Consider the following 111,356-nt stretch of genomic DNA (forward strand, 5'->3'; position numbering starts at 1 on the left):
CTCGAAGTCGCCGCGGTAGCGGCTGCCCGCGATGAGCGAGCCGAGGTCGAGCGAGTAGAGCTGCTTGTCCTTCAGCGTCTCGGGCACGTCGCCGCGCACGATCGCCTGGGCGAGGCCCTCGACGACGGCGGTCTTGCCGACGCCGGGCTCGCCGATGAGGACGGGGTTGTTCTTGGAGCGGCGGGAGAGGATCTGCATGACCCGCTCCGCCTCCTTCTCCCGGCCGATGACGGGGTCGAGCTTGCCGTCGCGCGCGGCCTGCGTGAGGTTGCGGCCGAACTGGTCGAGGATCTGCGAGCCGCCCTGCGCCTGCTGCGGCGACTCGTTGCCGCCGACGGTGGCCTGCTCCTTGCCCTGGTAGCCCGAGAGCAGCTGGATGACCTGCTGGCGCACCTTGTTGAGGTCGGCGCCGAGCTTGACCAGCACCTGAGCCGCCACGCCCTCGCCCTCGCGGATGAGGCCGAGTAGGATGTGCTCGGTGCCGATGTAGTTGTGGCCGAGCTGCAGCGCCTCGCGCAGGCTCAGCTCGAGCACCTTCTTGGCGCGCGGCGTGAAGGGGATGTGGCCGGTCGGCTGCTGCTGACCCTGGCCGATGATGTCCTGCACCTGCTCGCGCACGGAGTCGAGCGAGATGCCCAGCGACTCGAGCGCCTTCGCGGCGACGCCCTCGCCCTCGTGGATGAGGCCGAGGAGGATGTGCTCGGTGCCGATGTAGTTGTGGTTGAGCATCTTGGCCTCTTCTTGGGCCAAGACGACGACCCGACGGGCACGGTCGGTGAATCTCTCGAACATTGCTGACTCCCTGGGCATCCGATGCGGGTGGATGCGCGTCTCGCGGCATGGACCGTGGCTGCGGTCCGCGTACGAAGAGCGTAACGACGCCCGGGGCGCCTGACTGCCCCTGTTCGCTCACGGCGGGACGGCGCCGGGAGCAGCGGATGCGGGCGGTTAGCATCCCGACCATGAGCAACCTTGAGCGCGACCCCGACGAGGTGCTGCTGGAGCGCGCGGACGGGCCGGAAGTGCAGATCCTCGAGCCCCGCGAGGTGCCCCTCGGCGGCCCGCGCGCGCTCGCGGTGCGCCGCACGCTCCCGCAGCGCCGCCGCAGCCTCATCGGCGCCTGGTGCTTCGTGGACCACTACGGACCCACGCCGTCCCGCTCCGACCGCGTCATGGACGTGCCGCCGCACCCGCACACCGGTCTGCAGACCGTCACCTGGCTCTTCGCCGGCACGGTCGAGCACCGCGACTCGGTCGGCTCGCTGGCGACGATCCGCCCCGGGCAGGTGAACCTGATGACGGCGGGCAGCGGCATCCAGCACTCCGAGCGGTCGCAGACGGATGCGCGGGGTCTGCACGGTGTGCAGCTCTGGACCGCGCTGCCGGACGCGCACCGGCACGACGCCCCGTTCTTCGAGCACGCGGATGCGCATCCGCTCGTCGTCGACGACGCCAGCCTGCAGGTCTTCGCGGGCTCGCTCGACGGCACCGCCTCGCCCGTCACGACCCTGACCCCGCTGCTCGGCGCGCAGCTCGACCTGCCCGCCGGCGGCTCGGTCGCGCTGACCGCGTCGGCCGCGTTCGAGTACGGCCTGCTCGTCGACGCCGGCGCGGCGACCCTGCAGGGCCACGCGGTCGCGGCGGGCGAGCTCGCCTACCTGGCGCCGGGGTGCTCGACGATCACGGTGACCGCCGGCGATGAGCCGCTGCGCGCCGTGCTGCTCGGCGGCGAGCCGCTCGGCGAGCGGATCGTCATGTGGTGGAACTTCGTGGGCCGCAGCCACGACGAGATCGAGCGCTACCGCGCCGAGTGGCAGCGGCGCATCGCGGACGGGCCCTCGCAGCGGTTCGGCGTCATCGACGACCCGGCCGCACCGCTGCCGGCGCCGACGCTGCCGGGCGTGCGCCTCCGCCCGCGGGAGTGACCCTTGCGCGCCTTATCGAGCATCGTTATGTTAACGACCATCGTGAACAACGATCATCGATAAGGGGCAAGGACATGAGCGACACATCGACCTTCGAGCGCACGACCGAACGGGGCATCCTCTACGCCGTGGGCACCGGGGCGCTGCTCGTCGGAGCGGCCGCCGTGCTGCTCGGCGGCACCCAGCTGATCGTCGACGCGGTCGCCGATGCGGTGCCATTGCGCCTCGAGGTCGACCACGCGCTGCCCGGGGGCGTCGGCGGCGGCACCGCGACGCTGATCGAGGGCGCGTACGACTCGGCCGCGGTCACCGCGAGCGGTCTGTCAGCGGGCGTGGTGACCCTCCTCACCATCGCGCGCGCCTTCGAACTGCTCACGACCGCCGCCGTCGCCTGGTCGGTCGCCTGGCTCGCCTGGAAGCTGCTGCGCGGCCGGCCCTTCGCCGCCTCCGTCGCCAACGCCCTCGCGACCGCGGGCGCATCGCTGCTCATCGGCGGCCTGCTCAGCCAGGGGCTCGGAGGCTTCGGAGCGTGGGTCGCGATCGAGGAGCTGCTCGGCGACGTCTCACCCGAGGCCGACCCGTTCTTCCCGCTCGTCATGGCCTTCGACCCGGCACCGCTCGGCTTCGGCCTGGCCACGCTGCTCATCGCCATCGCCTTCGAGCGCGGCCGCCGCCTGCAGCAGGACACCGAGGGCCTCGTCTGATGGGCGATGCCGAGCTCACCGGTGTGCACTGCCGCCTGGACGAGCTGCTCGCCGAGCGCGGGATGACGCTCACGCGGCTGAGCGAGGAGGTCGGCGTCAGCCTGGTGAACCTGTCGGTGCTCAAGAACGACCGCGCCAAAGCGATCCGCTTCAGCACGCTGATCGCCATCTGCGAGGCGCTCGACTGCGCGATCGGCGAGCTCCTGGTGCGCGCCGAGCGGTGACCGGCAGCCGCCGGTTCGACGACCCTCCGAAGACGGGGGTGAGCTTTCGCTGACCGAGCCGGTAATCTTGCCGAGATTAACCATCATGCTGTCCATGGGAAGGCCCTAATGACCGAGAGCCGCACCGCGGTCGTGATCGAGGACGACGCCGACATCCGCGAGCTCATCGAGCTCGTGCTCGTGCAGTCGGGCTTCACCGTCCACGCCGCCGGCGACGGGTTGACCGGAGTGGAGCTCGTCCGCGAGCACTCCCCCGAGGTCATCACGCTCGACGTCGGCCTACCCGACATCGACGGGCTCGAGGTCACGCGCCGCGTCCGTCAGTTCAGCGATGCATACATCGTCATGCTCACGGCTCGATCGGAGGAGGCGGACACGCTCCTCGGTCTCGACGCGGGCGCCGACGACTACCTCATCAAGCCGTTCCGTCCGCGCGAGCTGCGCGCGCGCGTGGCGGCGATGCTGCGACGGCCGCGCGCCGCCGCCGAGGCCGCTGCCGAGCCCACTGCTCCGGCCCCTGCGGCTGCCGCGCCGGCCGCCGCGCCGAGCGGCCGCGGCTTCACGGCCGATGAGGGCACGGTCTACACGCACAACGGGCTGACCCTCGCCGTCGAGACGCGCGAAGTCAGCCTGGGCGGTGTGGAGCTGCAGCTCACCCGTACCGAGTTCGACCTGCTCGCCTCGCTCCTCGCGAGCGGCCGTCGTGTGCGCTCCAAGGCCGACCTCGTCGCCGAGCTCCACGCGGACGAGTACTCCGTCACCGGCCGCGTCGACGAGGCCGAGGAGCGCGCCGTCGAGGTGCACCTGGGCAACCTGCGCCGCAAGCTCGACGACAACCCCCGCACGCCGCAGTGGATCGAGACCGTCCGCGGCGTCGGCTACCGGCTCGCACCCGCCCGCTGGAACGTGCCCTCCATCCAGTAGCGCGCATCCGCTCCGCCGGCAGGCCCCGACCATCGCGGTCGGGGCCTGCTGCGTTCGCTCGCATGGCGAGCGGATGCGGATGCGGACGCGCAGCACGCAGCAGGGCCCGGCCGATCGGCCGGGCCCTGCTGCGCGGTGGTCAGTCGCGCGTGAGCTTGCGGTACGTCGAGCTGGCGGGCTTGAGCGCCTCCGGCCCGAGGCGCTCGCCCTTGTTCTGCTCGTACGCCTCGAAGTTGCCCTCGAACCAGTACCAGTTCGGCACGCCGTCCTCGTCGACGCCCTCCCAGGCGAGGATGTGCGTGGCGATGCGGTCGAGGAACCACCGGTCGTGGGTCACGACGACCGCGCAGCCGGGGAACTCGAGCAGCGCGTTCTCGAGCGAGCCGAGCGTCTCGACGTCCAGGTCGTTGGTCGGTTCGTCGAGCAGCAGGAGGTTGCCGCCCTGCTTGAGCGTCAGCGCGAGGTTCAGACGGTTGCGCTCGCCGCCGGAGAGCACACCCGCCTTCTTCTGCTGGTCCGGACCCTTGAAGCCGAACTGGCTGACGTAGGCGCGCGAGGGTATCTCGGTCTTGCCGACCTGGATGTAGTCCAGGCCGTCCGAGACGACCTCCCACAGCGTCTTGTTCGGGTCGATGCCGCCGCGGCTCTGGTCGACGTAGGAGATGTCCACCGTCTCACCGATCTTCAGGTCGCCGCCGTCGAGCGGCTCGAAGCCGACGATCGTCTTGAAGAGCGTGGTCTTGCCGACGCCGTTGGGGCCGATCACGCCGACGATGCCGTTGCGGGGCAGCGTGAAGCTGAGGCCGTCGATGATGACGCGCTCGCCGAACTTCTTCTGCAGCTTCGACGCCTCGAGCACCTGGGCGCCAAGACGCGGCCCCGGCGGGATCGTGATCTCCTCGAAGTCGAGCTTGCGGGTCTGCTCCGCCTGCGCCGCCATCTCCTCGTAGCGCGCCAGGCGCGCCTTCGACTTGGCCTGGCGGCCCTTCGAGTTGGAGCGCACCCAGTCGAGCTCCTCGCTCAGGCGCTTGGCGAGCTTGGCGTCCTTCTTGCCCTGCACCTCGAGGCGCGCGCGCTTCTTCTCGAGGTAGGTCGAGTAGTTGCCCTCGTAGGGGTAGAGCTTGCCGCGGTCGACCTCGGCGATCCACTCCGCGACATTGTCGAGGAAGTACCGGTCGTGGGTGACGGCGAGCACGGCGCCGGGGTACTTCGCGAGGAACTGCTCGAGCCAGAGCACGCTCTCGGCGTCGAGGTGGTTGGTGGGCTCGTCGAGCAGCAGCAGGTCGGGCTGCTGCAGCAGCAGCTTGGTCAGCGCCACGCGGCGCTTCTCACCGCCCGACAGCTTGGTGACGGGCCAGTCGCCCGGCGGGGTGCGCAGCGCCGCCATGGCCTGCTCGAGCTGCGAGTCGAGGTCCCACGCGTCGGCCGCGTCGATCTCCTCCTGCAGCGTTCCCATCTCGGCCATGAGCGCATCGAAGTCGGCGTTCGGGTCGGCCATCGCCGCGCTGACCTCGTTGAAGCGGTCGATCTTCGCCTTGATCTCGCCGACGCCCTCCTGCACGTTCTCGAGCACGGTCTTCGACTCGTCGAGCTCGGGCTCCTGCATGAGGATGCCGACGGTGTAGCCGGGGCTCAGCCGGGCTTCGCCGTTGGAGGGTGTCGAGCCCGGCCATGATCTTGAGGATCGTGGACTTGCCGGCGCCGTTCGGGCCGACGACGCCGATCTTGGCGCCCGGGAGGAAGGACATCGTCACGTCATCGAGGATGACCTTGTCGCCCACCTTCTTGCGGGCGCGGACCATCGAGTAAATGTATTCAGCCATGTCGCGACCAGTCTACGGCGCGGACAGCGGATGCACCCGGTCCGTTCGTGACGGACCGGGGCGGATGCTCACCAGTCGATCGCGCGCGTGGTGCCGACCAGGCACGAGCCGGTCGCGAGGACCGGGGTGACGATGCTCTGCCCGGTGGCACCGCCGCCGCGCTGGCCGATGATGCACCCCTCGCCGATGCGCACCGAGAACTGCACCGAGTCCGCGTCGAGGCCGATGGCGGTGGCATCCGGCGTCACCTGCATGGCGCCCTTGTCGAAGCCGGCGTCGGTCAGGGCATCGATGAAGGCCCGACCGCCGGCGTTGCCGTCCGCGGCCAGCACGCGACCGACCACGAGGTCGAAGTAGGGCTGGTTCGCCGCGGCGTCGCCGTCCGGGACCAGCGCCGGCTCCGTCGGTGTCGGGCTCGCCGATGGCGTCTCCGCCGGGGCGCTGCTGACGGTGGGTTCCGGCTCGGGCGCGGTGCAGCCGGCGAGCGCGATCAGCGCCGCCGTTCCGAGCGCGACCAGAGCTGCGCGCGACCTCGAGGTCATCTCTCCCCCGTCCAGCGACGCGGACGCCGCACCGGGGTGCCTCCCCGTCGATCGTCGAGTCTACGCGGACGGATCGGCGGCCTGCGCCGCGGCGGCGCGGCCCGCCGCGGCGCTACCGGTTCAGAAGGGCACGGCCGCCGCGAGCGGCTGCTGCTCGGCGTCACCGCCCTGCTCCTCCGCGGCGGGCTCCTCCTGCTCCGGGGCCTGGGCGTCCGCAGGTCGGGTCTCGCGCTCGATGATGCGGCGCGCGAAGATCGAGACGCCCCAGGTCAGGTCGTGGCCCAGCGCGTCCGCCTCGACCTCGATCGAGGTGCCGCTCTTCTCATCGCCCGTCCAGTCGCGGATCCGGACGCGCCCGGTCACGATCACCCGCTCGCCCTTCTTCACCGAGGTGGCGGTGTTCTCGGCGAGCTGGCGGAAGGTGGAGACGGTGTACCAGTTCGTCTCGCCGTCGACCCACTGGTTCTTCTGCCGATCGAAGCGGCGCTGGTTCGACGCGAGCCTGAAGCTGGTGATCTTGAGGCCGGCCTCGGTGATGACGTGCCGCGGCGTCGTGGCCACGAAGCCGGAGATCGTGATGCTGTCGGTCATGCTGCTGCTCCCTGCGTTACGGGCCGCTCCCCGTTGGCGCGGCCGCCGTGCGCCCAGTGTCGGACGCACGGCGGACCGCTCGCGGGCGTCGGTGCCGTCCTGTGGGATGACTCCGACGATGCGACCGGTGGGAGGAGCGCTCGACGTCGTCCCCGCGGTGTTCCGCGGAGCCGACGGAGACGACGGCGTCGTGGCCGTTGCTCCTCGCCGGTCGGGGGACGCCGGCGCCACTCGGTGCCGGCCATCCGCGCTGCCGCGCGGGGTCGATGGGTCAGTGGGCGCGGAACTCCGGGCGCTCGGCACCCGGCCCCAGCGCGGTCTGCAGCGCCGCCTTGGCGACCTCGAGACTCGGGTAGCTGCCGCGAGCCTCCGCGTCGTCGAGCAGCGCGACCGCGTACGCATCCCCGTCTCGCCGGATCGTGCCGACGGCTCCGACCGGCCCGAAGGCGACCCAGAGGCCGTGGTCGCCGGCGTTCTCGCCGGCGCGTTCGGTGTTGGTCTCCTGCATTGCGCTCATGTCGCGCTCCTTCCCTCCGCTCGCCTCGTCGCGTGCGGTCTCGGGCGTCGATGATGCGACGCTCCCCGGGTGACTGCAGGTGCAGCGTACGCGCGAGCGGGCCCGCGGCCCCGAGCTCCGAGACAACCCCAAGCTCGTGGCCGCGAGGCCGGTCAGACGGCTTTGATGTACTGCGCGTAACCCTTGCGGATCTTGTTCACCTTGGGCAGCGCCACGGCCATGCAGTAGCCCTGACCGGGGTTCTTGGCGAAGAAGTCCTGGTGGTAGTCCTCGGCCGCGTAGAACTCGCCGAGCGGCTCGATCGTGGTGACGATGCCGCCCTCCCAGTACTCGTCGGCGCGGGCTCGCGCGGCCTCGAAGAGCTCGCGCTGCTCCTCGCCGTCGAAGAACATGGCCGAGCGGTACTGCGTGCCGACGTCGTTGCCCTGGCGGTTCAGCTGCCGCGGGTCGTGCAGCGTGAAGAACACGTCGAGCACCACCTCGGCGGGGATCACCGCCTCGTCGAACTCCACGGCCACGACCTCGGCGTGCCCGGTGGTGCCGGTGCAGACGTGCTCGTAGCTCGGGTTCGGCACCGCGCCGCCCGTGTACCCGGACACCACGTCGGAGACGCCGTCGAGCACGCGGTAGACCGCGTCCAGGCACCAGAAGCAGCCGCCGGCCAGCACGAAGGTGGTCATGATCGATCCTCTCGGTCGGAACGGATGGGGCGGTCGCGACGCTCGCGCGCCGACGGGCCTGAGGGAGCCAACGTCGAGACCTCGGCCTCTGTTCCCGTTCCCATCCTCTCCCGCATCCGCTGTCCGCGGACCGCGTGCGACCTGGAAGCGGCATGCGGGCGGTGAGCGGATGCTGACGCCACCCCGTCCGCCTCCCCTCGCCGGGGCCGCCCCGGGGCTACCCTGCGGACATGCAGTGGTGGAGCGACTTCTTGGACTGGGCCTCGACGGGCGAGGGGCTGCGCACGCTCGCGCAGACCGCGCTGCCGTTCCTGGCCATCGTGCTGGCCGGCATCATCGCCGCGGTCATCGGACGCGCAGCGATCCGGCACTCCCTCGGCCTCGCCGAGCAGGAGCTCACCCGCGGGGTCCTCGCCGCCGTCATCGGCGCGGGTCGGCAGTACGCGGTGTGGGACACCCTGACCACCGCCGAGCAGCAGTACGCGGCCATCGCAGCGGCCGAGGCCGAGGTGCGGCTGCGCATGCTGCCCCGCGTCGGCGCCGAGGCGGCCGCCGACTGGGCGCTGCACGAGCTCGAGGAGCTCAAACGCAATTCGATCGACTTCGGCCGCTCGTCCGAGGCCGGTTTCGCCGAGTTCCGCGACCGCCTCGTCGAGTGGCACTTCCGCCCCCGCAAGGCCCGCAAGCTCTTCCTGCAGGACCTCGAGCGCTGGCGTTTCGAGCGCAGCGAGGAGAACGACAAGGCCGCGGACCAGCAGCGCAAGTGGCAGCAGGAGCAGCAGACCCGCCCGGCCCCCACCGCCAGCGACCTCGCGAACCGACTCGCCGCGCGCGACCAGGAGCGCGCTTCCGGGCAGGCGCCGACTCAGGCCGCGCCGGTCGCGACCGCTTCGACGGCGACGGCCTCCCCGGCGACGGGCGCCGCGGCTTCGCCGCGCGAGGACGGGGCGTCGGCCTCCGCCGCGACGGGCGCGGCAGCCTCGCCGCGCGAGGACGGGGTATCGGCCTCCGCCGCAGCGCCTGCGACCGCCGCGCCCGCTCCATCGACGCCCGCATACGATGAGCCCGCCCCGGTGCCCACCAGCTTGCCCGGTACGGCCCCGCAGGCCGCGCCCGCCGACGCGAACGCGACGGCTCCGTACCAGCCCGTGGCGACTCCCCGACCTTCGGCGTCCTCCGTCACCAGCCCGGCGGACGCGACCGACACCGGCGTCGTCGTCGAGGCCACCGACCCGCCCAAGTCCGCGTTCGGACGCAACCAGGACTGACCCTGCATGACGAGGGGCCCGGAGGCATCGCCTCCGGGCCCCTTCTCATGCGCCGCGGGACAGGCGCCGTGCTCCTCGAGGCGAGAACCCCTGCACTCGTGCGCCGTGGCGCCATCGGCCCTGCCTCCCACGTGTCCGGACCCTCGGGAGAAGAGCGTTCTCTCGTTCGCCGGAGCGCGGCGGAAGCCAAGACGGCCGTGTGAGGAGGAAGCGGAGGCTCCCTAGGAGGAGACCGGTAGTTCCGCAGCGTGAGGCGGGCCATCCGCCGGAAGGCAGGCAAGCCGTGCGCCGGAACCATCTGGAGCGCGCCGTAACCACCCCGAGTGCGCCGGAAGCACATCCGTGCGCGCGGGAACCACCACGTGCGCGCCGCAACCACATCCGTGCCCGCGGGAACCACCCTTCGCGCACGGGAACCACGCTGCGCTCGACTGCACCTCTCTATGCGCACAGCCAGCGGCGAGCGACCACCGAGGCGGCGAGCTGCTCTCCGCGTTCGGGCGTGTTGGCGACATTGGGGCTTGCGAGTGCATGCCCCAATGTCGCTGACGCTCCCACAACGCTCCCCGCACGCGCCCGCCCACGCCCCGCCACGTGCCCGGCCACGTGCCCGGCCACGCTCCGCCACGCCCGGATGCGCCTGCCGCGCCCGGATGCGCCCGGACGCGCCGCTGCACGTCGCCTGTGCCGGTGTGCCCGACTGCTCGTCGCTCGAGCGCTTGCACCGCGACGCGCCTCGGCTCGGCACGTGGGGCGAGCGGGTGCCCACTCCGCCCGCCGCGCGACGGAGAGCGTCGTCCGCGCGAAGGTGGCGGGCGTCGTGAGGGCGGATCACCGGGAGGACGCGTCACCGGAGCGCTGCGGAGCGACTGCCGCGACTGCCGTGCTTCCGTGCTTCTGCGCTTCCGTGCCTCCGTGCTTCCGTGCTTCCGTGCTTCCGTGCTTCCGTGCTTCCGTGCTTCCGTGACGACCATGTCGGAACGCACGTCCACGTCCGCGGCGCCGAGCACCGAACGGTCGGTACACGGCCGAAGACCACCGCCAGCACTTGATGATGCCGCAACGACGGAAGGCCGCCCTCTCGGGCGGCCTCTGCCTCATGCGTCGATCGACCGATCGCGGCGCACGCAGTTAAATGCGAAGAGGCCACCCATCACTGGGTGGCCTCTTCAAAGAGAAGTCCGGCGGTGTCCTACTCTCCCACAGGGTCCCCCTGCAGTACCATCGGCGCTGCGAGTCTTAGCTTCCGGGTTCGGAATGTAACCGGGCGTTTCCCTCGCGCTATGGCCGCCGAAACACTATTGATATTTCAGTCTATACGGCCAACCTCCCACAGATCGAGCCTGTGGTGGCTGGAACGCAGTTCTCGACCGTCTATCGAGAACCACAAAGTGGACGCGAACACTCAGCAGAATACTGATGTATATGTTGTCAAGTCATCGGCGTATTAGTACCAGTCAGCTCCACACATTACTGTGCTTCCACATCTGGCCTATCAACCCAGTCGTCTGGCTGGGGGCCTCTCGGTCTCGAGGACCATGGAACACTCATCTTGAAGCCGGCTTCCCGCTTAGATGCTTTCAGCGGTTATCCGTTCCGAACGTAGCTAATCAGCGGTGCCCTTGGCAGAACAACTGACACACCAGAGGTTCGTCCATCCCGGTCCTCTCGTACTAGGGATAGATCTTCTCAATATTCCAACGCACGCAGCGGATAGGGACCGAACTGTCTCACGACGTTCTAAACCCAGCTCGCGTACCGCTTTAATGGGCGAACAGCCCAACCCTTGGGACCTACTCCAGCCCCAGGATGCGACGAGCCGACATCGAGGTGCCAAACCATGCCGTCGATATGGACTCTTGGGCAAGATCAGCCTGTTATCCCCGAGGTACCTTTTATCCGTTGAGCGACAGCGCTTCCACAAGCCACTGCCGGATCACTAGTCCCGACTTTCGTCCCTGCTCGACCTGTCAGTCTCACAGTCAAGCTCCCTTGTGCACTTACACTCGCCACCTGATTGCCAACCAGGTTGAGGGAACCTTTGGGCGCCTCCGTTACTTTTTGGGAGGCAACCGCCCCAGTTAAACTACCCACCAGGCACTGTCCCTGAACCGGATCACGGTTCGAAGTTAGATATCCAGAGTGACCAGAGTGGTATTTCAACAATGACTCCACGGTAACTGGCGTCACCGCTTCAAAGTCTCCCACCTATCCTACACAAGCCACACCGAACACCAATACCAAGCTGTAGTAAAGGTCACGGGGTCTTTCCGTCCTGCTGCGCGTAACGAGCATCTTTACTCGTAGTGCAATTTCGCCGAGTTCGCGGTTGAGACAGCTGGGAAGTCGTTACGCCATTCGTGCAGGTCGGAACTTACCCGACAAGGAATTTCGCTACCTTAGGATGGTTATAGTTACCACCGCCGTTTACTGGGGCTTAAATTCAGAGCTTCGCTTGCGCTAACCCTTCCTCTTAACCTTCCAGCACCGGGCAGGCGTCAGTCCGTATACATCGACTTGCGTCTTCGCACGGACCTGTGTTTTTAGTAAACAGTCGCTTCCCACTGGTCTCTGCGGCCATCAAACGCTCCAGGAGTAAATCCCTTCACGCCTCAGGCCCCCTTCTCCCGAAGTTACGGGGGCATTTTGCCGAGTTCCTTAACCACGATTCTCTCGATCTCCTTGGTATTCTCTACCTGACCACCTGAGTCGGTTTGGGGTACGGGCGGCTGGAACCTCGCGTCGATGCTTTTCTCGGCAGCATAGGATCATCGGATCTTGCCCTTGCGGACTACCCTTCAGTTCTCAGGCATATGAGAGACGGATTTGCCTATCTCTCGCCCTACGGCCTTGGCCAGTGACAACCATCGCACTGGACCGACTACCTTCCTGCGTCACACCTGTTAATACGCTAGCCGCACCAGCATGGGGTCGAGCGTTCACACCAGCGCATCCACCCCGAAGGGCTTCCGACAACTGGAGCTAGGACTCTTAGCACCACTGGATTAGCTTGGGCGGTTCTTCGCCGGTACGGGAATATCAACCCGTTGTCCATCGACTACGCCTGTCGGCCTCGCCTTAGGTCCCGACTTACCCAGGGCGGATTAACCTGGCCCTGGAACCCTTGGTCTTTCGGAGGACGGGTTTCTCACCCGTCTTTCGCTACTCATGCCTGCATTCTCACTCGTGTGGCCTCCACGGCTGGGTTACCCCGCCGCTTCGCTGGCCACACGACGCTCTCCTACCGATCCGTACGGCTGGACCACGAAGGCCTACCTAACATACGAATCCTACGACTTCGGTGGTGTGCTTGAGCCCCGTTACATTGTCGGCGCGGAATCACTTGACCAGTGAGCTATTACGCACTCTTTCAAGGGTGGCTGCTTCTAAGCCAACCTCCTGGTTGTCTCAGCAACTCCACATCCTTTCCCACTTAGCACACGCTTAGGGACCTTAGTCGGTAGTCTGGGTTGTTTCCCTCTCGACAATGAAGCTTATCCCCCACTGTCTCACTGCTGCGCTCTCACTTACCGGCATTCGGAGTTTGGCTGACGTCAGTAACCTGGTGAGGCCCATCGGCCATCCAGTAGCTCTACCTCCGGCAAGAAACACGCAACGCTGCACCTAAATGCATTTCGGAGAGAACCAGCTATCACGAAGTTTGATTGGCCTTTCACCCCTATCCACAGCTCATCCCCTCAGTTTTCAACCTAAGTGGGTTCGGTCCTCCACGACGTCTTACCGTCGCTTCAACCTGGCCATGGATAGATCACTTCGCTTCGGGTCTAGGACATGCGACTGAATCGCCCTATTCAGACTCGCTTTCGCTACGGCTACCCCACACGGGTTAACCTCGCCACATATCGCTAACTCGCAGGCTCATTCTTCAAAAGGCACGCTGTCACCCCTACAAGGAGGCTCCAACGGTTTGTAAGCAAACGGTTTCAGGTACTATTTCACTCCCCTCCCGGGGTACTTTTCACCTTTCCCTCACGGTACTTGTCCGCTATCGGTCATCTGGGAGTATTTAGGCTTATCAGGTGGTCCTGACAGATTCACACGGGATTTCTCGGGCCCCGTGCTACTTGGGATCCTCCACGCCGCTGCGCAACATTTCGACTACGGGACTGGCACCCCCTGTGGTCGACCTTTCAATGTCGTTCGTCTATATCGCGCATGTCAACGTGCACTTCGGCAGAAGTACGTTGGAGTCCCACAACCCCGACCATGCAACGCCTGCCGGCTATCACACATGATCGGTTTGGCCTCTTCCGCGTTCGCTCGCCACTACTTACGGAATCACGGTTGTTTTCTCTTCCTGTGGGTACTGAGATGTTTCACTTCCCCACGTTCCCTCTACCCGCCCTATATATTCAGGCGGGAGTCACCAGGTCGTAGCAACGCCTGGCGGGGTTTCCCCATTCGGAAATCCTCGGATCACAGCTCGTTTATCAGCTCCCCGAGGCTTATCGCAGATTACTACGTCCTTCATCGGCTCCAGATGCCAAGGCATCCACCGTTTGCTCTTAGAAACTTGACTACATGAGTATTCAGAATCGTCGTACCGCATCAGCCGAAGCCGACACGGTAGACCAATGATCTAAAAAATTAGATCTAAGAATTCATTGCCGCGACTCCCACCCGCAAGACCCAAAAGCCTCGACAAGGTGATTCAAACGACAAGAATCTAAGATGCTCGCGTCCACTGTGTAGTTCTCAACATACGGTCGGTACCCCCACCAGCACACCGTCAAAACGGCGAACCAGCAAAGGGTCCGAAGGAACAGTCACCATCGACCCGAAGCAACCCCGTAAGGCTCCTCCGACATCAACCGGTGTCCGGTCCCTCAGGACCCAACAGCGTGCATGCCGACCACTCCCCCAGCGACACCGTTCCGACCCCCGAAGGGATGTACTGAGCAGCACTGATCTCGCGACCGGCCATGTCAAACGTTCCACCCATGAGCAACCACCCCGAGCGCATTCGGCCCGAGCGTGGCTCTGGCCAGGCCCACCCTGAGGCGACCTGGCAGAAGCTCCTTAGAAAGGAGGTGATCCAGCCGCACCTTCCGGTACGGCTACCTTGTTACGACTTAGTCCTAATTACCGATCCCACCTTCGACGGCTCCCTCCAAAAAGGTTGGGCCACCGGCTTCGGGTGTTACCGACTTTCATGACTTGACGGGCGGTGTGTACAAGGCCCGGGAACGTATTCACCGCAGCGTTGCTGATCTGCGATTACTAGCGACTCCAACTTCATGAGGTCGAGTTGCAGACCTCAATCCGAACTGAGACCGGCTTTTTGGGATTCGCTCCACCTTACGGTATTGCAGCCCTTTGTACCGGCCATTGTAGCATGCGTGAAGCCCAAGACATAAGGGGCATGATGATTTGACGTCATCCCCACCTTCCTCCGAGTTGACCCCGGCAGTCTCCCATGAGTTCCCACCATAACGTGCTGGCAACATAGGACGAGGGTTGCGCTCGTTGCGGGACTTAACCCAACATCTCACGACACGAGCTGACGACAACCATGCACCACCTGTTCACGAGTGTCCAAAGAGTTGACCATTTCTGGCCCGTTCTCGTGTATGTCAAGCCTTGGTAAGGTTCTTCGCGTTGCATCGAATTAATCCGCATGCTCCGCCGCTTGTGCGGGCCCCCGTCAATTCCTTTGAGTTTTAGCCTTGCGGCCGTACTCCCCAGGCGGGGCGCTTAATGCGTTAGCTGCGACACGGAAACCGTGGAATGGTCCCCACATCTAGCGCCCACCGTTTACGGCGTGGACTACCAGGGTATCTAATCCTGTTCGCTCCCCACGCTTTCGCTCCTCAGCGTCAGTAACGGCCCAGAGATCTGCCTTCGCCATCGGTGTTCCTCCTGATATCTGCGCATTCCACCGCTACACCAGGAATTCCAATCTCCCCTACCGCACTCTAGTCTGCCCGTACCCACTGCAGGCTGAAGGTTGAGCCTCCAGTTTTCACAGCAGACGTGACAAACCGCCTACGAGCTCTTTACGCCCAATAATTCCGGATAACGCTCGCACCCTACGTATTACCGCGGCTGCTGGCACGTAGTTAGCCGGTGCTTTTTCTGCAGGTACCGTCACTTTCGCTTCTTCCCTGCTAAAAGAGGTTTACGACCCGAAGGCCTTCGTCCCTCACGCGGCGTTGCTGCATCAGGCTTGCGCCCATTGTGCAATATTCCCCACTGCTGCCTCCCGTAGGAGTCTGGGCCGTGTCTCAGTCCCAGTGTGGCCGGTCACCCTCTCAGGCCGGCTACCCGTCGTCGCCTTGGTGAGCCGTTACCTCACCAACAAGCTGATAGGCCGCGAGTCCATCCTTGACCGAAATTCTTTCCAGCAACTCACCATGCGGTGGAAGCTCGTATCCGGTATTAGACGCCGTTTCCAGCGCTTATCCCAGAGTCAAGGGCAGGTTACTCACGTGTTACTCACCCGTTCGCCACTAATCCACCAGAGCAAGCTCCAGCTTCATCGTTCGACTTGCATGTGTTAAGCACGCCGCCAGCGTTCATCCTGAGCCAGGATCAAACTCTCCGTAAAGGTTCAAACACCCTGATCCGAAAACCAAGGCAATTCAAAAACCTGCAACCGAAGTCACAAGCGAGTTGATCTGACCAAAAGATCGTCTACTGACAATCAATCAATCCAAAGGAATCTCTCCACCAGTCCAGAAATAGACCGGCACGAGGATAATTTGGCATTTGACATGTGCACGCTGTTGAGTTCTCAAGGATCGGACGCACCCGGCTTCAGGCCTTTCGGCTGTCGCTCCGGGGCAACTTCTCTAAGTTACATCCTCCGCCTCACCGTGTCAAATCGACCGGCCGGCGTTCCGTTCGCTGCTCTGCAGTCGAATGGGCACCGCTATTCAGACCGTTCCCGGTCTCGAACTGGAGGGGTATCCGTTCCACCCGCATCCGAGCACGGAAGTGCTCTTGTGGATTGCCTCTCGGCTGGGAGTGGTTTGCGCTAGATGAGGCCGGTGAAGCGATCCGCTTCCCCGTGGCCTTTGCGGCGACAGGTAATTACTTTACGCACGGCCCCGCACCTCCGCAAATCGGCCCGTCCAGAGGACCGCCGATCCCAATGAACACAAGGGCTTCATCGGCGTGTCGCGCTCCGTTCACCCGTGCGGTTCGAGGTGCAGCGTGCGGCCGCTCCAGCGGCGACGCAGCCAGCGGTCGTGGCTGGCGACGACGACGGCGCCCGGGTACGTGCCGAGCGCGTCCTCCAGCTCGGTCGCGAGCGAGAGCGAGAGGTGGTTCGTCGGCTCGTCGAGCAGGAACAGGTGCGGGGGCCTGGCGATGATCAGCGCCAGGGCGACGCGGCGCTGCTGTCCGACCGAGAGGGCGCCGACGGGACGGTCCTCGTCGCGGGCGTGGATGAGGCCGAGCTCCGCCAGGGGCAACGCCGCAGCGCGGGCCTCGCCGACCGCGCGACCGTAGAGGTCGCGCGGTGAGCGGGACGGGTCCGGCCAGCGGACGTCCTGCTCGAGCAGCGCGATGCGCAGCCCCTTGCGGCGCTGCACCGTGCCGGCGTCCGGAGCGAAGTCGCCCGCGAGCAGCGACAGCAGGGTGGACTTGCCGGCGCCGTTCGCACCGGTGATGAGCAGGCGCGCATCCGCTTCAAGGTCCAGCGCGGCCAGCCGCAGGCGTCCGTCGACGCGCACGTCGCGGGCCTCGAGCAGCGGACCGCCCTCGAGCGGGGTGCTGCCGGTGGGGATGCCGGCGAACCGCAGCGGCTCGACCGGTCGGCTCAGCGAGAGCGCCTCGAGCTCGGCGATCCGCCGCTCCAGCGCCAGCCGGCGGGCGGCGTTGCTCTGCTGCGCGCGATCGCCGCGCATGCCGAACGCCATCTTGTTGCGGTCCTTCATGACCCGCTCGCGGTGGATGTTCACCTCGGCGGCGCCGGACTCCTCGCGCAGACGGGCGAGCTCCTGCTGCTCGGCGTTGTACCGGTCGACCCAGCGTCGGTACTCCGCGGCCTTGTGCTCCAGGTAGGCGGTGTACATGCCCGCATCCGCTCGTCCGCCGTAGCGCTGGGCGCCGTCGCGGTGCGGATCGATGTCAACCAGACCCGTCGCGACCTCGTCGAGGAAGGCGCGGTCGTGGCTCGCGAAGAGCACGGGTCCGTTCCACGCGCGGAGCTCGCCGCGCAGGAACGCGACCGCCTCGTCGTCGAGGTGATTGGTCGGCTCGTCGAGCATGAGCGCGACGGGGCGGCCGAGCAGCAGCGCGGCCAGCGCGAAGCGCGACCGCTGGCCGCCGCTGACCTCGTCGATGCGCCGCTCGAGCGGGATGCCCTCGAGGCCGAGCCCGGAGAGCACGGCGTCGCGACGGGCGTCGATGCTCCAGAGCCCGCCGGTCTCCGCCTCCTGCAGCAGCGCGGCGTAGCGGTCCGCGGCGGCGTCACCGCCTTCGGCGAGGTCGAGCGCGGCCGCCTCGAGGTCGCGCTCGAGGGCACGGTACTCGCCGAGGGCGTCCTCCAGCAGGTCGCGCAGCGACCAGTGCCGCGGGGCGCGCACCTCCTGAGCGAGCAGGCCGGCGCTGCGCAGGCCGCGGCGGCGCGGCACGGCGACCGTGCCCGCATCCGGCGCATCCGCACCGGCGGCGATGCGCAGCAGCGTCGACTTGCCCGCGCCGTTCTCGCCGAGCAGGCCGATGCGGGCGCCCGGTGGCACGAGCAGGCTGAAGCCGTCGATGACACGGCGGACGCCGTCGAAGGTGCGGCTCACGCCCTCCAGTCGGAGGACGTCGCCGGCCCGGGCCTCGGGCGTGGACATGAACGAGTGCGTGAACTGGGTGGCCATGAAGGCCCCTTCCGTAACCGGTTTCGGTTCCCGCCGGGCGTGACGCCGCGGACGCGGGAGGTGGAGGGGCTCAGAACTTCATAGTGGTCCGACGGTAGCACGCGGGCGGCGCCGCGTCACCCGTCGCGCCGGTCAGGGCTTGGTCTTGCGGAGCCGGCGGGTGATCAGCAGGATCGCGAGCGCCAGGACGCCGATGCCGACGAACGCGCCGACGATCGCGACCCACGGGGTCTGCTCCGTGCCGGCGCTGCCCTCGATCGGCCCGTCGTCCTCGGCACCGTCCTCCTCGTCGGGGGCCGTCTGCGTGGTCATGGTCGGCTCGGGGGTCTCCGACGCCCCGGTGCTCTCGGCGCCGACCGTCACCGTGAAGGGGATCTCCGGACCGGTCGTCTCGCTGTCGATGGGGTGACCGTCCGACGACGTCACCCGCCAGGTGACCGTGTAGTCGCCCGCCGCCAGGTCGGGCGCGAGCTGCTGGGTGACCTCGGTGCCGACCACCGAAGGGCTGCCGGTGGAGACGACCGTGCCGTCCGCCGCGGTGACCTCGACGAGGGTGCCGGCGTCGATGAGGTTCGCCGAGTACTCGAGGGTGATCGACTCGGGCGCCTGCTCGACCGAGGCGCCGGCCTCGGGCGTCGAGCCGACCAGCGAGTCGTGCGCGGACGCGGGGCTCGCGACGCCCGCCAGCGCCAGGACGCCGCCCGCCAGGATCGCGAACGGAGCGGCGAGACGGCGGGATGCGCGGGTGGCGGTCATGCGGCTATCGAATCAGACCTGCAGGCCCAGTGCCTGAGCGGTGCGTGCGAGGGAGGCCTCCGCGGCCTTCGGATCATCGGAGAGGCGGGTGCCGTAGGACGGGACCATCCGCCGGATCTCGGCCTCCCATCCGTCCATCCGGTCGGGGAAGCAGTCCTTCAGCAGGCCGAGCATGATCGGCACGGCCGTCGAGGCGCCGGGGCTGGCGCCGAGCAGCCCGGCGATGGAGCCGTCCGCGCCGGTGATCACCTGGGTGCCGAACTGGATGACGCCCTCCTTCGTGATCACCTGCACGCGCTGGCCCGCCGTGATCGGGCGCCACTGCGACGGGTCGGCGTTCGGCACGAACTCCTCGAGCGCCGCGAACTTGGTGCGCTTCGACGCCAGCAGCTGGCCGACGAGGTAGCCGACGAGGTCGAGGTTGCCCAGGCCCGACTTGATCATGGGGACGAGGTTGTGGATCGTGATCGAGCCCGGCAGGTCGGTCAAGGCGCCGCGCTTCAGGAAGCGCGGACTGAAGCCGGCGTACGGGCCGAACAGCAGGCTGGCCCGGCCATCGACGACGCGGGTGTCGAGATGCGGCACCGACATCGGCGGCGCACCGACCGAGGCCTTGCCGTAGACCTTCGCCTGGTGCTTCGCCACCAGCTCCGGGTCGTCGGCGCGCAGGAACTCGCCCGAGATCGGGAAACCGCCGAAGCCCTTGGCCTCGTCGATGCCTGACTTCTGCAGCAGCTTGAGCGCTCCGCCGCCGGCGCCGACGAAGACGAACCGCGCCTTCAGGTCGCCCGGGGTGCGGCCGACGGTCTGCCGGGTGGACAGGTGCCAGACCCCGTCCTTGCGGCGCAGGCCCGTGACCCTGCGGTTGAGCAGGATCTCGACGCCCCGCGCCTCCGCGTCGTCGAAGAGCAGGCGGGTGAGCGCGCCGAAGTCGACGTCGCTGCCCGAGCGGATGCGCGTGGCCGCGATCGGCTGGTCCTTGCGGCGGCCCGGCAGCAGCAGCGGGGTCCACTCGCGGATGACCCGCGCGTCCTCCGTGTACTCCATGCCCGCGAAGAGCGGATGGTCGACGAGCGCCTCGTAACGGGCGCGGAGGTACGCGACGTTCCCCTCGCCCCAGACGAAGCTGAGGTGCGGGGTCGGGTTGATGAAGGCCGCCGGGTCGGGCAGCGCGCCCTCGTCGACGAGATGCGCCCAGAACTGCCGGGAGACCTGGAACTGCTCGTTCACGCCCACGGCCTTGGCGATGTCGATCGAGCCGTCGGCGGCCTGCGGCGTGTAGTTCAGCTCGCAGAGCGCGGCGTGGCCGGTGCCGGCGTTGTTCCAGGGGTTCGAGCTCTCCGTCGCGAGCTCGCCCTGCAGCTCCAGCAGTCGGATGTCCCACTCCGGCTCCAACCGCGTCAGGATGCTCGCGAGGGTGGCGCTCATGATGCCGCCACCGATGAGGACGACGTCGGCGGTGTCGTTGGAGGGGGTCACGGTGGCACAGTCTACGACCGCTGCCGCGTGCATCCGCCCGGCGGGGCGACGCCCCCTCGACGGGTTACATGAACGGAGCCTGGGAGCCTGTGAGCGACCCTCGACATCGCGCAGCCGGCATCGGGATACTGGCTGCGGGGTACGACATCGTGATCGCTTTCGGGTGGCGACCACGATGGGCCCCCTCGGCCGACGGGCACCGTCCACCGAGGGGGCTTCCCTTCGTTAAGGTCGGCGCATGGACCTCGTGCAGCGGCTGCGCGCGGCGGGCTGCGTGCTCGCGGAGGACGAGGCGGCGCTGCTGCTCGCCTCGACCGACGACCCCGAGCAGCTGGAGGAGCGCATTCGCCGCCGCGTCGGCGGCGAGCCGCTCGAGCAGGTGCTCGGCTGGGCTGCGTTCATGGGGCTGCGACTGCACCTCGAACCGGGCGTGTTCGTGCCGCGGCACCGCAGCGAGGCGCTCGTACGGGAGGCGGCCGCGCTCGTGCCGCCTGGCGGCGCGGTGCTCGACCTGTGCTGCGGCACCGGTGCGCTCGGCGCGGCCCTCGCCGCGCTCGTGCCCGGGCTGCGGCACGTCGCCGCCGACCTCGACCCGGCCGCCGTGCGCTGCGCGCGTCGGAACGCGCCGGGCGAGGTCCACGAGGGCGACCTCTTCGACGCGCTGCCGCATCCGCTGCGCTTCGACGTGATCATCGCCAACGCGCCGTACGTGCCCTCGGCGGCGGTCGCGCTGCTGCCCGCGGAGTTCCGCGACCACGAGCGCCGCGCAGCCCTGGACGGCGGCGACGACGGACTCGACCTGCAGCGTCGGGTGATCGCCGAGGCGCCGGCGTGGCTGGTGCCGGGCGGAGCGCTGCTCGTCGAGACCTCGGCGGAGCAGGAGCCCGCCACGCTCGCACTGATGGCGTCCGCGGGCCTGGCCGCGGGCAGCAGGCACCTCTTCGAGACCACCGTGGCGATCGGACGCGCCTAGCCTGGGTGGCGTGGACCTGCCTCCGCTCATCGCCCCCGGACCGCCGCTCGGTAACGCCGAGATCGAGCGCTACTCGCGCAGCATCGCCATGCCCGGCTTCGGGCTGACCGCCCAGCGCCGCCTCGGCGCCGCCCGCGTGCTGGTCGTCGGGGCGGGAGGGCTCGGCTCACCCGTGCTGCTGGCGCTCGCCGCCGCCGGCGTCGGCACGATCGGCGTGATCGACGGCGACGTGGTCGAGGCCAGCAACCTGCAGCGGCAGTCCATCCACCGGCACGAGGACATCGGGCGGGGCAAGGCCGCGTCGGCGACGGCGGCGATCGAGCGGGCGAATCCGCTCGTGGCGGCGGTGGCGCATCCGCTGCGGCTCGATGCATCGAACGCGTTGGAGGTGCTCGGCGGCTACGACCTGGTCGTGGACGGCACCGATCGCTACGCGAGCCGGTTCCTGATCGCCGACGCGGCCGCCATCGCCGGGCTGCCGGTCGTGTGGGGCGCGGTGGCGCAGCAGCACGCGCAGGTCAGCGTGTTCTGGGAGGCGCACGGGCCAGGCTTGCGCGACCTGCATCCGACCGCACCGCTCAGCGAGGCGGAGGAGCTGGCCGGCTCCTGCGCCGAAGCCGGCGTGCTCGGTGCGGTGTGCACGATCGCCGGCGGCCAGATGGCTGCCGAGGTCGTGAAGCTCGTGACCGGCCTGGGCGAGCCGCTCGTCGGGCGGATCGCCGTGACGGACGCGTGGACGGCGCGATCGTACGAGGTGCCGCTGGAGCGCGACCCGGCGCGGGTGCGGGTGTCGGTGTTGGAGCCGGAGCCGCAGCGGCGGGAGCTGCGGGCGTCTCGGCGGTAGGTGCTCCGCCGCGCGCTGCCGCGCATTGCGTGCGCCCGCAGGACCGGAGGGGATTGCATCCGCTGCATGTGCGATTCGGAGGAGAACGCCTCCGCTCCTTGTCGACATCGCGCCCGAGGGCTCGCGTTACGAGGCCGGGTGGGCGGATCTCCTCCGAATCTAACCGGGGCGGGCCCGCCGCTCTTCCGGTCCTGCGGGTGTGCTCACTGGGCGGCGTAGCCGCCGTCGACGAGGTGGTAGCTGCCCGTGATGAAGCTGGCGGCGTCGCTCGCGAGGAACGCGACCAGGTGGGCGACCTCCTCCGGCTGGCCCATGCGCTGCATCGCGTGCTTCGAGGCGAGGAAGTCCTGCGCGGCCTGGTCGAGGTTGTTCTCGAGCAACGGGGTCTTGATGAAGCCGGGGCCGACGGCCGTGACGCGCACGCCCTGCGCGCTGTACTCGAGCGCCGCGTTCTTGGTGAGTCCGAGCAGCGCGTGCTTGGTCGTGACGTAGGCCGAGGAGTTGGCGATGCCGACCGAGCCGAGCACCGAGGCCATGTTGATGATCGAGCCGCCGCCGTTGGCGACCATCGCGTTGATCTGGGCGCGCACGCCGCGGAACACCGCGTTGAGGTTGACGTCGATGACCTTGAGCCAGGACTCGTCCGAGTACTCGCCGACGGGCAGGGCCTGGCCGCCGATGCCGGCGTTGTTGACGGCGATCCTCAGCGGCGCCATCGCGTCGGCGGCGGCGATCATGCCGTCGATCGCCGCCTGGTCGGTGACGTCGCCGACGTAGGCCTCGGCGGTGCCGCCGGCGGCGCGGATCTCGGCGACCACGTTGTTCGCGGCCTCCTCGACGAAGTCGGCGACGAGCACGGAGGCGCCGGAGGCGGCGAGGACGTGGGCGGTGGCCCGGCCGATGCCGTTGCCGGCTCCGGTGACCATGGCGGAGCGGTCGGCGACGTCGTAGGTGGCCATGAGGGTGCTTCTTTCGTGGGAGAGCGGATCGCTGCGGGATTGCGCTCCCACGGCGCGGGGTCGTCGGGTGGCGACCGAGGGGCAAACCATCAATTGTCGGTTTGACCACCGCTCAGTCTACGCCCGTCGGACAGCGGATGCACGGCTCAGCCGCACGCATCCCGAGCCTGGCTCAGCCGCCCGGCTCGGGCGCCCGGCTCAGCCCCCGGCGAAGGGCGGGAGGACGTCGACGCGGTCGCCGTCGGCGAGCGGATGGGCGCGGTCGGTCGTCGAGCGGCCGTTCACCAGGAAGGAGCAGCGCCCCAGGATGCGCCCGCCCTCGGGATGCGTCGAGCCCACGGCCGCGAGCAGCCCCGCGATCGTCGGATCTGCCGGCCGCAGCTCGAGCGACTCGGCGCCGGCCGCGTCGCGGGCCGCCGCGAAGAAGCGCGCGTGGATCAGCACCCTCATCCGCCGATCGCGCTCATCGGGCGGTCGGGCTGCACGAAACCCGCATCGCCGAGGCCGGGGCGCTCCATGCCGTGCGCGGCCGGCTTCGCCCACATGGCGTCGCGCCAGCGGTCCGCGATCTGCGCATCGGTGCCGTCGCCACGCAGCAGCCCGAGCAGGTCGGTCTCCTCGTGGGAGAAGAGGCAGGAGCGCACGCCGCCCTCCGCCGTGAGGCGGGTGCGGCGGCAGTCGCCGCAGAAGGGCTCGGTGACGGAGGCGATCACGCCGACGAGGCCGCGCATCCGCTCGCCCTGCCAGGCCTCGAACAGCTCGGCCGGGGCCCCGTCGCGCGGGGCGTCGTGCGGGCGCAGCTCGAAGCGCTCGCCGAGCCGCTCGCGGATCTGCGCGGCGGTGAGCATCCGCTCGCGATCCCAGACGTGGTCGGCGTCGAGCGGCATCTGCTCGATGAAGCGCAGCTGGTGCCCGCGCTCGAGGCACCACTCGAGCAGGTCGGGCGCCTGGTGGTCGTTGACGCCCGGCAGCAGCACGGCGTTGATCTTGACCGCGAGGCCGGCATCGGCGGAGGCCTGGATGCCGCGCAGCACCTTGTCGAGGAACGGGCGTCGGGTGATCTCGGCGAAGGTCTCGGCGTGCACGGAGTCGAGCGAGACGTTGATGCGGTCGAGACCGGCCGCGGCGAGCGCGGCGACCCGCAGCTCGAGGCCGATGGCGTTGGTCGTGAGCGAGATCTCGGGGCGGGGCTCGAGCGCGGCGCAGTCGGCGATGATCTCGGCGAGGTCCTTGCGCAGCAGCGGCTCGCCGCCGGTGAAGCGTACCTGGCGCACCCCGAGCCCGGTGACGGCGATGCGCACGAGCCGCACGATCTCGTCGCGGCTCATCGTCGCCTTGCGGTCGAGGAAGGGCAGGCCCTCCGCCGGCATGCAGTAGTTGCAGCGCAGGTTGCAGCGGTCGGTGAGCGAGACCCGCAGGTCGGTGGCGGTGCGACCGAAGCGGTCGGCCAGGCCGCTGCCCGCGTCCACCGGGCGCTCGGCGGCCGCGCCGGTGCGGCGCAGGCCGGGCATGCCGAGGGCGGTGGTCATCGGATAAGGCTACGCTCGCGGCGACCGACCGCTTCCCGCTCCGCAATTGCGGACTCGCAGGTGCTCTCGAAACGCATCCGCGGCTACGATCGGCGCATGACGCAGATCAGGATCAGCGATGCCGCCGTGTTCCTCGGCGTGAGCGACGACACCGTGCGGCGGCTCGTCGAGCAGGGGACCCTGCCCGCATCCGCCGATGCGAGCGGGCGCAAGGTGATCGACGGGCTCGCCCTCGGCGCCTACGCGCGGGAGCGGGCCTCGGCGATGCCCGATCCGCTGGGCGTCGCCAGCAGCGCCCGCAACCGCTTCGTCGGCATCGTCACCGCCGTCGTGAGCGACACCGTGATGAGCCAGGTGGAGCTGCAGAGCGGACCGCACCGCGTGGTCTCGCTGATGAGCACCGAGGCGGTGCGCGAGCTCGGCATCGAGCCGGGCGTCGTGGCCGTCGCCAGCGTCAAGGCCACCCAGGTGGTCGTGGAGATGCCGCGGTGATGCGCATCCGCTCGCTCGCCGCCGCCGGCCTCGCCCTGCTCGCCCTCGCCGGCTGCTCCACCTCGCCCGGCCCCTCGTCATCGCCGGCCCGGCTCGAGGGCACGGCCACCATCGCGGCCGCCGCGTCGCTGCAGAACGCCTTCACCGAGATCGGCGACCGCTTCGAGGACGAGCACCCGGGCGTCACGCTCGAGTTCGCCTTCGCCGGCTCGTCGGCCCTCGTCGCCCAGCTGCAGGAGGGCGCTCCCGGCGACGTCTTCGCGAGCGCGGACGTGGCGAACATGGACGAGGCGGCCGAGCTGCTGGCCAGCGAGCCGGAGCGCTTCGCGAGCAACACGCTCACGATCGTGACCCCGCCCGGCAACCCGGCCGGCATCGAGACCTTCGCCGACCTCGCCAGCGCGCGGCTCGTCGTGTGCGCCGAGCAGGTGCCCTGCGGGGCGGCGACCGCCTCCGAGGCGACAGCGGCGGGCGTGGCCCTCTCCCCCGCCAGCGAGGAGCAGAGCGTGACCGACGTGCTCGGCCGGGTCACCAGCGGCGAGGCGGATGCGGGCCTCGTCTACGTCACGGACGCGGAGGCCGCGGGCGACGCGGTCGAGCGCATCGACTTCGACACCACCGTCGTGAACGAGTACCCCATCGCCGCGCTGACCGATTCCGAGGTCGCGGCCGCCTTCATCGCCTTCGTGCTGGGCGACGAGGGTCGGGCGGTGCTCGCCTCCTACGGGTTCGGGGCGCCGTGAGACTCGCCACCGGGCTGCCCCGGTGGCTGCTGATACCGGCGGCCCTCGGCACCGCGATCGTGCTCGTGCCGATCGCGGGGTTGCTGGGCCGGGTGCCCTGGACCCGACTGCCCGGGCTGCTGACCACGGAGGCCTCGGTCGACGCGCTCGCACTCAGCGTCTGGACCGCCGGCGTCTCGACCCTGCTGTGCCTGCTGCTCGGGGTGCCGCTCGCCCTCGTGCTCGCGCGCAGCGCCTTCCGCGGTCTCGCCGTGCTGCGCGCCGTCGTGCTGCTGCCGCTGGTGCTGCCGCCCGTGGTCGGCGGTCTCGCGCTGCTGGCCGCGTTCGGCCGCAACGGGCTGCTCGGCGAGACGCTCGAGCTGGCCGGCATCCGTCTGGCCTTCACCTCGATCGCCGTGGTGCTCGCGCAGGTGTTCGTCTCGCTGCCGTTCCTCGTGCTGAGCTTCGAGGGCGCATTGCGGCTCGGGCACCGGCGCTACGAGCAGGTCGCCGCCTCGCTCGGCGCGTCGCCGTCGGTCGCGCTGCGGCGGGTTACCCTGCCGCTGGTGCTTCCCGCCATCGCCGCTGCAGCCGTGCTCGCCTTCGCCCGCGCGCTCGGCGAGTTCGGCGCGACGCTCACCTTCGCCGGCAGCTACCAGGGCACTACCCGCACGCTGCCGCTCGAGATCTACCTGCAGCGCGAGGTGGACCCGGATGCGGCGGTCGCGCTCTCGCTGCTGCTGGTCGTGGTCGCCGTGGCAGGGGTCCTGCTCACCACCGCGCGGAGGGGACGCGCATGACCCTGTCGCTGACCGCATCCGTCCCCTCCCGCGGGCTCGCCCTCGAGCTCTCGCTCGCGGCGGGCGAGCGTGTGGCGCTGCTCGGGCCGAACGGGGCCGGCAAGTCGACGACGCTCGACGTGCTCGCGGGGTTCCTGCCCGCATCCGGCCCGCTGCTGCTCGACGGCGCGTCGATCGGCGCCGCCCCGGCATACCGGCGCCCGATCGGGCTGCTCGCGCAGCAGCCCCTGCTGTTCCCGCACCTCGACGTGCTCGGCAACGTCGCCTTCCCGCTCGAGCATCGGCGCGGCCTCGAGCGGCGGGCCGCGCGGGCCGCCGCGGCGGAGCGGCTCGAGGAGTTCGGCGTCGGCCACCTGGCGCGGCGCAGGCCCCCGCAGCTCTCCGGCGGGCAGGCCCAGCGGGTGGCGCTGGCGCGGGCGCTGGCCGCCGAGCCGCGACTGCTGCTGCTGGACGAGCCCCTCGCCGCGCTCGACGTGACGGCCGTGCCCGAGATGCGGCGAGCGCTGCGCGCCGCGATGGAGGGGCGGATGGGCGTGGTCGTGACCCACGATCCGTTGGACGCGCTGCTGCTCGCCGACCGCGCGATCGTGCTGCAGGACGGGCGCATCGTCGAGGACGGACCGGTGACCCGGGTGCTCTCGGCGCCGACCTCGGACTTCGCGCGCTCGCTGCTGGAGCAGAGCCCCTGGCTCGCGGCGGCGGACCTCACCGCGCTGCGGGCGCGGCTAGCCTGAGCGCATGCCCCGCACCATCGACGAGCACGCCCACGCCGTCGCCGCGCTGCTGCGCGAGGGCCTCGCGCACCGCCGCGCCGAGACGCTCGCCGTCGATGCCGCCCTGCTCGCCGCATCCCCCGAACGCCATCTCGGGCGCATCCTGGCCGAGGACGTGCGAGCACCCATCGACCTGCCGCCCTTCGACAACTCGCAGATGGACGGCTTCGCGGTGCGCGCCGCCGACCTCGGCCCGGGGGAGCGACGCTGCCGGTCGGCCCGATGATCGTCGCCGGGGCGGGCGTGCTCGACCTCGCGCCGGGCACGGCGATGCCGATCATGACCGGCGCGCCGATCCCCGCGGCGCGGACGCCGTGGTGCCCGTGGAGCGCGCCCTGCCCTCCTCCTACCCGGCCGAGGGCGAGCCGGTGACGCTGCCGGGCGGGATCGCGGCCGGCACGTTCATCCGCTCGGCCGGCAGCGATGCGCGCGCCGGCGACCTGCTGCTGCAGGGCGGCACGCGGTTGGGCCCCGCCCAGTGGGGCGCGCTGGCTGCCGCGGGCGTCGGAGCCGTCGCAGCGCACCGGCGCACCCGGGTGCTCGTCGTCTCCACCGGGCTCGAGCTCGCCGCACCGGGCGAGCCGCTCGCGCCGGGGCGCATCCACGACGCGAACGGCGCGTCCCTCGGCGCATCCCTCGCGGGCCTCGGACTCGACGTGTCGGTCGCGTCGCTGCGCAGCGACGACCCCGCAGCGCTGATCGGGCTGCTGCGCGAGCGCGAGTTCGACCTGCTCGTCACGAGCGGCGGGGTGAGCGCGGGAGCGCACGAGGTGGTGCGGCTCGCCCTCGAACCCCTCGGCGTCGCCTTCCTGAGCGTGGCGATGCAGCCGGGCGGCCCGCAGGGTCTCGGCCTCGCCGACCTCGGGCACGGATCGGTGCCGGTCGTCGCCCTGCCCGGCAATCCCGTGAGCGTGCTCGTCTCCTTCGAGGCCTTCCTGCGCCCCGCCCTGCTCGAGGCGGCGGGCCGCCGCCGCACCCGCCGCGACGCCGAGCGCCTGCCGCTCGCCGAGGCGCTCGACTCCCCCGCCGGCAAGCACCAGCTGCGCCGCGCGACCGTGCACGACGGCCGCGTGCACATGGTCGGCGGCCCGAGCTCGCACCTGCTCGGCCACTACGCGCTCGCCGACGTGCTGGCCCATGTGCCGGTCGGCGTCGAGCGGATGGAGGCGGGCGAGCCGATCGACATCTGGAGGATCGATGACTGAGCACGGCACCGAGCGGCGGGCCGTCGTGCTCGTCGCCTCCACCCGCGCCGCTCGCGGCGTCTACGAGGACCGCACCGGGCCGGTGATCGAGGCCTGGCTGCAGGAGCGCGGCTTCGCCGTCGAGCGCGTCGTCGCGGCGGACGGCCCCGAGGTCGCCTCCGCCCTGCGCGCCGCGCTCGCCGCCTCGCCGCAGCTGCTCGTCAGCACAGGCGGCACGGGTATCGGCCCGCACGACCGCACGCCGGAGGCCACCCGGGCCCTGCTCGACCTCGAGCTGCCCGGCTTCGCCGAGGAGGTGCGCCGCCGCGGCCTCGCCGCGTCGCCCACCTCGCTGCTGAGCCGCGCGGCGGCCGGGGTCGCGGGCGGCACGCTCGTCGTGAACCTGCCCGGGTCGACCGGCGGCGTGCGCGACGGCCTCGCCGTGCTCGACGGGGTGCTCGACCACGCGCTCGACCAGCTGCGGGGCGGGCACCATGACTGAGCCGCGGGTGCGCCTGGCGACCGTGGGCGCGCATCCGCTCTCCCTCGCCGAGGTCGAGGCGCTCGTCGCCGACGACGCGCACGGGGCGACCGTCTCCTTCGCCGGCATCGTGCGCGACCACGACGGCGGACGCGGCGTGACCGCGCTCGGCTACACCGCGCATCCGAGCGCGCAGGACGTGCTCGGCGAGGTGGCGGCGGAGATCGCGGCAGCGCATCCGCTCGTCATCATCGCGGTGGCGCACCGGATCGGCCCGCTGGTCGTGGGTGACGTGGCGCTCGCCGCGGCGGTCTCGTCGGCGCACCGGGCCGAGGCGTTCGCGGCCTGCGGCGCGCTCGTCGACCTGGTGAAGGAGCGCACGCCGATCTGGAAGGAGCAGACCTTCGACGACGGCGCGACGGAGTGGGTCGGGTCGCTTTAGGGGGTTCACCGCAGGGGTGCAATCATCCCTACGGACTATGGCTGGATTCGAAGCCCGCTGCCAGGATCGGATCGTGCCGTGAGGCCGGGCGGGGGGACCGCACGGGGACAGCCGGCGCGCGAAGGAGCGATGACGCATGTCCGTACGAACGTCGAACCGAGCGGCCCGGCTGGCCGTTCCCACCGCAGCGGCCGTGGTGCTGCTGCTCGCCGGCTGCGCCGGAGCCGACGGAGGCGGCGGGCGCAGTGCGGAGGACTCCCCGCTGGGCGAGTACCTGTCGGCGGTCTGGGGCGGCGACGACAAGAGCACCGAGGAGCTGCAGGCGGAGTCCGACGACCAGAACCGGGTGCGCGAGGAGTTCATCGCCGACTGCATGGCCGAGGAGGGCTTCGAGTACATCCCCTCGCTCGACAACGGCGGCGTCGTCTACAGCTCCGACGACGAGGAGGACCCCTGGGACCCCGAGTCGGAGGAATGGGTGTCGCAGTGGGGCTACGGCACCGTCGACTGGCCCGGGCGCGACGAGCAGCCCGATGAGGGCGAGATGGAGGAGTGGGTCGACCCGAACCAGGACTACGTGGAGTCGCTCTCGCCCTCCGAGCAGGAGGCCTACTACGAGGCGCTGAACGGGCCGCAGCCCTCCGAGGAGGACATCGCCGCGATGGAGGAGGGCACCTACGAGTACGACTGGACCACCTCGGGCTGCTACGGCGCCGCCGACAACGAGGCCATGGGCGAGGACCCGTACCAGTCGGAGGAGCACGCACCGCTGATGGAGGCGATGGACGCCCTCTGGGCCGAGAGCGCCGAGCATCCGGACCTCGCCGAGCTCGACGCGGCCTGGGCGGACTGCATGGCCGACGGCGGCGAGCCGGGCTTCGCCAAGCAGCCCGACGCGCAGAACTCGATCATGGAGGAGCAGAACGCCGTCTGGGAGGGCGCCGAGCCCGCGGAGGGCGAGGAGTGGGTCGAGCCCGACTTCACCGAGCTGGGCGAGCGCGAGATCGAGCTGGCCCTGGTCGACCTCGACTGCCGCGAGAAGACCGACTACCGCGACCGGCAGCTCGACGTCCAGTTCGCGCTCGAGGAGCAGTTCATCGAGGACCACAAGGCCGAGCTCGACGCCTTCATCGCCTCGTACGAGAACCGTCGATGACCGAGGACCGCGACGCCACCGCGTTCCCGGAGGCGCTCGCCCCGACCGAGGAGACCCCCGCGGCGAAGCCGTCGAGTCGCGTGAGCGGCTGGGCGCGGGTGCTGCGCGGCAACAAGCCGGTGTGGATCGTCGGCGGCGTCGCGGTGCTCAGCCTGGCGGCCGGCCTCGTGCTGGGCCGCTTCGTGATCTCGCCCGCCGACGCGGCGGCGAACGCCGCTGCGCCCGCGGCCGGGCTCATCACCGTGCCCGTCGAGCTCGGCGAGCTGAGCAACGACGTGACGATCCGAGCGGATGTGGGCTACGCCGACGCCGTCGACGTCTCGGTCGCGGAGGGCGTCGTGACGGGTCGCGTGCCCGGGGTCGGCGCGGAGCTCGGCGGCCTGGCCGTCGCGCTCGAGATCGCGGGGCGCCCGGTCATCGTGCTGCCCGGCGAGCTGCCCGCCTACCGCGACCTGCAGGTGGGCGCCACCGGGCCGGACGTGCTGCAGCTGCGGCAGGCGCTCGAAGCCGTCGGCATCCCCGCCGGCGACGGCGCCTCCGACACCTTCGATGCCGCGCTCGCGAACGCCGTCGCGCGCCTCTACACCGAGGTCGGCTACGACGCCCCCTCCACGGAGGACGCGGACGAGCTCGTCAGCGCCGCCGAGCAGGGCCTGCTGAGCGCCGAGCAGGGCGTCACCGGCGCCCAGCGCGAGCTCGATGCCGCCCGCGGCGGGGCCGACGCCGTCGCCGTGCGCGAGGCGGACAACGCGGTGAGCAGCGCGCGCCGGGAGCTCGATGCGGCACGCGCCACCGGGGCCGATCCGCTCGCCGTCGCCGACCTGCAGGACGCGCTCGGCCTCGCCGAGCTGCGCCGCAGCCAGCTCGACCGGCCCGCGGACACCGGCGCGCAGCAGGACGCGCTCGCCGCCGCCCGCAGCGCCCGCACCCAGGCCGCCGACGAGCTCGCACGCGCCCGGGAGGGCGCGCTGGCGACCCTGCCGCAGGCGGAGGTGCTGTTCCTCACCGAGCTGCCCCGCCGCGTCGACGCCGTGAACGTCGAACGGGGCGCGAGCGCCTCCGGTGCGGCGCTCACCGTCTCCGGCGCCGACGTCCGCCTGACCGGCGCCGCCGCCGAGGCCGACGCGCAGCTGCTCGAGGTCGGCGCCCGCGCCGCCTTCGAGCTCGCCGACGGCACCGAGCACGCCGCGACGGTGGCGGCCGTCGAGGCGCCCAGCGGGGAGAGCAGCCGCTGGTCCGTGACCCTCGAGCCCGATCCGCTCGACGCCGAGCAGATCCAGCAGCTGCAGGGCAGCAACGTGCGCGTCGTCGTGCCGGTCGGCGCCACCGAGGGCGAGGTGCTGTCGGTACCGTTCGCCGCGTTGACCGCCGGGCCCGGCGGCGAGTCCCGCATCGAGATCGTCGAGGGCGACCCGCGCGACGGCGATCGCGCCGAGACGCGGCTCGTGACCGTGACGACCGGCCTGGCCGCCGGCGGCTACGTGGAGGTCTCGCCCACCGAAGGCGATCTGGGCGAAGGCGAGCTCGTCGTTGTCGGCGAGTGAGCCGGAGGCGCCGCTGGTCGAGCTGCGCGACGTCACGCGTTCGTTCCCCGGCCCGCCCGAGGTGCAGGCGCTGAAGGGCGTGAACCTGCTGGTGGCCGAGGGCGACTACGTCTCGATCGTGGGCCCGAGCGGCTCGGGCAAGTCGACGATGCTTAACATCCTGGGCCTGCTCGACCGCCCGAGCGTCGGCGAGTACCGCCTCGCCGGCGCGCTGACCGGTGCGCTCGGCGAGGACGAGCGCGCCGTGGTGCGCGGCCGCGAGATCGGCTTCGTGTTCCAGTCGTTCCACCTCATGCCCCAGCGCAGCGTGCTGGAGAACGTGCTCGCCGGCATGCTCTACGCCGGCGTTCCCCGCATCGAGCGCGAGGAGCGCGCGCTGCGCGCGCTGGAGCGGGTGGGCCTCGGCCACCGCATCGACTTCACGCCCCCGACGCTGTCCGGCGGCGAGCGCCAGCGCGTGGCCATCGCCCGCGCCGTCGCCGGCTCGCCGAAGCTGCTGCTGGCGGACGAGCCCACCGGCAACCTCGACGAACGCACCTCGGGCGAGGTCATGGACCTCTTCGAGGAGCTCAACGCCGAAGGCCTGACCCTGGCGATCATCACGCACGATCGCGAGGTGGCCGAGCGCGCCCCCGCCGCATCCGCATCGCCGACGGCCGGCTCACGGAGCTGGGGGCCGCCGCGTGATGCGGATGCCGCGGCTCCGACCGCATCGGGAGCGGATGCAGGAGCCGGGCACCGCGCGCCGCATCGCCCGCGCGGACCGCTTCACGTTCCAGGACCTCATGGCCGAGGCGACCGCCGGCATCGGCGCCCGCCCCGCGCGGCTCGTGACGACGCTGCTCGGCACCGTGCTCGGCATCGGCTCGCTCGTGGCCACGCTCGGCCTCGCGCAGACCACCGCCGGCCAGGTGGCCCGCCAGTTCGACGCCGTCGCCGCGACGCAGGTCGTGGTGACCCCGGGCTCGGCGGAGCGTGGCGAGCAGACCGTGGCGACCGCGCAGCTGCCGTGGGACGCGCCCGAGCGCGTGCTCCGGCTGGCCGGCGTGGAGTCGGCGGGGCTCTCGGCGGAGGTGCCCTTCGAGGGCTCCATCAGCGCGGTGCCGGTGAACGACCCGTCCGCGGCCGCGGCGGCGCCGCCTCCGCTCGTCGCCGCATCCGCCGGCCTGCTCGACGCCGTGCGCGGCGAGGTGACCACCGGCCGCTTCTTCGACGAGGGGCACGACGCCCGCGGCGACCGGGTCGCGGTGCTGGGCACGCGCGCGGCGGAGCGTCTCGGCGTGCAGCGCATCGACCGGCAGCCCTCGATCTTCATCGACGGCCTGGCCTATGCGGTCGTCGGCGTCGTCGACGGCATGGAGCGGCGCGCCGAGCTGCGCGACGCCGTGATCGTGCCGATGGGCGCGGCACGGGCCGACCTCTCGCTCGCGGCACCCCAGGAGCTGCAGATCCGCATCCGGCAGGGTGCCGGCGACCTCGTCGGCGCGCAGGCACCCATCGTGCTGCTGCCCGGCGAGCCGGAGGGGCTCGACGTCGCGGCGCCGTCCGGCCGCTCCGAGCTGGGCGCGAACGTGCAGGCCGACGTCAACGTCGTGTTCCTCGTGCTCGGCGGCATCGCGCTCGTCGTCGGCGGCCTGGGCATCGCCAACGTGACGGCCCTGTCGGTGCTCGAGCGCACTGGCGAGATCGGCCTGCGCCGGGCGCTCGGGGCCACCCGACGGCAGATCGCCGCGCAGTTCATGGTCGAGTCGATCGTGATCGGCCTGCTCGGCGGGCTCATCGGCGCGGCGCTCGGCGTGCTCTCGGTCGTGACGGTGTCGCTCGTGCAGCAGTGGACGCCGGTGGTCGATCCGCTCGCCGCGGCGCTCGCGCCCCTCGTCGGCGCGCTCGTGGGGCTCGCCGCGGGATGGCTGCCCGCGCGGCGCGCGTCGCGCATCGAGCCGGTGGCGGCGCTTCGGGGCTGACGCCCGCGGCGGGGCGGGATCGACGAGCGCCGGGCGGCCTCGAAGCGCGGTGTCGACGACCGACCGGCTCAGCCCACGGTCACGCGCACCGTGTGCCAGCCGGTCGCGCCGTCCGGCACCACGCCCTGCTCCTCGGAGGTCTGGGTCGCGCCCGTGCGGTCGGTGGCGCGCACCTGCAGCTCGTGCTCGCCCGCATCCGCCGTCCACGGCAGCGACCACTGCACCCAGGTGTCGTCGCTGACCGATCCGGCGAGCGCCGCCTCCTGCCACGCGCCGCCGTCGACGCGCACCTCGACCCGCTCGATGCCGGTGTGCTGTGCCCAGGCGACGCCGGCGATCATCCGCTCGCCCGCGGGCACCGTGCCAGCGCGGCTCGGCACGTCGATGCGCGACTGCGTCTTGATCGGCCCCTCGGCGCTCCAGCCGCGGTCGGTCCAGTAGGCGGTCACGGCGTCGAAGCGGGTGACCTCCAGCTCGACCACCCACTTGGTGGCCGAGACGTAGCCGTACAGGCCGGGCACGACCATCCGCACCGGGTAGCCGTGCTCGACCGGCAGCGGCTCGCCGTTCATGCCGACGGCGAGCAGGCTGTCGCGGCCCGCATCCTGCAGCACCTCCAGCGGGGTGCCGGCGGTGAAGCCGTCGACCGAGCGCGAGAGCACCATGTCGGCCTCCGGCCGCACGCCGGCCTGCTCGAGGAGCGAGCGGATGGGGTAGCCGAGCCAGAGCGCGTTGCCGATGAGCGTGCCGCCCACCTCGTTCGAGACGCAGGCGAGGGTGACGTGGCGCTCGACCAGCGGCAGCGCGAGCAGCTGCTCGAAGGTGATCTCGACCTCGCGCTCGACCAAGCCGTGGATGCGCAGGGACCACTGGGCGGCGTCGACGTTCGGCACGACGAGGGCGGTGTCGATGCGGTAGAAGTCGAGGTTCGGGGTGACGTACGGCGCGAGACCGTCGATACCGAGATCAGCGGATGCGGGCACGGCGGCGGCGGGATCGGCGGCGGCCGGCAGCCGCAGCAGCGCGCGAGCCCGGTCGGCGGCCTGCGCGGCCCCGGCGAGGGCGCGCCCGGCCACCACCGCGACGGCGGCCGCGGCACCCGCGACGGATGCGGTGACGAGGAAGCTGCGCCGGCTCGGCCCCGTGCCCTCGTCGCGCGCCGTGCGCAGGCGCCCGACGAGCAGCCGCAGCACGAAGGCACCGGCTGCGGTGCCGATCGCCACCGGTCCGAACCAGTCGACCTGCGCGCCCGCGCGGGTGATGACGGCCACGGCGACGCCGAGAGCGACCACGACCATGAGGATCACGCCGGCCCAGCGACGGCGCAGCTCAAGCAGACCGGCGCCGGCGGATCCGATCGCCAGCAGCACCACGAGGATGCCGATGAGCACCGGTTTGTCGCCGGTGCCGAACGCGGCGATCATCGCATCCTTCACCGCGGGCGGCGCGATGTCGATGAGCCACGAGCCGACCGCGGTGATCGGGGCCGACTCGGGAGCCGTGGCGAGCGCCGCCAGGTCGCTCGCACCCAGCACGACGGCGCCGGCGACGACGCCGGCGATCATGGCCCAGCCGCGTGACCGCATCCGCTCTCCTCGCTCCCGATCGCACTGTACGCCCGTGCTTCGGAGCGGAGGCCGGGAGTAGCGTGGTCGGCATGACGGAGCATCGGCAGCCCACTCGCATCGACGCGATCGCGGAGGGGTGGGTCGACACCGTCGCCCGCCTCGACCCCGTGCTCGCCGTGTACATCGGCCGCGAGAGCGCCGGCCTGCCCGATCTCAGCCCCGACGGGCACGCCGAGCTGGTGCGCGAGGCCGCCGCGGTGCGCGCGGCCCTCGCCGCTGCCGATCCCATCGACCAGGTGGACCGCGTCACGGCGGCCGACCTCGGCGGCGAGCTCGACCTCATCGCCGAGTCGGACGCGGCCGGGCTGCACCTGCGCGACCTCAACGTGATCGCCTCGCCGGCCCAGGACGTGCGTCAGATCATCGACCTGATGCCGCAGGAGACCCCCGACGACTGGGCCGCGGTGGCCGACCGGCTGCGCGCGATGCCCGTGGCGCTCGGCGGGTACACGGAGACGCTGCGGCAGGGCATGCGCGAGGGCGTCGTGCCGGCGCGGCGCCAGGTGGAGGCCGTGGCCGAGCTCGTCGACGGCTACGCGGCCAAGTTCTTCGCCGAGCTGCCGGGCGGCGCCCCCGAGGCCGTGCGCGGCGACGTCGAGCGCGCGGCGAGCGGCAGCGCCGACGCGTACCGAGCGCTCGCGTCGTTCCTGCGCACCGAGCTGCTGCCGACGGCGACGGAGACGGATGCGGTGGGCCGCGACGCCTACGCCCTGCACTCGCGCCGCTTCCTGGGCGCCGACATCGATCTCGACGAGGCCTACGAGTGGGGCGCCGAGGAGCTGGCGCGCATGGTGGAGGAGCAGGAGCGCACCGCCCGCGAGATCGTGCCCGGCGGCTCCGTCGCCGACGCGATCGCGGCGCTCGACGCCGACCCCTCCCGCACGCTCGACGGCGTCGACGCGCTGCGGCGCTGGATGCAGGAGACCAGCGACCGCGCCGTCGCCGAGCTGGGCGCATCCCACTTCGACATCCCGGCACCGGTGCGCACCCTCGAATGCCTGATCGCCCCCACCCAGGACGGCGGCATCTACTACACCGGCCCGACCGACGACTTCTCGCGGCCGGGCCGCATGTGGTGGTCGGTGCCGCCGGGCGACACCGAGTTCACCACGTGGCGCGAGCTGACCACGGTGTACCACGAGGGCGTGCCCGGGCATCACCTGCAGATCGCCACGGCGGTGTTCCAGCGCGACACCCTCAACAGCTGGCGCCGCCTGCTGGCCGGCACCTCCGGCCACGCCGAGGGCTGGGCGCTCTACGCCGAGCGGCTCATGGAGGAGCTCGGCTACCTGGACGACCCGGGCGACCGGCTCGGCATGCTGGACGCCCAGCGGATGCGCGCCGCCCGCGTCGTGCTCGACCTCGGCGTGCACCTCGGCAAGCGCACGCCCGAGGGCGGCGCGTGGACCTTCGACTACGCCCTCGCCTTCTTCCGCTCGCACGTGAACATCTCAGAGGCGCAGAGCCGCTTCGAGGTGCAGCGCTACTTCGGCTGGCCGGGCCAGGCCCCGAGCTACAAGATCGGGCAGCGCCTGTGGGAGCAGCTGCGCGACGAGGTGCGCACCCGCGAGGGTGCGGCGTTCGACATGAAGGACTACCACCGGCGCGTGCTCGAGCTCGGCGGGCTGCGGCTCGACACCGTGCGCGGGGCGCTGCTGGGGTTCGACGCCTGAGCGGGTGCGGGGACGCGCGAGGCGGGGCTGTGCGCCTTCGTACCGCGTCGCGTGCTGTGTCCTCGTGCCGCATCGCGTGCCGCGCCTCCCTGCCGCATCGCGTGCCGCGCCTCCCTGCCGCATCGCGTGCCGCGCCTCCCTGCCGCATCGCGTGCCGCGCCTCCCTGCCGCATCGCGCACTGCGTCTGCACCGAACGACGGATCGCGCGGCCCGCAAGCGCCAGCCTGCAAGCCTGCGGGCTTGATCCTCGCCCCGAAACCGGGCATCCGAGCAGCGCTCCTGCAGGATCTCCGTCATTCGCAACGGGCGGGACGCATCCGCTCGCTGCATCGGCTTCTGCGACGACCGGCCGCAGCACTGCGACGCTCGGCCGCAGCATTGCACGGCCGGGCCGTCGCCCCAGCACCCAGCACCCAGCACCGACCACCATGTTCGATGTGAAGGAGGAGCGCGACACCGAAGTCGTCGGGTCAAGCCCCAGGGCTTGATATGCGAGGGCACGGGCCAATCAGGGACATCGCACCGCTCGGATCTCCTTCACATCGCACGGGGGCGGGACGCATCCGCTCGCAGCATCGGCTTCTACGACGCTTGGCCGCGGCGCTGCGAAGCCCCACCGCAGCACTGCGACGCCCGGCCGCAGCACTGCGTGGCCGGGCCGTCGCCCCAGCGCCCAGCGCCCATGTTCGATGTGAAGGAGAAGCGCAACACCGAAGTCGTCGGGTCAAGCCCCAGGGCTTGATATGCGAGGGCACGGGCCGGTCAGGGGCATCAGACCGGCCGGATCTCCTTCACATCGCACAGTGGTCCGGAGCGGCGGGGTCGACTCCGGCGATGCGTCGAGGCGGGCAGAGCAGCGCGGCGCAGCGGGGAAGCCGAGCGCAGCGCGGCGTCAGTCGACGACGAGGTCGCTCTCGACGTGCTCGATCGTGATCGTCGGGATGGACGCGGTGATGACCGAGCCGTCGCGGCGCAGGCTGCCCTCGATGTCGCTCGTCGTGGGCGCGCCTTCGAGGTGGGGGCCCTGGCCGCGCAGCGGCACCGAGGTCGGGCGGGCCGGGTCGAGGTCGACCTGATCGCCCCGCACGTGCACCGTGACGCCGGCGCCCTCCTCGATCTCGAAGGCGATCGCATCCGCTCGCAGCTCGACGCGCACGCGGCTGCCGTGCAGCGTGAGCGGGAAGCGCAGCGCATCCCACCCCTCGGGCAGACGCGGGTCGAAGGTGATCCGCCCGCCGTGGTCGCGCATGCCGGCGAAGCCCATCGTCAGGGCGCTCCAGATGCCGCCCGTCGAGGCGACGTGGATGCCGTCGGAGGTGTTGCGGTGCAGGTTGGCGATGTCGACGAAGAGCGCCTGGGTGAAGTACTGCTCGGCGAGCGCACCGTAGCCGACCTCGGCGGCGATGATCGACTGCACGACGGCGGAGAGGGACGAGTCGCCGGTGGTCAGCGCGTCGTAGTATTCGAAGTCGCGGCGCTTCTCCTCCGCCGTGAACTCCTGGCCCTGCAGCAGGAGCGCGAGCACGACGTCGGCCTGCTTGAGCACCTGGAAGCGGTAGATGACGAGCGGGTGGTAGTGCAGCAGCAGGGGGCGCTTCGAGGCGGGGGTGTTCTCGAGGTCCCAGAGCTCCTTCTCGAGGAACTGGGCGTCCTGCGGGTGGATGCCGAGCCCCTCGTCGAAGGGCAGGTACATCGCCTCGGCGGCCTGCAGCCATTCGAGGATCTCGTCCTCCTGCAGGTCGAGGCGCTCCTGCATGCGCGAGAACTCCTCCGGATGCGTGATGCGCAGCCGCTCGACGGCCTGCACGGCCGAGCGGAGGTTCGCCTTGGCCATCACGTTCGTAAAGAGGTTGTCGTTGACGACGGTGGTGTACTCGTCGGGCCCGGTCACGCCGTGGATGTGGAAGTGGCTGTCGCCGTTCGAGCGCCAGAACCCCAGGTCGGCCCACATGCGCGCCGTCTCGACGAGCACGTCGACCCCGCCCTGGACGAGGAAGTCCTCGTCACCGGTCGCCCGCACGTACTGGTTGATGGCGTAGGAGATGTCGGCATCGATGTGGTACTGCGCGGTGCCGGCGGCGTAGTAGGCGCTCGACTCGAGCCCGTTGATGGTGCGCCAGGGGAACAGCGCGCCATGCTGATTGAGCTCGGCTGCGCGCTGGCGGGCCGCATCGAGCATGTTCTGACGGAAGCGCAGCGCGTTGCGGGCCACCTGCGGGGCCGTATACGTGAGGAACGGCAGCACGTAGATCTCGGTGTCCCAGAAGTAGTGCCCGCCGTAGCCGGAGCCCGAGACGCCCTTGGCCGCGATGCCGCCGCCGTCGGTGCGGGCCGTGGCCTGGGCGATCTGGAACAGGTTCCAGCGGATGGCCTGCTGCAGCACCGGCTGCCCCTCGACGATCACGTCGGAGCGCTTCCAGAAGTCCTCGAGCCAGTCGAGCTGGCGGGCGAGGACCTCGCCGAGCGGCGTGTCCCGCGCCCGGTCGAGCGTGCGGTCGGTGCGATCGGCGAGCTCGCGCGTGGGCACACTGCGGCTCGTGTGGTAACCGATGTTCTTGACGAGACGGAACGGCTGGCCCGGCTTCGCGTGCACCCGGTAGGCGTGCTCGGCGAAGTCGTCCTCGAGCCGGTTGGTCTCGTCGTAGTCGTTGTCGGTCTCGACGCTGTGCTCGGCACCGACGGCGAGGGTCATGCGCGAGTTGTTGGTGCGGTACGCCAGCAGGGATCGCGAGCCGTCGATCCGCTTGATGCGGGGCAGCAGCACTCTGTCGGTGAACGCCTCCGCCTTGCGCGGGTCGAAGGTCGCCCCGCTCTCTTCGGTGCGGTCGGTGAACTCGTCCTGCCCGTCCTGGCGGTTGAGGATCTGGCTCGACACGAGCAGGTGCGCCTCGGCGTCGAGCATCGTCACCTCGTAGTCGATGACGGCGAGGTGGCGGTCGGTGAACGAGACGAGGCGGCGCGAGCGGATGAGCACCCGCTTGCCGGAGGGCGTGCGCCACTCGACCTCGCGATAGAGCACGCCGTCGCGGAAGTCGAGCCGCCGGGTGCCGCGCAGCACGTCGGCCTCGCTGAGCACGAACGGCTCGTCGTCGACGTAGAGGCGGATGATCTTGGCGTCCGGCACGTTGACGATGGTCTGGCCGACCTGGGCGAAGCCGAACGCATCCTCGGCGTGACGGATCTGCCAGGTCTCGTGGAAGCCGTTCACGAAGGTGCCGTACATGTATCCGTCGCGGCCCTCCTCGAGGTTGCCGCGCATGCCGAGGTAGCCGTTGCCGACGGAGAAGAGGGTCTCGACGAGGCCCTGCTGCTCGGCGTCGAAGTGCGCCTCGACGAGGGCCCACTCGTCGAGCGGGAACTGGTGCCGGTCGAGCGGGTCGGCCTGCAGGTGCTTCATGCGCGGTCCTCCGGAGCGGATGCGGGCAGCTCGTCGAGCAGCCAGTCGAGGTCGGTCACGACGACGTCGGCGCCGGCGGCGGCGAGCGCATCGGCGTCGGCACCGCGGTCGACGCCGATCACGAGGCCGAAGCCGCCGTCGCGACCGGCGCGGACGCCGGAGTGCGCGTCCTCGAGCACCACGGCGTGCTCCGGGGCGACGCCGAGCTGCGCGGCGGCGTCGAGGAAGGTGTCGGGCGCCGGTTTGCCCGGGATGCCCCGCTCGGCGGCCACCAGGCCATCGACGATCACCGGGAAGCGGTCGCGCAGCCCTGCGGCCTCGAGCACCGGCACGGCGTTGCGCGAGCTCGAGACGACGGCGACCGGGAGGCCGGCGGCGCGGGCGCGCTCGAGGAACGCCACCGAGCCCGGGTACGCCTCGACGCCGCGCTCGGCGAGCTCGGCGTTGAAGGCCTCGTTCTTGCGGTTGCCGAGCCCGCAGACCGTGTCGACGGTCGCGGGGTCGGACGGCTCGCCCTCCGGCAGGGTCAACCCGCGGCTCGCGAGCAGGTCGCGCACGCCGTTGTAGCGCGGCTTGCCGTCGACGTGCAGGAAGTAGTCCTCATCGGTGTAGGGCGCCGCCGCCGGGTGGTCGGCGAGCACCGCGGTGAACAGGCGCGACCAGGCGCGCATGTGCACTTCGGCGGTGGGGGTGAGGACACCGTCGAGGTCGAAGAGGAGGGCACGCGCATCACCGAGGGGCAGCGCGGCGCGCGGAGAGGGGACGGTCACGGTGCTGCTCTCGATCCGGTCGCGGCGTGGGGTCGGGGGGTGGACGCTCGAGGCGCCTGCCGACATCCTAGGTCGCCGAGGGGGTCGGCTCGCATCCGCCAGCTGTGCGCGAGCGGTGCGCACCGTGCGTCGGCGGTGAGCATCCGCCGGGACGGTCGTCGTCGGTTACAAGCGCCCGCCGGCCCAGTCGGCGAGCACGGCGTTGGTGCGCGGTCCGAGCTCCTCGACGTCGCCGAGCCGCCGGAGGGCGCCGTCCCAGTCGCCCGCGCGCACCGACTGCTCGATCGACTGGCTGAGCTCGTAGAGCGGCATGGCACCGAGCATCTCGGCGGTGGTCTTGAGGCTGAGCGCCGCCTCGATGGCGCGCTGCCGGTCGCGCACCTCGACGGTCGAGCGGATGGCGTCGCGCCGCGTCGGCCACAGCGAGATGAAGCGCTGCACGAAGCGGGCGGTCTGGGCGCCCGAGACGTCGATCTCGCGGGAGAGCTTGTCGAGCACGGCGGTGTCGACGAGTCCATCGGTGCCCATGGGCAGGTACGCGATCAAACGACTGCCTCCATCCGGGATCGACGACGAGAAGCTCGCCACGCCCCCACCGGCTGTGCGCGGGTTCGGGTTCCCGCTTCGGCACGCTCAGATGGCGCCGCGGCGGGGGCGGGCGACGGAACCGCGGGCAGCCACGGCGGTGCCGTGCGGGGTCTGCTGCTCACGAATGCTCCGACTTCTTCGATCGCCTCCGGGGAGGAGGACTCCACTGCTCGACTCCGTCGATCCGTCCGCCGCGGGGGTGTGAGGCTGGTCGGTTCTTCTCGGTCGAGCGATGTTCGAAGGGTTCGGGTTCCTTCTTGGCTCCATCGTGGCGGGCCAGCCTCAAGGGGTCGTCCCCCGCTTCCTCAAGAAATGCGCAAGATCTGCGCAGGAACCGGGGCGGTCGACGGCTCAGCGGCGATCCGGCGTCCCCCGACGAGGGGGACGGAGCTCATTCGCCGAGCGGGATGGCGACGGAGACGGTCGTGCCCTTGCCGAGCTCGCTCTCCAAGGCGATCTCGCCGCCGTGCGCCTGCACGACCGAGCGCACGATCGACAGGCCGAGGCCGAGGCCCTTCGAGCCGGACTCACGGGCCGAGCTGGCGCGGAAGAAGCGCGTGAACAGCTGGCCCTGCTCGTCTGCGGCGATGCCGATGCCGGTGTCGGTGACCGTGATCACCGCCCGCTCGTCCTGCCGCCGCAAGCCGACGCTGACCATGCCGCCCTCCGGCGTGTACTTGATGGCGTTCGAGAGCAGGTTGTCGAGCACCTGGTCGATGCGGGCGACGTCCACGGTCGCCGAGAGGCTCTCGGGGATGGAGGAGAGCAGGGTGATGTTCTTGCCGCGGGCTCGGGGCTGGATGGAGCGCAGCGCGCCGTCGGCGATGTCGGCGAGGTCGCTGCGGATGGGCTGCAGGACCAGGTCGCGGCCGGCCGACTGCAGGAGGTCGTCGACGGTGAGCTGCAGCCGCCCCACGTTGCGGTCGATCACGTCGAGCTGCGGCTGCATCTCGAGCGGTGCGTCGTCCCGGAGCAGGTCGACGTAGCCGCGGATGGAGGTGAGCGGGGTGCGCAGCTCGTGCGAGACGGTGGCGACGAACTCGTCGCGCTCGGCCAGCGAGTCGCGCAGGCGGGTGGTCAGCGATTCGAGACCGTCGCGCTGGCGCACGATGCGCCCGGCGAGGAAGTTCACGACGACGCCCTTGATCGCGATGATCGTCGGCACCAGGAGCACCCGGGCGAGATTCTGCGGCGAGTCGATCTCCTCGACCCCCAGCCACGACGGCAGCAGCATCACCGAGGCGGCGCAGGCCGTGCTGATGGCGACGCCGACGAGGTGGAACTCGGTTGCGAACCAGAACGCCGGGAAGAAGAGGAGCAGGCCGACGGTGCCGATGGTCTCGTAGGCCCCCTCGCGCAGGAGGGCGATCGCGACGACGTCGAGCAGCGGCAGCAGGATGATCGCGACCGGCGGCAGGGACTCCCACGGCACGTAGCGGACCGCGATCGTGACGCCGACCGTCACGGCGGTCGCGCAGAGGACCCAGGGGTCGACGAGCAGCTGCGGCGCGATGCCCGCCGCGACCACGAGCACGGCGGCGAAGGCGATCGCGAAGGGCAGGTGCTGCACCCACGGCGAGCTGAACTCGCGACGCGCCTGCAGGAACGCCGAGGAGGCGTTCGAGCGGCCGGGGGCCGCGGGCCTGGCGGGCCTGCTCATGGGCGGGATCTCTCGGGAGAGGACAGGGCGCCGCGTCCGGCGCTGGTTCAGCGTAATGCCTGACAGGACGGGCGACGGGCGACGCCGTGCACCCCATCATGGGGGCGCCTCCCGCACTGTACCCCGAAGCGCGGTTGTCCGTACTTTGGAGGACTGGGCTCTGTACCCCGATCGGATGACCGATCCTCAGCGAATCGAGCGGGATTCCTCCGGTCAGCTGCGCTCGGCGGCCTGTCGCATCCGCTCGCGCTCCTGGGCCTCGATACGGGCGCGCGCCTCGTTCTCGGCGCGGCTCTGGGCGGTGCGCTCCGAGCGGTCCGAACGCACGAGCGCGCGCATGATGAACCAGAAGAGCAGCCCGACGAGGATCGTCGGAGTCACGGAGAAGACGGCGTTCCCCCAGAAGTCCTGCGGCATGAGGCCAAGGATACGCCGCCCGTGCTGGGAGGCGGGCCGTCGCACGGGGTCATCGACGACGCGGGCGCTGCGAGACTGGCCGCATGGACGACTCCACCATCCTCTCCCTCCTGCAGGAGCACGTGTCGGACGGCCGCCTGCCCGGCGCGGTGCTCGGCATCGCCGACTCGACCGGGGTGCGCGAGCTGACCGCGATCGGCGCCGACGAGGGCCGCTCGTTCGCGACCGACGACCGCTTCGCGCTCTACTCGATCAGCAAGGCGATGACCGCGCTCGCCGTGCTGCGCGCCGTCGAGCGCGGCGAGGTCTCCCTGCTCGACGAGCTCGGCCCGGCGCTGGGCGCCGACGTGCACCGGGGCGTGACGCTCGAGCACCTGCTGAGCCACCGCTCCGGCATCGCGGAGGAGCACGCCGACTGGTACCGCGACGGCGTGGAGCGCCTGCGCGAGGGCGCCGCGCTCGTGCCGCCCGGCACGATCGTGCGCTACTCGACCCTGGCCTTCGCCGGCGTCGCGGCGATCCTCGAGCACGCGACCGGGCGCAGCCTCGAGCAGCATCTCGCCGAGCTCGGCGCGGCCGCAGGGGTGCAGGCGCCGAGCTTCGACGCGTCGGCCTCGCACGCGGTGCACGGCGGCGCCGCCGTCGGACTCGACCACGAGCGCACGCTGCCGTTCCAGCACCCCGGTGCGGGCCTGCACGCCACCGCGGGAACGCTGCTCGGGCTCGCCAGCGGCCTGCTGCGCGCCGCACGCGGCGGTGACCACGGGCTGCTGCGCCCCGAGACGGTCGCGACGGCGCGGCTGCCCATCGGCGCGAGGCTGCCGATCCTCAGCAGCGATCCGGGCCGCGGTCAGCGCTGGGGCCTCGGCTTCGCGCTCGTCGACGACGAGCGCGGGCTGCTGGATCGCGACGTCTTCGGCCATGCCGGCTGGTCGGGCACGCAGTGGTGGCTGCACCCGTCGCGCGACCGCGCCTGGGTGCTGCTCACCAACGTGCTCGAGGCCGAGCAGAACGGCGTCGACTGGGTGCGCGTGCGCAACGCGGCGGCGGCGTCGATCTGAGTCCTCTCGCACGCCGCCGCCCCTGCGGCGTGCCACCGGGCGCGACGAGCGGATGCGGAGGCCACCGCATCCGCTCGTCGCGATCGGGCGTCAGTGCGCCTTGGTGCCGCGCATGAGCGTGAGGGCGAGCACGACGGCGACCGTCATGAGGCCGGCGCCGATCCAGCTGGTGACGACGACGCCGGCGTCGAAGGCGTGCCCCGCGTTCGCGAGCAGCTCGGCGCCCAGGGCGTCGGGCAGCGAACCCGCCACGTCGACGGCCGCGCCGAGCGTCTCGCCGGCTGCCGCCGCATCCGCATCGGGCACGCCCTGCGGCACGACAAGCTGCTGGCGGTAGACGCCGGTGAGGATGCTGCCGAGCACGGCGGTGCCGATGACGGCGCCGAACTCGTAGGCGGTCTCGCTCACGGCGCTGGCCGCGCCGGCCTTGTCGGCCGGCACGCTCGCGATGATCACGTCGTTCGACAGCGTCTCGGCGGCGCCGACGCCCACGCTGATGAGCAGGAAGGCGATGGCGATGGCCACGACACTGATCTCGCCGCCGATGACCGCCATGATCACGTAGGCGGCGCCGGAGAGCACGAGCCCGCCCGCCATGAGCAGGTTGATCGGTGCGAAGCGCACGATGCGCACGATGGCGAGGCCCGCCGCGATCATGCCGACCGTGCCCGGCACCAGCACGAGGGCCGCCTCGACCGGGCTCATGCCGACGACGAGCTGCAGGTGCTGCGCGACGAAGAAGAGCAGGCCGACCAGCGAGAGAACGCTGACGAAGTTGACCAGGATGGCGCCGGTGAAGCCGGGGTTGGCGAAGAGCCGCACATCGAGCATGGGGTTGTCGCGCCGCAGGAGCCGACGCACGAACAGGGTGCCGGAGACGACGGCGACGACCAGCGCACCGACGCCGAGCAGGTCGATGCCGTCGGTCGCCGTGTGCTTGATCGCGTACACGAGCGGGGCGAGCGCGAGGCCGGAGAGCGCGATGGACACGAGGTCGAACGGTCCGGGGTTCGTGTCGCGGCTCTCGGGCACCAGCAGCGGGGCGCCGATGAGCAGCGGCACGAGGAACGGCAGCGCCATGAGGAAGATGCTGTGCCAGCCGAAGTGCTCGAGCAGGATGCCGCCGACGATCGGCCCGATGGCGGCACCGGCGGAGAAGCCGGTCGCCCAGATCGCGATGGCCAGTCGGCGCTGCGCCCGGTCGACGAAGAGCGAGCGCAGGAGGAGAGCGTGGCCGGCATGATCATGGCGCCGAAGACGCCCATCAGCGCCCGGGCGGCGACGAGCTGCCCGGCGTCGGTCGCGAAGGCCGCGGCGACGGAGACGAGCGCGAAGCCGGTCGCGCCGACCATGAGCATGCGGCGCCGACCGAAGCGGTCGCCGAGGTTGCCCATGCCCACGAGCAGGCCGCTGAGCACGAGCGCGTAGACGTCGACGATCCAGAGCTGCTCGGCCGCGCTGGGTCGCAGATCGCGGGAGATCGTGGGCAGCGCGAAGCTGAGCACGGTGTTGTCGATGGAGACGAGCAGCACGGGCAGCATGAGCACGGCGAGGCCGGCCCATGCCCGGGTGCCCGCACGAGGAGTCGCGAGCGTGGTCATGACCGTTACTGTACCGTCTGGACGGTGCTTCGCGCTACCATGGGCCCATGCCTCCCGCATCGAACCGCGAAGCCATCCTCGACGCGTACGAGCGCCTGCTCGTCGAACAGGGCGAGCGAGCGGCGACCGTCGAGGCCGTGGCGCGTGCCGCCGGCGTCTCCAAGGGCGGGCTGCTGTACCACTTCGCCTCGAAGGACGAGCTGGCGGATGCGGCGATCGAGCGCCTGCACCGCGTCGCCGCGGAGTGCGCCGAGGAGGCGACAGCGCAGCCGGACGGCGTGATCGAGGTCTTCCTGCGCGACGCGGTGAAGACCGGCGACCCCCTCGACCTGGCCCTCGGCGCCGTGCAGGCGCTGCAGCAGTCCGGGCGCTACCCCCAGGCGAAGCCCGCCCTCGACGCCGTCGTGCAGGGGTGGGTCGACATGCTCACGGAGGGTCTCGGCGATCCCGTGCTCGCGCGCCTGGTCGCCGTGCTCGGCGACGGCCTCTACTTCGGCGCGGCATTCAGCGGCGGCGGTGCGGGCATCGCCACGCCGCCCGCCAGCGAGCAGGAGCTCGACGAGATGATCGCCGCCGTGCAGCAGCTCGCCGCGCTGCGCGGGGCCCGCGGCTGAGGACGGGTCGGCGGGAATCGGCCGCCCCCATCCGCTCGCCCGCAGCAGCGCCCGGAACCTCTCGGAGGCCGAGGGATCGGGCGTCGCGACGCCTACTGTGTGCTGCGGTACCAGCGCCTGCGTCCTACGGATAGCGGGCTGGGACGCCCGGTTCGCCAGCCGTTAGCGTTCCCAGCACGGCGCCCGGGGTGCCGGAAAAGGGCAGGTGATCGGGTGAACCGCTCCCCCGACGGGGAATCGGCATGGCGTCGGCGAGAGGTCGCGAGTCACGACCCCGATGAAGCCGGCGCCGACATGGCACGCAACTACGAGAGCAAGGCCTGGGGTGCGCGCCGCACCGAGCTCGATTTCGTCTACCGCTTCTCGCGCGTCGGCAGCGACGACATGTCGCTGCACAAGACCCGCTTCGACGGTCACCTCGAGGGGCCCATGGTCGTGGCCGACGAGGTGCTGGTGTCGTGGAACAGCCGCGGCCGGGGCGTGCTCGACACCCAGGGCGCCGATGTGCGCGTCGCGGCGGGCGTGCCCGTGCTGCACCCGTCGGGCCGCGAGTACCTCTTCGAGTACGAGGACTTCGACCAGAACCTCGTGCGGCTCAGCGGCTCGCTGCTGCGCTCCGTCGCCGGTGAACGGCACGGTGCACCGGTGCTGCTGCGCTTCGACGCCGGCCACGAGGCCGACGCGGCCAAGCTGGGCCGGTGGTGGCGCGCGGTCGACGCGGCCGCGCGCGCCGCGCAGCGTCCCGACGAGGTCAACGCGCTGCGCGCCCAGGATCTGCAGCGGGAGGTGGCCGCGGCGTTCCTCGACGCCTTCCCGCACCGCGTCGAGGAGCTCGCCCCGGGCCTCCCCGCAGGCGCCGCGGGCGACCGCCTGCGCCGCGCCCTCGAGTTCCTGCACACCCACGCTCACCGCCCCATCGACACGGCGGATGCGGCCCGCGAGGCCGGCCTCAGCGTGCGCGGCGTGCAGGAGGCGTTCCGTCGCGAGCTGGACGCCTCGCCGACCTCCGTGCTGCGCGGCATCCGTCTCGAGCGGGTGCGCGATCAGCTGCGCGTCGCCGACCCGGCCTCCACCACGGTGACGACCGTGGCGCGGCAGTGGGGCTTCGCGCACCTGGGCCGCTTCGCCGGCTCGTACGCCGAGCGCTTCGGCGAGAGCCCGAGCACGACGCTGCGCCGCGCGTCGCAGCGCCGCTGACCGCGTCCCTGCGCACGCGCCGGGACGCGCATCCGCTGTCGGTGGACGACGGCAGGATGAGGGGATGAGCGCGCTCGAACGCTTCAGCCCGGCCACCCGCGAGTGGTTCGAGGGCGCCTTCGACGCGCCGACCGCGGCGCAGGAGGGCGCCTGGGCGGCGATCGCCGAGCGGCGCCACGCCCTCGTGGTCGCGCCGACCGGCTCCGGCAAGACCCTCTCCGCGTTCCTCTGGGCGATCGACCAGCTCGTGCAGCGGCCGGTCGACGCGGAGGAGGCGACGGGCACCCGGGTGCTCTACATCTCCCCCATCAAGGCCCTCGCCGTCGACGTCGAGCGCAACCTGCGCGCGCCGCTCGCCGGCGTCACCCGCACCGCGCACCGGCTGGGGGCGACGCCGCGCGAGGTGACCGTGGGGGTCCGCTCCGGCGACACCGACCCGGCCACCCGGCGCACGCTGCTGCGCAACCCGCCGGACGTGCTCATCACCACGCCCGAGTCGCTCTACCTCATGCTCACCTCGAGCGCTCGCGAGACGCTGCGCACGGTCGAGACCGTCATCGTCGACGAGGTGCACGCCGTCGCCGGCACGAAGCGCGGAGCGCACCTGGCCGTCTCGCTCGAACGGCTCGACGCGCTGCTGCCGCAGCCGGCGCAGCGCATCGGCCTCTCCGCGACCGTGCGGCCGCACGAGGAGGTCGCGCGCTTCCTCGGCGGGCGGGCGCCGGTGAGCATCGTGGCACCGCCGAGCGACAAGGAATGGCAGCTGACGGTCGTCGTGCCGGTCGACGACATGAGCCGCCTCTCGTCGGCCAGGCCGCGGAACGAGCCGCGGGAGGGCCGGTCCGCCGGGGCGGTCGGCGAGCCCTTCGGCGACGCCATCGAGGGCTTCAGCGGCGACGCCTCGGGCGCCACCGCCGGCGCCGACGACCGCGGCCCGAGCATCTGGCCGCACGTCGAGCAGAGCCTGGTCGAGGAGATCCTGCGACACCGCTCCACCATCGTCTTCGCCAACTCGCGCGGCCTCGCCGAGAAGCTCACGGCGCGGCTGAACGAGCTGCACGGCGAGTCCTCGCGGGACGCGCCCGCGCGTCCGCCCGCTCAGCTCATGGGGGGCAGCGGCAGCACGAAGGGCGTCGACGACGACGCCCCGGTCCTGGCCCGCGCCCACCACGGCTCGGTCAGCCGCGAGCAGCGCGCCATCATCGAGGACGATCTGAAGAGCGGACGGCTGCGCTGCGTCGTAGCCACCAGCTCGCTCGAGCTGGGCATCGACATGGGCGAGGTCGACCTGGTGATCCAGGTCGAGTCGCCGCCGAACGTCGCGAGCGGCCTGCAGCGCGTCGGTCGCGCCGGGCACCAGGTGGGCGGCGTCAGCCGCGGGCTCGTCTACCCGAAGCACCGCGCCGACCTGCTGCACGCGGCCGTCACGGTCGAGCGGATGCGGGCCGGCCTCATCGAGCAGCTGGCCGTGCCGGCGAACCCGCTCGACGTGCTCGCGCAGCAGACCGTGGCCGCGACCGCGCTCGAACCGCTGGATGTGGAGGGATGGTTCGAGACGGTGCGCGCATCCGCTCCGTTCTCCTCGCTCCCCCGCAGCGCCTACGAGGCGACCCTCGACCTGCTGGCCGGGCGCTACCCCTCCGACCGCTTCGCGGAGCTGCGGCCGCGGCTGGTCTGGGATCGGGACGAGGGCACGCTCACCGCGCGTCCCGGCGCCCAGCGGCTGGCGATCACCAGCGGCGGCACGATCCCCGACCGCGGCCTCTTCGGCGTGTTCATGGCCGGCGAGAAGCCCGTGCGCGTCGGCGAGCTCGACGAGGAGATGGTCTACGAATCGCGGGTGCAGGACGTCTTCGCCCTCGGCGCGACCAGCTGGCGCATCCAGGAGATCACCCACGACCGGGTGATCGTCACGCCCGCGTTCGGCGAGCCCGGGCGGCTGCCGTTCTGGCGCGGCGACGGCATCGGGCGTCCCGCGGAGCTGGGGCGCGCGATGGGGGCGTACCTGCGGGAGCTGCAGAGCGCATCCGCTCACGACCTGGAGCACCGGCTCGAGACCGGCGGGCTCGACGAGAAGGCCGCGCGCAACCTCGGCGACCTCGTGCGGGAGCAGCGCGAGGCGACCGGGCAGGTGCCGACCGACCGCACCCTGCTGGTGGAGCGCTTCCGCGACGAGCTGGGCGACTGGCGGCTGATCCTGCACTCGACGCTCGGCATGCAGGTGCACTCCCCGTGGGCGCTCGCGGTCGCGGCGCGGCTGCGCGAGCGCTTCGGCGTGGACGGCGGCGTGGTGGCCAGCGACGACGGCATCGTGGCGCGGCTGCCCGACATGGACGGCCAGCCGCCCGGTGCCGAGCTCTTCGTCTTCGACGCCGACGAGCTCGAGGAGCTGGTCACCGCCGAGGTGGGCGGCTCGGCGCTGTTCGCCTCGCGCTTCCGCGAGAACGCGGCGCGCGCGCTGCTGCTGCCCGGCTACGAGCCCGGCCGACGTTCGCCGCTGTGGCAGCAGCGCCAGCGCTCGGCGCAGCTGCTCGAGGTGGTGCGCGAGTTCCCGGAGTTCCCGATCGTGCTCGAGACCGTGCGCGAGGTGCTGCGCGACGTCTACGACGTGCCGGCGCTGCTGCAGGTCTCGAAGGACCTGGCCTCGCGGACCCTGCAGCTCGTCGAGGTGCAGACGCCGTCGCCCTCGCCGTTCGCCCGCAACCTGCTCTTCGGCTACGTCGGCGCCTTCCTCTACGAGGGCGACACCCCGCTGGCCGAGCGGCGAGCCGCGGCGCTCGCGCTCGACCCGGCCCTGCTCGGCGAGCTGCTCGGCCGGGTCGAGCTGCGCGAGCTGCTCGACGGCGAGGTCATCGCCCGCACCGAGGCCGAGCTGCAGCGGCTCGCACCCGACCGCCGCGCGATCGGCGAGGAGGGCGTCGCGGACCTGCTGCGCATCCTCGGACCGCTCGATCTGCCCTCGCTCGTCGCCCGGCTGCGGATCTCCCGAGACGATGCCGCTGCGGCGCCCTTGGAGGCGGACGTCGAGCGGATGCTGGACTCCCTGCTGCAGGCCCGTCGCGTCATCGCGGTGCAGCTCGCCGGCCGTCCCGTCTGGGCGGCGGTGGAGGACGCCGGGCGCCTGCGCGACGCGCTCGGCGTGCCGCCGCCGCGAGGTGTCAGCCAGGCGTTCCTCGAACCCGTGGCCGATCCGCTCGGCGATCTCGTCTCGCGGTGGGCGCGCACGCACGGGCCGTTCCCCGCATCCGCTCTGGCCGACGACCTGGGTCTCGGCGTCGCCGTCGCCACCCAGGCGCTCACCCGGCTCGCCGCCGACCGGCGGGTGATCGAGGGCGAGTTCCGCCCGGACGGCTCGGGCGGCGAGTGGTGCGACGCCGAGGTGCTGCGACGGCTGCGCACCCGGTCGCTCGCAGCGCTGCGCAAGGAGGTCGAGCCCGTGGCCCCGGAGGCACTGGGGCGCTTCCTGCCCAGCTGGCAGGGTGTCGGCGGCAGCCGGCGCGGCGTCGACGGGGTGCTCGAGACCGTGGAGCAGCTGGCCGGTGTCGCGCTGCCCGCCTCGGCGTGGGAGAGCCTCGTGCTGCCCGCCCGGGTGCGCGACTACAGCCCCGCGATGCTCGACGAGCTGACGGCGAGCGGCGAGGTGGTCTGGGCCGGGCACGGCACGCTCGCGGGCTCCGACGGATGGGTGAGCCTGCAGCCCGGCGAGGTCGCGCACCTGGCACTGCCGCTGCCGTCGCTGGAGTTCAGCGCGACCGAGACGCAGCAGCAGCTGATCGATGCCCTGCGCGGAGGGGGCGCCTACTTCTTCCGCGCGCTCTCCGACCAGATCGGGGCGACCGACGACGAGGCGCTGCTCGGCGAGCTCTGGGGGCTGGCCTGGGCCGGACTCGTGACGAACGACACCCTGGCGCCGCTGCGCTCGCGGCTCGGCGGGGGCACGCACCGCACGAAGGCGCCGGCGCCGCGCGCCCGCGGGGTGCGCGGGCGCTCGGGGCTCTCGAAGTACGCCCGCCCGTCGCTGCCCCTGCGGCAGGGCCCGCCGAGCGCGGCGGGCCGCTGGTCGCTGCTGCCCGAGGTCGAGACCGACGCCACCCGTCGCGCGCAGCTGCTCGGCGAGCTGCTGCTCGAGCGGCACGGCGTCGTCACCCGCGGCGCCGTGCAGGCGGAGGGGGTGCTCGGCGGCTTCGCGCTCGCCTACAAGGTGCTCTCCGGCTTCGAGGAGGGCGGCAGGGCCCGTCGCGGCTACTTCGTGGAGGGTCTCGGCGCGGCGCAGTTCGCCGCCGGGCCGACCGTCGACCGGCTGCGCACCTTCACCCGCGACCCGGACGCCCGACCGGCGCTCGACGCCGTGGCGCTCGCGGCGACCGACCCCGCCAACCCGTACGGTGCGGCGCTGGAGTGGCCTTCCTTCGATACCGAGACCGGTGCCAAGCACCGCCCGGGTCGCAAGGCCGGCGCCCTGGTGGTGCTCGTCGACGGCGAGCTCGCGCTCTACCTCGAGCGCGGCGGCAAGACGCTGCTCACCGCCTCACCGGACCCGGCGGTGCTGGCCGCGGCCGCATCCGCTCTGGTGACGACCCTGCGCGGCGGACGCCTCGGCCGCGTGACCGTGGAGCGGGCCGACGGCGCCTACGCGATCGGCACGCCGGTGGGCGAGGCGCTCGAGGAGGCGGGTTTCGAGCGGATGCCGCGGGGGCTGCGGCTGCACGCGTAGGCGCGGCGACTGCCGCCGGCGCGACCGCCGCCGCGACCGTCGCTGCCGCGAGCGGCACCGTCACCGCCACGACCGCCGCTGCCGTCGGCGCCGCCGCCGACGCCGCCGCCGGTGCCGGTGCCGGTGCCGGTGCCGGTGCCGGTGCCGGTGCCGGTGCCGGTGCCGGTGCCGGTGCCGTGCGTATCAGCATCGAAGCGACGACTCAGGCGCTCACACGCTGCTGAGTCGTCGCTTCGATGCTGATGCGGCGCGGCGACAGGTCGCACCGGTCGGCGGACCCGGCAGGTCGAGGCCGCGGGTCGTGATGTGCGCTCCGCGCCGCCCGGGATCACCGCCGTTGCGCCGGGGTCGAGTCGCGCGTGCGATCGGGCGGCGGTCCGGCGGCGGAGGGGGTAACGGAGGGAGCGGCAGCGGGGGTAGCGGCAGCGGCGCCGGGGGTAGCGGCAGCGGGGGCAGCGGCACCGGGGGCAGCGGCACCGGGGGCAGCGGCACCGGGGGCAGCGGCGGCGGCGGGAGCAGATGGAGCGGAAGCGGCAGCGGCACCGGCGGCAGCGGAGTGGCCGGCGGAGCGGGGTGCGAGCACCCTGCGCGGGTGCGCCGAGCTGCCGGCGACCGTGGCGGGACGGGCGGAGGTGAGCGGCTCCGCATCCGGACCCGCCGGCTCCGACAGCGCCTCGCGCACGATGCGGCGCGGGTCGTACTGCCGGGGGTCCAGCGACGTCCAGTCCTCGCTGCTCAGCCCCGTCTCCGCCTCGACCCGCGTCCGCGCGTCGTCGAGGAAGGCGCGCAGGCCGCGCACGGTCTCACCGAGGCGCTTCGCGTATCCGGGCAGCCGGGCGGGACCGATGATGCACGCGGCCACGATCGCGACGATCAGCAGCTTGTCGATGCTGAGTCCGAGCATCCGTCAGTCCTCCAGGATCCGGTCGAGCCGCCGGGCGGCGCGCCGATCGTGCAGCCAGGCGACGAGCCAGGCGACCAGGAACAGCGCCGTCATGGGCAGGGCGATGAGGAACATCGAGAGCAGGTCGACGGCCGGGGTGACCATGGCGCTGAAGAGCACGATCGCGATCACGACGACGCGCCACGAGCGGGCGAGCGTGGCCGCCGGCAGGACGCCGAGCAGGTTGAGCACCACGACCACGACCGGCAGCACGAAGGCGACGCCGGTGGCCAGCACCACCTTGAGCACGAAGTCGACGTACTCGCTCGCCGAGAGCACCGAGCTGTCCTCGCTCGACGCGAAACCGGCCAGCAGGGTCACCATGTGCGGGAAGAGCATGAGCCCCGCCGCGCAGCCGGCGGCGAAGAGCGGCACGGCGGCGGCCAGGAAGCCGAAGGTGTAGCGGCGCTCGCGGCCGGTGAGCCCCGGGGCGAGGAAGCCGAGCAGCTCAGCCAGCCAGACCGGGCTCGAGAGCGCGATGCCGGCCGAGAGCGCGATGCGCAGCCGCAGGTCGAAGGCGCCCGTCACGACCTCGTAGTTGAGGCTCGCGTCGCGCGAGGCGGCGAGCTCGACGATCGGGGCGCGCAGCACCTCGAGGATCGGCTCGCTGAGCAGGAAGCCGGCGATCATGCCGGCCGCGAGCGCCACCGCCGCGCGCACCGAGCGCGTGCGCGCCTCGCGCAGGTGCGCTTCCAGCGGCATGCGCCGGGGCGCGGCGGCGGTGGCTGCGGCGGTCATGACGCCGAGCGGACGGGGGCGGGGGCGGCGTCCTGCGGGGCGGCGGTGGCCGCATCCGCTCGGTCCTGCTCCTCGTCGGGGCTGGCGACCTCCTTCTTGAGGATGCGCACGGACTGCCCGACGCTCTTGGCGAGCGCCGGCAGCTTGGCCGCGCCGAAGATCAGCACGATGACGGCGAGGATGACGAGGGCGTGCCATCCGGTGAGATTCTGCAGCATGGGTCCTTCTCCTCAGGGGCGGCCGGGCGCGGCGCCCGCGCTCGGGGTCGTGGTGGTGTCGACGCGCGCGACGAGGCTCGCGATGTAGCCGGTCGAGACGTCGCCGCTGATCGTCGCCAGCTGCAGCTCGCCGCCGTCCTCGCCGAAGACGTTGTCGCTGTCGAGCGTCGTCTGCGTCATGTTGCGGCTGGAGCCGTCGTAGCCGTCCGTGGCGTAGACGGCGTCGCAGGCCTCCTCGGGCAACGCCATCTGCGAGGTCGCGATGGCGTTGCCGGCGTCGTCGGTCGAGTCGAGGTCGGGGTAGACCTCGAAGTGGATGTGCGGCCAGCGGCCCGAGTAGGCGGCCGGGAAGATGCTCGTGAAGCTCACGGTGCCGTCCGCATCCGCCACCTGCACGCCGCGCAGGTAGCTCTCGTCCTCGATGCCGTCCGAGTACATCGAGTAGCCGCCCTGCGCGTCGCAGTGCCAGGCGTACACGGCGGCGCCGGCGAAGGGCGCGTCGCCGTTCGCCATGTCGGTGACCGTGATGCTGAAGGTCAGCGGTACGCCCGCCGCCGTGCTGCCGCCGCCGAGGGACGAGCGGATGTCGCTGCGCACGATGCCCGACTGCTCGAGCACGTCCGGACCGTTGGAGCCGTCGCCCGGGTAGGGCCCGGCCGTCTCGTCGGGGATCTCGGCGCTCGGCAGCGTGCTGGTCGCCGTGCTCGTGGCGCTGCTGCTCGGGGTGGGGGTGGTCCTCGCGCTCGGGCTGGAGCTGCCGGCCGTGGTGCTCGCGCCGTCGCTCGTGCAGGCGGCGAGGGCCATGGCGCCGGCGCCGAGGCCGACGATGCCGAGCACGCCGCGGCGGCTGACGAGCGTGCGCAGGTCGAAGCGCACGCCCTGGTCGACGATCTCCTCGTCGGCTCGGTCGAGCAGCCGCCCCTCGTACGCGGGGCCGTCCGGCGTCTGCTCGGGCTCGGGGTTGGTGTGCATGGTGCTCGCCTCCTGGGGTCGTTGGAACCCCATCGTGTGCGCCGTCGCTATCCCCAGCCTTTCGCATTCCTATGAGGCGACTATGGGTGTTGCGTCGGCACCGGCCCCGGCGTCCACTCCTCCTCACGCTCACCCCGGTCCTCCCTTCCTCGTCCCCCTCCTCGCCCCCTCCCCGCTCCTCTTCACCCCTCCCCACTCCCCTTCCTCGTCCTCGCCCCCTTCCTCCTCCTCCCCCCCCCGATCCCGAATGACGGAATCTTGCAGCAAGAGCCCGCGGCGGCGGGGCGGGGCGGGGCGCATCCGCTCGATCTCCGTCATTCGGGATCGGCTGACCGGCGCGTCCCCTCCCGGAGTCGACCGATGTCTGCTCTCGGAGTCGACCGGCGCCTCTCTCTCGGAGTCGGCCGGCCCGTCTCACTCGGGTCGACCAGCGCGTCTCTCTCGGAGTAGACCAGCCCGTCTCACTCGGGTCGACCAGCCCGTCTCTCCCGGAGCCGGCCGGCGCCTTCCTCTCCGACGGGGACGAGCGGATGCGCGGTCGCCGGCACGACACCTCGGGTCGGTACACTCCGCCGGGTGAGCACCCCCGCCGTCCTGTTCGTCTGCGTGCACAACGCCGGCCGCTCGCAGATGGCCGCCGGCTTCCTGCGCGAGCTCGGCGCCGGCCGCGTCGAGGTGCGCTCCGCCGGGTCGCTGCCCGCCGAGCGGATCAACCCGGTCGCCGTCGAGGCCATGGCCGAGCTCGGCATCGACCTCGCCGCGGAGCAGCCGAAGGTGCTGACGACGGATGCGGTGCGCGAGTCGGACGTGGTGATCACGATGGGCTGCGGGGACGTGTGCCCGGTCTTCCCCGGCAAGCGCTACGAGGACTGGCAGCTCGACGACCCGGCCGGGCAGGGTCTCGAGGCGGTGCGTCCGATCCGCGACGAGATCCGCTGGCGCATCGAACGGCTGCTCGCGGAGCTGCTGCCCGGCTGATCCTCCGGCCTCTCCGCGCGACTCGGAGCGTGCTCGCAGCCCGCGCATCGCCAGCCCGCCGCCCGCATCCGCCAAACGACGGAGATCGGATGCTCGAAGCGCTCTGAGCGCTGGCGGTCACCTGGATCTCCGGGGCGAACGACACTCCGTCCGCTTCGATCTCCGTCGTTTGGCGAGGACGGAGTCGGCAGCGAGGGCGGAGTCGGCAGCGAGGGTGGAGTCGGCAGCGAGGCCGGGAGTTGCGGGCAGGCGGGACGGCGGAACGGCGGAGTGCGGGACGGCGGTCAGGCTGGGAAGCGGGGCACGGCGCGTCAGGCCGGAGCCTGCAGCGCGGGCACCTCGACGACCTGGGCCGCGTAGCTGAAGCCGCCGCCGAAGCCCATCAGCAGCACGGGGCCGCCATCGGCGAGCGCGCCGCGGCGCAGCTTGTCGAGCGCGATCGGCACGGAGGCGGCCGACGTGTTGCCCGAGGTGGCGACGTCGTAGGAGGTGCGCTCGGGGGCCACGCCGATGGCGTCGCCGACCGCGGCGATGATGCGGGAGTTCGCCTGGTGCGGCACGAAGCCGGCCAGCCGCTCGGCCCTCATGCCGGCGCGATCGAGCGCGTCCTGGGCGATGCGCGGCAGGTTCGTCATGGTCCAGCGCAGCACCGAGGCGCCCTGCATCGTGAAGCGCTCGTCGGGGCGCTCGATGCGGATCGCGTCGGCGAGCGACGGCTCGGTGCCGTGCACGGCGGGGAACACCCCGCGCTCGGCCGAGGCCTCGAGCACGGCCGCGCCGGCGCCGTCCGCCATGAGGATCGCGGTCGAGCGGTCGCTCCAGTCCATGAAGTCGCTCATCCGCTCGGCGCCGATGACGACGGCGCGCTCGGCGTCGCCGGCGCGGATCGCCTGGTCTGCGGCGGCCAGCGCCATGGTGAAGCCGGCGCAGGCGGCCGAGAGGTCGTAGCTCATCGCTTTGCGCACCCCGAGCCGGCCGGCCACGCGGGCCGCGGTCGACGGTGAGCGCTCGCCGGTCATGGTCGCGACGATGAGCAGGTCGATGTCGGCGCCGTCGATGCCAGCGTCGTCGAGGGCGCGCTGCGCGGCATCGGCGGCGAGGTCGACGAGGGTCTCGTCTTGGGCGATGCGGCGCTCGCGGATGCCCGTGCGCGTCGTGATCCACTCGTCGGAGGTGTCGAGGGTGCGCGTGAGGTCGTCGTTGGTCACGACGTGGGCGGGCTGGGCCGATCCGGTTCCGCGGATCCGGCTGTACCGCTGGGCGGTGAGTTCTGGCATCCCCTCGATTCTCCCGGACGTCGGACGCCCGACCGCCCGGATCCGGTTCGCGCTCAGCGATCCATCGGGAGATGTCGTCCGCTGGTCGTACGCTCGGTCCGGCGAGAGGAGGCCGGATGCCCGAGGGCGATACCGTCTGGCGCACCGCGCACCACCTGCACCAGGCGCTGGCCGGCACGGAGCTCACGGTCACCGACTTCCGGGTGCCGAAGTTCGCAACCGTCTCGCTCGTCGGCGAGACCGTCGACGAGGTCGTCGCGCGCGGCAAGCACATCCTCGTCCGCACTCCCGAGCACACCGTGCACAGCCACCTCAAGATGGAGGGCGCCTGGCACCTGTACCGGCACGGCAGCCGCTGGATCCGCCCCGACTACCAGGCGCGCGCCGTGCTCGAGACGAGCGGATGGCAGGCGGTCGGCTTCGATCTCGGCATCGTGCAGGTGCTGCGCCGCACCGAGGAGGACCGCGCGGTCGGCCACCTCGGCCCCGACCTGCTCGGGCCGGACTGGGATGCGGACGAGGCCGTGCGCCGACTCGCGGCGCAACCCGACGCCGAGGTGATCACCGCGCTCATCGAGCAGCGCAACCTCGCCGGTCTCGGCAACGAGTACGTCAACGAGCTGTGCTTCCTGCGCGGCTACCACCCGCAACGCCGGGTGGCGGACTGCGACCTGCCGGCCACGGTCGCCCTCGCCCACCGGCTCATCCACGCCAACCGCGACCGCGTGGAGCGCACGACGACCGGCGACATGCGCCAGGGGCGCCGCAAGTGGGTCTACGGGCGCGAGGGCAGGCCCTGCCTGCGCTGCGGCACGCGCATCCGCTTCACCAAGCTCGGCCGCAACGAGCTGGAGCTGCGCAACACGTTCTGGTGCCCGCGCTGCCAGCCGGCCGTCAGTCCGCGACCCGGATGAGCACCTTGCCCACGGCACCGGCCTCGACGGCCGCGTGCGCCTCCGCGGTGCGCTCGAGCGGGAACCAGGTGAGCGGCAGCCCCGCCTCCTCGCCGACGGGCAGCGCGCCGTCGCGGAGCGCGGCGGTGAGGTCCTCGGCGGCCGCACGCAGCGCATCCGCTCCGACCGTGTAGAGCAGCAGGCCCTGCCAGCGGATGTTCTTCGCGAACGACGCGACGATCGGCAGCGAGAAGGCGTCGCCGCCGTCGTTGGCGTAGTAGCCGACCGAGGCGTGGTTCGCGGCCACCCGCACGTCGAGCTCGGCGTTGGCGGAGGGCGACACCTCGACGATCAGGTCGACGCCGTCGGGGGCGATCTCGAGGATGCGCGCGGCGGCGTCCTCCTCGCGGTAGTTCACGGTGTGCTGAGCGCCGGCGGCGGTGGCGAGCGCGGCCTTCTCGGGCGAGCTGATGGTCGTGATCACGGTCGCCCCTGCCCAGGCCGCGAGCTGGATGGCGGCGTGCCCGACGGCGCCGGCGCCGCCCTGCACGAGCACCGTGCGACCGGTGAGCGCGCCCGGGGCGAGGCGGCTGGGGCCGTGCTCGTGCACGGTGAGCGCGCGGTGCGCGGTCATCGCGGGCACGCCCAGGCTCGCGCCGATCGCGTCATCGACGCCCTCGGGGAGTCGCACCGCTCGGGAGGCGGGCACGACGGTCAGCTCCTGCGCGGTGCCTGTCGGGCGCTGATGCGCCGCCATGAACAGCCAGACCCGGTCGCCGACGGCGAGGCCCTCGACGTCGGGACCGACCGCGTCGATCACGCCGGCGCCGTCCTGGTTCGGCACCACCTCGTCGAAGGCCAGCGGCTGGCCGCTGCCGGCGCGCGACTTCCAGTCGGTCGGGTTGACGCCCGAGACGGTCACCCGCACCCGCACCTCGCCGGCGCCCGGCTCGGCCGGTTCGCGATCGACGAGGTCGAGGACATCGGGGGCTCCGGTGGTCGTGTAGACGATGGCTCGCATGGCAGGGGCAACCGTCGCCCGGCCGCGCGCATTCCGTGCGGTCAGGCTTCAGCCAGCTTGCGCAGCTGCTCCTCGCGCAGGGGCACGGACGGCCCCATCGGGTTCACGACGACGCCGGCCTGGCCGCCCTGCAGCGCCGCGCGGGCGACGTTCGCGGCGCCGGTGGCGTAGGGCACGACGTCGGGCGCCCAGGCGATGACCTCGGCCGGCGAGGTGAAGAGCAGCCCGTAGACGCCGCCGTCCGGACCGCTCGCCGAGGGCACGCTGATGCCGGTCACCTCGCCCGCCGCATCCTTCTGCTGGATGGTCGGGATGAAGACCATCGGCGCGGCCGCGAGCAGCGCGAGGAAGTCGTCCATGGAGAGCTCCTGCTCGCGCAGCGCGTCGAGGATCGGCTCGTTGGCGGCCGGGTCGTCGGTGAGCCCGGCGCGCAGCTCGTCGGCGTAGAGGATGGCGGGCGCAGCGCTGCCTGCGTCGATGACGAGGCCCTCGTAGTCGGTCGCGGCCTGGCGCACCACCGCGGTCGCGGGCTGCACGAGCGAGCGGGTGTCGGCGGTGCCGCGCCACGCGGCCAGGCGCGCATTGCTCGTGAACGCCAGCAGCAGTCGCTTGCCCGCGTTGTCGACCTGCTCGCCGATCGCGAGGGTGTCTCCCGGCTGGAACGGGTTCGCCGGGTCGGCGAACGTCGAGTCGGTCGCGTCGAGCAGGAGCTCGCCGCGGGCGCAGAGTCGCAGCACGCCGTAGGCGGTGCGGGCGTCGCGCTGCTCGGCCCAGGCCTCGAGCGCGGTCTGCAGGTCGGGGCGTTCCAAGGGCTCGTTGTTCATCCGCCCCACGCTACCGACCGCTACTTGACGAGGGGGAAGAGGATCGTCTCGCGGATGCCCAGGCCGGTGATCGCCATGAGCAGGCGGTCGATGCCCATGCCCATGCCGCCCGTGGGCGGCATGGCGTGCTCGAGCGCGGCGAGGAACTCCTCGTCGAGCCGCATGGCCTCGTCGTCGCCGCGGGCCGCGAGCTTCGCCTGCTCGACGAAGCGCTCGCGCTGGACGACCGGGTCGACGAGCTCGGAGTAGCCGGTGGCGAGCTCGAAGCCGCGGATGTAGAGGTCCCATTTCTCGACGACGCCGGCCTTCGTGCGGTGGTCGCGCACGAGCGGGGAGGTGTCGACCGGGAAGTCCATGACGAAGGTGGGGCGCACCAGGTCGCCCTTCACGAAGTGCTCCCAGAGCTCCTCGACGACCTTGCCGTGGCTCGGCACCTTCACCTCGACGTCGTTGGCCTCGGCGAGGGCGCGCAGCTCGTCGAGCGACGTCTCGGGCGTGATCTGCACCCCGACGGCGGCGCTCAACGACTCGTACATGTCGATGCGGTCCCACTCGCCGCCGAGGTCGAACTCGGTGCCGTCGGCCCAGGTGACCACGTGCGAGCCCGCGACCGCGAGGGCCGCGTTCTGGATGAGCTGCTGCGTGAGGTCGGCGATGCCGTGGTAGTCGCTGTAGGACTGGTACGCCTCGAGCATCGCGAACTCGGGCGAGTGCGTGGAGTCGGCGCCCTCGTTGCGGAAGTTGCGGTTGATCTCGAAGACCCGCTCGAGCCCGCCGACGACGGCGCGCTTGAGGAAGAGCTCCGGCGCGATGCGCAGGAACAGCTCGGTGTCGAACGCGTTGGAGTGCGTGACGAAGGGGCGTGCCGCGGCGCCGCCGTGCACGGTCTGCAGCATGGGCGTCTCGACCTCGAGGAAGTCGTGACTCGCGAAGGTCGCTCGCAGCGAGGCGTTGACGCGGGCGCGCGCCACGGCGGTGCTGCGGGCCTGCTCGCGGGCGATGAGGTCGAGGTAGCGCTGGCGCACCCGCGTCTCCTCGCTCAGCTCGCCGTGCAGGTTCGGCAGCGGCAGCACGGCCTTCGCCGCGATCTGCCAGCCGTCGGCCATGACGCTGAGCTCGCCGCGGCGCGACGAGATGACCTCGCCCGAGACGAAGAGGTGGTCGCCGAGGTCGACGAGCTCCTTCCAGCGCTGCAGGCTCTCCTCGCCCACGTTCGCCAGCGAGATCATGGCCTGGATGCGGGCCCCGTCGCCCGCCTGGATCGCCGCGAAGCAGAGCTTGCCGGTGTTGCGCAGGTGCACGATGCGACCGGCGACGCCGACCCGCACACCGCTGGCCTCGTCCGGCTGCAGCGCGCCGAAGCGCTCGCGCACCTCGCCCACCCGATGGGTGATCGGCACGGTCACGGGGTAGGCCTCGCCGCCGTCGGCGATCAGCCGCTCGCGCTTGGCGAGGCGCACCGCCTTCTGCTCGCTGACCTCCTCGGAGGAGAGCTCGGCGGGGGCGGCGTTCACGGGGGCGTCGTTCATGATGACCTTCTGCTGCGGGGGATGCCGTCGAGTCTACCGAGCGGCGGATGCGCGGACCGGCGCCGGACGGTCGGCGCACGGCCTCGAGCAGCGCCGCAGCCGCCTCGGCCGGCGCTCCCTCAGCCGATGCGGAGTCGCCCGTTGTCGATCAGCCGGGTGGTGCCCACCCGGGCCGCGATGAGCACCTGCGCCTCGCCGGCGTGGTCCTCGGCGACGGGCGCGAAGGTGTCCGGATCGACCACCGTGAAGTAGTCGAGCTCGAGCAGCGGCTCCCCCGCGGCGACCGCCTCGGCGGCCGCGCGCACCGCGGCCACGCCCTCGCCGGCGCTGGTCTCGGCCGCGGCGAGCATCGCGGGGATCGCCAGCGCGGCCTGCCGCTCCTCCGCGCCGAGGAACCGGTTGCGGCTCGACAGCGCGAGCCCGTCGCGGTCGCGCACGGTCTCGACGATCTCCTGCCGCACCGGCAGATCGAGGTTCTCGATCATCCGGCCGACCAGGAAGGCCTGCTGGGCGTCCTTCTGCCCGAAGAGCACGGTGTCGGGCTGCACGATGTTGAGCAGCTTGGCGACCACGGTGAGCACGCCGTCGAAGTGCCCGGGCCGCGATGCGCCCTCGAGCGTGCCGGCGACGCCGGAGGCGGTGACGCTCGTCTCGCTGCCGCCGCGCGGGTACATCCCGGCGGCGCTCGGCGCGAAGAGGAAGGGCACCCCGGCGTCGCGCAGCACGCGCAGGTCGTCGTCGAGGGTGCGCGGGTAGCGGTCGAGGTCCTCGCCGCGGCCGAACTGCAACGGGTTGACGAAGAGCGAGACCACCACGATGTCGGCCAGCTCCTGCGCCCGCTCGACGAGCGCGACGTGGCCGGCGTGCAGCGCGCCCATCGTCGGCACCAGCGCGATCGTGCCGGCGTCGCCGTTCATCGCGGCCTCCGCGGCGGCCTGGGCGAGCTGCTCGCGCAGCCCGGCGATGCTGTCGATGAGGACGGTCATGGCGGTGCTCCTTCGGGGCCGTTCGGCCGCACCGATCGTACCGCCGGGCCGCATCCGCGGGATGCGACGGGGCGCCTCGGCGACGATGGGGCGCGCGGACGCATGCCCCGACGTCGCCGAGGCGCCCCGAAGCGGAGCGGAGGGAGCGATCTGCGGGTCAGGCGGGCACGAGCGCCGCCGGCCGCGGATCGAGGTGCACGCCCGCGATCATGCAGCGCACCGATCCGCCGGCCAGCTCGATCGTGGGGACGGGGACGGCGACGATCGGGGTGCTGCGCTCGATCCGCATCCGCTGCTCCGCCGTGAGGAGGCCGCCGCCCGGGCGGACATCGCGAGGAAGCGCCCCGCGGATCCCTCCAGCTCGATCGCGTTGCCGGCGAAGCCGCGCAGCTGCGCCGCGCTCAGCTCGATCACCTCGCGGCGCCGGCCGAGCCGCTCGAGCACCTGCGCGCGGCGCAGCGGGTCGGCGATGCGATCGAGCCCGACCAGCGCCACGTCCGTGCCCACGCAGAGCATGACGTTGGAGTGGTAGATCGGCACGCCCCGCTCGTCGGCCGCGTCGAAGGCCATCGGCTCGAATCCGAAGTTGGTGCAGAAGCGCTCGAGCGCCACCGGATCGGCGCGGTGCGAACGCGCCACGTACGCGATGCGCGCGTCGTGGTCGAGCACCATCGCGCCGGTGCCCTCGAGGAACACGTCGTCGCGCTCGAGGCCGGAGTAGTCGATGACGTCCTGCACCCGGTAGCGCTCCTTCAGGAGCTCGACGACGTCCCAGCGGCGCTCGCCCCGACGGCTCGGCGCGAACATCGGGAAGACCGCGACGTGCCCGCCGGCGTGCGTCGAGAACCAGTTGTTCGGGAACACGCTGTCGGGATGCGCGCCCGACTCGTCCTCGAAGAGGTGCACCGTCACGCCCTCGGCCGTCAACCGCTCGGCGAGCGCGGTCACCTCGTCGTAGGCGCGGCGCGCCACCACCTCGGCAGGGTCGGTCGCCGGCTGCTGGAAGGCGTTGTCGAGCGCGGTCTGCGCGTTGGGCGCGAAGCGGTGCGGGCGGATCAGCACCACCGCCGAGGGCGCCTGGCCCATCTCAGCGCACCGGTGAGAGCGCCGCGACCATGCCGAAGAGGTCCTTCGGGTCCTCCGGCTCGGCGACGAGGTCGATGTCGGTCGAGAAGCGGGTGCCGCGGGTCTCGTCGCGCAGGAAGCGCAGGGCCGAGAAGTCCTCGATCGCGAAACCGACCGAGTCGAAGACCGTGATCTGCGCATCCGATCGCCGGCCCGGCTCGAGCCCCTGCACGACCCGCCAGAGCTCGGTGACCGGGAAGTCGGGTGCCATCTGCTGGATCTCGCCCTCGATGCGCGTCTGCGGCTCGAACTCGATGAAGACGTCGGCCATGCCGAGGATGGCGGCCTCGAGCTCGGTCTTGCCGGGGCAGTCGCCCCCGATCGCGTTGAGGTGCTGACCGGGGCGGATGTCGGATGCGTGCAGCACCGTCGCGAGGGCCTTGTCGGCCGTGCAGGTGGTCACCACGTCGGCGCCGTCGGCCGCCTCGGCCGCGGACCTCGCCGCGGTGATCCGGAACCCGAGCGGCGCGAGGTTGCGCTCGAGCTTGGCGACCGCGGCCGGGTCGACGTCGTGGACGGCCAGCTCGTCGATGCCGAGCGCCGCGCGCATGCCGAGCGCCTGGAACTCGGCCTGGCTGCCGGCGCCGATGAGCGCCATGCGCCGCGAGTCGGGTCGGGCCAGATGCCGCGCCGCCATCGCCGAGGTCGCGGCCGTGCGCAGCGCCGTGAGCAGGGTCATCTCGGCGAGGAAGACGGGGTAGCCGTTGTGCACGTCGGCGAGCACGCCGAAGGCCGTGACGGTCTGGAAGCCGCGCCCGGGGTTCGAGGGGTGCCCGTTGACGTACTTGAACGAGTAGGTCTCGTGGTCGCTCGTCGGCATGAGCTCGATCACGCCGAACGGGGTGTGGCTCGCCACGCGCGGCGACTTGTCGAACTGCTGCCAGCGGCGGTAGTCGTCCTCCACCGCCTGCGACATCCGCTCGATGATGCGCTCGGCACCGGTCTCCACGATCCAGCGCACCATGCTCTGCACGTCGACGAACTCGGTCATCTCGACACCTCTCCCTCGGTGCCTCGACGCTATTGCTGATCGGTCTGCACTCTCCATAGCCTCAGTGCTCGACATCTGCCCGCGAACCGAGCACTCTGCGAGCTCGCGCAATACGCTCTGCTCATGAGCGACCTCAGTGACCTCGACCGCCGGCTGCTCGCCGCGCTGCGCGAGGACGGACGGATGCCCGTGGCGGAGCTCGCCCGCCGACTGCAGGTCGCGCGCGCCACGATCACCACGCGGCTCGACCGCCTCGTGACGAGCGGTGTCATCGTGGGATTCAGCGTGCGCGTGCGCGACGAGGCCGCGCTCGACCGCATCCGGGCCGTGTCGCTCATCGAGGTGGAGGGACGGTCGACGGATGCGGTCATCCGCACCCTGCGCGGCTTCCCCGAGATCGCGGCGCTGCACTCGACCAACGGCGCCTGGGACCTCGTCGCGGAGCTGCACGTCGACACGCTCGCCGAGTTCGACCGGGTGCTGGGGCGCATCCGCGGGGTCGACGGCGTCATCAACAGCGAGACGAGCCTGCTGCTCAGCTCGGTGCTGCGCTGAGGGTGCGGCGGCACCGGGGCCGGGGGCGGGGGCGGGGGCGGGGGCGGGCTGCGACGCCGCGCAGCGCAGGTCAGTCGCGCAGGCCGCTGCGGTAGCCCGACCGGATCATCGTCGCCCCGATCGCCACCGGGACCGCGCCGAGAGCGAGCATGATCGGCCGCTCGAAGAGCACGGCCCCTGCCGCTCCGAGCAGCACGCCGACGGCGACGAGTCCCCAACCCCAGGCGATGCGCATGCGGACAGTCTGCAGCAGTCGGCCGTCAGGTGAGCTCTTCGGGCGGCAGCAGCGGGCCGCGGGCCGACGCCCGCAGCGCCTGCTCGACCGAGGAGCGCACGAGCGGGCCGAGCACGCGGCCCGGCGACTCCACCCCGATGCCCTCGAGCAGACCCACCGCCTGGTCGACGATCGCGCGCGAGAAGCCGGTCGCCGTCGCCACCGCCTCGGCGTAGGCCGCGCGGTCGGCCTCGGCGACGAGCACCGGCTCGGCGCCCATCTCGACGACGAGCGCCTGGCCGATCGGCTGCACCGGCGCCGGCGCGGTGACGGCGCACCAGCTCTCGCGCAGCCGCACCAGGTCGATAGAGGTGCCGGTGAAGGACATGGCCGGATGCACGGCCAGCGGGATCGCGCCCGCCGCCATCGCGGGCGCCAGCACCGCGGTGCCGTGCTCCGCGGCGGTGTGCAGCACGATCTGCCCGGGCTGCCAGGTGCCGGTGGCGGCGAGCCCCTCGACGAGGCCCGGCAGCTCGCGCGTGGGCACGGCCAGCAGCACGAGTTCGCTGCGCTCCACGACGCGGGGCACCTCGAGCACGGGGGCGCCGGGCAGCATCGCCTCGGCGCGGTCCCGGCTCGCGTCGCTGACCGCCGAGATGCCGGTGAGCGCGTGACCGGCCGCGGCGAGGGCGGCGCCGAGCACCGGTCCGACGCGGCCCGCGCCGATCACACCGACGCCGAGGCGCCCCGATCGCTGCCCGCTCATCGCGCGCCTCCCATCCGCTCGTCGTCGTCCGCCGCTCGGTCTGCGACGGCGCCGTCCGCATCCGTGCGAGTCGTGGTCGCCCCGCCCGGCGCCGGCCCGCCACGAGGCGCACCGCTGCCGCCGGACCGGACGGGCTCGGCGCCGACGGAGCGCCCCCAGCGCTCGCTCGTGTCGTCGCGCGTCGCCGCCACGGCCGCCGCCGCGTAGCGCGCGAAGTCGGCGTCGAGCTGCGCGCGGTCCACCGCGCCGAGGGTCGGCCGCACGGGGCCGGCGACCGTGTGCAGCTGCAGCACGCCCAGGTCGAGCGCCCGCAGCACGGGGCCCTGGCGCACGGCGACGCTCTGCACCCGGGCGAGCGGCACGATCGTGAGGCTGCGCCACACGGCGCCCTTGCGCAGCAGCGCCGCCGAACCGCCCAGCGCCGCGCCGTTGCGGCGCCAGGAGAACGGCCGCAGCCAGGCCGCACGTCGCGGCGACGAGCTGAAGCCGGGCGCACCGCCGGCTGCCAGCAGGGCGAGCTCGAGCAGGCCCCGACCGCGGTCCGCGGCGCCGGAGCCCGCAGCGCCCTGCCCCAGGCTCCCCTCGAGCCCCGGCAGCAGCAGCGCGAGCACCGCCAGCGCATCCTCCATGGTGCCCACGGGGAGCAGCGTGGTGTTCGCCTGCCCGGCGGCGCCCTGCGCGCTGGAGTGCGAGGCCCGGTTGACCTGCACCTGCCACCAGCCGACCGGGCGCCACAGCAGCGGCTGCGCGATCCGCACCGAGTGCACCCTGCCGGGCGGCAGCGTCTCGCTCGTCGTGGAGGCGAAGCCGTAGCTCACCCGCACGCCGTCGCGGCCGGGCACGATGCGGTACTGCAGCGACCGCAGCAGCTTGCTCGCGGTGACGCCGGCGAAGGCGATGAGCGCCGGCAGCACCGCCACGAGCACGACGTACTCCTGGAACATCGCGATGCCGACGAAGGATGCGGCGCCCGAGACGAGCACGAAGAGCGTGTAGCCGCTGAGCAGGATCGAACCGAGCAGCCGGCTGACCGGGATGCGGACGACGCTCTCGCCCTGGTCGCCGTCCTCGCCCGCGGTGAACTCGTGCACGGCCCGGTCGACGAGCGCGCCGGGTCGCGCCGCCGTGGCCACCGCCGCCGGCCCGGAGCCCGCGCCGGAGGCTCGCCGCAGCACCTCCCCGCGCAGCGCCAGCGCGGGGTCGCGGTGCAGGTACTCGAGGTTGACGTTCGCGTCCTGCCCGGCCTGGTTGATCTCGAGCTTCGAGGCGCCGAACAGCCGCGCGAGCAGCGGCCGGGCCACGTTGATGCTCTGGATGCGGTCGAGCCGCGCCCGCCGGTTGCGCCGGAACACCACGCCCGAGCGCACCTCCACCACGTCGTCGGTGATGCGGAAGCTGTGCATGCGCCACGACAGCCAGTAGCCGAGCACGAGCGCGAGCAGCACGCCGAGCACCGCCAGCAGCCCCCAACCGAGCCAGCCGTGCCGCAGCGCGAAGTCGAGCGGGTCCTCCGGACCGCCCCCGCGCGGCAGGAAGAGCTCCACGAGCCGCTCGCGCAGGTTCGCGAGCACCACGCCGATGATCGCGAGCAGCGCGATGCCGCCCTTCAGCAGCGGGGTGGCCGGATGCAGCCGGTGCCACTCCCCGTCCGCCAGACCGCGCGCGGAGGCCGCGGCGGCCGCGGCGGCCGCCGGCACCTCGACGTCGGGAGCGGATGCAGCCGGTCCCGTCACAGCCCCGCCCGGCGGCTCTCGGCGACCGCGACGAGGTGGTCGCGCAGCTGCTCCGCATCCGCCTCCGGCAGTCCCGGGATCACGACCTGCGTCGCGGCTGCCGCCGTGACCAGGCGCAGCTCGCTGAGGCCGGCCAGGCGCGCGAGCGGGCCGCGGTTGATGTCGACCAGCTGCATCCGCCCGTAGGGCACCGCGGTGAACCTGCGCAGCAGCAGCCCGCGCCGGAAGACGAGGTCGTCCTCGCGCAGCAGGTAACCGATGGCGCGCACGCGGCGCGGGGTGAGCGCGGCGATGACGCCGCAGACGGCGACCACGGCGATGCCCGCGGGCCAGGCGAGCGGCTGCTCGAGCAGATGCAGGGGCACCGTCGCCGCGAGCAGGATCACGAGCAGCACGGCGGTGCCCACGAAGTCGATGGCGAGGTAGCGGTCCGAGACGCGGCGCCACTGCGGGGCAGTGCCGTCGGGGGCCGGGCCGTCGGGGGCCGGGCCGTCGGGGGCGAGGCCCGTGGGCTCGAGGGGTTCGGCCACGGTGCGCTCCTGGGGCTCGGCGGTCAGGACGAGGCGGCCGGCTCCTGCTCCTCGTCGTCGGGCGGCAGCTGGCACATCGCCTCCGCCACGAGGGCGAGTGCGGTGAGCACGAGCGCGCCCGCGATGGTCGCGGCGGTCGGCAGCACCGAGCCTACCCCCGCGGCCACGGGCCGGCTCAGCAGGAAGAGCAGCACGCCGCCGGCCGCGCCGGCGAGCAGCGCACCGGTGATGGCGGACGCCTTCGCCAGCATCACCACGCGGGTCGCGTAGAACGGGTCGATCGGCTCCCTGCGGGTGCCCTTGACGACCCTGCGGATGGGCAGCGCGAGCAGCACGAGCACGACGCCGATCGCGGCGAGCGCCACCGCCAGGGATGCGGGCGGCACGATGACGCTGCGGCCGGCGCCGGCGAGGGCGTCGTCGAGCAGCCATCCGGCCAGCACGCCGACGACGGCGGCGATCAGCAGGGTCGCCGGGCTCGTGCGCCTCACGGCCGCGCTCCCCGCCTCATCCGCTCGCTCGTCAGGCCGTGGCGTCGCCGGGGCGGGCGGCCTCGTCGGGCTCGGGCGCCGGCACCGTGGTGGTCGCGTCGGAGGAGCCCTCGCTCTGCACGCCGCCGTCGGTCGCGCCCGGGTCGACCGGCAGGCCGACGGGCAGCTCCACGGGCGGCAGGTCGCTCACGGGACGTCCCTCGCTCGAGAGCCACTGGGTGCGCTGCGGCAGCTTCTCGACGTCCTTGAACAGCTCGGCGAGCTGGTTGTGGTCGAGGGTCTCCTTCTCGAGGAGGTCCCTGGCCAGAGCGTCGAGGATGCCGCGGTTGGCGTTGAGCACCCGGTAGGCCTCGTCGTGCGCCTGCTCGATGAGCGCGCGCACCTCGACGTCGACCTGGCGGGCGACCTCGTCGGAGTAGTCGCGGCCCGAGCCCATGTCGCGGCCGAGGAAGACCTCGCCGGAGGACTGGCCGAGCTTGACGGCGCCGAGGGATGCGGTCATGCCGTAGTCGGTCACCATCTTGCGCGCGATGCCGGTGGCCTTCTCGATGTCGTTCGAGGCGCCGGTGGTCGGGTCGTGGAAGACGATCTCCTCCGCGACGCGACCGCCCATGGCGTAGGTGAGCTGGTCGAGCAGCTCGTTGCGGGTCACCGAGTACTTGTCCTCGAGCGGCAGCACCATCGTGTAGCCGAGGGCGCGGCCGCGCGGCAGGATCGTCACCTTGGTGACCGGGTCGGTGTTGCGCATCGCCGCGGCGGCGAGGGCGTGGCCGCCCTCGTGGTACGCCGTGATCAGGCGCTCCTTGTCGTTCATCACGCGGGTGCGGCGCTGCGGGCCGGCCATCACGCGGTCCACGGCCTCGTCGAGCGCGCGGTTGTCGATGAGCTGCGCGTTGCTGCGCGCGGTGAGCAGCGCCGCCTCGTTGAGCACGTTCGCCAAGTCGGCGCCGGTGAAGCCGGGGGTCTTGCGGGCGAGCACCTCGAGGTCGACGCCCTCCGCCATGGGCTTGCCGGCCGAGTGCACCTCGAGGATCTTCTTGCGGCCCTCGCTGCCGGGGGCGTCGACGCCGATCTGGCGGTCGAAGCGGCCGGGGCGCAGCAGGGCGGGGTCGAGGATGTCGGGGCGGTTCGTCGCCGCGATGAGGATGACGTTCGTCTTCGGGTCGAAGCCGTCCATCTCGACGAGCAGCTGGTTGAGGGTCTGCTCGCGCTCGTCGTGGCCGCCGCCCATGCCGGCGCCGCGGTGGCGGCCGACGGCGTCGATCTCGTCGACGAAGATGATGGCCGGCGAGTTCGTCTTGGCCTGCTCGAAGAGATCGCGCACGCGGCTGGCGCCGACGCCGACGAACATCTCGACGAAGTCCGATCCGCTGATCGAGAAGAAGGGCACGCCCGCCTCGCCGGCGACGGCGCGCGCGAGCAGCGTCTTGCCGGTGCCGGGAGGGCCGTAGAGCAGCACGCCCTTGGGGATGCGCGCGCCGACGGCCTGGAACTTGGCCGGGTCCTTCAGGAAGTCCTTGATCTCGTGGAGCTCCTCGACCGCCTCCTCCGCGCCGGCGACGTCGGCGAAGGTGACCTGCGGGCTCTCCTTCGAGACCATCTTCGCCTTGGACTTGCCGAACTGCATGATGCGGCTCGAGCCGCCCTGCATGTTCGAGAGCAGGAACCAGAAGATGGCGCCGATGATGAGGAACGGGATGAGGAAGCCGAGCATCGACAGGAACCAGTTGCCCTGGTCGACGACGTCGTCGTAGCCGTCCGAGAGGTTCGCGGTCGAGACCGCGTCGACCACCGCGTCGCCGCGCGGCGTCGCGTAGTAGAACTGCACGTGGTCGCCGTTCTCGCCGGCCTCGGTGAGCACGAGGTCGACCCGCTGCTCGGTGTCGCGGATCGTCGCCGTCTCGACCGTGTCGCCGTCGAGGAGCTCGAGGCCCTGCTCGACGGTGATGCGCTGGTAGCCGCCGCCCCCGAGGATCGAGAACCCCGCAAACACCACGATCGCGGCGATGATGATGTACGGGATCGGTCCGCGGAAGAGCTTCTTGAAATCCATGGGTGACCGGGCAGCCCGGACCTTTCTCGGGAGGGTGTGGCTGTCAGGCTAGCCGACGCCCGCTGGCCGCATCCTCGGTGTTCGCTGGCGGCGGGATACGGGTGCTGCGGTCAGGAGTACACGTGCGGCGCGAGGATGCCGACGCCGCGCAGGTTGCGGTAGCGCTCGGCGTAGTCGAGGCCGTAGCCGACCACGAACTCGTCGGGGATGTCGAAGCCCAGGTAGCGCACGTCGATCTCGATCTTGGCGGCGTCCGGCTTGCGCAGCAGGGCGCAGACCTCGACGGATGCGGCGCCGCGGCTGCGCAGGTTGCCGAGCAGCCACGAGAGGGTCAGCCCCGAGTCGATGATGTCCTCGACGATGAGCACCTTGCGGCCGGTGAGGTCGGCGTCGAGGTCCTTGAGGATGCGCACGACGCCGCTCGACTTCGTGCCGGAGCCGTACGACGAGACCGCCATCCAGTCCTGCGGGGCGTCGAGCTTCAGCTCGCGCGACAGATCCGCCATCACCATGACCGCGCCCTTGAGCACGCCCACCAGCAGGGGCGGCTCATCCGCGTAGTCGGCTTCGATGCGCCGGCAGAGCTCGGCGATCTTCTCGTGGATCTGCTCCTCGGTGAAGAGCACCTGCTTGAGGTCGGATGCGACGTCGTTGAGTTCCATGATCCCTCTCTCGATGCGACTGCGACAGCCTACGGGGCGCTCGCCGCCTCGAGCCGCACGAGCAGTCCATCCCGCCGCACCCGCACGCCCGGCAGGTCGATCGGGCCCTGACCGCGCCAGTCGGTGACGAGGCGCGCCACCTCCAGTGTCTGCAGCCGCGTCGCGGAGAGCCCGAACTCGCTCGCGAGCACGTGGCGGATCACCCGCTGCCGCAGCGCCGCCGGGTTGGCGGCGAGGGCGCGCACCGAGATCGCGATGCCGGCCTCGCTCGGCTCGACGATGTCCTCGATCATCTCGTCGATCATGCCGGCGAAGGCGGTCTCGTCCTCGCGCAGCTGCTCGGCGGTGCGGGCCAGCGCGGCGGCGATGCCGGGGCCGAGCTCGCGCTCGAGCACGGGCAGCACCTCCCGGCGCACGCGCACGCGGGAGTAGGCGGCGTCGGCGTTGTGCGGGTCGTGCCACGGCTCCAGGCCCTCCGCGACGCAGGCGGCGTGCGTGGTCGCGCGCTGCACGGCGAGCAGCGGGCGCACGAGGTCGCCGGCGAACGGCGCCATGCCCGCGAGGCTGCGGCTGCCGCTGCCGCGGGCCAGCCCGAGCAGCACGGTCTCGGCCTGATCGTCGAGGGTGTGACCGAGCAGCACGGGGTCTCCCGAGGCGAGCGCCGCGATGGCGGCGTACCGGGCGTCGCGGGCGGCCGCCTCCGGTCCCCCTCCGACCCGACCTCCACCCGGACCACGGTCACGGGATCCAGGCCCAGCGCGCGAGCCTGGTCGGCGGCGCGCTCGGCGACCGCCTCCGATCCGCTCTGCAGTCCGTGGTCGACGACGATCGCCCCGGCCGCGAACCCGAGCTTCGGCGCCTCGAAGGCGGTCGCGGCGGCGAGGGCGAGCGAGTCTGGGCCGCCGCTGAGGGCGACGTGCACGGCGGTGACGGGGCGTTCATCCGCTTCGTCGTGGTGGTGCCCGCGCACGATGTGCTCGCCGGCGAGCAGCCCCTGCAGCGCGACCCGCACGGCGAGCCGCACCTCGGCGACGGCGGGATGCAGCGGCGGTCGGATCGCGTCGGTCATGCGGGCAACGGTATCGGCGTGCAGTCCCCGCCGCGCAGCCCCGACCCCCATTCCCCCGCACCCAACCCCATCGCCGATTGCCAACCCCATCGCCGATTGCCAACCCCATCGCCGATTGCCAAACGACGGAGATCGGCACCAGATCCCGGGCGGGCATGCCGTGTGCAGCGCAGAACGCAGCCTGGTGGAGTCGAATCTCCGTCGTTCGGCAAACGCGGACAGCGGGAGGGACGCGCGCGGGAGGGCAGAGCAGGCCTGGTGCGGCATGAGCGGGTCGGCGGCATGAGCGGGTCGGCGACATGAGCGGGTCGGCGGCAACGCGATGCGGGCGGGAGGACCGCCGCTGCAGCACGGGCGTCAGGCGCTGAGGTGATCGCCTCGGGCGAGGGCGGCGAGGATCGCCGCCTCGACGAGCTCGAACTCCTCCTCGACCATGCGCGCCGAGAAGCGCAGGGTTCGATAGCCCAGCGCGCTTGCCACCGCGTGACGGCGGCGGTCTCGCTCGAACTCCGCGGGCCCGGAGTGATAGCCCGCGCCATCGACCTCGGCGATCTGCCACCGCCCGAGCACGAAGTCGACGTCCCCGACCCCCGGGATCGACAGCTGCTGGATCAGCCCCACTCCGATGCCGAGCAGCCAGAAGTGCAGCAGCGACTCGGCGCCGCTGCCGCTGAGCCGTCCCGCCTGCTCGAATCGCGGGTCCACCGTCCGAGCGAACAGCGCACGGAGCGACTCCGCCTCGCTCCTCGAGAGCAGCCGCTTCGCCAGGGCGGATTCGAAGGCGGCGAAGAGCTCGCCCGCCGAGAGACGAGCGGCGACGCGTCGCAGCGCGGCTGCCACCGACTCCGCGAACGGCGCCGATCGCAGAATCCGCTCCGCATCCCAGTGGACGATCGCGGCACCCGGTTCCAGGCGGCGTCGAGCATCCGACGGCATGCGCAGCGCGCGACTGTGCGGAGGAACCGCGATCTCGAGCGGATGCACCCGCCGCGGCACCCAGACCCCGTGCGCGATGAGCGCCGACATGCCAGCGAGATGTCCGCCGATCCGGTAGGCGGAGAGCCCGAGCTCGTCCTGACGACCGACGCTGTAGTGCCCTTGCCGGATGCGGATGAGGTCGCCGTCGCGCACAGCGACGGCCAACGCGTACTTCGAGTGCCCCAGTTGCAGCAGGTCGCGAGTGCGCGCAGTGCCGCCGAGCATGACGAGGTCGATGAGCAGTTGCACGCGACGAGCCTGTGCGCCTCACGAGCCACCCGGTCGTCGGCGGCTTGTTCGGTGGGCTGCGCGGCGGAACACCTCCGGTGGAGGAGCGCACGAGCGACGGCCCGGGCCTCGCTCCCCGCTGCCGACTCCCCTCCCGCCGCCAACTCCCGCCGCCAAACGACGGAGCATCGCGCTCTTCGCGCGCCAATTCGCACGAAAGCAGCACGTGACCCTCCCTCATCCGCTTCGATCTCCGTCGTTTGGCGAGAGGCGAGAGGGCAGCACGGCGTGCGGGAAGGAGCAGCTGGCAGGAGGGGGGAGGAAACACGGCAGGAGGGAGGAAGCTTGGCAGGAGGGAGGCGGGAGGGCTGCCGGCGGGAAGGCGGCCGGCAGGAGAACGGCCGGCAGGAGAGCGGCCGGCGGGAGAACGGCCGGCAGGAGAGCGGCCGGCGGGAGGGCGGGGTGGGCCGGGCGCAGGTGCTCTGCGCCTCCGCAGGGCCCGACCGGCGCCGCTCCGGTAGCGTGGGGGGCGTTCTGGCGCCGATCGCGCCGCGTGACCACACCAGCAAGGAGTCGCCAGCCATGGGCGCGTACGACGCAGTCATCGAGATCCCCAAGGGGAGCCGCAACAAGTACGAGGTCGACCACGAGACCGGTCGGGTCTACCTCGACCGCGTGCTCTTCACCGGCTTCGTCTACCCCACCGACTACGGCTTCTTCGAGAACACCCTCGGCCTCGACGGCGACCCCGTCGACGTGCTGGTGCTGCTCGACTACCCGCTGTTCCCGGGCGTGGGCGTGAAGGTGCGCCCCGTCGGCGTCTTCAACATGACCGACGACGGCGGCTCGGACGCGAAGGTCATCGCGGTGCCCGCCAAGGACCCGCGCTGGGCGCACATCCAGGACGTGAACGACATCCCGGAGTACACCCGCAAGGAGATCGAGCACTTCTTCGAGCACTACAAGGACCTCGAGCCCGGCAAGTGGGTCAAGACCGAGGGCTGGGGCGACGCAGCCGAGGCCGAGCAGATCGTGCTCGACGGCATCGAGAAGCTCAAGGCCGAGGGCCACTGATCCGAGCGGATCGAGCGGAGGGGCGGGTGCTGCGGCGCCCGCCCCTCCGTCGTCCCGCCCCATGAACGACGCAGGCCCCCGCTCGTCGAGCGGGGGCCTGCCTCGATGAGGACGAGCGGATGCGATCAGCCGGTCGGGCGTCCCGCCATCGGCAGCAGGTCGCCGTAGCCGTAGATGACCCTGCGCTCCTGGACCGGGCGACCGGCGCTCGGGGCGTCGATCATCATGCCGTTGCCGGTGTAGATCATCACGTGGTACTTCGTGGCGGTCATCGAGCCGCCGTTGGAGTACCAGAGCAGGTCTCCCGGCTGCGCCTGCGAGAGGGGCACGAGCTTGCCCGCCGCCTGCAGCGAGGTGAACTGCGCGTGCGAGGAGTGACGCCCGAAGGTGATGCCGTGCTGGCCGTAGGCCTTCATGATGAGGCCGGAGCAGTCCCAGCGGTCCGGACCGGCACCGCCCATCAGGTACATCTTGCCGATCTGCGAGCGGGCGAACGCCAGCACGCTGTTCACGATGGCCATGTTCGGCGAGCCCACGCCCGAGCCGCTGCTCGGCGGCGGCGTCGGGTTCGAGGGGGCCGGGTTCGAGGGCGCGGGGTTCGAGGGCGCCGGGTTCGACGGGGCGGGGTTCGAGGGCGCCGGGTTCGACGGCGCGGGGTTGCTCGGCGCGGGGTTCGAGGGCGCGGCGCCGGAGCCGCTGCCCGGACGCGGCCGGTTCGCCGCGGCAGCAGCAGCCGCAGCGGCAGCGGCAGCGGCAGCCTGGCGGTCGAGCTCGGCCTGGCGCACGCCGGCGAGGTACTCGGCCTCGACCTCGGCCGTGGTGCCCTTCAGCGCGGCCAGCTGCTCCTGCAGACGACGCTCGTTGGCGGCCTGCTCGTCCACCGCGGCGATGGCGGCGTTCGCGGCGGCCTGGGACGCGTCCGCGGCGGCACGGGCATCGTCGGCGAGACGCTGACGGGCCTTCTCCGCCACCTGCGCCTGCTCGTTCAGCGACGTCGCCGCGGCCTCGTCGCGCAGCGCCTGCTGGCGCACCGCATCCGAGGCGTCCCCGATCTTGCTCAGCTGGCCCAGCTGGTACAGCAGGTCGTCGGCCTGCCCGCCGCTCACGAAGAGCTGCGCGCTGAGGTCGGAGCCGCCGCGACGCTGCAGCGAGTTGACGGCGGCAGCGGCCTCGGCCCGCGAGCGCTCGGCGGTCTCCTCGGCAGCCTCGGCCTGCGAGCGCAGCGACTCGACCTTGGCGGTCGCATCGTCGAGGTCGAAGCCGGCCTGCGTGGCCGTCTCGTCGGCCTTGAGCGACTCGATGCCGGCGGCGTCCGCGGCGTCCTGCAGACCGAAGATGATCGAGGTGATGTTCTCGATCTCGGCGGCCTTGGCGGCCTCGTTCGACCGCGCCGACTCCACGGCGCCCCAGGTGGGGTAGTCGGGTGCGGCGGTAGCCGGAGCGACGGCGCCCACGGTGGCGACGGCGGTCGCAATGGCGAGCGAGGATGCGAGCACTGCGGCGCGTCGGAATCCCAAGAGACGACCTTTCGCGGAGGATGGAGCGGGCGTACTTCGACCTCCGGCTGAAGGTCAACCTCTCCAGTACACGTGACGGGGAGCGGATGCACAAGCCAGCGCCCCCGAAAAGGGGACGTCCATCCGAGCGCGACACGCCGATTTTGCAATCGCGCCGCGAGCCCCTTATGCTCAATCGTCGGCAGGTCGACGTGCTGCTTACGGCCCCATCGTTTAGTGGCCTAGGACACCGCCCTTTCACGGCGGCAGCACGGGTTCGAATCCCGTTGGGGTCACGGACTTGACGACTTCACAATTCAATACGCATGGCCCTGTAGCGCAGACTGGTTAGCGCGCCGCCCTGTCACGGCGGAGGTCGCGGGTTCAAGTCCCGTCAGGGTCGCCGAGTGCGAAGCCCTTCCGCACGATACGGAAGGGCTTCGCTCTTAGAGGCGGCAACGTCTCGAACGGCTCTGTAGCTCAGTTGGTAGAGCGCACGACTGAAAATCGTGAGGTCACGGGATCGACGCCCGTCGGAGCCACGTAGCGGAGATTACACCGCTGCTGAACCCTCGCAAGGCTTCTACTTGCGGGGGTTCCTTCCGTTTAACCTCGCTGTATGACCCACGCGCTGCACATCACCGACGACCCGGCCGCGGACGAGCTGCTCAGCAGCGATCCGCTCGCGCTGCTGGTGGGCATGCTGCTCGATCAGCAGGTGGCGATGGAGACGGCCTTCGCCGGTCCGCTCAAGATCCGCGAGCGGCTCGGCGCCTTCGATGCGGCGACGATCGCCGCGCACGACGAGGACGCCTTCGTCGAGCTGTGCCGCGCCTCCCCCGCCGTGCACCGCTACCCGGGGTCGATGGCGGGGCGCATCCAGACGCTCAGCCGCGCCATCCTCGACGACTGGCACGGCGACGCCGCCGCGATCTGGACCGACGGCGACCCCGACGGCGCCGAGGTGCTGCGCCGACTGAAGGCGCTGCCCGGCTTCGGGGAGCAGAAGGCGCGCATCTTCCTGGCGCTGCTCGGCAAGCAGCGCGGCCTGACGGCGAGCGGATGGCGCGAGGCCGCGGGCGCGTACGGCGAGGAGGGCTCCTTCCGCTCCGTCGCCGACATCACCAGCCCGGAGTCGCTGGCGAAGGTGCGCGCGACCAAGCAGGCCGCGAAGGCCGCGGCGAAGCAGAAGGGCTGACGCCCCTCCCATCCACTGCAGGTTAGGCTCACCTGAGTACGCCGCTCCGCGGACGCCCCACCGGAAGGCCTGACGTTGCCCAGCCCCGCACGCGCCCCTCGTCCGCAGATCGTCCTCGAGGTGCTGGAGCGCATCCAGGTGTCGCCGCACCTCGTGCGCATCGTCGCCGGCGGCCCGAACATCACCGAGGTCGCGCAGGGCGACGCGACGGACGCCTACACGAAGATGGCCTTCGCTCCGGCCGGCAGCGCGCTGGTGCCGCCCTACGATATGACCGAGCTGCGCGCGCGGCTGCCGATCGAGGACCTGCCCTCGATCCGCACCTACACGATCCGCCGCTTCGACCTGGAGCACGGGCGCATCGAGATCGACTTCGTCGTGCACGGCGACGCCGGCGTCGCGGGCCCCTGGGCCGACCGCGCGGAGCCGGGCGACCCGGTCGTGCTGCTCGGCATCGGCGGCGGCTACGCGCCGGACCCCGAGGCCGATTGGCACCTGCTCGCCGGTGACGACTCCGCGATCCCCGCGATCGCCGCGGCGCTGGAGGCGATGCCCGCCGACGCCGTCGGCACGGCGCTCATCGAGGTCGACGGCGAGGCGGACCATCTGCCGCTCACGGCTCCGACCGGCATCGACATCGTGTGGCTGCACCGCGACGGCGCCGAGCCGGGCACCACGACGCTGCTGGTCGACGCGGTGCGGGCGCTCGAGTGGCGCGAGGGCGCCGTGCAGGTCTTCGCGCACGGCGAGCGCGGCGCCATGCAGCAGCTGCGCCCGTACTTCACGGGCGAGCGCGGGCTCGACCGCGCGCAGCTGTCGCTCTCCGCCTACTGGGCGCACGGGCGCGTCGAGGACGTGTTCCAGGCCGAGAAGCGCGAGCCGATCGGTCAGATCTGACCCCAACGTTCGAGAGCGGATGCGCGTCGTACAGGGTGAGAGGAGCTCCACCATGAGGATGCGCATCACCGTGATCAGCGCCATCGGACTGCTCGCGCTGAGCGGATGCGCATCCGGCGTGGGCGATCGCGGTCCTGCGCCGTCGGGCGAGCCGTACGAGGCGTCCGTGATGGTGATCGACGACGGGGCCGGCGCGAACGCCTGCACCGTGATCATGGAGTCGTTCCCGCCGCAGTGCGGCGATCCGCTGCCGATCCGCGGCTGGGACTGGTCGCAGGTGGAGGGCTGGCAGCAGTCGGGCGACGTGCGGTGGGGCGACTACCGCCTCACCGGCGTCATCGTCGACGGCGAGCTCGCGATCACGACGGCGCCCGTTCCGCGCACCCCCGAGACGACCCCGCTCCCCCGCGACTCCGGCGAGATCCTCCAGCCCGGCCACGGCACCGGCCCGCAGACCGGGCGCTGAGCGGATGCGGGACCGCCCGCATCCGCTCGTCGCCGATCAGGAGAGGAAGCGGATGGCCGCCTCGCGGAAGTCGCGCGAGGTCGGCGCGTTGAAGTGGTTGCGACCCGGGATCTCGAAGAACTCGGCCCGCGGTGCGGCCGCGGCGAGGCGCTGCGAGGCCTCGAGGATGCCGTCCTCGGACCCCGTCGCCAGCAGCAGCGGGATGCTCGGCGCGTTCTGCGCGGTCGGCTGCGGACCGGGGCGCATGCCCTCGACGAGGTCGACGAGCGCGAGCAGGTCGTTGCCGGGGGTCTGGCCGGCCATCTGCACGTAGGCGGCGGTGATGCGGTCGTCGATCGGCGCGCCCGTCGCGGCGTGCTCGCGGGCGAGATCGATGCGGAAGCGGGTGAGCGGGGTGCCGTCGGGGATGCCGCCGAGCACGGCGCGCGGGAAGCGCTCGGGCTGCAGGTGCGTCGCGTGCCAGCCGACGCGGCCGCCCAGCGAGTAGCCGGCGTAGGCGACCTCGTCGAGCAGGTAGGTGTCGCAGACGGCGAAGAGGTCGGCGGCCAGCAGGTCCATCGAGTACGACTCGGGGTGGTGCGGCTTGTCGCTCGCGCCGTGGCCGCGCAGGTCGACGGCGACGACCCGGCGGCCGGCTCGCTCGAGGTCGCGGATCCAGCCGGTGAGGTTCCAGTTGGCGTGGGCGCTCGACGCGAAGCCGTGCACCAACAGCACGGGATCGGCGAGCGGGTCGCCGAAGGCGTAGGTGGCGATCCGCAGACCGTCGGGCGACATGACGAAGCGGGGTTCGGGCGGCTCGGGCATCAGCACGCTCCCATCCCACCACGACGTAGGCTGCGCGCATGACCGATCGCATCACCATGTACGGCGCCGAATGGTGCTCCGACTGCCGCCGCTCGAAGAAGCTGCTCGACGGGCTCTCCGTCGACTACGACTACGTCGACCTCGAGGCCGTGCCGGAGGCCGCGGAGGTCGCGAAGGGCATCAGCGGGCGGACGAACATCCCGGTCGTCGCGTTCCCCGACGGCAGCCACGTCGTGGAGCCGAGCGACGCCGAGCTCACGGCCAAGCTGGAAGCCGTCGGCGCCGTCTGATCACCGGGCAGGTCGACCGCTGCTCAGCGCAGCACGTCGGCGAGCACGGTCGCGGCGGCCTCGTAGCCCGCGGGGCTCAGGTGCAGCCCGTCGACCGTGTACTCCGCCCGCAGCCCGTCGGGGCCGCGCAGCGCACTGTTCACGTCGATGTACTCGACGCCGGCGAGGCCCGCCAGCGCCCGCAGCGCGGCGTTGATGTCGTCGAGCGCGTCGTTGGTGCGCAGCCCGACCGACGAGCGCGCCAGCGCGGCGGGATCGCCGTCGTAGACCGGGTAGACCGACTGCAGCAGGATGTGCGCCTGCGGCTCGTTCGCCTGCACGAGGCGCACGATGCGCGCGGTGTTCTCCACCGCCTGCTCGACGGTGCCGCCGTGGCCGAGGTCGTTCGTGCCGATCATGAGCACGACGATGCCGGGGTCGAGGTCGTAGACGCTCTCCTGCATCCGCTCGAGCACCTGCGCGGACGTGTCGCCGGGGATGCCCCGGTTGATCGTGCGCTGCTCTGGGAACGCGGTGAGCAGCGGGAAGCCCGCCGTGATCGAGTCGCCGACGAATGCGATGGCGCCCGGCTCGATGTCCGGGTTCTCGATGCGCCAGAGGTCGATGCGGTGCTCGCGGGTGAGCTGCACCGGCTTGGTGAACAGCGTCGACTCGGTGGTGCCCGCGAGCAGCGCCGGGGCGAGCGCTGCGGCGAGCAGCGCGGCGGCGATCGGCAGGGCGGGGCGGCGGATGCGCACGGTTCGGCTCCGAGGGATGGCGGGGCTGACGGGTGGGGTGTGCTCGCCGTGGCCGCGGTGCGGAGTCCCCCGGGAGCGAGACGAGCGTACGTCGAGATCACGGCTTCGGCAACGGATGTCCTCCGCTGGTATGACACGCGCCGCCACCCTGCGACCCCGCTCCCTGCGGGCCTCCCGCTGGCTGGACACCGCGCGTGCTCTCACCTTCCGCAGATCGGGGCCCTTCTGCCGCTTCGGGCGCCCGGCAACGGCAGGAACTCGCCGATCCGAGTCGGCGCCTCGGCCCGGGCGACGTCGGGCAAGGCCGCGCCCGTGGGCGACGATCGCGGCGCCGGCTCGGAGATCCTCTGGCGCGTTCCGCAGATCGGCGCAGTTCTGCCGCTTCGACTGGCTGGAAGCGGCAGGAACCGGCCGATCTGCACGGAGTCGGGCATCTCGGGGGCGGAGGCGCTGCGCGTGGCAGCAGGCAGGAGGACGCGGTGCCGGATGCGAACCCCTCGACGAGCGGATGCAGCTGAGTGCGATCCGCGCATCCGCGCTCCCGATGCTCTGCGATGCGTAGCTTCGCTGGCATGAGCGACCCGAGCAGCGAGGACCAGCAGCCCCGGCCCGAGGACGTCGCGGACCCCGCGGAGGACCGCGAGCCGCAGGAGGAGGAGCACGAGCGCGCCGAGACCGTCGACGGCGCCCTGAGCCCGGGCACGACGGCGACCGACAGCCCCACCGAGCGCGGCGAGTGACCGCGGCGGGGCTGGGGCCGGCTACGCCGTGATGCTGACCACGCCGAGCCCGAGGGCTCCGAAGAGCGCGCCCCAGAGCACCACGGCGACGACCTGCCACACGACGACGCGGCGGCGGTCGAGGCCGGCCGAGACCATGATGAAGGCGGTCAGCGAGATGGCGAGCAGCGACGGCGCGAGGACGCTCGCGACCGGTACGCCCCAGCGGTCGACGCGGGCGAGCACCTTCTGCTGACGGGCGCTCGGCGGCTCGGCGCGGTTGCGCTCGCGGCGTCGGGCGAGCTTGCCGCCGAGCACCACCGCGACGGCGAGCGCCACGAGGTTGCCGGCGATCGCGGCGCCCGCGGCGACGCCGACGTGCAGTCCGGTGATCGTGCCGAGGAACGTGCCGAGGTAGCTCTCGAGGAACGGCACGATGCCGACGGCGAAGATGATGAGCACCTGCAGCGCGGCGGGCACCCCGTCGAAGAGGTCGGTGAGGAAGGCGAAGGCGTCCATGCCTCCACCCTGGCCGAGCGGATGAGGCCGCGTCAGGCCCGCAGCGCACCGATGCGGATGACAGATGTCACGAACTGCGCCGGAGCACCTCGATGACCTCGCCGGCCTCGTCGAGCAGGTGGATGCGGTCGCCGTCGACGATGGCGGTGTCGGTGCCTGCGAGGAGAGGCTGATCGCCGGGGCAGGCCACGAAGGTGGAGCTCGATCCGCCGACCTCGACCGCCGCAGAGGCGTCGTCCTGGCTCCAGCGCCCGCCGCCCCCGTTGCAGCCGTCGTGGCTGAGGACGGTGCCGTCCTCCAGGAACTCGATGTGCGGTTCGTCGTCGTCCGTGCTCCCCCAGCGGCCGGTCGGCTCGCCGGAGGACGCCTCGGGAGCGGCCCCGGCGCATCCGCTCAGCAGCACCGCCGCGAGAGGCAGGACGATGAGCAGGGCTGGGCGACGGCGCATGCCCCCGCGCGTCCCATGGGAGATGCACCGGTGCCAGCATCGGCGCGCTTCAGCGCCGCTTCAGGGCCGCGCCGCCAGACTGCGGGCATGCGCATCCTGGTGGTCGACGACGAAGTGCGCCTCGCCGACGGCGTGCGCCGCGGTCTCGAGGCGGAGGGCTTCGCCGTCGACGTGGCGAACGACGGCGTCGACGGGCTCTGGCGCGCCCGCGAGCACCGCTACGACGCCATCGTGCTCGACCTGATGATGCCGGGCATGAGCGGATGGAAGGTCGTCGAGGCACTCCGCGCCGAGGAGAACTGGACGCCGGTGCTCATGCTCACCGCGAAGGACGGCGACTGGGACCAGGTGGAGGCCTTCGAGAGCGGCGCCGACGACTTCGTGACCAAGCCCTTCTCCTTCGCCGTGCTCGTCGCCCGGCTGCGCGCCCTCATCCGCCGCGGCGCCGTCGCCCGGCCGACCGTGCTCGAGGCCGGCGACCTGCGGGTCGACCCGGCCGCGCGCCGCGCTTGGCGCGGCGAGGTCGAGGTGGAGCTCACCAGCCGCGAGTTCGCGGTGCTGGAGCACCTCATCCGCCACCGCGGCCAGGTGCTCTCCAAGCGCGAGGTGATCGCCGGGGTGTGGGACGACGACTTCGAGGGCGACCCCAACATCGTCGAGGTCTACGTGGGGCACCTGCGCCGCAAGCTCGACCGGCCGTTCGGCCGGAGCGCCATCGAGACCGTGCGCGGCGCGGGCTACCGGCTGGCGGCCGACGGTGGTTGAGCCCTCGGTGGACGGCGCAGGAGCGGATGCGGTGGGCGCGCGCCGCCGGATGCGCCCCCGATCCGTGCGCGCCCGCGCCACGCTCGGCGCGGTGGCGGTCGTGCTCGCCGCGCTGGTCGCGGGCGCCGCGATCTTCGCCGCCTCGCTCGGCGCGAGCCTCGAGGCCTCGGTGGCCCGCAGCGGCGAGCTGCGCGCCGAGGAGCTGGCGACCCGCGTCGAGGCGGAGGGCCCCGCGGTGCTGGGTCAGCTCGAGGACGAGATCGCGCAGCTCGTCGACGAGGAGTCCGGCAGCGTGCTCGCCGCGACGGAGGACGCCGAGGGGCTCGACCTGCCCGCCGTGGACGATCCGGTGCGCACCCGGCTCGACGGCGATCCCGTGCTCGTCGTCGCCGAGGACGCCGGCGAGGACCGCGTGCTGCTGCTCGCGACACCGCTCGAGGACGAGCAGGAGGCCGTCGCGACGGTCGTCGGCATGCTCGCCGTCGCCGTGCCGCTGCTCGCCGCGGTGGTCGGCGCGACCACCTGGCTCGTCGTGGGGCGGGCGCTGCGGCCGGTGGACCGCATCCGCTCGGAGGTCGATGCGATCACCGGCGACCGGCTGGACCGCCGCGTTCCGGTGCCCGCCAGCGGCGACGAGATCGCCGCGCTCGCGACCACGATGAACCGCATGCTCGATCGGCTCGACGACGCCGCGCGCGCTCAGCGCCGCTTCGTCTCGGACGCCTCGCACGAGCTGCGCTCGCCGCTCGCCACGATCCGCCAGCACGCCGAGCTGGCGGCCGCGCACCCCGCGACGACGAGCACCGAGGAGCTCGCCCAGATCGTGCACGAGGAGGGCCTGCGGCTGCAGGGGCTCGTCGATGCGCTGCTCACGCTCGCGCGGCTCGACGAGGGCGCGCCGATCGCGGCGCACCCCGTCGACCTCGACGACCTCGCGCTCGCCGAGGCGGCCCGGCTGCGCGGCCTGGGCGTCCGTGTCGACGCCTCCGGCATCGGCCCGGCCAGGGTCGACGGCGACGAGCGGATGCTCGGCCAGGTGCTGCGCAACCTCGCCGAGAACGCGCGCCGTCACGCGGCGGGCGGCGTCGCCATCGCCGTCTCCGAGCGGGACGGATGGGCGCTCGTCACGGTCGATGACGACGGCGCCGGCGTGCCGGAGGCGGAGCGCGAGCGCGTCTTCGAGCGCTTCGTGCGCCTCGACGAGGCGCGCGCCCGCGAGGCCGGTGGCAGCGGACTCGGTCTGGCCATCGTCCGCGGCATCGTCCAGGCGCACGGCGGCTCCATCGCGGTCGACGCCTCCCCGCGCGGCGGGGCGCGATTCAGCGTGCGGCTGCCGAGCGCCGGCTGAGCGGCCCGTGCGGACGGCGCTGCGCGGGCCGCAGCCGCCGCGCACGCCTCGTCCTGGGAGACGGGCACCGGTGGTGCCTGCCCTGGCGGTGCCTGGTCCGGTCGCACGACCGTCCGTAGCGTCGAGGGGATGAACCCGCTCCGCCGCCGCCAGCTGCTCGCCCTCCTGCACCGTGGCCTCGGGGCCAGCGCCTCGCCGGACGTCGCCCTGCGCGCCGCGCTGGACCACGAGCGCCGCTGGGAGACCGCCGTCGCCGAGTCGGCCGAGCGGACCGAGCGGGTCGAGGACTGACCCCGACCCGCTCGGGTCACTGCGCTGCGGTCTCCTGCGCGGCGGCGTCCTGGACGCCCGGGAGCACCTCGCGCAGCAGGTCGTCGAGCGTGACGACGCCGAGCAGGCGGTCGCCCTCGACGACGGTCGCCAGCTGCTCGCGGGCCCGTCGCATCCGCGCGAGCGCGTCGTAGGCCGTCGTCTCCGGGCCCAGCGAGAACGCGTCGCGGGCGATGCCGGCGACCGGTGCATCCGCTGCGGCCGTCAGGGAGTCGCGCACGTGCGCGACGCGCGAGCCCGCACCCGAGCCCACGAGGATGCGCAGGTGGCTCGACGAGGCGGCGACCGCCTGCAGCTCGGCCACCGTCGCCGTCGCCGCGACCGCGGTGGGCGTGCGGTCGGCCCGCACGATGTCGCCGACGGTGAGCGAGCCGAGCGCGATGGCCCGGTTGATCGGCTCGGAGTACTGGGCCTCGAGCGTGCCCGCGGCCTTCGAGTGCGCCACCAGCTCGCGGATCGTGTCGATGTCCTGCCCGCCCGCGGCCGCCTTCTCCACCGGCTCGACGCCGGAGGCCTTGACGAGACGGTTCGCGATGCGGTTGATCCAGAGCAGGAAGGGTCGCAGCGGCCAGGTGAGGGCCCGCGCAGTGATGCCCGTGGCCTTCGCCGCGGTCTCCGGGTGCGCGATCGCCCACGACTTCGGGGCCATCTCGCCGATGACGAGGTGCAGGAAGGTCACCACGATGAGCGCGATCGCGAAGGCGATGACGTCGGCCAGCACGTAGGGCATGCCCCACTGCTCGAAGAGCGGCGAGAGGGCGTAGTCGATCGCCGGCTTCGTGATGGCGCCGAGCAGGAAGGTGCAGGCCGTGATGCCCAGCTGGGCGAAGGCGAGCATGACCGTGAGCTCGTTGACGCCGCGCAGGGCGGCGCGGGCGGACGCGCTCGTGGCGGCCTCCTCCTCGAGCCGGTGCCGGCGCGCGGCGAGCAGTGCGAACTCGACGATGACGAAGAAGGCGCTGGCGACGATGAGCGCCGTCGTGATCAGCGCGACCATCCATCCGCTCATCGGGCGGCCTCCTGGTTCTCGACGGCGACCGCGTCGACGGCGTCGCCGCCCTCGGTCGCGTCCAGGTCGATCTCGTGCACGGTCACGGCGAGGCGCGAGGGCACGTGGCGGGCGACCTCGACGACCTCGACGTCGAGCCAGCGCTGCATGCGGATGCCCTGCACCGCCTCCGCCGGCTTCTCCGGCAGATCGATGCGCACGACCGCGCCCTCGGCGGGCAGGTCACCGTGGGCGCTGATGATGAGACCGGCGATGGTCTCGGCGTCGTCGCGCGGCAGGTCGTGGCCGATGAGGCGCTCGACCTCGTCGAGGTGGACCTCGCCGGGCAGCGTCCAGCGGTCGTCGCCGTCGGCGACGATCGCGTCGACCTCGGTGTCGTGCTCGTCCTCGATCTCGCCGATGACCTCCTCCGTCAGGTCCTCGATCGTGAGGATGCCGTCGAAGTTGCCGTACTCGTCGACGACGCAGGCCAGCTCGTTGCGGGTGCCGCGCATCCGGTCGAGCGCCGCGGGCAGGGGCATGGTCGTCGGCAGCACGACCGCCTCGCGCATGACGGCGGAGACGGGGGTCTCGTCGGGGTGCCGCTGGCGCAGCAGGTCGATGAGCTCGACGACGCCCACCGGGTCGTCCTCGTCGCCGATGACCGGGTAGCGCGTGTGGCCGGTGGCCATGAGCGCGCGCACCTCGCCGACCGTGGTGTCGGGGGCGATGGAGTCGATGCGCGAGCGCGGCACCATGGCGTGCTCGACGTCGCGGTCGGGGAAGTCGAGGATGCGGTCGATGATCATCGACAGGTCGTCGGGCAGGTCGCCGCTCGCGCGGGACTCCTCGACGATCGCCTCGAGGTCGCGCGCCGTGGCGCTCTCGTCGACGTCCTCGAGCGGCTCGATGCGCAGCAGGCGCAGCAGCGCGTTGGCCGCGAGGTCGAACACCGAGATCAGCCAGCCGAAGGCCAGCAGGTAGATGCGCGTCGGCACGGCGAGCGCACGGGCCAGCGGCTCCGGGCTCGCGATGGCGAGGTTCTTCGGGTACAGCTCGCCGAAGATCATCGTCACGATCGTGGCGAGCAGCAGCGCGCCGGTCGTGCCGATGAGCACCGAGACGCCGGTGGGGATGCCCACCCCGCCGAGCAGCGTGCCGATCGACTCGCCGATCAGCGGCTCGGCCACGTAGCCGATGAGCAGGCCCGTCACGGTGATGCCGAGCTGCGCTCCGGAGAGCATGAAGGACGTGCGCTTCGTGATCGCCAGCACGCGCTTCGCGCCGGCGTCGCCCTTCTCGGCCAGCGCGGTCATCCGCGACCGGTCCACGGACATGTAGGCGAACTCCTGGGCCACGAAGAAGCCGCAGGCGGCGATGATCGCCAGGGTCACCAGGATGCCGACCAGCAGCGTCAGCACTGCCTCCAGCATTCGAACTCACCCCCTCGTCGAGTCGCGAGGGGGTACGAAGATCGACCCTCCGGATCAGAAGGGGCGCAGCGGTCGCTCACGGGGGATGCTCTCTCGTGGGTGAAGGTCAGGTGGGATCACTGTAGAGCAAGCGCCGCCGCGAAGCTGTGGGGGTGCCGCGCGCTACGGTGGCGGGATGGACGCTGATCACCCCGAGGTCGCCGCCGACCATCTGCGCGCGGAGCTCGTGCCGAAGCCGTTCAGCGGCCTGCGCATGGCCATCGACACGGCGCTCGGCGGCCTCAGCATCGCGGTCTACGACCTCGTCGTCACCCGCCTCGACACGGGCGCCGAGGTGATCCGCACGGCCGCCGACGCCGGCGACCCCCACCACCTGCTCGGGCAGGTCGAGCTCGACCTGGAGCGCAAGAGCGTGGCCGAGTTCCTGGAGGAGTGGCGGCCGGCCTGAGTCAGCGGGTGGGCGGCGCGGGTCAGCGGGCGGGCGGCGCCGCGAGCACGGCGTAGGCGTCGACGAGCTGTGCGGCAGCGGGGCTGGGCAGGCTGTTCTCAGCCGGGCCGTGCGCAACGCGATCGTTGCCACTCCGTGCTCGCAACGTCCTCGTCGCGAGCGACTTGCGGCAACGATGCGCGCGAGGTGGGAACGGGCACGCAGCTCGGCCCGACGCCAGCGGACGGCCTCGCCCGCGGGGTGCCGCGCAGGCCGTAGGTTGGGCGGATGCCCGCCCCGACTCCTGCTCCGCCGTCCGGCGCGCTGCGGGGCGGCGCCTACGCCTTCGCGGCCTACGCGCTCTGGGGCGTGCTGCCGCTCTACTTCCTGCAGCTGCAGCCGACCGGGCCGTGGGAGGTCGTCGCCTGGCGCATCCTGCTCGCCTTCGGCTTCTGCCTGCTGCTGCTGACCGCGCTGCGCGGCTGGCGGTCGTTCCTGGCCATCGTCCGGCAGCCGCGGCTCATGGCGCTCACCGCGCTCGCCGGCGCGCTCATCTACGTCAACTGGCAGACCTACCTCCTCGGCACGCTCACCGGGCACGTCGTGGAGACGAGCCTCGGCTACTTCATCAACCCGATCGTGACCGTGCTGCTGGGGGTGCTGGTGCTGCGCGAGCGGCTGCGGGTGCTGCCGTGGGTCGCCATCGGCATCGCCGTGGCGGCGGTACTCGTGATCGTGATCGGCTACGGCACCTTCCCGTGGATCGCGCTCACCCTGGCGCTGTCGTTCGGCGTCTACGGCCTGGTGAAGAAGCGGATCGGACCCTCCGTCGACGCGGTGAGCGGGCTGACCCTCGAGTCGTTCTGGCTGCTGCCGATCGCTGGTGTGCAGCTCGTGGTGATCGCCTCGACGACCGGCCTCACCCTCGGCACCGCCGGGCCGGCGCACACCCTGCTGCTGCTCGCCGCGGGCGCGGTGACCGCGCTGCCACTGCTGCTGTTCGCCTCCGCCGCCCGTCGTGCGCCCCTCACGGTGATCGGCCTGCTGCAGTTCATCGCGCCGATCCTGCAGTTCATCATCGGGGTGGCCGTGCTGGGCGAGCCGATGACCACCGAGCGCTGGGTCGGCTTCGGCCTCGTCTGGGTGGCGCTGGTGCTGCTGAGCGCGGATTCCGTGCTGGCGGGATGGCGCGGTCGCCGGCGGCGGGACGCGCCGCTGGCGCCGGACGAGCCGATCTGAGCTCAGCGCGGCGTCACACCCGCGCGACCAGCCGGTCGATGGCCCCGAGCGGGATGCCGAGCCAGCCCGGCCGGTTGCGCACCTCGTAGATCGCCTCGTAGACGGCCTTGTCGACCTCGAAGGCGTCGAGCAGGGCGCGGTCGCCCTCGAGAACGCCGCCGTAGCCGTCGAGGAACGCCGCGCGGGCGTCGGCGGTCCAGGCGGAGGCGTCGATCGGCGGGTCCTGCTGCGCGAGGGCGCCGGCGACGTAGTCGAAGGAGCGCAGCATGCCGGCGATGTCGCGCAGGGCGAGGTCCGGGCGCGAGCGCTCCGGCATGGGCCGCAGCGGCTCGCCCTCGAAGTCGAGCAGCACCCAGCCGAGGCCGGGCGCGCGCACCGTCTGGCCGAGGTGCAGGTCGCCGTGGATGCGCTGGAGGGTCGGCCAGCGCACGCCGTCGAGCCGGTCGTAGAGCGCGGCGATCCGCGGTGCGACCGCCTCGAGCTGCGGCACTTCGCGCACGGCGATGTCGAGTCGGCGGCGCAGGCTGGCGAGCTGTGCGGCGGTGTCCGCCTCCGTCGCCTCGGCCGTGGGCAGCGCCGACGCGAGGGTGCGATGCACCTCGGCCACCGCGGCGCCGAGCTCGCGCGCCGGCTCCGTGAAGTCCTCCCCGCGGCCGGCGGCGTCGACCGCGACCGCCCACGCATCTTGCAGCCCGGGCAGGAACTGCTGCGTGAAGGCGAGGTGGCCGGTGGCCGTGCCGCACTCGCGTCCCGCATCCGGCCAGGTGCCGCTGAGCGAGCAGAACGAGGCCGGCACCCGGTGCGAGCCGGCGGCGGTCAGCGCGCTCTGGGTCGTGACGTCGGGGTTCTCGCCGTGGTGCAGCACCCGGAAGACCTTGGTGATGAGGGTCGGCACCGGGCCGCCCTCGACCTCGACCACCACCGAGGTGTTCGACTGCTCGCCGCTGAGCACCCGGCTGCGCAGCACGCGCCCGGGCTCGCTGAGCCGGCGGCCCTCGAGCGACAGGCCGTCGCCGTCGACCGTCTGCGCGCCGCCCATGACGGCGAGCAGCGCCTCGACGAAGGCCGGGTCGTGCGGGCCGTCGTGCAGCCAGCGGCCGTCGACCTCGCCGATCGCGGCGGCGCCCTCCGCGGCGCGGGCCACGATCGGCACCTGGTACAGCACCGGCGAGGCGTGCGCCTCATCGAGGAGCAGCTGCACCGTCACCTCGGCATCGGGATCGGATGCGGGCAGGGCGGTCGACGCCAGGATGCGCAGCTGCGGGGCGAGCCCCTTCGTCGCGTACCAGCGCTGCTCGGGCAGCCAGGCCGCGAGCGTCTCGAGAAGCGTCATGCGGAGTTCCTCACGTCGTCGTCGAAGGTCAGTGCGGCTGGCGCTGCAGCAGCAGGAAGCGGGCGCCGTAGGGCTCGAGGTGCAGCGGGAAGCTGCTGAGATCGTCGACGGCGCCGATCTCGGTGCCGTCCGCGCCGTCGACCACGATCGCCCGCAGCGGCAGCGCCTCGGAGCGCACGGTGCCGTCGAGGGCGGCATCCGTCATGTTGAGCGCGGTGATCTGCACCATCGGCAGCCCGAGCTCGTCGAGCTGCTCGAGCTCGTGCACCATGACGAGCATGCCCGGGTGGGCGACGTCGGGCACGTCGAGCTGGTTCGCCGACGCGACGCCCGACTCCCTGCGCACCCGCAGGATCTCACCGAGACGGCTGGCGAAGGAGTCCGGGTCCTGCAGCTGCTCGGGCAGCGGGCCGTAGAGCGAGCGCGCGAGCGGCATGCCGGAGGCCGAGCGCCGCGCCTGTGGTGCGACGCCGAGCAGGTCGTGCGCGCCGCGCTCGATCCAGCGGGTGTCGCCCTCGGCGATCAGGTCGGCCACCTGCTCGGCCGGCACCGTCAGCGAGCCCAGCAGGTCCCATCCGCTCAGGGCGAAGACGCCCGGCTGCCAGGCGTTGAACGCGGCGAGCAGCAGGTGGGCGTCCCGGATCGCGGGCACGTCGTCCTCGGTGATCGCGTCGAGGGTCGCGATGCCGCGGGTCGCCGCGATGAGCGAGGCCGTGGTGCACGCGATGCCGTTCTGCGTGAACACGCGGTTGTAGTCCGCGGTGCCGGTGAGCGCCTCGGTGAGGTCGCCGCGGATGCGCTCGGCGAGCGCCCCGCCGGTCGTCTCGTCGCCGCGGAAGGTGACCGGGTCGTCCTTGTGCAGGGTCGCCCAGTGCACCAGCTCGTAGGTGAGCTCGTCGTGGTTCTGCAGGCCGTGCACGAGGCTGACCGGCTGCACGCCGAGCTCGAGCGAGGTGCGCAGGGTGAGCCGCAGGAACTCGGTGTCGCCGGTCGCGAGCGCGTGGTGGTAGGCCGGTCGGTTGACGAAGTCGTACGAGAGGTCCGCGCCGACCGCGCCGGTGTCGCGGATGTCCTCGATCGTGAGGTTCAGCTCCTGGAAGGTGAAGCCGCCGACCTTGCGCACCATGCCGGCGATGATGTGGTTCGCCGCGTGCGAGAGCGGGTGGCCCTCGGACCAACCGGGCGCCCCCTCCGTGCTCTTCTCGACGCCCAGGAAGCCGTTCGCATCCAGGCGCAGTGCGCTCGTGCCGAGGTCTCCCAGCGAGTGCAGGGCGTCGCCGATCACGAGGCGCATGCCCGCGAAGGTCGGGTCGAGCCAGTTGACCGACGGCTGGCCCTCCTTGAAGTAGTGCAGGTACACCCAGCGGCGCGTGATGCCGTCGACGCCGACGACCGGCGCGGTGACGCTCCAGTTCGTCTCCTTGACGCCCGGCTGGTAGAAGATGACGCGCTGCAGCTCGCCGATGATGTAGCCCCGCTCGGCGAGGGCCCGCTCGGTGTCGGGGTCGAGGTTGGCGGCGTCGCGATGCTCGGGCACCTCCGGCAGCAGGTGCCACTCCTCGGGCGGGATCTCGACCATGTGGTAGATGCCCGGGTAGTCCTTGAACGCCATCTCGGCGAGACGGAAGTCGGCGCCCTTGCCCGTGTGGCCGGGCACGATGTCGTCGATGATGCTGCCGCCGTGCTCCTCGGCGACGTCGGTCATGCGCTGGAAGGTCTCCTCGTCGCCGAACACCGGGTCGATCTGCGTCGCGATGCGGTCGAAGTGTCCGTCGACGCTCGGCGTCTCCTGCCATCCGCGGATGCCGCCGGCCCGCTTCACCGGGCCGGTGTGCACGCCGTTGATGCCGATGCGCTGGAACACGTCCCACAGCGCGGGATCGGCGAGCGCGGTGAGGAAGGACTCCCCCTCGCGGGTGATGAGGGAGATCGGATACGCGGTGAACCAGACGTCGGTCGACGCGATCGCGCGCCGCGCATCCGGCCGCGCGTAGGGATTGCGCCACATCGTGGGCGAACCCGAGAGCTGCCGGCTGAGCACGTCGGCGTCCTTGAGCATCGACTGGCGCACGAGCCACTCGATGTAGGCGGGGTTGCGGCCGTCGGCCGCGCGCGGGTCGGAGAACGAGCGGCGCAGGCTGCCGCCGCGCAGGTTCTGCCGAGGGCGCAGGCGCCGGGGCCTCGCCTCGTAGCGCTGCTCGTCGTAGGTGATCTCGGGCAGTTCGGCGCCCTCGTCGGCGGGTCCGTGGGTCTCGTCTGGCACGCGTCCACCTCTCGTCGCGCTCGTTTGCCGTCACGTTAGCGGCGCGAGACCGACGGATGGCGGAGTCGTGACCGGCCGTCCAGCTTCGGGGCGGATGCGGATGCAGTCTGCGCTCGCATGCAGCCGCCTCCTGGGTGCAACCGGGCGCCCTCCGTAGCGTCGGGGCATGACCTCATCCCCCGCCCTCCCGCCGAGCGCCGAACCGGAATGGGTCGCCCACGCGATCTGGTGGCGCGCCTACCCGCTGGGGTTCGTCGGCGCCGTCCCCGAGCCGGAGCACGGGCCCGTGCGAGCGGAGGAGCATCGGCTGCGACGCCTGGTGCCCTGGCTCGACCACGTCATCGAGCTCGGCGCCTCCGGCATCGCGCTGGGGCCGATCTTCGCGTCGTCGACCCACGGCTACGACACGACGGATCACCGCCGCATCGACCCGAGGCTGGGCGACGAGGCCGACTTCGACGAGCTCATCCGCGAGGCGCACGCGCGGGGTCTGCGGGTGCAGCTGGACGGGGTGTTCAACCACGTCGGCCGGGCGCATCCGCTCGTCGCCGAGGGCTCGGCGCTGCTGCGCCGCGGCGAGGACGGCCGCCCGGTGCCCTTCGAGGGGCACGACGCGCTGCTGGAGCTCGACCACGACCACCCGGCCACGCGCGAGCTGGTGGTCGACGTCATGCGCCACTGGCTGGACCGGGGCGCGGACGCCTGGCGGCTCGACGCGGCCTACCGGGTGCCGTCGGCCTTCTGGGCCGCCGTGCTCGCGGAGGTGCGGAGCACGCATCCGGACGCCTGGTTCGAGGCCGAGCTGATCCACGGCGACTACGCCGCCTTCGTGCGTGAGAGCACGGTCGACACCGTCACGCAGTACGAGCTCTGGAAGGCGATCCGCTCGAGCATCGAGGAGCGCAACCTCTGGGAGCTGACCTGGACGCTCGGGCGGCACGACGCCCTGCTCGCGGAGTTCGCGCCGGCGACCTTCGTGGGCAACCACGACGTCACGCGCATTGCGTCGGCCATCACGGACCCGCGGCACCGCGCCCATGCGACGGTGCTGCTGGCGATGCTCGGCGGCACCCCGACCGTCTACGCCGGTGACGAGTGGGGGTTCCAGGCGGTCAAGGAGGAGCGCGCCGGGGGCGACGACGCGATCCGGCCCGAGTTCCCGAGCGGCGGCCCCGCGGATCTCGTCGGTGCCGACGGGACCGTGCTGCGACTGCACCAGGAGCTGCTGAGCCTGCGGCGGCGGCACCCCTGGCTGCATCGCGCGACCACGGGTGAGCCCCGCGCGCTGGCGAACGAGCACCTCGAGATCGACCTCGCCGCGGACGGCCAGCGGCTCACCGTCGTGCTCAACCTGCAGGACGAGGCCGTACCGCGCCCGCAGGGCGAGCTGCTCGCGGCGGACGACGCGACCCGCGGCGCGCGGGACGGCGTCGCCGGGCACGGATGGGCCGTCGTCGGTTGAGCGGTCGGAGGCAGCTGTGCGAGGGCCGGGCAAGGCGCCCGCATCCGCTGCCGGCGCAGGACAGTGGGAGTCGATCGGTGGCCGCCGCACCCGGCGAGCCACCCCCGTGAGGAGGAACGACCATGACGAACCAGAACCACGACCCCGCGCAGCTGGCCGCCGACGAGGATGCGCTGCAGGGCGCGGACGTCGAGACCACCACGAGCGACTCGGATGGCACGAAGAAGCCCGGCGGGCTCGGCGACGACGGCACGATCCCGAACAGCGAGGACGGTCTCGCGGCGGGCCACTCGGACACCGACTCGAACTTCAACCCCGAAGAGGACGAGCAGGCCGGCTGAGCCTCAGAGCGGCCGCAGCACCTCCAGCCGGCCGCCCCGCCAGGCGAGGTCGCGCAGGTCGGCGACCAGCGCATCCGGTCGGCCCTCGGCGGCGTGCGCGCCGATGCCGATGACGGCGCCGGCGCCGGCCGCCCTGGCGGCGGCGATGCCGGCGGGGGCGTCCTCGAGCACGACGCAGTCCGACGGGTCGAGGCCGAGCAGCTCCGCGCCGCGCAGATAGGGCTCGGGGTCGGGTTTGCCGTGGGTCACGTCATCGGCGGTGACCAGCACGGCCGGCTCGGCGATGCCCGCAGCACGCAGCCGGGCGCGGGCGAGCGGACGGACACCGCTGGTCACGACGGTCCAGGACCCATCCGGCAGCGAGGCGGTGAGCGCCACGGCGCCCGCGATCGCGACCGTGCCCTCGACCGTCTCGAGCTCGTGCCGGTCGAGCTCCGCGACCGCGGCCTGGAAGCGATCGGCGTCGACCAGGCGGGCGACGGTGTCGGCGGCGCGCGTGCCGTGCGCGATGTCGCGGCGGAAGTCGAAGCGGGGCGCCCACTCGGCGCTCCAGCGGTCCCAGGCGACGGCGGCCGCCTCGAGGGAGTCGACGAGCACGCCGTCGCAGTCGAACAGGATGCCTCGGGCGGGGAAGGACGTCATGGCCCCAGTCTGACGGAGGCGCATCCTGAAGCGCGTCTTCAGGTCGCTTCAGGCACGCTTCAGCGCCCGCCCAGCACCATCGAGTCATGACCGAGCAGAACAGCCCCGAGACGACCCCCACCACCCCCATCACCCCCGAGCCGGTGCAGCAGAAGAAGCCGTTCCCGAAGCGCACCGCCCTGCTCGTCGGCGGCGGCGTGCTCGCCGGCGCGCTGCTCGTCGGCGGCGGCATCGCCATCGGCGGGGCGCTCGACGACGACGATGACGACCGCGACGACCGCGACGACCGCGCGCTCGCCGGCGCGACCCAGTCCGCCCCGGCCGACGAGGCGGGCCCGTCATCCGTCCCCTCCGCGGCCGCCGGCGGCCCGCAGAGCGCGACGGGCACCGCCGACCCGGCCGAGCTCAGCGAGATCATCGCGAGCGCATCCGCTTTCGCCGCCTCCGACGGCCTCGGCGGCGAGCCCACCGCCATCGACGCCAAGCGCGACGGCGGCTGGGAGGTGCGCTTCGAGGCCGCGAACGGCGACGAGACCGAGGTGTACGTGGGCGCCGACGGCGCACTGCGCATCGTCGAGACCGACCCCGCCGACGGCGACGACCAGGGCCCGACCGGCTCGCTCGACGAGGCCACTGTCGCCTCGATCGTCGAGGCGGCGCTCGCCGAGGCCGACGGCACCGTCACCGACATCGACCTCGACGACGACGCGCGCTCGCCCTACGACGTCACCGTGCTGCTCGCCGACCGCTCGACGGTCGACATCGACCTCGGCCCCGACTTCGCGGTGCTCGGCACCGACGTGGACCGCGACCGCGACTGACCCTCGGCATGCGGGCGGCCCCGGAGCACGGCTCCGGGGCCGTCCGCATGCCGGCACCGGTCTCCCACGCACTGCCAAAACGAAGGAGATCTTCGCGACACGCCGACCTGCAGCGGCCTCTGCCCGGCGAGTCGCGAAGATCTCCTTCGTTTTGGAGTTGCGGGTCGGGGTGAGGAGTTGCGGGTCGGGGGGGGCTGCGGTGCAGGCGGGCCGGCGGGGAGCGCGGGCTCTGCGGGTCAGGCCGCGCGGCGCCAGCCGTCGGGGCCGCGCTCGACGATGCCCATCCGCTCGAAGGCCTCCAGCCAGCCGAGCATCGGCCAGCGCCCCCAGCGGGCGGCGAAGGCCGCGCCGTTGCGCAGGATGTCGTCGACGTGCTGCACGGGCGGCGACTGGGTCGGGTGCCACTGGTGGTAGGCGTGCGCCCCGCCGACCCAGAGCAGCGGCACCCCGTGCTCTCGGGCGCGCGCCGCGTAGTCCGTATCCTCGGCCCCGTAGCCCTCGTAGTCGGGCGAGAAGCCGCCGAGCAGCAGCCACGCCTCGCGGGTGAGCGCGAAGGAGAGCGACCAGAACAGGTCGTAGGCGCCGTCACCGGCGCGCTCGATGGCGTCGTCGGCCGGATGCGGGCGAGCCGCATGCGGTGCGGTCAGCGCGCCCAGCGTATCCGCTCGCTCCGGGCGCACCCCTCGGGCAGGTAGGTGACGGGTCCGCAGAGCAACGCCGTCGGATGCGCGGCGGAGGCCCCGGCGTAGCGCCGCAGCAGATCGGGCCCCGGCAGGCAGTCGACGTCGAGCAGCACCAGCAGCTTGGCGCCGGCCTCGAGCGCGGCGGCGGCCGCCGCGTTGCGCCCGGCGCCGACGCGCAGGCCGTGCCGCCCCGGGGGCACGTGCACGACGATCGCTCCGGGGAGGTCGGGCGGCGGCGCCGCGTCGAGCCAGGCGATCACGCGGAGATGCGCCGCCTCCCGCGCCAGGAAGCGCTGCTGCCGCTCGAGGTGCTCGAGCCGGGCCGAGCTGGCGGTGGTGAGGACGGCGGTGCGGGCGGTCACGGGAGGCTCCCCGCGTCGTCCGCGGCGAGCTGGCCGGTGTCGGGCGCGTCGGCTCGAGCCGCCTGGCCGGCCCCGACCGCCTCGATGGCCGCGGCGGCGCGAGCCGCCCCGCCGCGCACCCGCCAGGCCGACCAGTCCGGTCGCAGCGCGCGGGCGCACTCCAGGTGCCCGGGCCACTCCTCGACGGACGGCCACGCGTCGAGCACGAGCGCGAGGCCCTCGCGCTCGAGCACGTCGGCGCTGGCCCGCTGCTCGCCGAACGGGCGCTCCTGCGGCACCACGATGGCGCGGGCGCCCGAGGCGGCGAGGTCGGCGAGCGCGTTCTGGCCCGCGGCGGTCACGACGACGTCGCTGCTCGCCAGCAGCGTCCACGGGTCGTCCTGCCAGGCGGTGCCGTCGAGGTGCACGGCATCCGACGTGGGCAGCGGGCCGGCGGCCGCGCCCAGCACGAGCACCGGGCCGGTGCGCTCGCCCGCATCGGGCATCCGCTCGTCGAAGCGCGAGATCGCGCCGCTGAAGCGCACCCGCTCGCGGTTCGCCTCGATCACGGGCGTCGTCTGCAGTCCGTCGGCCCAGGGGGCGAGGATGCGCGTGGCCGCGCGGTAGGCGAGGCGATGCGGATCGTCGTCGCGGTCGCCGGGCTGGGCGACGACCACGGTCGGCACGCCGAGCAGGCGAACGAGCAACGCGACCTCCACCGAGACGTCGACGACGAAGCGGTCGAAGCGGTGCCGTGCGCAGGCAGCGGCGATCACCGCCATCCGCTCGCGATGGCCGCCGTGGTGCAGCGGCGCCCAGTGCAGCGCGCCGCCGGCGGACGGCTCGGCGCCATCGGCGACGCCGTCGTCGTCGCGCGGCAGCCGGACCCAGACGGTTCCCGCGGGCAGCGAGGCCGGCGCCTCCAGCGTGGAGAACACCGTGACGGGCCCGGGCAGGTGGCGGCGCACGGCGAGGAAGCGGGTGAGGTGACCGCGGCCGTGGTGGTGCACGTACCAGCCGGTGCCGCTCATGCTGCGACCTGCTGGCGCTGCAGCGCCCGAGCGAAGTGAGCCTCGATCTCGGGCAGCCGCGCCGTCGAGGAGAGGCGATCGAGCGCGTGACGGCGCACCTCCCCGCGCACGATCCGGTCCCCGCCGCGAGCGGCCAGCAGGCGCGCCGCGACGGCGAGGCCCGCGACGTCGCCGGGGGCGACGAGCGCCGCGGCCGGCGAACCGGCCAGCACCTCCGCCACACCGCCGTTGTCGAAGGCCGCGACGGGGGTGCCGGTGGCGAGCGCCTCCGCGACGACGAGGCCGAACGGCTCCTGCCACATGGGTGTGACGAGGGCGCAGTCGGCGGCGCCGACCAGGCGGTCGAGCTGCCGCTGGCCGAGCTCGCCGACGTGGCGCGCGCGGTCGCCGAGCAGCGGCGCGACGACCTGCTCGAAGTAGCGCTGGTCGCCGATGCGGCCGGCGACGGCGATCGGCAGGCCGGCCGCGCGCGCCGCGGCCAGAGCGAGGTGCGGCGCCTTCTCGGGCACGATGCGGCCCGACCAGACGAGCCCGCCGCCGCCCGCGCCGAGCCGCCAGGTCTCGGCGGCGAAGCTGTTGGGTAGCACGGAAGCCTCCACGCCGTGAGCGGACCACGCGGCGCGGGTGTGCTCGCTGACGGCCAGGAACGAGCGCGCCCCCGCGGGGGTGCGGCGGTGGGCCGCCACGATCTCGGGCAGCGGAGGCGTGTGCAGCGTGGTCACGACGGGCACGCCGAGCGCGGCCGCGGCGTCGAGCACCACGCCGTGCAGGCTGTGGTTGTCGATCACGTCGATGCGCCGACGGGCGGCGCCGAGCCAGCGCATCGCGCCGCGCATCGCCTCGTCGTGCCCCTTCAGGTGCCCGGTGGGGTACGCCGTGTCGGAGGCGGACCGCGGGTCCGGCCAGCGCACGGCGGGCAGCACGAGCTCGGGCGGGCTGGCGTCGAGGAAGTCGGAGCCCTCCGGCGCGCAGAGCAGCACCTCGTGCCCGCGGGCGCGCAGCGTGCGCACCCGCTCCCACACCATCCGCTCCAGACCGCCGGCGTGCGGTTCGCGCAGCGGATGCCTCGACGGGGCGATGACGGCGATGCGGAGGGGGCGGTCACCGTGCCACCGCCGCGTACAGCGCTGCGTGCGCATCCCGCACCCGCTCGGCCTCGACCGCCCGCTCGGCCCGGCGCTCCCGCACGGCGACCGCGCGGGCGTCGCCCAGGGCGGGCGACTCGGGACGAGCGAGCGCGGCGGCGAGCGCTTCTGCGAGCGAGGACGCGTCGAGCAGGTCGGCCGCCGTGTACGACGACGGGTGCTGGCCGGCGAAGTGCCCCGCCCGCGGCCCGACGACGGGCACGCCCAGGTCGTGGCAGAGCTCGAGCCAGCCGGAGTGGGTGCCGTGGCGGTACGGCAGCAGGGCCGCGTCGAAGCCGGCGATCTCGCGCTCCAGCGCCTCGTCGCCGAGGCGGGGGCGGCGCAGCAGCTCGAGGCGGGGCGCGGCGGCGACGATGCGGGCGATCTCCTCCGCTTGGGGCTCGTCGCGCACGCGCTCGTGCATCGAGATCTCGAAGCGCAGCGGCCCGGCGCCGAGCAGCAGGTCGGCTGCCTCGGCGAGCGCGGCGATGAGCGGAGCGCCGAGGATGTTCGGCCGCAGGTCGCGCAGGTGCACCCCGACGACGCGGAAGCGGATGGGCTCGAGCTCGGGCTGCCGCTCGTGCTGCAGCATCGTGGGGTGCGGCAGCACCCGCGCCGAGCGCCCCCAGCGCCGCTCGATCTCCTCGGCTGCGGAGCCGGTGAGGGTGACGAGCTCGGCGGCGGCCGGCACGAGCACGTCGAGAGCCTCCGCGTGCGCCTGCTGGCCGTCGAGCTGCGGGTTCTCGAGGTCGTGCACGGTGTAGACGAGCGGACGCCCCGCCTCGGCGAGCGCCGCGGTGAAGCGGGCGAGGTGGGCGGCGTCGTAGGACTCGGCGCCGAAGTGCAGGTGGAATACGTCGAACTCGTCCGCGTGGGCGCGCACCCACTCGGCGTCGAGCATGACGGGCGGCCACCACCGCTCGGGCTGCTCGGGGTCGGGCAGCGGGTCGGGCAGCACCGTCACCGCGGGGTGCGCCGTGGCGGCGCGCACGTACGGGTGCCGCTCCGGCACCGAGGCGACGCGCACCGTGTCACTGTCCGTCTCGTGCATGTCCTTCTCCCTGCGCTCGATGCCGGCCCGATGGTTCCTGGGGGCGACCGCTGAGCCGTTGCGGGAGTTCCCTGGGCGCCCGGAGCGACGGATACCGTCGCAGCCATGCCGCCAGAGCCCACCACCGCGTCCTCGTCGGCGATCGCCGCGACCGCCGACGATCCCGGTCGGCGCAGTCACTACGCCGAGTTCTACGGGGACGCTCCGACCCCGGCGGAGCCCTATGGGCTCGTGCTCGGGAACTGCCAGGCTGAGTCCCTGCGGATCGTCCTCGATTCGGAGGGGGCGTCCTGGATCCGCGTTCCCGCGGTGTTCGAGTTGACGGCCGACGACCTGCCGCACCTGCGGCGGCTGCTCGCGGGGGCCGCGTTCGTCGTCTCGCAGCCCATCCGCGACGGCTACCGCGATCTGCCGATCGGCACGGCGCAGCTGCGGGAGGCGGCACCGCGGGCGGTGTTCGCGACGGTGCCGAGCATCCGCTTCGCCGGCCTGCACCCGGCCCACCTGATCCTGCGCGACCCGGGCTTCGTGCACGGCGACCCTCCGCTCGTGCCGTACCACGACCTGCGCGTGCTGGCCGAGGCGGTCGGCGCCGAGGGCCTGCCCGCTCGGCCGTCGGCGGCTACGGTGCGGGCGATCGCGGAGCTCTCCCGCGAGGAGCTACGCGCGCGCGAGGAGCGAGCCCGCACCGACGTGATCGTCTCCGACCTCTTCGACGCGCCGGCCTTCGATCTGATGCGCACGATCAACCACCCCGGCAACCCCGTGCTGCGCGAGACCGGCACCCGCCTGCTGCGCGCCCTCGGACTGCCGGGCGAGGCGCGCGACCCGGGGCGCCCGCTGCTCGCGAGCGTCGAGGCGCCGCGCGAGGCGGCGGTGATCGAGGTGTTCGGCATCGACGCCGAGCCGGTCGAGCACTGGACCGTCGAGGGCCGTGCGCTGGGCGTCGCGGAGGTTCGCGAGGCGCACCTCGCCTGGTACGCCGAGCGACCCGACCTGGTGGAGTACGCCTGGCTGCGCGCCCGGCCCACCGTCGAGCTCTGGCACGGGGTCTCGTGACCGGCCTCCCCGCCTGGGTACTGCCGGCGGAGCCGCGCCACGGCGTCACGCTCCACGCCGAGCGGATGCGGCGCCTGCTGCGACCGCTCGCCCCCGATCAGCGCGTCGCCACGCTCGACGCGCTGCCCGACGGCCCCGTCCACGTGCAGTTCACCGACCGCCTCTGGGGGTCGAGTCCCGAGGAGGCGGCCGAGCGCTTCCGGGGCCTGGCCGCCTGCAGGGCCGTCACCGCGACCCTGCACGACGTGCCGCAGCCGAGCGACGGCGAGGGCCGCTTCGGGCGGCGCGCCGCCTGCTACGCCGCGGTGATCGCCGCCGCCGCGGGAGTGGTCTGCAGCAGCGAGCACGAGGCGCAGCTGCTGCGCGAGCACGTCGGCGCGACCGGTCCCGTGGCCGTCATCCCGCTGCCGCTGCTGCCGGCGCCGCCCGCCGAGCGGCCGGAGCCCCGTGCCACCGTCGGCCTGCTGGGGTACTTCTACCCCGGCAAGGGCCACGCCGAGGCGCTGGCGGCGATGGCCGCGGCCGGGCTCGCGGGCGAGCTCGGCATCGAGGTGCTCGGCGCCCCGTCCCGCGGCCACGAGGGCGAGCTCGACGACTTCGTGCGCTCTGCGCAGGAGGCGGGCTTCGAGGTCGAGGTGACCGGCTACCTGCCCGACGACGAGCTGCTCGCCCGCAGCCGCGAGACCGGCGTGCCCGTGATCGCGCACCAGCACATCTCCGCATCCGGCTCGCTGAACTCGTGGCTCGAGGCCGGGCGGCGACCGATCGTGCTGCGCGGCCGCTACACCGAGGAGATGGACCGGCTGCGACCGGGCACCCTCACCCTGGCCGACGACGACGCGCTGGGCGCGGCGATCGCGGCGGCCGCATCCGCTCCGCACTCGACCTGGCAGGAGACCGCCATGCCCGCACCGACCACGGCCCGCGCCCTGCTCGACTGGTGGCGGGGGCTCGCCCCGTGACCCGCCGCTGGGTGCCGGGGAACGGATGGGATGCGCTCGACGGCGCGCAGCCGGACGAGCCGCCGACGGTCACCGTGGTGCTGGCGCACTACGACCAGCAGGCGGACCTGGACCGCTCGCTCGCGGCGCTCGCCGCGCAGGACTACCCGCGCGACCGCGTGCAGATCGTCGTCGCGGACGACGGCTCGCCCGAGGCGCCGACCGTGCCCGAGGGCGTGCGGCTCGTGCGGCAGGCCGACCGCGGCTTCCGGCTCGCCGCAGTGCGCAATCTCGGTGCGGCGCAGGCGACCGGCGAGGTGCTCTGCTTCATCGACGCCGACTGCACGCCCGAGCCGGGTTACCTGCGCGCGGTGACGCGGCTGCCGGCGCTGCTGCCCGAGGCGGTCGTCGTGGGCCGCCGCCGGCACGCCGAGCTCGATGGCGTGGACGGGCCGATCGCGGAGGCCGGTCCGGCGCGCGAGCTCGAGGAGCCCGCCTGGCTGCGCGAGGCCTACGCCGGCAGCCGCGACCTGCTCGACGCCGATCAGCGTTCGTACCGCTTCGTGATCGGCGCCTCGATCACGACGACGCGCTGGTTCCTGGAGCAGGTCGGCGGCTTCGACGAGTCCTTCGACGCCTACGGCGGCGAGGACTGGGAGTGGACGCACCGCGCCTGGAACGCCGGCGCCGTGCTCGCGCACGAGCCGGCGGCCGTGCTCTGGCACAACGGGCCCGAGTTCGCCGAGCGCGAGGACGTGGACGAGGCCGAGCGCGTCGAGCGGCAGAACCCCGAGTCCATCGCGCTCTCCCGGCGCATCGCCGTGCCGGGGTCGGCGGGACGCGGGGTGCGCGCGGCGCATCCGCACGTGCTCGTCGAGCTGCTCGGCGAGCACCGCGACACCGCCGTCTTCGCGACGGTCGACGCGCTGCTCTGCGCCTTGCCGACGGCGCAGGTGGCGGTGCCGGCCGCATCCGCCGCGCTGTTCCCGCACGACGACCGGGTCGTCGCGCACGACGACGCCTCGACGCGCGCCGGCGTGCTGGTCCGGGTGCACGAGCCGCTGCTGGTGGCGGATGCTGGCGCCGAGGCGCTGCGCGCGCTGCTGGCCTCGCTCGGCGGGGCCTCGACCGAGCGGGTGCTCGTGCACGACGACGCGGGGACGCTGCTGCTGGACGCCGAGGCGAGCCGATCGACGCGGCGCCGGGAGCGCTGGGGCGAGGAGGCCGTCGGCGAGCGCCGCGAGCGGCTCGCGGGCGTCGCCCGGCTCGACGGCCCGCTGAGCCTGGCGGCGCTGCTCGGCGGATGGTCGTCCGCGCAGGAGGAGCTCGAGCGGTGAGCCCGCGCATCTCGGTGGTCGTGCCGGTGAAGGACGACGCGATCGAGCTCGAGGCCTGCCTGCGGGCCCTGGCGCGCCAGACCCGGCGCCCCCACGAGGTGATCGTGGTCGACAACGGCAGCACGGATGCGAGCCGAGCCGTCGCGGAGCGTCACGGCGCGCGCGTCATCGCCGAGCCGAGCCCCGGCATCCCCGCCGCGGCGGGCGCGGGGTACGACGCCGCCGAGGGCGAGCTGATCGCGCGGCTGGATGCGGACTGCCGCCCGCCCGCCACCTGGCTGGCCGACCTCGAGGAGGCGCTGCGCACGGCGGATGCGGTGACCGGCCCGGGCCTGCTGCGCGGACGAGGCCTCGCCCTGTCGCGCGCCTACGACCTCGCCTACCTCCTGGCCTGCGGCCTGGCGCTCGGGCACGCGCCGCTGTTCGGCTCGAACCTCGGCATGCGGCGCTCGGCCTGGCTCGCGGTGCGACGCGGCGCGCACCGGGCGGATCCGCTCCTGCACGACGACCTCGACCTGAGCTTCCATCTCGGCGCGCGCTTCCGCGTGCGTCGGCACCGGCATCTCGCCCTGAGCATCTCGGGCCGCCCCTTCGACGATGCGGCGGCGTTCCGGTGGCGGCTGCGGCGCGGATGGCGCACGGTGCTGCTGCACTGGCCCGAGCACTTCCCGCCGGTCAGGGCGTCGGCGAGGGCGATTCAGGCGGTGCGCGGAGGACGCTCGCGGCGCTCGCGCTCGTAGGCGCTCAGCGCGCTCGACGCCTTCGGCCCCACGAGGGCCTCGATGCGGGTCTCGCGGTGCGCCGAGTCGGCGCGGTACGGCGAGTAGCGGCCGACCCGCGAGCCGGCGAGCACGTGCTCGGCCACGCGGCGCGGGTCGGCCGTGGTGGCGAAGGTCGATCGGGCGAGGAGGTTCTCGCGCGCGTCGACGACGACGACCACCACGAGCGGCGAGTCGTCGACGGCGAGGCGGTCGTAAGTGAACAGCCGATGCGCGCGGCGGGCGACGGCCGCGGGTATCCGTTCGACGGTGGGGAGGCGGTCCCAGGCGAGCGTGGGCTCGGATGAGGTCATGCCTCGAGCGTACCGTATTGCTAAGCAAGTTAGCGATTCGCTCAACGCACGAAAGGCAGCGGTCCGGCCGGATGGGAGAATCGCCCCATGACCACCGTCGGCCGCCCCAGCCAGGCGCAGCCCGCATCCGTCCGGCTCGTCGACGTGGCCGACGCGGCACGGGTCTCGGTCTCCACCGCGTCGCGCGTGCTCGCCGGCCGCGGCGAGGTGCGGCCGGAGACCCGTGCGCGCATCGAGGCGGCGGCGATCGAGCTCGGCTACCGCCGTGGTGAGGAACGACGCGGGCGGCCGCGCGGCGGCACCGCCGGGCTCATCGACCTGGTGCTGGGCAACTTCCACGACGCCTGGAGCGACGAGGTCGTCGCCGGCGCGCGCATCGCCGCCACCGAGGCCGGCTACGACCTGGTGCTCACCGCCGAGCGCGACGCGCCCGACGACGACTGGCCGGCGCGCATCGCACGGCGCGGCTCGGCGGGCGTGGTGATCGGCCTGAGCGGCCCGACCGGCCCGCAGCTCGAGATGCTCGAGCGCCTCGGCATCCCGCTCGTGCTGCTCGACCCCCGGGCCGAGCGCAACCGCGCGGCCACGACCATCGGCACGACCAACCGCGAGGGCGGCGCGTCCGCGGCGCGGCACCTCGTCGACCGCGGCGCGCGACGCTTCCTGGTCGTCTCGACGCAGCCGCGGTACCGCTTCGGCCGGGCGCGCGTCGAGGGCTTCACCGAGGCGCTCCACGAGCGGATGCCCGATGCGCGCATCGACGAGGTGCCCGTGCGCTGGGGCGCGCACCCCGCGGCCGCGGTGCTCGAGCCGCTGCGCGACGCACTGGGCGAGGACCTGGGCATCTTCGCCAGCACCGACGGCCTGGCGCTCGGCGTCTACCAGGCGGCCGCCGCGCTCGGCGCCCGCATCCCCGACGACCTGCAGCTCATCGGCTTCGACGACCTGCGCCACTCGGCCTGGCTGCAGCCGCCGCTCACGACGGTGCACCAGCCGGTGCGCGAGATGGCCGCGCAGGCGGTGCGGATGATCGACGGTCACGCGCACGGCGCGCTGCTCGAGCCGGGCCACGTCGAGTTCCCGACCGAGCTGGTGGTGCGCGGCTCGACGCGCTGAGCCGCCCGCCTGGACGGCGCACCCCGTACCCCTGGACCCGCACTGGCAGCCGCCGCGCCGACCCCGCACCGGGTGCCTACCCTCGCACCATGAGCTCCGAGACGCGCCCCTGGTCCGCCGCACGACCGTGGCGGATCGCCATGATCGCCTTCGGCGCGGCCGCGCTCGTCGGGCTCGGCCTCTTCATCGTCGGCACCGCCCTGTCGGCCGCGGAGTACTCGGCCAACGGCGCCGATCAGGGGGCGGGCGACGAGCCGGTCTCGGGTCCGCTGCTCGTCGTGAGCACGCTCGGGCCGGCGCTGCTCGCCATCGGGCTCGCGGGCGCGCTCATCGCCCTCATCGGCTCCATCGTCACGGCCCGGAAGGCCTCCGGCGCACCGAGGCAGGGCGACTGAGTGCCGCTGCTCGGCCCCGGCGGGGCATCCGCCCTCGACGTCATGACGTTCAACGCGCGGCGCATCGTGCCGCATCTGCGGCCCCGGCACCCCGACCGCTGGTCGCGGCGCCGCGGGGCGTTCACCGCCCTGCTCGCCGAGGAGCGGCCGGCCGTCCTCGGCCTGCAGGAGGCGCAGCCCGAGCACCTGCGCGCTGCCCGCGATGCGCTCGACGGCTACGCCGTGCTCGGCACCGGCCGCTCGCGCCGCGGCGGCGACGAGGCCACCCCGCTGCTCGTCGACACCGATCGGTTGGAGGTGGAGCGCTGGCGCCAGCTCTCGCTCTCGACCACGCCGCACCGCGCCGGATCGCGCTCCTGGGGCTCGGCGTTCCCCCGCATCCTCGTCGAGGCGCGCCTGCGCGACCGCGCGACCGGCGTGCGCTGGCAGGTCGTGAACACGCACCTCGACGTCGTGTCGCCGCTCGCCCGGCGGCGCTCCGCATCCCTCATCCGCACCCTGCTCGACGACGGCCCCGCCGTCGTGATGGGCGATGCCAACGCCGGCACCCGCTCCCCCGCGTACCGCACGCTCGTGACGCGGGGGCCGCTGCGCGACGCGATGCGGGAGGCGCCGCATCCGCTCGGCGCACGGCTCGGCACCCGCAACGGGTACCGCCGGCCCGGGCCGGGTCGCCGCATCGACTGGCTGCTCGTCGGCGGACCGGTGATCGTCGAGGCGGCCGGAGCGAACCGGGCCCGGCCCGGCGGCCGATGGCCGAGCGACCACCTGCCCGTGCAGGCGCGGCTGCGGGCGATCGGATGAGGTCGGTCCGCCAGCGCCGCGAGGACGGCGCCGCCGACGGCGCCCCGCTGCGGGACCGCCTGGTCGCCGCGTTCCTGCGCACCCCGGACTCCCCCGCGCTCATGGCCGCGGATGCGCTGCGGATCATCGGCCTGCTCAGCGTCGCCACCGGCGTCGCCATCGGCGAACCGGTTACGGCGGCGATGTTCGCCCTCACCCTCGTCGGACTCGTGGCCCCGCGATTCCTCGGCGTGCGCGGCGGCTTCGACGCGATCGTCGGCGCCACCCTGCTGGTGGCCGCGTGGTGCAGCGCCCTCGAGCTCTACATCACCGTGCCGATCGTCGACCTGCCGGTGCACTTCGCGCTGAACGGCGCCCTCGCCGCGCTCGCCGTCCTCGCGCTGCGCACCGCCGGCGTCGTCCCGGCGAAGGGCGGACGTGCGCTCGAGACGCTGCTCGTCGGCACCGTCGGCGTGACCCTCGGGGTGCTGTGGGAGTTCGGCGAGTGGGCCGGCCACACGTGGGTCGATCCCGAGATCCTGGTCGGGTACGACGACACGATCGGCGACCTGCTGGTCGGCGGCCTGGGGGCGTTCGCCGCGGCGCTGCTGATGCGCTGGGCGGGCGCGCGCCAGTGGGGCCCGCTGTGGCCCGGCGCCCGGTGAGCCGGGCCCTCGCTACGCTCGGCGGGTGACCACCCCCTCCTCGTCAAGATCTGCGGCCTGCGCACCTCCGAGTCCATCGACGTGGCCATCGAGGCCGGAGCGGATGCGATCGGCATCGTCCACGCCGCCGGCAGCCCCCGAACCGTCGACCTGCCGACCGCCCGCGCCCTCGTCGACCACGTCGCCGGTCGCGCGACGACGGTGCTCGTCGTCAAGGGCATCGCCCCCGAGCCGGCCGCGGAGGCGGCCCGCGAGGCGGGCGTCGACGTGCTGCAGGTGCACGGCTACGACCGCGAGCGGACCGGGCGCGCACTCGAGCTGTTCCCGCGGATCTGGCGCGCGACCTCGCCCGGCGGCGACTTCGACCCGTGGGGCGAGGAGCTGCTGCTCATCGACTCCCCGCGCGCGGGCTCGGGCGAGCGCTGGGACCTGCGAGCGCTGCTCCAGCGGCGTCCGAGCGGACCGTGGATGCTGGCGGGCGGGCTCGACCCCGACAACGTGGCGCGCGCGGTCCTCGATGCGCGACCGGCCGGTGTCGACGTCTCGAGCGGCGTGGAGTCCGCGCCCGGCGTGAAGGACCTGGAGCGCATCCGCCGCTTCGCGGCCGCCGCGCGAAGCAGCACCTGAGCGACTCGGCGGTACGCGTCCGCGTACCGCCGAGTCGCTCGCGTACGGCATCCGCTGATCGGCCGCCGAGCAGTCGTCCCGCCGCGAGCTCCGCGGCTTATCGCGCAAAAACCTCGCGGTCGGCGGGAGCGGACGGGAGCATGGACCCGCAACCCGGAACCGTCGAGGAGGACGCATGCCCCGCAACGCGCTCGTGGTGCGAGGAGGCTGGGACGGTCACGCCCCCGTCGCCGCCACCGAGCTCTTCATCCCCTTCCTGGAGCGCGAGGGGTTCACCGTCCGCGTCGAGGAGTCGAACGAGGTCTACGAGGACGAGGCGCTGCTCGCGAGCACCGACCTCGTCGTGCAGACCGTGACGATGTCCACGATCGAGCGCACCGCGTTCGAGAAGCTCCGCGCCGCCATCGAGGGCGGGCTCGGCTTCGCCGGCTGGCACGGCGGCATCGCCGACTCGTACCGCAACAACAGCGACTACCTGCACCTGGTGGGCGGGCAGTTCGCCACGCATCCGGGCAAGCCGCACGACGGCAGCCTCGGCGAGCGCCCCGGCGACGCGAGCGACAACTTCCTGCCGTACACGGTCGAGATCAACGAGGCGGGCCGCGCGCACCCGATCACGCAGGGCATCGAGGACTTCGACCTCGTCAACGAGCAGTACTGGGTGCTGCACGACGACTACATCGACGTGCTCGCCACCACGACGCATCCGGCCCGCGAGGACCAGCCGTGGCACCGTCCGGTCACCTCCCCCGCCGTGTGGACGCGGCAGTGGGGCGAGGGCCGCATCTTCGTGGCGACCCCGGGGCACGATCTCGAGACGCTGCAGCATCCGTCCGTCCGCACCATCATCGAGAGGGGTCTCCTGTGGGCCAGCCGCACCGCGTAGGCATCATCGGCGTCGGGTTCATCTCCGGCCAGTACCTGACCACCCTGGCGAACCAGTCGTCCGTGCGCATCGTCGCCATCGCCGACCTGGACCGCGCGAAGGCCGAGGAGGTCGCCGCGGGCATCGAGGGCGCCCGCGCGCTCGACGTCGCCGAGCTGCTCGCCGACCCCGAGGTCGAGACCGTGCTCAACCTCACGATCCCGGGCGCGCACGCCGAGATCGCGCTCGCCGCGCTCGACGCCGGCAAGAACGTCTACGGCGAGAAGCCGCTGGCGGTCACGCTCGACGACGGTCGGCGCATCATGGAGCGAGCGGATGCGGTCGGCCGCTTCGTCGGCTCCGCACCGGACACCGTGCTCGGCACCGGCATCCAGACCGCCCGCAAGGCGATCGACGACGGCCTCATCGGCCGTCCGCTCGCCGCCGTGGCCACCTGGGTGGCCCCCGGCCACGAGCTGTGGCACCCGAACCCCGACTTCTACTACCAGCCCGGCGGCGGACCGGTGCTCGACATGGGGCCGTACTACATCCACTCGCTGCTGCAGCTGCTCGGCCCGGTCACGGCGGTGGTCGGTCTCAGCAGCCGCTCCCGCGACGAGCGCTCCATCGGCTCGGGCCCGCGCGAGGGCGAGACCTTCCCGGTGGCCGTGCAGTCGCACCTCGCCGGAGCGCTGCAGCACGCGAGCGGGGCCATCTCGACGGTGACGGTGAGCTTCGACGCGGTGCGCACGACGGCCGCGCCCATCGAGGTGCACGGCGAGACCGGCAGCCTCAGCGTGCCCGACCCGAACATGTTCGAGGGCGAGTCCGCGATCTTCCGCCTCGGCGGCGACGCGTGGGAGGCCCTGCCGCCGTCGGCCGGCTACGTCGACTCGGGCCGCGGCGTGGGCCTCGTCGACTTCGCGGCGGGCCACGGTCGCGCGTCGGGCGCCATCGGGCTGCACGCCCTCGAGATCATGACCGGACTGCTCGAGGCG

The 111,356-nt window shown here is 72.7% G+C and carries 101 protein-coding genes, 3 tRNA genes, 3 rRNA genes and 6 pseudogenes (2 of these 113 only partly in view); 55 read left to right on the plus strand and 58 right to left on the minus strand.

Annotation, left to right across the window (positions count from 1 at the left end; genetic code table 11):
- Positions 1-792, minus strand: a pseudogene (locus tag QQK26_RS08965) (ATP-dependent Clp protease ATP-binding subunit) (it extends 1,697 nt beyond the left edge of the window).
- Positions 793-962: 170 nt separating this feature from the next.
- Between QQK26_RS08965 and QQK26_RS08970 the strand changes: the two are divergent.
- The 4 genes from QQK26_RS08970 (at position 963) to QQK26_RS08985 (ending at position 3,777) form a co-directional block, all read left to right on the plus strand.
- Positions 963-1,925 carry a pirin family protein gene (locus QQK26_RS08970; RefSeq protein ID WP_284231899.1) on the plus strand — a complete coding sequence of 321 codons (963 nt, stop codon included), beginning with the start codon at positions 963-965 and terminating at the stop codon, positions 1,923-1,925.
- A gap of 74 nt (positions 1,926-1,999) precedes the next feature.
- A complete protein-coding gene (locus tag QQK26_RS08975) occupies positions 2,000-2,629 on the plus strand; it encodes a hypothetical protein (RefSeq protein ID WP_284231900.1) in 630 nt (209 codons plus the stop codon).
- Positions 2,629-2,853 carry a helix-turn-helix domain-containing protein gene (locus tag QQK26_RS08980; protein ID WP_284231901.1) on the plus strand — a complete coding sequence of 75 codons (225 nt, stop codon included), beginning with the start codon at positions 2,629-2,631 and terminating at the stop codon, positions 2,851-2,853. The genes QQK26_RS08975 and QQK26_RS08980 overlap by 1 nt, the downstream gene beginning before the upstream one ends.
- A gap of 108 nt (positions 2,854-2,961) precedes the next feature.
- On the plus strand, positions 2,962-3,777 hold the full coding sequence (locus QQK26_RS08985) for a response regulator transcription factor (RefSeq protein WP_284231902.1): 816 nt from the start codon (positions 2,962-2,964) through the stop codon (positions 3,775-3,777).
- Positions 3,778-3,916: 139 nt separating this feature from the next.
- Here QQK26_RS08985 and ettA read toward each other — a convergent pair.
- The 5 genes and pseudogenes from ettA to msrA all read right to left on the minus strand — a co-directional run bounded on the left by ettA (position 3,917) and on the right by msrA (position 7,930).
- Positions 3,917-5,600, minus strand: a pseudogene (gene ettA / locus QQK26_RS08990) (energy-dependent translational throttle protein EttA).
- 68 nt (positions 5,601-5,668) lie between these two features.
- The gene (locus tag QQK26_RS08995; protein WP_284231903.1) at positions 5,669-6,142 is read right to left on the minus strand and encodes a DUF6993 domain-containing protein; all 474 of its coding nucleotides are present in this window, start codon (positions 6,140-6,142) and stop codon (positions 5,669-5,671) included.
- A gap of 120 nt (positions 6,143-6,262) precedes the next feature.
- Positions 6,263-6,733: a single-stranded DNA-binding protein gene (ssb, locus tag QQK26_RS09000; protein ID WP_284231904.1), complete on the minus strand. Its 471-nt coding sequence runs from the start codon at positions 6,731-6,733 to the stop codon at positions 6,263-6,265.
- 271 nt (positions 6,734-7,004) lie between these two features.
- Positions 7,005-7,250, minus strand: a complete 246-nt coding sequence (locus tag QQK26_RS09005; RefSeq protein WP_284231905.1) for a methyltransferase — start codon at positions 7,248-7,250, stop codon at positions 7,005-7,007.
- Positions 7,251-7,402: 152 nt separating this feature from the next.
- Positions 7,403-7,930, minus strand: a complete 528-nt coding sequence (gene msrA, locus QQK26_RS09010; RefSeq protein WP_284231906.1) for a peptide-methionine (S)-S-oxide reductase MsrA — start codon at positions 7,928-7,930, stop codon at positions 7,403-7,405.
- A 230-nt stretch (positions 7,931-8,160) separates the two neighbouring features.
- Between msrA and QQK26_RS09015 the strand changes: the two genes are divergently transcribed.
- Positions 8,161-9,198, plus strand: a complete 1,038-nt coding sequence (locus QQK26_RS09015) for a hypothetical protein (protein ID WP_284231907.1) — start codon at positions 8,161-8,163, stop codon at positions 9,196-9,198.
- 1,179 nt (positions 9,199-10,377) lie between these two features.
- Here QQK26_RS09015 and rrf read toward each other — a convergent pair.
- From rrf to mqo, 6 genes are all read right to left on the minus strand, one after another.
- Positions 10,378-10,493, minus strand: a 5S ribosomal RNA gene (gene rrf / locus QQK26_RS09020).
- A gap of 132 nt (positions 10,494-10,625) precedes the next feature.
- Positions 10,626-13,738 (minus strand): 23S ribosomal RNA (locus QQK26_RS09025).
- A 504-nt stretch (positions 13,739-14,242) separates the two neighbouring features.
- Positions 14,243-15,766: ribosomal RNA gene (locus QQK26_RS09030) — 16S ribosomal RNA — on the minus strand.
- Together the 16S, 23S and 5S rRNA genes form the textbook arrangement of a ribosomal RNA operon.
- A 583-nt stretch (positions 15,767-16,349) precedes the next feature.
- Entirely contained in the window at positions 16,350-18,035 is a 1,686-nt protein-coding gene (locus tag QQK26_RS09035; protein WP_284231908.1) for an ABC-F family ATP-binding cassette domain-containing protein, read from the minus strand.
- 132 nt (positions 18,036-18,167) lie between these two features.
- Entirely contained in the window at positions 18,168-18,791 is a 624-nt protein-coding gene (locus tag QQK26_RS09040) for a copper resistance CopC family protein (protein ID WP_284231909.1), read from the minus strand.
- Between the two features lie 12 nt (positions 18,792-18,803).
- Entirely contained in the window at positions 18,804-20,303 is a 1,500-nt protein-coding gene (mqo, locus tag QQK26_RS09045; RefSeq protein WP_431307997.1) for a malate dehydrogenase (quinone), read from the minus strand.
- A gap of 205 nt (positions 20,304-20,508) precedes the next feature.
- Between mqo and QQK26_RS09050 the strand changes: the two genes are divergently transcribed.
- Together QQK26_RS09050 and QQK26_RS09055 are read left to right on the plus strand one after the other, a co-directional pair.
- Positions 20,509-21,243 (plus strand): putative protein N(5)-glutamine methyltransferase, encoded by a 735-nt coding sequence (locus QQK26_RS09050; protein WP_284231911.1) that lies wholly within the window; start codon positions 20,509-20,511, stop codon positions 21,241-21,243.
- 10 nt (positions 21,244-21,253) lie between these two features.
- Entirely contained in the window at positions 21,254-22,087 is an 834-nt protein-coding gene (locus QQK26_RS09055; protein WP_284231912.1) for a HesA/MoeB/ThiF family protein, read from the plus strand.
- A 203-nt stretch (positions 22,088-22,290) separates the two neighbouring features.
- On the opposite strand, the gene QQK26_RS09060 is transcribed toward QQK26_RS09055, so the two are convergent.
- The 3 genes from QQK26_RS09060 to moaA all read right to left on the minus strand — a co-directional run bounded on the left by QQK26_RS09060 (position 22,291) and on the right by moaA (position 24,575).
- Entirely contained in the window at positions 22,291-23,046 is a 756-nt protein-coding gene (locus QQK26_RS09060; RefSeq protein ID WP_284231913.1) for an SDR family NAD(P)-dependent oxidoreductase, read from the minus strand.
- A gap of 198 nt (positions 23,047-23,244) precedes the next feature.
- Positions 23,245-23,496: a MoaD/ThiS family protein gene (locus QQK26_RS09065; protein WP_348520004.1), complete on the minus strand. Its 252-nt coding sequence runs from the start codon at positions 23,494-23,496 to the stop codon at positions 23,245-23,247.
- Positions 23,493-24,575: a GTP 3',8-cyclase MoaA gene (moaA, locus tag QQK26_RS09070; protein WP_431307998.1), complete on the minus strand. Its 1,083-nt coding sequence runs from the start codon at positions 24,573-24,575 to the stop codon at positions 23,493-23,495. Before moaA ends, QQK26_RS09065 begins: the two co-directional genes overlap by 4 nt.
- A gap of 96 nt (positions 24,576-24,671) precedes the next feature.
- Between moaA and QQK26_RS09075 the strand changes: the two genes are divergently transcribed.
- The 12 genes and pseudogenes from QQK26_RS09075 to QQK26_RS09130 all read left to right on the plus strand — a co-directional run bounded on the left by QQK26_RS09075 (position 24,672) and on the right by QQK26_RS09130 (position 34,133).
- Positions 24,672-25,067 carry a TOBE domain-containing protein gene (locus QQK26_RS09075; protein ID WP_284231914.1) on the plus strand — a complete coding sequence of 132 codons (396 nt, stop codon included), beginning with the start codon at positions 24,672-24,674 and terminating at the stop codon, positions 25,065-25,067.
- Positions 25,067-25,810 (plus strand): molybdate ABC transporter substrate-binding protein, encoded by a 744-nt coding sequence (modA, locus tag QQK26_RS09080; RefSeq protein WP_284234538.1) that lies wholly within the window; start codon positions 25,067-25,069, stop codon positions 25,808-25,810. Before QQK26_RS09075 ends, modA begins: the two co-directional genes overlap by 1 nt.
- A complete protein-coding gene (locus tag QQK26_RS09085; RefSeq protein ID WP_284231915.1) occupies positions 25,807-26,589 on the plus strand; it encodes an ABC transporter permease in 783 nt (260 codons plus the stop codon). Before modA ends, QQK26_RS09085 begins: the two co-directional genes overlap by 4 nt.
- Positions 26,586-27,323, plus strand: coding sequence for an ATP-binding cassette domain-containing protein (locus QQK26_RS09090; RefSeq protein ID WP_284231916.1), 738 nt, complete (start codon positions 26,586-26,588; stop codon positions 27,321-27,323). Before QQK26_RS09085 ends, QQK26_RS09090 begins: the two co-directional genes overlap by 4 nt.
- A gap of 4 nt (positions 27,324-27,327) precedes the next feature.
- Positions 27,328-27,588: a hypothetical protein gene (locus QQK26_RS09095; protein WP_284231917.1), complete on the plus strand. Its 261-nt coding sequence runs from the start codon at positions 27,328-27,330 to the stop codon at positions 27,586-27,588.
- A 91-nt stretch (positions 27,589-27,679) separates the two neighbouring features.
- The gene (locus QQK26_RS09100) at positions 27,680-28,567 is read left to right on the plus strand and encodes a molybdopterin molybdotransferase MoeA (protein ID WP_284231918.1); all 888 of its coding nucleotides are present in this window, start codon (positions 27,680-27,682) and stop codon (positions 28,565-28,567) included.
- The gene (locus QQK26_RS09105) at positions 28,560-29,048 is read left to right on the plus strand and encodes a MogA/MoaB family molybdenum cofactor biosynthesis protein (protein ID WP_284231919.1); all 489 of its coding nucleotides are present in this window, start codon (positions 28,560-28,562) and stop codon (positions 29,046-29,048) included. The genes QQK26_RS09100 and QQK26_RS09105 overlap by 8 nt, the downstream gene beginning before the upstream one ends.
- The gene (locus tag QQK26_RS09110) at positions 29,041-29,469 is read left to right on the plus strand and encodes a molybdenum cofactor biosynthesis protein MoaE (RefSeq protein ID WP_284231920.1); all 429 of its coding nucleotides are present in this window, start codon (positions 29,041-29,043) and stop codon (positions 29,467-29,469) included. The genes QQK26_RS09105 and QQK26_RS09110 overlap by 8 nt, the downstream gene beginning before the upstream one ends.
- Positions 29,470-29,605: 136 nt before the next feature.
- The gene (locus QQK26_RS09115) at positions 29,606-30,625 is read left to right on the plus strand and encodes a hypothetical protein (RefSeq protein ID WP_284231921.1); all 1,020 of its coding nucleotides are present in this window, start codon (positions 29,606-29,608) and stop codon (positions 30,623-30,625) included.
- On the plus strand, positions 30,622-32,169 hold the full coding sequence (locus QQK26_RS09120) for an efflux RND transporter periplasmic adaptor subunit (protein WP_284231922.1): 1,548 nt from the start codon (positions 30,622-30,624) through the stop codon (positions 32,167-32,169). The genes QQK26_RS09115 and QQK26_RS09120 overlap by 4 nt, the downstream gene beginning before the upstream one ends.
- Positions 32,132-32,856, plus strand: a pseudogene (locus QQK26_RS09125) (ABC transporter ATP-binding protein). Before QQK26_RS09120 ends, QQK26_RS09125 begins: the two are co-directional and overlap by 38 nt.
- A gap of 5 nt (positions 32,857-32,861) precedes the next feature.
- A complete protein-coding gene (locus tag QQK26_RS09130; protein ID WP_431307999.1) occupies positions 32,862-34,133 on the plus strand; it encodes an ABC transporter permease in 1,272 nt (423 codons plus the stop codon).
- 68 nt (positions 34,134-34,201) lie between these two features.
- Here the strand turns inward: QQK26_RS09130 and QQK26_RS09135 are convergent, their stop codons facing one another.
- Entirely contained in the window at positions 34,202-35,719 is a 1,518-nt protein-coding gene (locus QQK26_RS09135; RefSeq protein WP_284231923.1) for a molybdopterin-dependent oxidoreductase, read from the minus strand.
- A 71-nt stretch (positions 35,720-35,790) separates the two neighbouring features.
- Here QQK26_RS09135 and QQK26_RS09140 point away from each other — a divergent pair, with 71 nt between their 5' ends.
- Positions 35,791-37,434, plus strand: coding sequence for a DUF885 domain-containing protein (locus QQK26_RS09140; protein WP_284231924.1), 1,644 nt, complete (start codon positions 35,791-35,793; stop codon positions 37,432-37,434).
- Between the two features lie 893 nt (positions 37,435-38,327).
- Here QQK26_RS09140 and QQK26_RS09145 read toward each other — a convergent pair.
- The 5 genes from QQK26_RS09145 to QQK26_RS09165 all read right to left on the minus strand — a co-directional run bounded on the left by QQK26_RS09145 (position 38,328) and on the right by QQK26_RS09165 (position 44,267).
- On the minus strand, positions 38,328-40,832 hold the full coding sequence (locus QQK26_RS09145; RefSeq protein ID WP_284231925.1) for a glycoside hydrolase family 65 protein: 2,505 nt from the start codon (positions 40,830-40,832) through the stop codon (positions 38,328-38,330).
- Positions 40,829-41,602, minus strand: a complete 774-nt coding sequence (locus tag QQK26_RS09150; protein WP_284231926.1) for an HAD family hydrolase — start codon at positions 41,600-41,602, stop codon at positions 40,829-40,831. Before QQK26_RS09150 ends, QQK26_RS09145 begins: the two co-directional genes overlap by 4 nt.
- Positions 41,603-41,767: 165 nt before the next feature.
- Complete coding sequence (locus QQK26_RS09155; RefSeq protein WP_284231927.1) at positions 41,768-42,130, minus strand: Hpt domain-containing protein; 363 nt, start codon at positions 42,128-42,130, stop codon at positions 41,768-41,770.
- 451 nt (positions 42,131-42,581) lie between these two features.
- Positions 42,582-43,850 (minus strand): sensor histidine kinase, encoded by a 1,269-nt coding sequence (locus tag QQK26_RS09160; protein ID WP_284231928.1) that lies wholly within the window; start codon positions 43,848-43,850, stop codon positions 42,582-42,584.
- A 213-nt stretch (positions 43,851-44,063) separates the two neighbouring features.
- On the minus strand, positions 44,064-44,267 hold the full coding sequence (locus QQK26_RS09165; protein WP_284231929.1) for a sensor histidine kinase: 204 nt from the start codon (positions 44,265-44,267) through the stop codon (positions 44,064-44,066).
- A gap of 83 nt (positions 44,268-44,350) precedes the next feature.
- Here QQK26_RS09165 and QQK26_RS09170 point away from each other — a divergent pair, with 83 nt between their 5' ends.
- Positions 44,351-45,328, plus strand: coding sequence for a serine hydrolase domain-containing protein (locus tag QQK26_RS09170; RefSeq protein WP_284231930.1), 978 nt, complete (start codon positions 44,351-44,353; stop codon positions 45,326-45,328).
- Between the two features lie 90 nt (positions 45,329-45,418).
- Here QQK26_RS09170 and QQK26_RS09175 read toward each other — a convergent pair.
- Positions 45,419-46,929: pseudogene (locus tag QQK26_RS09175) on the minus strand (MFS transporter).
- 47 nt (positions 46,930-46,976) lie between these two features.
- On the opposite strand from QQK26_RS09175, the gene QQK26_RS09180 reads away from it, so the two are divergent.
- The 3 genes from QQK26_RS09180 to QQK26_RS09190 all read left to right on the plus strand — a co-directional run bounded on the left by QQK26_RS09180 (position 46,977) and on the right by QQK26_RS09190 (position 53,454).
- On the plus strand, positions 46,977-47,543 hold the full coding sequence (locus tag QQK26_RS09180; RefSeq protein WP_284231931.1) for a TetR/AcrR family transcriptional regulator: 567 nt from the start codon (positions 46,977-46,979) through the stop codon (positions 47,541-47,543).
- Positions 47,544-47,837: 294 nt separating this feature from the next.
- Positions 47,838-48,740, plus strand: coding sequence for an AraC family transcriptional regulator (locus QQK26_RS09185; protein ID WP_284231933.1), 903 nt, complete (start codon positions 47,838-47,840; stop codon positions 48,738-48,740).
- Between the two features lie 64 nt (positions 48,741-48,804).
- Positions 48,805-53,454, plus strand: coding sequence for an ATP-dependent helicase (locus QQK26_RS09190; RefSeq protein WP_284231935.1), 4,650 nt, complete (start codon positions 48,805-48,807; stop codon positions 53,452-53,454).
- Positions 53,455-53,782: 328 nt separating this feature from the next.
- Here the strand turns inward: QQK26_RS09190 and QQK26_RS09195 are convergent, their stop codons facing one another.
- Genes QQK26_RS09195 through QQK26_RS09210 form a run of 4 tightly spaced genes read right to left on the minus strand, consistent with a single transcriptional unit; the run spans position 53,783 to position 56,325 of the window.
- The gene (locus QQK26_RS09195) at positions 53,783-54,358 is read right to left on the minus strand and encodes a Sec-independent protein translocase subunit TatA/TatB (protein ID WP_284231937.1); all 576 of its coding nucleotides are present in this window, start codon (positions 54,356-54,358) and stop codon (positions 53,783-53,785) included.
- A 3-nt stretch (positions 54,359-54,361) separates the two neighbouring features.
- A complete protein-coding gene (tatC, locus tag QQK26_RS09200) occupies positions 54,362-55,135 on the minus strand; it encodes a twin-arginine translocase subunit TatC (RefSeq protein WP_284231939.1) in 774 nt (257 codons plus the stop codon).
- Positions 55,132-55,353 (minus strand): twin-arginine translocase TatA/TatE family subunit, encoded by a 222-nt coding sequence (gene tatA / locus QQK26_RS09205; protein WP_284231941.1) that lies wholly within the window; start codon positions 55,351-55,353, stop codon positions 55,132-55,134. The genes tatC and tatA overlap by 4 nt, the downstream gene beginning before the upstream one ends.
- Positions 55,354-55,365: 12 nt before the next feature.
- On the minus strand, positions 55,366-56,325 hold the full coding sequence (locus QQK26_RS09210) for an intradiol ring-cleavage dioxygenase (RefSeq protein ID WP_284231942.1): 960 nt from the start codon (positions 56,323-56,325) through the stop codon (positions 55,366-55,368).
- A gap of 576 nt (positions 56,326-56,901) precedes the next feature.
- Between QQK26_RS09210 and QQK26_RS09215 the strand changes: the two genes are divergently transcribed.
- Positions 56,902-57,303 carry an arsenate reductase ArsC gene (locus QQK26_RS09215; protein WP_284231944.1) on the plus strand — a complete coding sequence of 134 codons (402 nt, stop codon included), beginning with the start codon at positions 56,902-56,904 and terminating at the stop codon, positions 57,301-57,303.
- A gap of 311 nt (positions 57,304-57,614) precedes the next feature.
- Here the strand turns inward: QQK26_RS09215 and QQK26_RS09220 are convergent, their stop codons facing one another.
- A complete protein-coding gene (locus QQK26_RS09220) occupies positions 57,615-58,580 on the minus strand; it encodes a beta-ketoacyl-ACP synthase III (protein WP_284231946.1) in 966 nt (321 codons plus the stop codon).
- 116 nt (positions 58,581-58,696) lie between these two features.
- Between QQK26_RS09220 and QQK26_RS09225 the strand changes: the two genes are divergently transcribed.
- Positions 58,697-59,494, plus strand: a complete 798-nt coding sequence (locus QQK26_RS09225; RefSeq protein ID WP_284231948.1) for a DNA-formamidopyrimidine glycosylase family protein — start codon at positions 58,697-58,699, stop codon at positions 59,492-59,494.
- Here QQK26_RS09225 and QQK26_RS09230 read toward each other — a convergent pair.
- The 6 genes and pseudogenes from QQK26_RS09230 to ocd all read right to left on the minus strand — a co-directional run bounded on the left by QQK26_RS09230 (position 59,475) and on the right by ocd (position 65,949).
- Complete coding sequence (locus tag QQK26_RS09230) at positions 59,475-60,494, minus strand: NADPH:quinone reductase (protein WP_284231950.1); 1,020 nt, start codon at positions 60,492-60,494, stop codon at positions 59,475-59,477. The two genes, QQK26_RS09225 and QQK26_RS09230, sit on opposite strands and share 20 nt — an antisense overlap.
- Before the next feature lie 41 nt (positions 60,495-60,535).
- The gene (locus QQK26_RS09235) at positions 60,536-61,318 is read right to left on the minus strand and encodes an SseB family protein (protein ID WP_284231952.1); all 783 of its coding nucleotides are present in this window, start codon (positions 61,316-61,318) and stop codon (positions 60,536-60,538) included.
- 20 nt (positions 61,319-61,338) lie between these two features.
- Complete coding sequence (gene lysS, locus QQK26_RS09240; RefSeq protein WP_284231954.1) at positions 61,339-62,847, minus strand: lysine--tRNA ligase; 1,509 nt, start codon at positions 62,845-62,847, stop codon at positions 61,339-61,341.
- Between the two features lie 119 nt (positions 62,848-62,966).
- Positions 62,967-63,833 (minus strand): pantoate--beta-alanine ligase, encoded by an 867-nt coding sequence (gene panC, locus QQK26_RS09245; protein ID WP_284231956.1) that lies wholly within the window; start codon positions 63,831-63,833, stop codon positions 62,967-62,969.
- Between the two features lie 157 nt (positions 63,834-63,990).
- Positions 63,991-64,919: pseudogene (ctlX, locus tag QQK26_RS09255) on the minus strand (citrulline utilization hydrolase CtlX).
- 1 nt (position 64,920) lies between these two features.
- Entirely contained in the window at positions 64,921-65,949 is a 1,029-nt protein-coding gene (gene ocd / locus QQK26_RS09260; RefSeq protein ID WP_284231960.1) for an ornithine cyclodeaminase, read from the minus strand.
- A gap of 123 nt (positions 65,950-66,072) precedes the next feature.
- Here ocd and QQK26_RS09265 point away from each other — a divergent pair, with 123 nt between their 5' ends.
- Complete coding sequence (locus QQK26_RS09265) at positions 66,073-66,504, plus strand: Lrp/AsnC family transcriptional regulator (RefSeq protein WP_284231962.1); 432 nt, start codon at positions 66,073-66,075, stop codon at positions 66,502-66,504.
- A gap of 70 nt (positions 66,505-66,574) precedes the next feature.
- Here QQK26_RS09265 and QQK26_RS09270 read toward each other — a convergent pair whose 3' ends face one another.
- The 9 genes and pseudogenes from QQK26_RS09270 to QQK26_RS09315 all read right to left on the minus strand — a co-directional run bounded on the left by QQK26_RS09270 (position 66,575) and on the right by QQK26_RS09315 (position 75,249).
- The gene (locus QQK26_RS09270) at positions 66,575-66,739 is read right to left on the minus strand and encodes a hypothetical protein (protein WP_284231965.1); all 165 of its coding nucleotides are present in this window, start codon (positions 66,737-66,739) and stop codon (positions 66,575-66,577) included.
- A 25-nt stretch (positions 66,740-66,764) separates the two neighbouring features.
- A complete protein-coding gene (locus tag QQK26_RS09275; RefSeq protein WP_284231967.1) occupies positions 66,765-67,484 on the minus strand; it encodes a Rossmann-like and DUF2520 domain-containing protein in 720 nt (239 codons plus the stop codon).
- On the minus strand, positions 67,481-69,217 hold the full coding sequence (locus QQK26_RS09280; RefSeq protein WP_284231969.1) for a PH domain-containing protein: 1,737 nt from the start codon (positions 69,215-69,217) through the stop codon (positions 67,481-67,483). Before QQK26_RS09280 ends, QQK26_RS09275 begins: the two co-directional genes overlap by 4 nt.
- Positions 69,214-69,747, minus strand: coding sequence for a PH domain-containing protein (locus QQK26_RS09285; protein WP_284231971.1), 534 nt, complete (start codon positions 69,745-69,747; stop codon positions 69,214-69,216). Before QQK26_RS09285 ends, QQK26_RS09280 begins: the two co-directional genes overlap by 4 nt.
- Before the next feature lie 23 nt (positions 69,748-69,770).
- Positions 69,771-70,238, minus strand: coding sequence for a DUF3180 domain-containing protein (locus QQK26_RS09290; RefSeq protein WP_284231973.1), 468 nt, complete (start codon positions 70,236-70,238; stop codon positions 69,771-69,773).
- A 31-nt stretch (positions 70,239-70,269) separates the two neighbouring features.
- Positions 70,270-72,291 (minus strand): ATP-dependent zinc metalloprotease FtsH, encoded by a 2,022-nt coding sequence (ftsH, locus tag QQK26_RS09295; RefSeq protein ID WP_284231978.1) that lies wholly within the window; start codon positions 72,289-72,291, stop codon positions 70,270-70,272.
- A 110-nt stretch (positions 72,292-72,401) separates the two neighbouring features.
- Positions 72,402-72,953, minus strand: a complete 552-nt coding sequence (hpt, locus tag QQK26_RS09300; RefSeq protein WP_284231980.1) for a hypoxanthine phosphoribosyltransferase — start codon at positions 72,951-72,953, stop codon at positions 72,402-72,404.
- Positions 72,954-72,982: 29 nt separating this feature from the next.
- Positions 72,983-74,022: pseudogene (gene tilS, locus QQK26_RS09305) on the minus strand (tRNA lysidine(34) synthetase TilS).
- Between the two features lie 357 nt (positions 74,023-74,379).
- Positions 74,380-75,249 (minus strand): type IV toxin-antitoxin system AbiEi family antitoxin domain-containing protein, encoded by an 870-nt coding sequence (locus QQK26_RS09315; protein ID WP_284231982.1) that lies wholly within the window; start codon positions 75,247-75,249, stop codon positions 74,380-74,382.
- Positions 75,250-75,810: 561 nt separating this feature from the next.
- Between QQK26_RS09315 and ppa the strand changes: the two genes are divergently transcribed.
- Positions 75,811-76,302: an inorganic diphosphatase gene (gene ppa, locus QQK26_RS09320; protein ID WP_284231984.1), complete on the plus strand. Its 492-nt coding sequence runs from the start codon at positions 75,811-75,813 to the stop codon at positions 76,300-76,302.
- 125 nt (positions 76,303-76,427) lie between these two features.
- On the opposite strand, the gene QQK26_RS09325 is transcribed toward ppa, so the two are convergent.
- A complete protein-coding gene (locus tag QQK26_RS09325) occupies positions 76,428-77,819 on the minus strand; it encodes a C40 family peptidase (protein WP_284231986.1) in 1,392 nt (463 codons plus the stop codon).
- Positions 77,820-78,021: 202 nt separating this feature from the next.
- On the opposite strand from QQK26_RS09325, the gene QQK26_RS09330 reads away from it, so the two are divergent.
- The 6 genes from QQK26_RS09330 (at position 78,022) to QQK26_RS09355 (ending at position 80,359) form a co-directional block, all read left to right on the plus strand.
- Positions 78,022-78,094 (plus strand) — tRNA-Glu (locus QQK26_RS09330).
- Between the two features lie 32 nt (positions 78,095-78,126).
- Positions 78,127-78,201, plus strand: a tRNA-Asp gene (locus QQK26_RS09335).
- Between the two features lie 66 nt (positions 78,202-78,267).
- Positions 78,268-78,340: transfer RNA gene (locus QQK26_RS09340), tRNA-Phe, on the plus strand.
- Between the two features lie 77 nt (positions 78,341-78,417).
- Positions 78,418-78,996 carry an HhH-GPD-type base excision DNA repair protein gene (locus QQK26_RS09345; RefSeq protein ID WP_284231988.1) on the plus strand — a complete coding sequence of 193 codons (579 nt, stop codon included), beginning with the start codon at positions 78,418-78,420 and terminating at the stop codon, positions 78,994-78,996.
- 120 nt (positions 78,997-79,116) lie between these two features.
- Positions 79,117-79,893: a siderophore-interacting protein gene (locus QQK26_RS09350; protein ID WP_284231990.1), complete on the plus strand. Its 777-nt coding sequence runs from the start codon at positions 79,117-79,119 to the stop codon at positions 79,891-79,893.
- Between the two features lie 52 nt (positions 79,894-79,945).
- Entirely contained in the window at positions 79,946-80,359 is a 414-nt protein-coding gene (locus QQK26_RS09355; RefSeq protein WP_284231992.1) for a hypothetical protein, read from the plus strand.
- 36 nt (positions 80,360-80,395) lie between these two features.
- Here QQK26_RS09355 and QQK26_RS09360 read toward each other — a convergent pair whose 3' ends face one another.
- Positions 80,396-81,163 (minus strand): alpha/beta fold hydrolase, encoded by a 768-nt coding sequence (locus QQK26_RS09360; protein WP_284231994.1) that lies wholly within the window; start codon positions 81,161-81,163, stop codon positions 80,396-80,398.
- 38 nt (positions 81,164-81,201) lie between these two features.
- Here QQK26_RS09360 and QQK26_RS09365 point away from each other — a divergent pair, with 38 nt between their 5' ends.
- Positions 81,202-81,453 carry a glutaredoxin family protein gene (locus QQK26_RS09365; protein ID WP_284231997.1) on the plus strand — a complete coding sequence of 84 codons (252 nt, stop codon included), beginning with the start codon at positions 81,202-81,204 and terminating at the stop codon, positions 81,451-81,453.
- Positions 81,454-81,476: 23 nt separating this feature from the next.
- On the opposite strand, the gene QQK26_RS09370 is transcribed toward QQK26_RS09365, so the two are convergent.
- Positions 81,477-82,190 (minus strand): GDSL-type esterase/lipase family protein, encoded by a 714-nt coding sequence (locus QQK26_RS09370; RefSeq protein ID WP_284231999.1) that lies wholly within the window; start codon positions 82,188-82,190, stop codon positions 81,477-81,479.
- Positions 82,191-82,762: 572 nt separating this feature from the next.
- Here QQK26_RS09370 and QQK26_RS09375 point away from each other — a divergent pair.
- Positions 82,763-82,930, plus strand: a complete 168-nt coding sequence (locus QQK26_RS09375) for a hypothetical protein (RefSeq protein WP_284232001.1) — start codon at positions 82,763-82,765, stop codon at positions 82,928-82,930.
- A gap of 21 nt (positions 82,931-82,951) precedes the next feature.
- Here QQK26_RS09375 and QQK26_RS09380 read toward each other — a convergent pair whose 3' ends face one another.
- Together QQK26_RS09380 and QQK26_RS09385 are read right to left on the minus strand one after the other, a co-directional pair.
- Positions 82,952-83,428, minus strand: a complete 477-nt coding sequence (locus QQK26_RS09380) for a hypothetical protein (RefSeq protein WP_284232004.1) — start codon at positions 83,426-83,428, stop codon at positions 82,952-82,954.
- A gap of 67 nt (positions 83,429-83,495) precedes the next feature.
- Entirely contained in the window at positions 83,496-83,876 is a 381-nt protein-coding gene (locus QQK26_RS09385; protein ID WP_284232006.1) for an META domain-containing protein, read from the minus strand.
- A gap of 87 nt (positions 83,877-83,963) precedes the next feature.
- Here QQK26_RS09385 and QQK26_RS09390 point away from each other — a divergent pair, with 87 nt between their 5' ends.
- From QQK26_RS09390 to QQK26_RS09400, 3 genes are all read left to right on the plus strand, one after another.
- Complete coding sequence (locus QQK26_RS09390; RefSeq protein ID WP_284232008.1) at positions 83,964-84,641, plus strand: response regulator transcription factor; 678 nt, start codon at positions 83,964-83,966, stop codon at positions 84,639-84,641.
- On the plus strand, positions 84,634-85,989 hold the full coding sequence (locus tag QQK26_RS09395; RefSeq protein ID WP_284232016.1) for a sensor histidine kinase: 1,356 nt from the start codon (positions 84,634-84,636) through the stop codon (positions 85,987-85,989). Before QQK26_RS09390 ends, QQK26_RS09395 begins: the two co-directional genes overlap by 8 nt.
- A gap of 129 nt (positions 85,990-86,118) precedes the next feature.
- Complete coding sequence (locus QQK26_RS09400; RefSeq protein ID WP_284232018.1) at positions 86,119-86,280, plus strand: hypothetical protein; 162 nt, start codon at positions 86,119-86,121, stop codon at positions 86,278-86,280.
- 16 nt (positions 86,281-86,296) lie between these two features.
- On the opposite strand, the gene QQK26_RS09405 is transcribed toward QQK26_RS09400, so the two are convergent.
- A complete protein-coding gene (locus tag QQK26_RS09405; RefSeq protein WP_284232028.1) occupies positions 86,297-87,328 on the minus strand; it encodes a CNNM domain-containing protein in 1,032 nt (343 codons plus the stop codon).
- Positions 87,325-88,740 (minus strand): hemolysin family protein, encoded by a 1,416-nt coding sequence (locus QQK26_RS09410; protein ID WP_284232030.1) that lies wholly within the window; start codon positions 88,738-88,740, stop codon positions 87,325-87,327. The genes QQK26_RS09405 and QQK26_RS09410 overlap by 4 nt, the downstream gene beginning before the upstream one ends.
- A 175-nt stretch (positions 88,741-88,915) precedes the next feature.
- Here QQK26_RS09410 and QQK26_RS09415 point away from each other — a divergent pair, with 175 nt between their 5' ends.
- The gene (locus QQK26_RS09415) at positions 88,916-89,188 is read left to right on the plus strand and encodes a hypothetical protein (protein WP_284232032.1); all 273 of its coding nucleotides are present in this window, start codon (positions 88,916-88,918) and stop codon (positions 89,186-89,188) included.
- A gap of 267 nt (positions 89,189-89,455) precedes the next feature.
- A complete protein-coding gene (rarD, locus tag QQK26_RS09420; RefSeq protein WP_284232035.1) occupies positions 89,456-90,406 on the plus strand; it encodes an EamA family transporter RarD in 951 nt (316 codons plus the stop codon).
- Between the two features lie 13 nt (positions 90,407-90,419).
- Here rarD and QQK26_RS09425 read toward each other — a convergent pair whose 3' ends face one another.
- Both QQK26_RS09425 and treS read right to left on the minus strand, forming a co-directional pair.
- Positions 90,420-91,739, minus strand: coding sequence for a maltokinase N-terminal cap-like domain-containing protein (locus QQK26_RS09425; RefSeq protein WP_284232037.1), 1,320 nt, complete (start codon positions 91,737-91,739; stop codon positions 90,420-90,422).
- 28 nt (positions 91,740-91,767) lie between these two features.
- Entirely contained in the window at positions 91,768-94,002 is a 2,235-nt protein-coding gene (treS, locus tag QQK26_RS09430) for a maltose alpha-D-glucosyltransferase (protein WP_284232039.1), read from the minus strand.
- Positions 94,003-94,168: 166 nt separating this feature from the next.
- Between treS and QQK26_RS09435 the strand changes: the two genes are divergently transcribed.
- Positions 94,169-95,464 (plus strand): alpha-amylase family glycosyl hydrolase, encoded by a 1,296-nt coding sequence (locus QQK26_RS09435; RefSeq protein ID WP_284232041.1) that lies wholly within the window; start codon positions 94,169-94,171, stop codon positions 95,462-95,464.
- A gap of 122 nt (positions 95,465-95,586) precedes the next feature.
- The gene (locus QQK26_RS09440; RefSeq protein ID WP_284232042.1) at positions 95,587-95,805 is read left to right on the plus strand and encodes a hypothetical protein; all 219 of its coding nucleotides are present in this window, start codon (positions 95,587-95,589) and stop codon (positions 95,803-95,805) included.
- Positions 95,806-95,808: 3 nt separating this feature from the next.
- On the opposite strand, the gene QQK26_RS09445 is transcribed toward QQK26_RS09440, so the two are convergent.
- Entirely contained in the window at positions 95,809-96,447 is a 639-nt protein-coding gene (locus QQK26_RS09445; RefSeq protein ID WP_284232044.1) for an HAD-IA family hydrolase, read from the minus strand.
- Positions 96,448-96,533: 86 nt separating this feature from the next.
- On the opposite strand from QQK26_RS09445, the gene QQK26_RS09450 reads away from it, so the two are divergent.
- On the plus strand, positions 96,534-97,268 hold the full coding sequence (locus QQK26_RS09450; protein WP_284232046.1) for a hypothetical protein: 735 nt from the start codon (positions 96,534-96,536) through the stop codon (positions 97,266-97,268).
- 236 nt (positions 97,269-97,504) lie between these two features.
- Here QQK26_RS09450 and QQK26_RS09455 read toward each other — a convergent pair whose 3' ends face one another.
- From QQK26_RS09455 to QQK26_RS09475, 5 genes are read right to left on the minus strand one after another with little or no spacing between them, the layout of a single operon-like run.
- Positions 97,505-97,948, minus strand: coding sequence for a glycosyltransferase family 2 protein (locus QQK26_RS09455; protein WP_284232048.1), 444 nt, complete (start codon positions 97,946-97,948; stop codon positions 97,505-97,507).
- Complete coding sequence (locus tag QQK26_RS09460; RefSeq protein WP_284232050.1) at positions 97,912-98,313, minus strand: hypothetical protein; 402 nt, start codon at positions 98,311-98,313, stop codon at positions 97,912-97,914. Before QQK26_RS09460 ends, QQK26_RS09455 begins: the two co-directional genes overlap by 37 nt.
- Positions 98,310-99,323: a glycosyltransferase gene (locus tag QQK26_RS09465; protein WP_284232052.1), complete on the minus strand. Its 1,014-nt coding sequence runs from the start codon at positions 99,321-99,323 to the stop codon at positions 98,310-98,312. The genes QQK26_RS09460 and QQK26_RS09465 overlap by 4 nt, the downstream gene beginning before the upstream one ends.
- Positions 99,320-100,462 (minus strand): glycosyltransferase, encoded by a 1,143-nt coding sequence (locus tag QQK26_RS09470; protein ID WP_284232054.1) that lies wholly within the window; start codon positions 100,460-100,462, stop codon positions 99,320-99,322. Before QQK26_RS09470 ends, QQK26_RS09465 begins: the two co-directional genes overlap by 4 nt.
- Complete coding sequence (locus QQK26_RS09475; RefSeq protein ID WP_284232056.1) at positions 100,425-101,498, minus strand: glycosyltransferase; 1,074 nt, start codon at positions 101,496-101,498, stop codon at positions 100,425-100,427. The genes QQK26_RS09470 and QQK26_RS09475 overlap by 38 nt, the downstream gene beginning before the upstream one ends.
- A 105-nt stretch (positions 101,499-101,603) precedes the next feature.
- On the opposite strand from QQK26_RS09475, the gene QQK26_RS09480 reads away from it, so the two are divergent.
- From QQK26_RS09480 to QQK26_RS09495, 4 genes are read left to right on the plus strand one after another with little or no spacing between them, the layout of a single operon-like run.
- The gene (locus QQK26_RS09480; RefSeq protein WP_284232058.1) at positions 101,604-102,557 is read left to right on the plus strand and encodes a WcbI family polysaccharide biosynthesis putative acetyltransferase; all 954 of its coding nucleotides are present in this window, start codon (positions 101,604-101,606) and stop codon (positions 102,555-102,557) included.
- Complete coding sequence (locus QQK26_RS09485) at positions 102,554-103,519, plus strand: hypothetical protein (protein ID WP_284232060.1); 966 nt, start codon at positions 102,554-102,556, stop codon at positions 103,517-103,519. Before QQK26_RS09480 ends, QQK26_RS09485 begins: the two co-directional genes overlap by 4 nt.
- Positions 103,516-104,835: a glycosyltransferase family 2 protein gene (locus QQK26_RS09490; RefSeq protein ID WP_284232062.1), complete on the plus strand. Its 1,320-nt coding sequence runs from the start codon at positions 103,516-103,518 to the stop codon at positions 104,833-104,835. Before QQK26_RS09485 ends, QQK26_RS09490 begins: the two co-directional genes overlap by 4 nt.
- The gene (locus QQK26_RS09495; RefSeq protein ID WP_284232064.1) at positions 104,832-105,575 is read left to right on the plus strand and encodes a glycosyltransferase family A protein; all 744 of its coding nucleotides are present in this window, start codon (positions 104,832-104,834) and stop codon (positions 105,573-105,575) included. The genes QQK26_RS09490 and QQK26_RS09495 overlap by 4 nt, the downstream gene beginning before the upstream one ends.
- On the opposite strand, the gene QQK26_RS09500 is transcribed toward QQK26_RS09495, so the two are convergent.
- Entirely contained in the window at positions 105,533-105,907 is a 375-nt protein-coding gene (locus QQK26_RS09500) for a hypothetical protein (RefSeq protein ID WP_284232067.1), read from the minus strand. The two genes, QQK26_RS09495 and QQK26_RS09500, sit on opposite strands and share 43 nt — an antisense overlap.
- 87 nt (positions 105,908-105,994) lie before the next feature.
- Between QQK26_RS09500 and QQK26_RS09505 the strand changes: the two genes are divergently transcribed.
- The 7 genes from QQK26_RS09505 to QQK26_RS09535 all read left to right on the plus strand — a co-directional run.
- A complete protein-coding gene (locus QQK26_RS09505; RefSeq protein ID WP_284232069.1) occupies positions 105,995-107,023 on the plus strand; it encodes a LacI family DNA-binding transcriptional regulator in 1,029 nt (342 codons plus the stop codon).
- Positions 107,024-107,112: 89 nt separating this feature from the next.
- The gene (locus tag QQK26_RS09510) at positions 107,113-107,418 is read left to right on the plus strand and encodes a hypothetical protein (protein ID WP_284232071.1); all 306 of its coding nucleotides are present in this window, start codon (positions 107,113-107,115) and stop codon (positions 107,416-107,418) included.
- On the plus strand, positions 107,419-108,222 hold the full coding sequence (locus tag QQK26_RS09515; RefSeq protein ID WP_284232074.1) for an endonuclease/exonuclease/phosphatase family protein: 804 nt from the start codon (positions 107,419-107,421) through the stop codon (positions 108,220-108,222).
- Entirely contained in the window at positions 108,219-108,866 is a 648-nt protein-coding gene (locus tag QQK26_RS09520) for a DUF2238 domain-containing protein (protein ID WP_284232076.1), read from the plus strand. The genes QQK26_RS09515 and QQK26_RS09520 overlap by 4 nt, the downstream gene beginning before the upstream one ends.
- Positions 108,867-108,914: 48 nt before the next feature.
- Positions 108,915-109,493 carry a phosphoribosylanthranilate isomerase gene (locus tag QQK26_RS09525; RefSeq protein ID WP_284234542.1) on the plus strand — a complete coding sequence of 193 codons (579 nt, stop codon included), beginning with the start codon at positions 108,915-108,917 and terminating at the stop codon, positions 109,491-109,493.
- Between the two features lie 175 nt (positions 109,494-109,668).
- Positions 109,669-110,379, plus strand: a complete 711-nt coding sequence (locus QQK26_RS09530) for a ThuA domain-containing protein (protein WP_284232078.1) — start codon at positions 109,669-109,671, stop codon at positions 110,377-110,379.
- Positions 110,358-111,356, plus strand: partial view of a Gfo/Idh/MocA family protein gene (locus QQK26_RS09535; protein ID WP_284232080.1) — the 5' portion only. Its footprint extends 90 nt past the window's final position; the window shows 999 of its 1,089 coding nt (coding positions 1-999); it begins with the start codon at positions 110,358-110,360; the stop codon falls past the right edge of the window. Before QQK26_RS09530 ends, QQK26_RS09535 begins: the two co-directional genes overlap by 22 nt.

It is taken from the genome of Arenivirga flava, from assembly GCF_030161575.1.
Lineage (GTDB): Bacteria > Actinomycetota > Actinomycetes > Actinomycetales > Microbacteriaceae > Arenivirga > Arenivirga flava.

Coding starts and splice junctions, on each gene's coding strand:
- QQK26_RS08970 (WP_284231899.1), top strand. CDS start 963: ATGAGCAACCTTGAGCGCGACCCCGACGAGGTGCTGCTGGAGCGCGCG.
- QQK26_RS08975 (WP_284231900.1), top strand. CDS start 2,000: ATGAGCGACACATCGACCTTCGAGCGCACGACCGAACGGGGCATCCTC.
- QQK26_RS08980 (WP_284231901.1), top strand. CDS start 2,629: ATGGGCGATGCCGAGCTCACCGGTGTGCACTGCCGCCTGGACGAGCTG.
- QQK26_RS08985 (WP_284231902.1), top strand. CDS start 2,962: ATGACCGAGAGCCGCACCGCGGTCGTGATCGAGGACGACGCCGACATC.
- QQK26_RS08995 (WP_284231903.1), bottom strand. CDS start 6,142: ATGACCTCGAGGTCGCGCGCAGCTCTGGTCGCGCTCGGAACGGCGGCG.
- ssb (WP_284231904.1), bottom strand. CDS start 6,733: ATGACCGACAGCATCACGATCTCCGGCTTCGTGGCCACGACGCCGCGG.
- QQK26_RS09005 (WP_284231905.1), bottom strand. CDS start 7,250: ATGAGCGCAATGCAGGAGACCAACACCGAACGCGCCGGCGAGAACGCC.
- msrA (WP_284231906.1), bottom strand. CDS start 7,930: ATGACCACCTTCGTGCTGGCCGGCGGCTGCTTCTGGTGCCTGGACGCG.
- QQK26_RS09015 (WP_284231907.1), top strand. CDS start 8,161: ATGCAGTGGTGGAGCGACTTCTTGGACTGGGCCTCGACGGGCGAGGGG.
- QQK26_RS09035 (WP_284231908.1), bottom strand. CDS start 18,035: ATGGCCACCCAGTTCACGCACTCGTTCATGTCCACGCCCGAGGCCCGG.
- QQK26_RS09040 (WP_284231909.1), bottom strand. CDS start 18,791: ATGACCGCCACCCGCGCATCCCGCCGTCTCGCCGCTCCGTTCGCGATC.
- mqo (WP_431307997.1), bottom strand. CDS start 20,303: ATGCACGCGGCAGCGGTCGTAGACTGTGCCACCGTGACCCCCTCCAAC.
- QQK26_RS09050 (WP_284231911.1), top strand. CDS start 20,509: ATGGACCTCGTGCAGCGGCTGCGCGCGGCGGGCTGCGTGCTCGCGGAG.
- QQK26_RS09060 (WP_284231913.1), bottom strand. CDS start 23,046: ATGGCCACCTACGACGTCGCCGACCGCTCCGCCATGGTCACCGGAGCC.
- QQK26_RS09065 (WP_348520004.1), bottom strand. CDS start 23,496: ATGAGGGTGCTGATCCACGCGCGCTTCTTCGCGGCGGCCCGCGACGCG.
- moaA (WP_431307998.1), bottom strand. CDS start 24,575: ATGACCACCGCCCTCGGCATGCCCGGCCTGCGCCGCACCGGCGCGGCC.
- QQK26_RS09075 (WP_284231914.1), top strand. CDS start 24,672: ATGACGCAGATCAGGATCAGCGATGCCGCCGTGTTCCTCGGCGTGAGC.
- modA (WP_284234538.1), top strand. CDS start 25,067: ATGCGCATCCGCTCGCTCGCCGCCGCCGGCCTCGCCCTGCTCGCCCTC.
- QQK26_RS09090 (WP_284231916.1), top strand. CDS start 26,586: ATGACCCTGTCGCTGACCGCATCCGTCCCCTCCCGCGGGCTCGCCCTC.
- QQK26_RS09095 (WP_284231917.1), top strand. CDS start 27,328: ATGCCCCGCACCATCGACGAGCACGCCCACGCCGTCGCCGCGCTGCTG.
- QQK26_RS09105 (WP_284231919.1), top strand. CDS start 28,560: ATGACTGAGCACGGCACCGAGCGGCGGGCCGTCGTGCTCGTCGCCTCC.
- QQK26_RS09110 (WP_284231920.1), top strand. CDS start 29,041: ATGACTGAGCCGCGGGTGCGCCTGGCGACCGTGGGCGCGCATCCGCTC.
- QQK26_RS09115 (WP_284231921.1), top strand. CDS start 29,606: ATGTCCGTACGAACGTCGAACCGAGCGGCCCGGCTGGCCGTTCCCACC.
- QQK26_RS09120 (WP_284231922.1), top strand. CDS start 30,622: ATGACCGAGGACCGCGACGCCACCGCGTTCCCGGAGGCGCTCGCCCCG.
- QQK26_RS09130 (WP_431307999.1), top strand. CDS start 32,862: ATGCCGCGGCTCCGACCGCATCGGGAGCGGATGCAGGAGCCGGGCACC.
- QQK26_RS09135 (WP_284231923.1), bottom strand. CDS start 35,719: ATGCGGTCACGCGGCTGGGCCATGATCGCCGGCGTCGTCGCCGGCGCC.
- QQK26_RS09140 (WP_284231924.1), top strand. CDS start 35,791: ATGACGGAGCATCGGCAGCCCACTCGCATCGACGCGATCGCGGAGGGG.
- QQK26_RS09145 (WP_284231925.1), bottom strand. CDS start 40,832: ATGAAGCACCTGCAGGCCGACCCGCTCGACCGGCACCAGTTCCCGCTC.
- QQK26_RS09155 (WP_284231927.1), bottom strand. CDS start 42,130: ATGGGCACCGATGGACTCGTCGACACCGCCGTGCTCGACAAGCTCTCC.
- QQK26_RS09160 (WP_284231928.1), bottom strand. CDS start 43,850: ATGAGCAGGCCCGCCAGGCCCGCGGCCCCCGGCCGCTCGAACGCCTCC.
- QQK26_RS09165 (WP_284231929.1), bottom strand. CDS start 44,267: ATGCCGCAGGACTTCTGGGGGAACGCCGTCTTCTCCGTGACTCCGACG.
- QQK26_RS09170 (WP_284231930.1), top strand. CDS start 44,351: ATGGACGACTCCACCATCCTCTCCCTCCTGCAGGAGCACGTGTCGGAC.
- QQK26_RS09180 (WP_284231931.1), top strand. CDS start 46,977: ATGCCTCCCGCATCGAACCGCGAAGCCATCCTCGACGCGTACGAGCGC.
- QQK26_RS09185 (WP_284231933.1), top strand. CDS start 47,838: ATGGCACGCAACTACGAGAGCAAGGCCTGGGGTGCGCGCCGCACCGAG.
- QQK26_RS09190 (WP_284231935.1), top strand. CDS start 48,805: ATGAGCGCGCTCGAACGCTTCAGCCCGGCCACCCGCGAGTGGTTCGAG.
- QQK26_RS09195 (WP_284231937.1), bottom strand. CDS start 54,358: ATGCTCGGACTCAGCATCGACAAGCTGCTGATCGTCGCGATCGTGGCC.
- tatC (WP_284231939.1), bottom strand. CDS start 55,135: ATGACCGCCGCAGCCACCGCCGCCGCGCCCCGGCGCATGCCGCTGGAA.
- tatA (WP_284231941.1), bottom strand. CDS start 55,353: ATGCTGCAGAATCTCACCGGATGGCACGCCCTCGTCATCCTCGCCGTC.
- QQK26_RS09210 (WP_284231942.1), bottom strand. CDS start 56,325: ATGCACACCAACCCCGAGCCCGAGCAGACGCCGGACGGCCCCGCGTAC.
- QQK26_RS09220 (WP_284231946.1), bottom strand. CDS start 58,580: ATGCCAGAACTCACCGCCCAGCGGTACAGCCGGATCCGCGGAACCGGA.
- QQK26_RS09225 (WP_284231948.1), top strand. CDS start 58,697: ATGCCCGAGGGCGATACCGTCTGGCGCACCGCGCACCACCTGCACCAG.
- QQK26_RS09230 (WP_284231950.1), bottom strand. CDS start 60,494: ATGCGAGCCATCGTCTACACGACCACCGGAGCCCCCGATGTCCTCGAC.
- QQK26_RS09235 (WP_284231952.1), bottom strand. CDS start 61,318: ATGAACAACGAGCCCTTGGAACGCCCCGACCTGCAGACCGCGCTCGAG.
- lysS (WP_284231954.1), bottom strand. CDS start 62,847: ATGAACGACGCCCCCGTGAACGCCGCCCCCGCCGAGCTCTCCTCCGAG.
- panC (WP_284231956.1), bottom strand. CDS start 63,833: ATGACCGTCCTCATCGACAGCATCGCCGGGCTGCGCGAGCAGCTCGCC.
- ocd (WP_284231960.1), bottom strand. CDS start 65,949: ATGACCGAGTTCGTCGACGTGCAGAGCATGGTGCGCTGGATCGTGGAG.
- QQK26_RS09265 (WP_284231962.1), top strand. CDS start 66,073: ATGAGCGACCTCAGTGACCTCGACCGCCGGCTGCTCGCCGCGCTGCGC.
- QQK26_RS09270 (WP_284231965.1), bottom strand. CDS start 66,739: ATGCGCATCGCCTGGGGTTGGGGACTCGTCGCCGTCGGCGTGCTGCTC.
- QQK26_RS09275 (WP_284231967.1), bottom strand. CDS start 67,484: ATGAGCGGGCAGCGATCGGGGCGCCTCGGCGTCGGTGTGATCGGCGCG.
- ftsH (WP_284231978.1), bottom strand. CDS start 72,291: ATGGATTTCAAGAAGCTCTTCCGCGGACCGATCCCGTACATCATCATC.
- hpt (WP_284231980.1), bottom strand. CDS start 72,953: ATGGAACTCAACGACGTCGCATCCGACCTCAAGCAGGTGCTCTTCACC.
- ppa (WP_284231984.1), top strand. CDS start 75,811: ATGGGCGCGTACGACGCAGTCATCGAGATCCCCAAGGGGAGCCGCAAC.
- QQK26_RS09345 (WP_284231988.1), top strand. CDS start 78,418: ATGACCCACGCGCTGCACATCACCGACGACCCGGCCGCGGACGAGCTG.
- QQK26_RS09355 (WP_284231992.1), top strand. CDS start 79,946: ATGAGGATGCGCATCACCGTGATCAGCGCCATCGGACTGCTCGCGCTG.
- QQK26_RS09360 (WP_284231994.1), bottom strand. CDS start 81,163: ATGCCCGAGCCGCCCGAACCCCGCTTCGTCATGTCGCCCGACGGTCTG.
- QQK26_RS09365 (WP_284231997.1), top strand. CDS start 81,202: ATGACCGATCGCATCACCATGTACGGCGCCGAATGGTGCTCCGACTGC.
- QQK26_RS09375 (WP_284232001.1), top strand. CDS start 82,763: ATGAGCGACCCGAGCAGCGAGGACCAGCAGCCCCGGCCCGAGGACGTC.
- QQK26_RS09380 (WP_284232004.1), bottom strand. CDS start 83,428: ATGGACGCCTTCGCCTTCCTCACCGACCTCTTCGACGGGGTGCCCGCC.
- QQK26_RS09385 (WP_284232006.1), bottom strand. CDS start 83,876: ATGCGCCGTCGCCCAGCCCTGCTCATCGTCCTGCCTCTCGCGGCGGTG.
- QQK26_RS09390 (WP_284232008.1), top strand. CDS start 83,964: ATGCGCATCCTGGTGGTCGACGACGAAGTGCGCCTCGCCGACGGCGTG.
- QQK26_RS09400 (WP_284232018.1), top strand. CDS start 86,119: ATGAACCCGCTCCGCCGCCGCCAGCTGCTCGCCCTCCTGCACCGTGGC.
- QQK26_RS09405 (WP_284232028.1), bottom strand. CDS start 87,328: ATGAGCGGATGGATGGTCGCGCTGATCACGACGGCGCTCATCGTCGCC.
- QQK26_RS09410 (WP_284232030.1), bottom strand. CDS start 88,740: ATGCTGGAGGCAGTGCTGACGCTGCTGGTCGGCATCCTGGTGACCCTG.
- QQK26_RS09415 (WP_284232032.1), top strand. CDS start 88,916: ATGGACGCTGATCACCCCGAGGTCGCCGCCGACCATCTGCGCGCGGAG.
- rarD (WP_284232035.1), top strand. CDS start 89,456: ATGCCCGCCCCGACTCCTGCTCCGCCGTCCGGCGCGCTGCGGGGCGGC.
- QQK26_RS09425 (WP_284232037.1), bottom strand. CDS start 91,739: ATGACGCTTCTCGAGACGCTCGCGGCCTGGCTGCCCGAGCAGCGCTGG.
- QQK26_RS09435 (WP_284232041.1), top strand. CDS start 94,169: ATGACCTCATCCCCCGCCCTCCCGCCGAGCGCCGAACCGGAATGGGTC.
- QQK26_RS09440 (WP_284232042.1), top strand. CDS start 95,587: ATGACGAACCAGAACCACGACCCCGCGCAGCTGGCCGCCGACGAGGAT.
- QQK26_RS09445 (WP_284232044.1), bottom strand. CDS start 96,447: ATGACGTCCTTCCCCGCCCGAGGCATCCTGTTCGACTGCGACGGCGTG.
- QQK26_RS09450 (WP_284232046.1), top strand. CDS start 96,534: ATGACCGAGCAGAACAGCCCCGAGACGACCCCCACCACCCCCATCACC.
- QQK26_RS09465 (WP_284232052.1), bottom strand. CDS start 99,323: ATGAGCGGCACCGGCTGGTACGTGCACCACCACGGCCGCGGTCACCTC.
- QQK26_RS09470 (WP_284232054.1), bottom strand. CDS start 100,462: ATGCGCACGCAGCGCTGTACGCGGCGGTGGCACGGTGACCGCCCCCTC.
- QQK26_RS09475 (WP_284232056.1), bottom strand. CDS start 101,498: ATGCACGAGACGGACAGTGACACGGTGCGCGTCGCCTCGGTGCCGGAG.
- QQK26_RS09480 (WP_284232058.1), top strand. CDS start 101,604: ATGCCGCCAGAGCCCACCACCGCGTCCTCGTCGGCGATCGCCGCGACC.
- QQK26_RS09500 (WP_284232067.1), bottom strand. CDS start 105,907: ATGACCTCATCCGAGCCCACGCTCGCCTGGGACCGCCTCCCCACCGTC.
- QQK26_RS09505 (WP_284232069.1), top strand. CDS start 105,995: ATGACCACCGTCGGCCGCCCCAGCCAGGCGCAGCCCGCATCCGTCCGG.
- QQK26_RS09510 (WP_284232071.1), top strand. CDS start 107,113: ATGAGCTCCGAGACGCGCCCCTGGTCCGCCGCACGACCGTGGCGGATC.
- QQK26_RS09520 (WP_284232076.1), top strand. CDS start 108,219: ATGAGGTCGGTCCGCCAGCGCCGCGAGGACGGCGCCGCCGACGGCGCC.
- QQK26_RS09530 (WP_284232078.1), top strand. CDS start 109,669: ATGCCCCGCAACGCGCTCGTGGTGCGAGGAGGCTGGGACGGTCACGCC.